Origin of the sequence: Streptomyces sp. NPDC093586 (genome assembly GCF_044764905.1) — a bacterium.
Taxonomy (GTDB): Bacteria; Actinomycetota; Actinomycetes; order Streptomycetales; family Streptomycetaceae; genus Streptomyces.
This window is the reverse complement of record NZ_JBIWJA010000004.1, coordinates 1-111569: the sequence shown is the minus strand read 5'-3', so window position 1 is coordinate 111569 and position 111569 is coordinate 1. Positions and strand designations below refer to the sequence as shown.

The window sequence follows — 111569 nt, the reverse complement described above, 5'->3', positions numbered from 1 at the left end:
CGGGCTCGGTGCCGGGATCGTCGGGGGGGACGGGTGGCATGGCGGGCTCCTGGGTCTCCTCGGTGGGGGCAGCCCCGGGGGAAGAGGACGGGCGGGTCGTGCATGACACGGAGCGCGTCCCCCGGGCGCGGGGCAGGCTGAGTGCTTCGGAGGACGCGCTCCCGTGGTGATCGCCGAAACCGTAAGCCCCGCCGGTGGGCCGGGGGGACCTCCCGTTCCGCCCCCTGCCCGGCGTTATGGGGGGTGCCGCGGAGCCCGTGTACGGGCGGGGCGGTCGGCTGTACCGTCATGGCGCGTCCACGACGGCGTCGGGCGCGCCCGGGGGCACGGCCCGCGAAACGCGCGGGACGGGTCCGCCGTGGTGCGCCGGGGCGGGCGCGTGGGCGCCGGTACAGGAGCAGGGGAGGACGGTCGGATGGCCGAGGCGACGGCGGATACGCGCAGCGGGGTGGCGGCGGACGTGGCCGCCGGTGGGGCGGGGGACGCCGGTGCGGGGGCCCGCGCGGTGCGGGCGGGACGGATCCCGCGGGTGCCGGGGTTCGCGCGGTGGCCCGCCGACGGGTCGCCGAAGGCGGAGGGCAAGGCGCTGCGCAGGCGCGTCCCGCGGTCCGCGCACGCCGCCTTCGACCCCGACGGGGCCCGGCCGGACGCCGTGAGCGCGGTCGAGGAGTCCCACCGGGGCCGGATACCCGGGCTCACCCCGATACGGACCGGGCGGATGGCGGCCACGCCGTTCGCCTTCCTGCGCGGGTCGGCGGGCCTGATGGCGTACGACCTGGCGCGCACGCCGACGACGGGCGTCGGCGCCCAGATCTGCGGCGACGCGCACGCCGCCAACTTCGGCCTGTACGGGGACGCCCGCGGCGGCCTGGTCATCGACCTGAACGACTTCGACGAGACGGCCCGCGGCCCCTGGGAGTGGGACCTCAAGCGGCTCGCCGCCTCCCTGGTGCTCGCGGGCCGGGAGGCCGGCGCCGACGAGGACACCTGCCGGGAAGCGGCCCGTGACGCGGCCGGCGCCTACCGGCGCACCATGCGGCTGCTGGCCACACTGCCCGCGCTGGACGCCTGGAACGCCATCGCCGACGAGGAACTCGTCTCCCACACCGACGCCCACGACCTGCTCGGCACGCTGGAGCGGGTGAGCGAGAAGGCCCGGGCCAACACCAGCGGCCGGTTCGCGGCCAGGTCGACCGAGGCCACCGAGGACGGCGGGCGCCGCTTCGTGGACGCGCCACCGGTGCTGCGCCGGGTGCCGGACCGGGAGGCGGCGGCGGTCGCGGCCGGTCTGGAGCCCTACCTCGCGACCCTGTCCGAGGACCGGCTGCCGCTGCTGGCCCGGTACGCGGTGCACGACGTCGCCTTCCGCGTCGTCGGCACGGGCAGCGTGGGCACGCGGTCGTACGTCGTGCTGCTCCTGGACCACCGGGGCGAGCCGCTCGTGCTCCAGGTGAAGGAGGCCCGGCCCTCCGCGCTCGTGCCCCACCTGGCGAGCGCCGGTTTCGACGTTCCCGAGGTCGCGCACGAGGGCCGCCGGGTGGTGCTCGGACAGAAGCGCATGCAGGTGGTCAGCGACATCCTGCTCGGCTGGACCACGATCGACGGGCGGCCCTTCCAGGTGCGGCAGTTCCGCAACCGCAAGGGCAGCGTCGACCCCGCGGCCCTGGCCGCCGACCAGCTCGACGACTACGGCCGGATGACCGGCGCCCTGCTGGCCCGCGCCCACGCGCACAGCGTCGACCCGCGCCTGGTCGCGGGCTACTGCGGCAAGAACGAGGAGCTCGACGAGGCGGTGGCCGCCTTCGCCGTCGCCTACGCCGACCGCACCGAGGCCGACCACGCCGAGCTGCTCGCCGCGGTGCGCTCGGGCCGGGTCGCGGCCGAGACGGGCGTGTGAGGGAGCCGCGGGGCCGGGCGGGGTGGGCGGACGGTGCCCTAGGCTGGTCGGGTGACGACCCCGGAAGCTGAGCCCGAGCAGGGCGGTGCGCCGCGGCCCGAGGAGCGGCTGGAGCGGGCCGTGCGGGCCGCCGAGCAGGCACTCATCGAGTACGAGATCGCGTTGGAGACCTTCCGTGTGGAGGTCGAGAACTTCTCGCGGCTGCACGAACAGCGGCTCGGTCCGGTGTACGCGCGGCTCGAGGAGCTGGAGGCGCAGATCCTGGAGGCCAGGGCGGCCCGCAGCGGTGACCCCGAGGACCGCCGCCGGGCCGACGAGGCACGGGCCCGGCTGATGCCGATCCCCGGGGTCGAGGAACTGCTGCACGGCTGGATGGACGGGGACGGACTGTTCCCGGAGGCCACCGCGATGCTCACCGGCCAGGAGGTGCGGCCCCCCAAGCGGGTCCGGCCGGGCGAGGAGGCTCGCCGGCTCTACCGCGACCTCGCCCGCAAGGCCCACCCCGACCTGGCCCAGGAGGACGACGAGCGGGCCCGGCGCGAGGAGTTCCTCACCCGGGTCAACGCCGCCTACGCCCGCGGCGACGAGGCCGAGCTGCGGGCGCTGGCCGAGGAGTGGGCCGCGGGCCCGGTGCCCGAACGGCGGCCGAGCCGCGGCGAGGAGTTGTACGCGCGCCTCGAATGGCTCGACCGGCGCAAGGAACTGCTCACCGTGCTCGCCAAGGAGCTGGAGGAGAGCGCGATCGGCGCCATGCTCAGGCTGGCCCCGGACGACCCCGACCGTCTGCTGGAGGAGATCGCCGAGCAGCTGGCGGCCCAGGTGGGCGAACGGGAGGCCGAGCTGGCGGGGCTGCTGGGGCAGTAGCTTCGCCGGCGGTGCGGGTCCCGGCCGGACCGCCGGCGCTCGCGGCCGGACCCTTCGGAGCCGGCCGTGCGTTCCCGCCGCTCGTCTCCGGTTCCTCCCGGGCCGGCCGCGTCGCCGTCGCTCGTCTCCGTTTCTTCAGAGCCAGCCGCGTTCACGGGCGAGCAGGGCGGCCTGGAAGCGGTTGGTGGCCTGCAGGCGGGCCATGAGGGACGCCACGTGCTTGCGGTAGGTCCGTACCGAGATGCCGAGGTCGCGGGCGCCGCTCTCGTCCTTGTCCGCGGTGCGGAGCGACGTGAGGATCCTGCGCTCGATCCCGGTGGGCGGCTCGTCGTCCGGCGTCGGCAGCTCCTGCGCCACGGCCCACATCCGGTCGAACAGCGTGACGAGGGTGGCCACGAGGCCGGGCTCCCGGGTCAGCAGGGCGCCCTTGGCGGTGTGCGCCGGGTCGAGGGGGGTGAGGGCCGCGGCCCTGTCACAGATGATCATGCGTTCCAGGGGCTGGTGCGAGATCCGGATCTCCGCGCCCCTGTCCGCCAGTTCGCGCAGGTACGCCATGGTGGGCCGGTCGTCCAGGGCGGGGGCGGCCATCAGGGTGCGCATGCGTACGCCGCGGCGCAGGACGCGCAGGTCGATGGGGCGGGAGAAGTCGGCCGACTCCGGGCTGATGATGCCGGTGGGGTTGGTGGTGAGACTCTCGCTGCGGGCGAAGAAGGTCAGCTCGTCGATGACGGCACGGACGGCCTCCATGCCCTCGATCTGCTGGACGGGCGGGGTCTCCTCGGGCGGTCGTCGTACCGGGGCGGCCGCGCGTTCCCGCTGGAGCGATTCGACCACGCCGCTCGTGCGGACGGTCTGCTCCAGTTCCTCCCGCAGGGCGTCGAGCCGGTGGTCGACGAGGTGCTCGACCGCCCGCGCGGGGGTGACCGGGCGCAGGACGCCGGTGTGGGTGCGGACGGCCAGGCCCAGCTCGACCAGACGGTCGGTGGCCTCGGCGTCGGTTCCGGCGCGGGCGGCGGCCCGGGCGTGGTCGTCGCTCACGCCCTGGCGCAGCAGCCGGCGGTAGAGGGTCTCCTCGGACTCGGTGACGCCGAGGAACCCCAGGCACGGTTGCGACACGGCTTCCCCCTTGTGTGCACGACCTGTTGATCTTTTCCCAAGGCATACATCGGTCGGCGCCCGCGGCGCCATGCCTGCGGGCGGCCTCCGCGAGGGCCCGGCGGGGCGTCCGGTCGGTCGCCGGTGCAGGAAGCGGCACGCGGGCGGTGCAGCAAGCTGCGCGCCGGTCGTCTCGTCCGGGGACGGTCGCACCGCCAGAGTTGTTCCAGGTCCGTCCCGAGGAGAGAACATCATGAGCGACACCGCCCGCACGAACGGCACCGTCCTGACCGCCGCCCTCGTCGTGGTGCTCTGCGGCGCCGAGGTCGCCGTGATCGGCAGCGGCATGGGGGACGGGGCCCGCTACGGTCTGGGCGCTGTCGTCCTGGTCGCCCTGCTGGCGGCCGTCCACCGGCTGAGCCGGGCCGCCCGGCGCTCCTCCCGCTGACCGCACGGCACACGTCCGTCCCGGCGTCGTCGTGCGGTGGGGCCCGGCCCCGACGCGCGGTGATGCCTCCGGGGCCACGCGTCCGGCGGGCCGGCCGGCCGGCCCGTCGTGTCGGGTAGCGTCGGGGGCATGAGTTTTGGAGCTGGTGTGCCCACGGTCCAGGTCACGGACCTCGAGGACGGCGACTTCCTGCTGGACGTCCGCGAGGACGACGAGTGGCAGGCGGGCCACGCCGCCGGGGCCCTGCACATCCCCATCAGCGAGTTCGTCGCCCGCTACGGCGAGCTGACCGAGGCGGCGCCCGAGGACGGCCGGGTCCACGTGATCTGCCGCTCCGGCGGACGCTCGGCCCAGGTCACCATGTACCTGGTCCAGCAGGGCGTCGATGCCGTGAACGTCGACGGCGGCATGCAGGTGTGGGCCGCCGCCGGCCGGCCCGTCGTGAACGCCAAGGGCGAGCCGGGGCACGTCCTCTAGCGTTCTTCGGCGTTCTCCGGCGGTCCGGCGCCGGGTACGGTCCGCGGCCGCGGCGCGGGTGTGGCGACGGCCACCCCGCGACCGGTCCGCCGGGGGCTGTGCCGCCGGGCCGTCCTGAGTACCGTTCCGGTTCGAGCGTCGTGGAGCACCCGCACCGGTGGTGTCACGCGGCGCCCCGCGGCAGGACGGGTGGGAAGACGGGCCGGGACCGGGGAACGGGGCGGAATGGACGTGCACGACACAGGCTCGGACGCCCGGCAAGGGCCGGACGAGCCGGGCGAGCCCGCCGGGTCGTCCGAGTCGTCCGATATGCCCGGGCCTCCAGCCGGGCCGCCGGGGGCGTCCGGGTCGTCCGGCACCGCCGCGCCCGCCGGGGGGACCACACTGTCGGTCGCCGCCCCTGCGGCGGACGCCGGGCCCGCCCGTACCGGAATCGCCGCGCTCTCCCCGCGCTACCAGGCCGGCGTCGTGCTCGCGCTCGCCGTCGTCGCGGCCGCCGTCTGCGTCCACGTCGGACTGACGTTCCTGCACGTCGCCCCGGCGAACACCCTGTCCAAGCGGCACGCCTCCGTGGTCGACGAGTGGATCTACCCGGAGTTCGAGCAGAACTGGAAGCTCTTCGCGCCCAATCCGCTCCAGCAGAACATCTCCGTCCAGGTCCGCGCCGAGGTGAGCATGGCGGACGGCGGCGTACGGACCACCGGCTGGTACGACCTGTCCGCCGATGACGGCCGGGCCATCGACGGCAATCCGCTGCCGAGCCACACCCAGCAGAACGAACTGCGCCGGGCCTGGGACTTCTTCCTCGCCACCCACGACTCCGGCAACCGCCCGGTGGGCCTGCGGGGCATCCTGTCGGAGGACTACCTGCGCCGGATCGCGGTCCTGCGGCTGGACCGGAACGACGCCGCGGGTCCGGGTGATGCCGTCCGGCGCGTCCAGTACCGCTCCCGGACGACGGCCGTGCCGCCGCCCGACTGGAGCGGCGAGAAGGTCTCCGACCGGCCGGTGTACCGGGAGCTGCCCTGGTGGCGGGTGCCCGCCGACGAGGCGGAAGGAGGCCTCGCGTGAACGGCCTCGCCCGGTCGGTCTCGCGCGGCATCGCCCGCGTCACCGGGGCCGCGCTCGGCCCGTACCAGACCGCCGTGGTCCGCATCGGCTTCAGCGCGACCTGGCTGCTCTTCCTGCTCCGCGAGTTCCCCCACCGCCACGAGCTGTACGGTCCGGACGGCCCCTGGAGCCACGACCTCGCCGAGCAGCTGATCTCGGACAACGGCGCTTTCACGGCGCTGATGTGGTCGGACGGCGCGGCCTGGTTCGAGGCCGTCTACGCGCTGTCCGTGCTGAGCAGCCTGCTGTTGCTGCTGGGGTGGCGGACGCGGACCACGTCGGTGCTCTTCATGGTCGGCGTGCTCTCGCTGCAGAACCGCAGCATCTTCATGGGGGACGGCGGCGACAACGTCCTGCACCTGATGAGCATCTACCTGGTCCTCACCCGCTGCGGCCGGGTGTGGTCGCTGGACGCGCGCCGGGCGCGGCTCGCGGGAGAGGCACGCGCGCGGGGGGAGCGCGTCGTGGACCGGGTGGGGCCCGCCCTGTGGGCGGTGTTCGGGTTCGCGCTGCTCCTGGTGACGCTGGCGGGCCGGCTCGACGGCGACCGGCTCGTCCCGGTGCTGCTGTGGGCGGTGTGGTCGGCGCAGGGCCTGTGGTGGGCCGTGGGGCGGTGGGCCAGGAGCGGGGAGCCGCGGATCCTGCTCGACGCCGTCGCCGACATCGTGCACAACGGCGCCCTGCTGGTGATCATGGCGGAGGCCTGCCTGATCTACGCGACCGCCGGCTGGTACAAGATCCAGGGCTCGCGCTGGCAGGACGGCACCGCCGTGCACTACCCCCTCCACCTGGACTACTTCTCGCCCTGGCCCGGCCTGTCCGAGGCACTGTCCGCCAACGGCACGATGGTCATGCTCATCACGTACGGCACGGTCGCCGCCCAGGTCGCCTTCCCGTTCACGCTGTTCAACCGGCGGGTCAAGAACGTCCTGCTGGTCGCCATGATCACCGAGCACGCGGTGATCGCGGTGGTGCTCGGGCTGCCGTTCTTCTCGCTGGCGATGATCGCCGCCGACACGGTCTTCCTGCCGACCTCGTTCCTGCGCCGCCTGGGCGGGTGGGCGGCACGCGGGCGGGACCGTCTGGTGCGGCGCGGGGCGGCCGGCCGGGCCGGGGTGCCCGCGCCCCGTGCCGCCCGGGAGGACGCCGAGCAGGCGCACGTAGGCTTCACGGCATGACCGACCCCGCCCCCGGGCCCCGCCCCGACGCCCTGGCCGTCTGGCGCGGGCACGCCGACGCGTGTGTGCTGCTCGACGGCTTCCACGCCCTCAAGCACGCGCTGCGGTTCGGCGCCGACGTCCCGGTGGCCGTCACCAGTGACCGCGCGGGCGCCCTCGCCCTCGCCGACGAGCTGGCCCCGGACGTCCGGGGGGCGCTGGACGGTCTGCTGACCGAGGTGCCGCACGCGGCGTACACGTCTCTCGTGCCGCGCCCGCACCCCACCGCGGTGGCCGCCCTGGCCGTACGCCCCTCGCGCGAGGCCGGGCTGCGGACGCTGGCGCACACGCCCCGCACCAGCCCCGTCGTGGTCCTCGACCAGCCGCGCAACCTCGGCAACGCGGGCGCGGTGATCCGGCTGGCCGCCGGTTTCGGGGCGACCGGGGTGGTCACCACGGGACCGCTCGACCCCTGGCACCCCACGGTGGTGCGCGGCGGGGCGGGGCTGCACTTCGCGACCGCCGTGGAGCGGCTGGACGTGGAGGGGCTGCCGTCCGGGCCGGTGTTCGCGCTGGACCCGGAGGGCGAGGACATCCGCGGCCTGGAGCTGCCCGACGACGCGCTGCTCGCGTTCGGCTCCGAGCGCAGCGGGCTGTCGCCGGAGCTGCGCGCGCGGGCCGACCACCTGGTGGCGCTGCCGATGCGCCCCCAGGTCTCCAGCTACAACCTCGCGACCAGTGTGGCCATGACGCTGTACCACTGGAGCGCCGGCGGGGGCGCCGTCCAGGGCCTCTAGGCCTGCCGCCGGACCTCCACCACCCGGAAGCGGCCCGCGACGAACGCGCCGTCGCACAGGGCCGCGTTGGCGGCCGGGTTGCCGCCCGAGCCGTGGAAGTCGGAGAAGGCGGCCGTCTGGTTGACGTACACCCCGCCGGTGAGGTTGAGGGACAGCTGGGCCGCCTCCTCCAGGCAGACCTCCTGCACGGCCTGCTCGACCTCCGGGTCGGTCGTGTAGGCGCCGACGGTCATCGCGCCCTTGTCCCGGATGCAGCGGCGCAGCAGGTCCAGCGCGTGCGCGGCGGAGTCGACGGCGACGGCGAAGGAGACGGGGCCGAAGCACTCGCTGGTGTAAGCGGCCTCGTCGTCGGGCTTGGCACCGTCCAGCTTGACGATCACCGGGGTGCGCACGACCGCGTCCGGGAAGTCCGGGTTGGTCACCGCGCGGGAGGCGAGGGCGAGCTCGCCGAGACCGGCGGCGGCCTCCAGGCGGGCCTTGACGTCCGGGTTGACGATCGCGCCGAGCAGGGCGTTCGCGCGGGCGTCGTCACCGAGGAGGCCGTCGACGGCGCGGGCGAGGTCGGCGGTCACCTCGTCGTAGGACTTGTCGCCCCGGTCGGTGCGGATGCCGTCGCGGGGGATCAGCAGGTTCTGCGGGGTGGTGCACATCTGGCCGCTGTAGAGGGAGAGGGAGAAGGCCAGGTTGGAGAGCATCCCCTGGTAGTCGTCGGTCGACTCCACGATCACCGTGTTGACGCCGGCCTTCTCCGTGTAGACCTGGGCCTGGCGGGCGTTGGCCTCCAGCCAGTCGCCGAAGGAGGTCGAGCCGGTGTAGTCGATGATCCGGATCTCGGGACGCGTCGCCAGGGTCTTGGCGATGCCCTCGCCGGGGCGTTCGGCGGCCAGCGCGACCAGGTTCGGGTCGAAGCCGGCCTCGGAGAGGACGTCCCGGGCGACCTGAACGGTGAGCGCGAGGGGCAGTACCGCGCGCGGGTGGGGCTTGACCAGGACCGCGTTGCCGGTGGCGAGGGAGGCGAACAGGCCCGGGTAGCCGTTCCACGTGGGGAAGGTGTTGCAGCCGATGACCAGGCCGATGCCGCGCGGGACCGGTGTGAACCGCTTGGTCAGGGCCAGCGGGTCGCGCTTGCCCTGCGGCTTGGACCACTCCGCCGCCTCGGGGGTGCGGACCTGCTCCGTGTACGCGTAGGCCACCGCCTCCAGGCCTCGGTCCTGCGCGTGCGGGCCGCCCGCCTGGAAGGCCATCATGAAGGCCTGTCCGGAGGTGTGCATGACCGCCTGCGCGAACTCCATCGTCCGGTCGGCGATCCGCTTCAGGATCTCCAGGCAGACCATCGCGCGCAGCTCCGCGCCCGCGTCCCGCCACGCCCGCCGGCCGGCCTTCATGGCGGGCAGCAGCACGTCGAGGTCCGCGTGCGGGTACTCCACGCCCAGCTCGATGCCGTACGGGGAGACCTCGCCGCCGACCCAGTCGTCGGTGCCGGGCTGGCCGAGGTCGAGGCGGGTGCCGAGCAGCGCGTCGAAGGCGGCCTTGCCCGCCGCCGTGTCCAGGCTGCCGTTCTCCCCGTAGGCCTTGGGGTGCTCGGGATGGGGGGACCAGTACGCGCGCGTGCGGATCGTCTCCAGCGCCTGGTCGAGTGTCGGCCGGTGCCGGTCGATCAGCTGGTGCGCGGTGAGTTCGGCGGCCATGCGGGACCAACTCCTCGTCTCACGAGCTCTCCGTCGAGTCGTGACCTGGGGGACCTTTGGGAAACCTGGGCGGGAACAGGCGGACACGGCTAGAGTAACCGAACGATCGGTCGGGACAAGGGGGACCGCCGCATCTGTGGAAAACCCCGTGCGGGAGGATCGCGCACATGACAGCACTCGACCTCAGCAGCCCCGTGGCCGTCGTCGGCACCGGCACCATGGGCCAGGGCATCGCCCAGGTGGCGCTGGTCGCGGGCCACCCCGTACGGCTGTACGACGCCGTCCCCGGGCGGGCCCGGGACGCGGCCGACGCGATCGGTGCCCGGCTCGACCGGCTCGTGGAGAAGGAACGCCTCACCGCCACCGACCGCGACGCGGCCCGCGCCCGGCTGACGCCCGCCGGGACCCTCGCCGAACTCGCCGGCTGCGCGCTGGTCGTCGAGGCGGTCGTGGAGCGGCTGGACGTCAAACAGGAGCTGTTCCGCGCGCTGGAGGACGTCGTCGGCGACGACTGCCTGCTCGCCACCAACACCTCCTCCCTGTCCGTCACCGCCATCGGCGGCGCGCTGCGCGTCCCGGGTCGCTTCGTCGGACTGCACTTCTTCAACCCGGCCCCGCTGCTGCCGCTGGTGGAGGTCGTCTCCGGGTCCGCCACCGACGCCACGTCGGCCACGCGCGCGTACGAGACGGCCCGCGCCTGGGGCAAGACCCCGGTCGCCTGCGCGGACACCCCCGGCTTCATCGTCAACCGCATCGCCCGCCCCTTCTACGCCGAGGCCTTCGCGGTCTTCGAGGACCAGGGCGCGGACCCGGCCACCATCGACGCCGTGCTGCGCGAGTCGGGCGGCTTCAGGATGGGCGCCTTCGAGCTGACCGACCTCATCGGGCAGGACGTCAACGAGTCCGTCACGCACTCCGTGTGGCAGGCGTTCTTCCAGGACGTTCGCTTCACCCCGTCGCTCGCCCAGCGCCGCCTGGTCGAGTCCGGCCGTCTCGGCCGCAAGAGCGGACAGGGCTGGTACGACTACCGCGACGGCGCCGAGCGGCCGGATCCGCACACCGCCGAGCCGGCCGGGGCGCCCGCGTACGTCGTGGTCGAGGGCGACCTGGCCCCGGCCTCCGAACTGGTCGAGATGATCCGCGAGGCCGGCATCGAGGTCCGGCAGGAGGACGAGCGCGACGGCACGCGGATCGTCCTGCCCGGCGGCGGCCGGCTCGTGCTCGCCGACGGCCGGACCTCGGTGGAGTTCCGGGACGTCGTCCACTTCGATCTCGCGCTGGACTACCGCACGGCCACGCGCGTCGCCCTGTCCCACTCCCAGGACACGTCCCGGCGCACCGTCGCCGAGGCCACCGGCCTGTTCCAGGCGCTCGGCAAGAAGGTCAGCGTCATCGGCGACGTCCCCGGCATGATCGTCGCCCGTACGGTGGCGCGGATCATCGACCTGGCCGTCGAGGCGGTCGCCAAGGGCGTGGCCGACGAGGAGGACGTCGACACCGCGATGCGACTGGGCGTCAACTACCCTCTGGGCCCCCTGGAATGGAGCCGCCGCCTCGGCGGCGACTGGGCCCGCGCGGTCCTCGGCAATCTGCACGAGTGCGTGCCCACGGGCCGGTACGCGCCCTCCCTCGCGCTCCACCGCCACGCGTACGCCGCCGGCAAGCAGGAGGGCAGCTCCTCATGAGCACCGCCAAGCGCGACACGTACACGCCCGAGTCGCTGCTGTCCGTCGCCGTACAGGTCTTCAACGAGCGCGGCTACGACGGCACCTCCATGGAGCACCTCTCCAAGGCGGCCGGCATCTCCAAGTCGTCGATCTACCACCACGTCACGGGCAAGGAGGAACTCCTGCGCCGGGCCGTGAGCCGGGCCCTGGACGAGCTGTTCGGCATCCTCGACGAGGAGCACGCGCGCGAGGGGACCGCGGCCGGCCGGCTGGAGTACGTCGTGCGGCGCACGGTCGAGGTGCTCATGGCCGAACTGCCGTACGTGACGCTGCTGCTGCGGGTGCGCGGCAACACCGGCACCGAGCGCTGGGCGCTGGAGCGGCGGCGCGAGTTCGACCACCGGGTCGCCGAGCTGCTCAAAGCCGCGGCGGCCGAGGGCGACGTGCGCGCGGACGTGGAGGGACGGCTCGCGACGCGGCTGGTCTTCGGCATGATCAACTCGATCGTCGAGTGGTACCGCCCCGACGGCCGGGGCGGCGCGGGCGAGCGCGAAGTGGTCGACGCGGTGGCGCGATTGGTGTTCGCGGGGTTGCGCGGGGCCTCCTGAGCCGGAGCCGGCGGCCGGGCACGGGCCCCGTGCTCAGCCCTGCGGCTCCAGGTCCTCCGTCTCGAACACCAGCAGCGTGCGCGTGCTGAGCACCTCAGGGATGGCCTGGAGACGGGTGAGGACCAGCTCCCGCAGGGCCCGGTTGTCGGGTGTGTGCACCAGGAGCAGCACGTCGAAGTCGCCGCCGAGCAGCGCGATGTGGGAGGCGCCGGGGAGCTGTCTGAGCTGTGCGCGGACCGTGCGCCAGGAGTTCTGGACGATCTTCAGCGTGATGTACGCCGAGGTGCCGTGCCCCGCGCGTTCGTGGTCGACGCGGGCGCCGAAGCCGCGTATGACGCCGTCCTCGACGAGCCGGTTGATGCGCGCGTAGGCGTTCGCCCGCGAGACGTGCACCCGCTCGGCGACCGACCGTATCGAGGCACGGCCGTCCACCTGGAGCATGCGCAGGATGTCCTGGTCGATCGCGTCCAGCGGGCGCGGGGGCGGCGGGGTGCCGGCGTCGTCCGCGCCGCCGGTCTCCCCCGGGCGTTCGGCCATTTGTTCAGATGCCATGTGCCCCCGCCTTCCCGCCATGGACGTACTGCGTCCATCTCAGGCTGTGGAGAACCGTTTGTCCACAGCCCGGGGGTGCCTGTAGCCAAAATGTGCCGGCGACCGAACAATCGGTAGGTGAGGCCCGTCACACCCGTGCCGGGCCCGAAGCCGCTCCCACGAGGAGGTGCCGTCATGACGGTCATGGAGCAGCGGGGCGCGTACCGGCCCACACCGCCGCCCGCCTGGCAGCCCCGCACCGACCCCGCGCCGCTGCTGCCCGACGCGGAGCCGCACCGCGTGCTCGGCACGAAGGACGCCGAACGGGTGGACCCCGAGCTGCTGCGCACGCTGTACGCCCGGCTGGTGAGCGGACGGCGGTACAACGCGCAGGCCACCGCCCTGACCAAGCAGGGCAGGCTCGCCGTCTACCCGTCCAGCACCGGCCAGGAGGCCTGCGAGGTCGCCGCCGCACTGGTGCTCGAGGAGCGCGACTGGCTCTTCCCCAGCTACCGCGACACGCTCGCCGTCGTCGCCCGCGGGGTCGACCCGGTCGAGGCGCTCACCCTGCTGCGCGGTGACTGGCACACCGGCTACGACCCCTACGAGCACCGCGTCGCCCCCCTGTCCACGCCGCTCGCCACCCAGTTGCCGCACGCCGTCGGCCTCGCGCACGCCGCCCGCCTCAAGGGCGACGACGTGGTCGCGCTGGCCATGGTCGGCGACGGTGGCACCAGCGAGGGCGACTTTCACGAGGCGCTCAACTTCGCCGCCGTCTGGCAGGCCCCGGTCGTCTTCCTCGTGCAGAACAACGGCTTCGCCATCTCCGTCCCGCTCGCCAAGCAGACCGCCGCCCCGTCGCTGGCCCACAAGGCCGTCGGCTACGGGATGCCCGGCCGCCTGGTCGACGGCAACGACGCCGCCGCCGTCCACGAGGTCCTGACCGAGGCCGTGCGCCGCGCGCGCGGGGGCGGCGGGCCCACGCTGGTGGAGGCGGTGACGTACCGCGTCGACGCGCACACCAACGCCGACGACGCGACGCGCTACCGGGGCGACGCCGAGGTCGAGACCTGGCGCCGGCACGACCCCGTCGAGCTGCTGGAACGGGAGCTGACCGAGCGCGGCCTGCTCGACGAGGACGGCGTCCGGGCCGCCCGCGAGGAGGCCGAGACCATGGCCGCCGACCTGCGCGCCCGCATGAACCAGGATCCGGAGCTCGACCCGATGGACCTCTTCGCGCACGTCTACGCCGAGCCCACCGGGCAGCTGCGCGAGCAGGAGGACCTGCTGCGGGCGGAGCTGGCGGCGGAGGCCGAGGCCGTGTCCGGACCGGAGGGGACGCACCGATGACCACCGTCACCGTCAAGCCGGCCACCATGGCGCAGGCCCTCACGCGCGCGCTGCGCGACGCCATGGCCGCCGACCCGGGCGTGCACGTCCTGGGCGAGGACGTGGGCACGCTCGGCGGTGTCTTCCGGGTCACCGACGGACTCGCCGCCGAGTTCGGCGAGCACCGTTGCACCGACACCCCGCTGGCGGAGGCCGGCATCCTCGGCACCGCGGTCGGCATGGCGATGTACGGGCTGCGCCCGGTCGTGGAGATGCAGTTCGACGCCTTCGCCTACCCGGCGTTCGAGCAGGTCGTCAGCCATGTCGCCAAGATGCGCAACCGCACCCGCGGGAAGATGCCCCTGCCGCTGACCATCCGCGTCCCCTACGGCGGCGGCATCGGCGGCGTCGAGCACCACAGCGACTCGTCCGAGGCGTACTACATGGCGACTCCGGGGCTCCATGTCGTCACGCCCGCGACCGTCGCCGACGCCTACGGGCTGCTGCGCGCGGCCATCGCCTCCGACGACCCGGTGGTCTTCCTCGAACCCAAGCGGCTGTACTGGTCGAAGGACACCTGGAACCCCGAGGAGCCGGCGCCCGTTGACCCCATAGGCCGCGCGGTGGTGCGGCGCTCGGGCCGGAGCGCCACGCTCATCACGTACGGGCCGTCGGTGGTCGTCTGCATGGAGGCGGCCGAGGCGGCCCGGGCCGAGGGCTGGGACCTCGAGGTCGTCGATCTGCGCTCCCTGGTGCCGTTCGACGACGAGACGGTGTGCGCCTCGGTGCGGCGGACGGGACGCGCGGTCGTCGTCCACGAGTCGGGCACCTTCGGGGGCCCGGGCGGGGAGATCGCGGCCCGGGTCACGGAGCGCTGCTTCCACCACCTGGAGGCGCCGGTGCTGCGTGTGGCCGGGTTCGACATCCCGTATCCGCCGCCGATGCTGGAGCGGCACCACCTGCCCGGCGTGGACCGGATCCTGGACGCCGTGGGGCGCCTGCAGTGGGAGGCCGAAAGCTGATGGCACAGGTGCTGGAGTTCAAGCTCCCCGACCTCGGTGAGGGGCTCACCGAGGCGGAGATCGTGCGCTGGATGGTCGAGGTCGGTGACGTGGTCGCCGTCGACCAGCCGGTCGTCGAGGTCGAGACGGCCAAGGCGATGGTCGAGGTGCCCTGCCCCTACGGCGGCGTGGTCACCGCCCGCTTCGGCGAGGAGGGGGCGGAGCTGCCCGTCGGGGCACCGCTGCTGACGGTGGCGGTGGGGGAGCCCGCGGAATCCGCCGGGCCTGCCGGAGCCACCGGAGCCACCGGACCCGCCGGACCCGCCGGACCCGCCGGATCCACCGACGGTGCCGGAGCCGCCCGGTCGGCCGGGGAACAGCCGGCGCGGGGCTCGGGCGCCGGCGGTGAGGGCGCCGGGGAGGCGAAGGGCTCGGGCAACGTCCTGGTGGGTTACGGCACGTCCGAGGCGCCCGCACGGCGGCGCAGGGTGCGCCCGCAGCGGACGGCGTCCGCCGCTCCGGCCCGGGCCGGGCGGACGAACGGGCGGACGAACGGCCGGGTACGCTCCGCCGAGCCGGCGGACGGGCCCGTCCCCGTCATCTCCCCGCTGGTGCGCCGACTGGCCCGGCAGAACGGCCTGGACCTGCGTGAGCTGACCGGCTCCGGCCCCGACGGGCTGATCCTGCGCGCGGACGTGGAGTACGCGCTGCGTGCCGCCGCGGCGCGGGGCGGCACCACGGCAGCCCACGAGGCCGCTGCCGCCCCGCACCCGGCCGGACAGCTCCGGGCACCGGCACCCGCCCTCGTGGGAGGGCAGCCGCCGGCCGAGGTCCGCACCCCCCTCAAGGGCGTCCGGGGCGCCGTCGCCGACAAGCTCTCCCGCAGCCGGCGCGAGATACCGGACGCGACCTGCTGGGTGGACGCGGACGCGACGGAACTGATGCGGGCCCGCGCCGCGATGAACGCCGCGGGCGGCCCGAAGATCTCCCTCGTCGCCCTGCTGGCCCGGATCTGCACCGCCGCGCTCGCCCGCTTCCCCGAGCTGAACTCCACCGTCGACACGGAGGCCGGGGAGATCGTCCGGTTCGGCCACGTCCACCTCGGCTTCGCCGCCCAGACGGACCGGGGCCTGGTCGTCCCGGTCGTACGGGACGCGCACGCGCGCGACGCCGAGGAACTCACCGCCGAGTTCGCCCGGCTGACCGAGGCGGCCCGGGCCGGCCGGCTGACCCCCGGCGAGCTGACCGGCGGCACCTTCACGCTGAACAACTACGGCGTGTTCGGCGTCGACGGCTCCACACCGATCATCAACCACCCCGAGGCGGCCATGCTCGGCGTCGGCCGCATCGTGCCCAAGCCCTGGGTGCACGAGGGGGAGTTGGCGGCCCGCCAGGTCGTCCAGCTGTCGCTCACCTTCGACCACCGGGTGTGCGACGGCGGCACGGCGGGCGGTTTCCTGCGGTACGTGGCGGACTGCGTGGAACAGCCGGCCGTGCTGCTGCGCACGCTGTGACGGCGGTGCCCGCGCGCCCCCTCTGACCGCGGGCTCCCCCGCGTTCCCTGTGATCGCGCGGACACGCATACTCGGGGGGTGACCGCGTACGAACCCCCGGGTGAGCCCGGAGCAGGCACCGGGCCCCCGCCGGGGACGGCCCCCGCCGTGTACGACGCCGTCGTGCTCGCCGGCGGTGCCGCCCGCAGGCTCGGCGGCGCGGACAAACCCGGCCTGCGCGTGGGCGGACGCGCCCTGCTCGACCGGGTGCTCGCCGCCTGCGCCGGGGCCCGCACCACCGTCGTCGTCGCCGACCCCCGGCCCACCGCCCGGCCGGTGACCTGGGCCCGCGAGGAACCGCCTGGCGGCGGGCCCCTCGCCGCGCTCGCCGCCGGGCTGCGGCACACCACGGCGGAGCACGTCGTGGTGGTCTCGGCCGATCTGCCGTTCCTCACCGGGCCGACCGTCCGAGGGCTGGCGGCGGCCCTCGCCGCGCACGACGGCGACGGCGTGCTGCTCACCGGCGCCGACGGTCGCGACCAGCCCCTCGTCGCCGCGTACCGCGCGTCGGCACTGCGCCGTGGAATCGCCGCGCTCACCGGTGACGGGACGGGTCTCACCGGGCTGCCGCTGCGCCGGCTGACCGCCGGGCTGCGTCTCACCCGCGTCCCCGACGCCGTCGCCTCGTTCGACTGCGACACCTGGGACGACATCGCCACCGCCAGGGCACGCATCAGGGAGCATGGGCACGTGTTGGATGAATGGATTTCCGCAGCCAAGGACGAGCTGGGCATCGAGCTGGACGTCGACACCCGCGTCCTGCTCGACCTCGCCCGGGACGCCGCCCACGGGGTGGCCAGGCCCGCGGCTCCGCTGACCACCTTCCTCGTCGGCTACGCCGCCGGGCGGGCCGGGGGAGGCGCCGAGGCCGTCGCCGAGGCCGCCCGCAAGGCCGCCGCCCTCGCCCGGCGCTGGGCCGAGGAGGCCGCAGGCGACGGATCCGCACCCGCGGCGGGCACGCCGGACGTGGTCCCCGACGCCGCCCCCGACACCCGCCCGGACGCCTGATGGCCTCCCCCGGCACACGCGCCGGCGAGGAGGCGGAGAACCTCGACGTCGAGGAGGCCCTCGCCCTCGTGCGGGAGAACCCCGGCCCCCGGCCCGGCGACCGCGCACCCGCACCGGGCGACCGGGCCCCCGCACCGGGCGACCGGGCCCCCGCGCCCGGCGCGGCCCCCGGCCATGACGCGCACCCCGGTCACGGCGCGATCCGGGGCGACCGTGCGCACCCCGGTCCCGACCCGCGCGAAGGACACGAAGCGCACCCCGGCGCCGAGGCGCCCGGCAACGACGCGCACCCCGGCGGCGACGCGTCCGACGGCGACGCCCACCCCGGTCACCGCGCCAGCCAGCGTCCGTCGGCGGAGTCACGGCGCCGCGCGGCCCCGTGGCCCGAGGCACGGTCGGCCGCCGAGCGGGCCGGGCGGTCCGGAGCCCGCGCGGGCCGCCGTGCGCCCGTTTCCGTGCCGCTCGACGCCGCGCTCGGCCTCACCCTGGCCGCACCCCTGACCGCGCTCACCGACCTGCCCTCCTTCGACACCTCCGCGATGGACGGCTGGGCGGTCGCCGGGCCGGGCCCCTGGACCGTGCGCGACGAGGGCGTCCTGGCCGGACACGCCGAGCCCGCACGCCTCACCGACGGCGAGGCCGTCCGCATCGCCACCGGCGCCCGCGTCCCCCTGGACACCACCGCGGTCCTGCGCACCGAGCACGGCCGCACCGAGCACGGCCGCACCGACGGCCGGGACCGCCTGCACCCCGTCCGCGAGGTCGTCCACGGCCAGGACATCCGGCCGCGCGGCCAGGAGTGCCGCACCGGCGATCAGCTGCTGTCCGTCGGCACCCTCGTGACCCCGGCCGTCCTGGGCCTCGCGGCGGCCGCCGGATACGACACGCTGACCGCCGTCGCCCGTCCCCGCGTCGACGTCCTGGTCCTCGGTGACGAGCTGCTCACCGAGGGCCTGCCGCACGACGGCCTCATCCGGGACGCGCTCGGCCCCATGCTGCCGCCCTGGCTGCGGGCCCTGGGCGCCGAGGTCGGCACGGTCCGGCGGATCGGTGACGACGCCGACGCCCTGCACCGGGCCGTCACGGCGTCCGGGGCCGACCTGGTCGTGACGACCGGCGGCACCGCCGCGGGCCCCGTCGACCACGTCCACCCGACCCTGCGCCGCATCGGTGCCGAACTCCTCGTGGACGGCGTGCAGGTCCGCCCCGGCCACCCCATGCTGCTGGCCCGCATCGCGGAGGGCCGGCACCTCGTCGGGCTGCCCGGCAACCCCCTCGCCGCCGTCTCCGGACTGCTCACGCTCGCCGAGCCGCTGCTGCGCACCCTCGCGGCCCGCCCGGCGCCGGAGCCGTACACGCTGCCGCTGCGGGACGCGGTGCACGGGCACCCGTACGACACCCGGCTGGTCCCCGTCGTCCTGCGGGGTGAGAGTGCCGTGCCGCTGCACTACAACGGCCCGGCCATGCTGCGCGGCATCGCGGCGGCCGACGCCCTGGCCGTCGTGCCCCCCGGCGGTGTGCGGCCGGGAGAGGAGACCGAGCTGCTCGACCTGCCCTGGGCCACCGGTGGAATCGGAGTGTGTTTCACGTGAAACTTCCGGGCCAGGATGCGATCGCCCGCCAGGCGGACGAGCACCTCGTGACCCATCGGGTGAAGCTTCCGAAGAAGCTGGTGGAACATCCGATCCGGCAGGTCGGCAAGCGGCTCTCCATGGCCCTGGTGGTCCTCGTGGTGACCGCGGTGGTCGTCTATGCCGATCATGACGGTTACAACGACAACGCGGACGGTTCCGTCGACCTCCTCGACGCCTTCTACTACGCCACCGTCACCCTCTCCACCACCGGGTACGGCGACATCACCCCGGTCAGCGACTCCGCCCGGCTGACCAACATCTTCGTCATCACGCCCCTGCGCGTGCTGTTCCTGATCATCCTGGTCGGCACCACCCTGGAAGCCCTCACCGAGCGCACTCGGGAGGAGTGGCGCCTGAACCGCTGGAGGTCCACCTTGCGCGATCACACCGTCGTCGTCGGCTTCGGCACGAAGGGGCGGTCGGCGATCTCGACCGTGTGCGCGACGGGCCTGCGGAAGGAGCAGGTCGTCGTGGTCGACCCCAGCAGCAAGGCGATCGACGCGGCGACGGCCCACGGATTCGCGGGAGTGGTCGGTGACGCGACGCGCAGCGACGTGCTGAACCGGGCCGAGATCTACCGGGCGAAGCAGGTCATCGTCGCCACCCAGCGCGACGACACGGCGGTCCTGGTGACGCTGACGGCCCGGCAGCTCAACCGCTCCGCGAAGATCGTGGTCGCGGTGCGGGAGGAGGAGAACGCCCCGCTGCTGAAGCAGTCCGGTGCGGACGCCGTGATCACCAGTGCCAGCGCGGCGGGCCGTCTGCTCGGGCTCTCCGTGCTCAGCCCCGCCGCCGGCATGGTGATGGAGGACCTGATCAGCCAGGGCAGCGGGCTCGACATCGTCGAACGTCCCGTCATAAAGGCGGAGGTGGGCAAGAGTCCGCGCGAGACGGACGACCTGGTGGTGAGTGTCCTGCGCGGGCACCGGGTGCTCGGGTACGACGATCCGGCCGTCGGCAGGCTGGAGCTGACGGACCGACTGATCACCATCGTCCGGGCGACCCCGGGCACCCAGGTGGCTCCCGACGCTCGCCCGCTGCCCCGCGACTGACGGCGGAACCGGGCCGGCCGACGGGATCCCCTCCCCGCGTCGCGCCGGCCCGCGGGGCCGTGCCTGCCGGCGCCGTCGGCGCCGCCGCCGGAGCCGAGGGCGCGCCGTACACCGGATCGGCGGGCACCGCGCGTTCCGTTCCGTCCCGTCCCGTCCACGGCCGGGTCTCGCCGAACGTCCTTCCCCGGCACGTTCGCCGGGCCCGACGCGTGCGTGCTCCGGCGACCGAGCCCGAAGACGGGCGCGGGCCGAAGACGGGCACGGCCCGAATACGGGCACGGGCCGAAGACGGACACGGGCGTGACCGCGGACGCGGCCGAAGAGGCCCGGCCGGGGACCGAGGAGTAGCGTCGCCCCCATGCACGCGATCACGATTTCCGAACCCGGAGGCCCCGAGGCGCTGGTCTGGACCGAGGTCCCCGATCCGGTGCCCGGCGAGGGCGAGGTCCTGGTCGAGGTGACGGCCGGCGCCGTCAACCGGGCCGACATCATGCAGCGCCAGGGCTTCTACGACCCGCCGCCCGGCGCCTCCCCCTACCCCGGCCTGGAGTGTTCCGGGCGCATCGCCGCGCTCGGGCCGGGGGTGTCGGGCTGGTCCGTCGGCGACGAGGTGTGCGCGCTGCTCGCCGGCGGCGGCTACGCCGAGAAGGTCGCCGTCCCGGCCGGCCAGCTGCTGCCGGTCCCCGACGGCGTCGACCTCAAGCAGGCGGCGGCCCTGCCCGAAGTGGTCTGCACGGTCTGGTCGAACGTCTTCATGGTCTCGCACCTCCGTCCCGGTGAGACGCTCCTCGTGCACGGCGGTTCCAGCGGCATCGGCACCATGGCGATCCAGCTCGGCAAGGCCGTCGGTGCGAAGGTCGCCGTGACGGCGGGTACCGAGGAGAAGCTGGAGCGCTGCGCCGAGCTGGGCGCCGACATCCTGATCAACTACCGGGAGCAGGACTTCGTCGCCGAGGTGAAGGAGGCCACCGGCGGGGCGGGCGCCGACGTCATCCTGGACAACATGGGCGCCAAGTACCTGGACCGCAACGTGCAGGCACTGGCCGTCAACGGGCGGCTCGCGATCATCGGCATGCAGGGCGGCCGGAAGGGGGAGCTGAACATCGGCATGCTCCTCGCCAAGCGCGCCGCCGTCAGCGCGACCTCGCTGCGGGCCCGCCCGGTGGAGGAGAAGGCGGCCATCGTGGCGGCCGTGCGCGAGCACGTCTGGCCGCTGATCGCCGGGGGCCAGGTCCACCCGATCGTCGACCGCGAACTCCCGATGAGCGACGCGTCCGCCGCTCACCGGGTCGTGGAGGAGAGCGGTCACATCGGCAAGGTGCTGCTGGTCGCGGCACCGTAGCCGTACGGGCCGTACTTCCGGGTCGTAGCCGTACGGCCGGACGGCTACGACCCGGCCTACGCCCCGTCCCGGCGCAGGCGGAGGCCGACGAAGGCCAGGGCCAGCCCCAGGCCGACGAGGACCAGCCCGCTGCCCAGGGGCAGGACCTTCAGGGCGGGTCCGGCGGCCTTCTCGGTCCGCGTGCCGGACGTCGGTTCGGACCGGGGCGGGGCCGCCGAGGGCGGCAGGGCGGTCTCCCCGGGTGACACGACGGCGGCCGGCCGGCCGGGAAGGTCCCTGCCGACGATGCCTTCCTGAACGGAGTCGCCCCTGGATCGCTTCTCCACCGGCTTCTCCGCCTCCGGCCGCCCCGGCCGCCCCGGCCGCTGCCGGCCCTCACCCGCCGCGCTCCCCGCCCGGGACGGCTCGCCGTGCGGCGCGGAGGCGGGCGGGGACGCCTTGGGGGGAACGGGAGAGCGCGTCGCGGATCCACGGCCGGCGCCGGACGCCGGAGGGGCCGTCGGACGGCCGTCCTCGGCGCGGGGTGTGCCGGCGGCCGCGGAGGCGGTGGCCGGGTGACGTGGGCCGGGGCCGTCCGGACGATGCGGGCCCTCGGAGCGGCCGGGCCCGACAGGTCGCTCGAGGTGCTCGGGATGACGGGGGCCGCCGGGGGCGTCCGGGCCGGACCCCGCCGCCTGGTCCGCGGTGTGCGCCGGCACCGAGGCGGACGGGGACACGAAGGTCTCCGGCACCAAGGCCCCTGAAGCCTCCGGCACCAAGGTCCCCGACACCGAAGTCGCCGACAGCGGAACCCCCGGCACCACGAGTCCGGCACCCTGAGCCGCCCCCGCCGCGCACGGCGACAGCAGCACACCCGCCCCCAGAACCCCCGTCAGCCCCGCCATACGAACGGTGCGCAGCCATGGAGTCACGTCGGTGACCCCCTCCCGGTGAGCAGTCGCGAAAACCAACGGTCGCCGACGACGGTGCCGACACCGAGGGTGCCGACGCGTCCACAATCGACGGCACAAGCCTCACACCTGATCGTCTTCCCGGCATTCCGGACTGCTCCGTACGCGGTGGATCACGGTTGTCCGGGGGCACCACATGGATGCCGCATACGGGTGCGAGAGAATGGCGGGCATGGAGATGCCGAGGAACGACAGGTCGCCGGAGAACCCCCAGATCCTGGTCGTCGGCCAGGACGGAATGGCCCTGAGCGGGGGCGGTGACGGGGACGGGGAGTCCCGCGAGATCCCGGTGACGGAGCAGGTGGAGCAGCCTGCGAAGGTCATGAGGATCGGCAGCATGATCAAGCAGCTGCTGGAGGAGGTGCGCGTCGCTCCCCTGGACGAGGCGAGCCGTGTCCGGCTCAAGGAGATCCACGCCAGTTCGGTGAAGGAGCTCGAGGACGGCCTCGCCCCGGAGCTGGTCGAGGAGCTGGAGCGCCTCTCCCTGCCCTTCACGGACGACGCGACGCCCACCGACGCGGAACTGCGCATCGCCCAGGCCCAGCTGGTCGGCTGGCTGGAGGGCCTGTTCCACGGCATCCAGACCACGCTGTTCGCCCAGCAGATGGCCGCGCGGGCGCAGCTGGAGCAGATGCGCCGCGCCCTCCCGCCGGGCGCGGGCCACGACGGCGAGGAGCCGCACCCGGGCGGCCGCTCGGGCGGCCCCTACCTGTAGACCGACCGGGTCACCGGGTCGGCGAAGGGCCCGGCAGCCGCTGCTGCCGGGCCCTTCGCCGTGCGCGCGGGGTCAGGACGACGAGGGGTTGCCCGTCGACACCTTGAGCTGGATCACCGGCATCTTCTTGGGGTCGACGTCCGTGCCGGCGGCGGGCAGCTGGTCCCTGACCGACCCCTCGCCGTACGTGTTCTCGTCGACAGGCACGATCTTCATCTTCCAGCCGGCGGCCTTGAAGCACTCCTGGACCGAGCCGATGTACTTGAAGGTGAAGTCGGGCACCTCGATCAGGTCGGGGTCGTTGTACGACTCCTGAGGCTCCGTGCACTTGTCCTTCTCGATCGTCTTCGTCGTGTCCGGCCCGCGGTATCCCTCCGGCTTGGCCGACGCGGAGGCACTGGCACCGCCGCTGCCCTCGGGGTCCTTGTCGCCGCCGCTCATCGTCAGCGCCGCGATCAGTCCGCCCACCGCCAGGACGGCGACCACCGCCGAAGCGATGAGCACCGGCTTGTTGCGCTTGCCGCCGCCCGAGGAGCCGGAACCCTGGGACTGGGGCGTGATGGTGTACGGCGGCGGTGTCGGCGCCCCCTGCTGCGGCGCGTACGCCGACGCGGCCGGTGTCGCGTAGCCGCCCTGCTGGGGATAGCCGTACGCCGGGGACGGCGCCGGGGTGCCGTACGGGTTCGGCGCGGGCGTCGGCTGGTACGGGGTCCGGACGGGGCCCGTGGGCGCCTGGCCGGTCTGGTCGACCGGCGGGAACACGGCGGAGCCGACACCGGCGCCGCTCGGCGTGTGCGCACCCGGGACGATGCTCGGCGGAGCGGCCTGGAAGGAGGCCGCCACCCGCAGGCACTCGTCGCGCATGGCCTCGGCGCTGGGGAAGCGTTCGTTGGGGTTCTTCTTCAGCGCGCGGGCCACCAGCGCGTCCACGGCCGGCGGCAGGGCGCGGTTGACGGAGGACGGCGCGACCGGATTCTCCTGCACGTGCGCGTAGGCGATGGCCAGCGGCGAGTCCGCGTCGAACGGCAGCCGCCCGGTGACCAGCTGGAACAGCATGATGCCGACCGAGTACAGGTCGGAGCGGGCGTCCACGCCGCGGCCGAGGGCCTGCTCCGGCGACAGGTACTGCGGGGTGCCGACGACCATGCCGGTCTGCGTCATCGAGGTCACACCGGACTGCATGGCGCGGGCGATGCCGAAGTCCATCACCTTGACCACGCCGCGCTTGGTCATCATCACGTTGCCCGGCTTGATGTCCCGGTGGACCAGGCCCATCTCGTGGCTGATCTCCAGCGCCGCCAGCACGTCCGCGGTGATCTTCAGCGCCTTGTCGGCGGGCATCGCGCCGAACCGCCGGACGTCCTCGTCGAGCACGGAGCCGAGCGGCCGGCCCTCGACGTACTCCATGACGATGTACGGCATCGTCGCGCCGTCCAGATCGTCCTCGCCGGTGTCGAAGACCGAGACGATGTTGGTGTGCGTGAGCTTGGCCACGGCCTGGGCCTCGCGGCGGAAACGCTCGCGGAAGGCCTGTTCCCGGCCCAGCTCGGTGTGCAGAGTCTTGATCGCGACCTGGCGGTCCAGCACCGAGTCGTACGCCAGGTGCACCGAGGCCATGCCGCCCTCGCCGAGCAAGTCGCGCAGCTGATAGCGTCCGCCGGCGAGCGCGCGTCCCGCGTACCGGCCCTGTCCGGCGTCCTGGCTCATGTCTCTGCTTCCCCCGTAGGCGCCGGCGGCAGCGGCCCGAGCGCGTTGATCGAAAGTGCTATTCCCGGCCAAGTCTGCCCCAGGGCACTGACACGTCAAGCGCGGTGCCCGTTCCGTGACCGTACGCGAAGGAAGCGTCGCGCAAGCGTTACCGCGGGCGTACGAGCGGTACACGGAATTTGCACGACAGTACGGACGCAGGGTTTCATGACCGGTCCGTCTCGATGCCGGTCCCGGTGTCCATCTCGGACCGGAGGCTTGCGCGGAGGCTGTAGCGTGGCCGACGGAGACCGTAACAACACCGCGCGCACCGCGGGCAGAAACGACGGCGAGGACTGATGGCACAGCAGCAGCGCGCCCAGGGCCCGTCCGAACCCGAGGCTACTGGCGGCGGCGGTATGTCTGACGCACCGGAGACCTGGGGCAACGGCGGACTGGTCGGCGACGGCCGGTACCGGCTGACCCGCAGACTCGGGCGGGGCGGCATGGCCGAGGTGTTCGCCGCCGAGGACGTCCGCCTCGGCCGCACCGTGGCGGTCAAGCTGCTGCGCGCCGACCTGGCCGAGGACCCGGTCTCCAAGGCGCGCTTCACGCGCGAGGCACAGTCGGTGGCCGGACTCAACCACCATGCCATCGTGGCCGTGTACGACTCCGGCGAGGACTTCGTCGGCGGGCAGTCCGTGCCCTACATCGTGATGGAGATCGTCGAGGGCCGCACCATCCGCGACCTCCTCCTCAACGCGGAGGCGCCGGGCCCCGAGCAGGCCCTGATCATCGTCTCGGGCGTCCTGGAGGCGCTCGCCTACTCGCACCAGCACGGCATCGTGCACCGCGACATCAAGCCGGCCAACGTCATCATCACGCACAACGGCGCGGTGAAGGTGATGGACTTCGGCATCGCCCGCGCCCTGCACGGCGCGTCCACGACGATGACGCAGACCGGCATGGTCATGGGCACCCCGCAGTACCTCTCCCCGGAGCAGGCCCTCGGCAAGGCCGTCGACCACCGCTCCGACCTGTACGCGACGGGCTGCCTGCTGTACGAACTCCTGGCGCTGCGTCCGCCGTTCACCGGCGAGACCCCGCTGTCGGTGGTCTACCAGCACGTCCAGGACATCCCGACGCCTCCCTCCGAGGCGTCGGACGCCTGCCCGCCGGAGCTCGACGGCCTGGTGATGCGCTCCCTGGCCAAGGACCCCGACGACCGTTTCCAGACCGCCGAGGAGATGCGCGGCCTGGTCCAGTACGGGCTGCAGATGCTCTACGAGCAGGGCGGCCACACCGGCACCTGGAACACCGGCCCCGTCGGCATGCACGACGGCCGGCACACCCCGGCGGCCGGGATGGCGGGCACGACGGTGCTGCCGCACCCGGACCACGGCTCGGGCACCACGCAGATCCCCCAGCCGATCCTGCCGGGCGGCTACGGCGCCGGCGACGAGGGCGGCTTCGAGGGACACGGCAACAAGGGCAGCGGCCGGGGCAAGCTGCTGGTCCTGGCAGTCCTCGCGGTGATCGCCGTCGTCGCGGGCGTCGCGCTGGCCATGAATCACGACGAAGGCGGCGGGGGCGGCGGCACGAAGACCTCCCCGTCGCCCACCGTCTCGCAGAGCACCGGAACCGAGTCGCCCAGCTCCTCGCCCAGCGACGAGGCGACCGAGGACACCTCCGACCCGGGCACGGAGCAGAGCAACGGCGGGGGCGGCAACGGCGGGGACTGGGAGCAGCCCTACACGCCGTCCTACACGCCGTCGTGGACCGCGACGAACGAGCCGACCGGCGAGCCGACCGGCGGTCAGACGCAGCCGTCCACGCCGACGGGCGGCGGTGAGTCGCCGGGCGGTGGTGACGGTGAGCCGACCGGTGGCGGCGGTGAGTCGCCGGGCGGTGGCGGCGGTGAGTCGCCGGGCGGTGGTAACGGTGAGCCGACCGGTGGTGGCGGTGATCCGACCGGCGCCGCCGACGGCGGCGTCTGACCCGAACCGTTCCCCACGCGCGCGTGCGGCCCGGAAACGGGCTCCACGCGCGCGTCGCGTTCCGGACGCCACGTAAGCCGGCGGCACCCGTTGCGACGTGCACGGAGCCGGACCGCGGCCCGGCCCGCGAGGCAGACCGGCCCGACCGTCCCGCCGTCCACCTCGCGCGCGGTGGCGGCCGGGCCGAGCGGTGGCTCCCCGGCGGCGACGTCCCGCACGTCGGACAGCGGCCCGGCGCCCGGGTGTCCTTGGGGACGCGGCCGGAAGCTCCCGCCGTGATCGCTTCGGAGCGGGCCTCTTCGTCGGCGAAGAGGGCGGGTGTCAGGCACCGGACGGACGCGACGCGGGAGCGGATCTCGCGGCACCCCACGCCGCTGCCGGCCGGGGCCGCGCGTCGAGCACCGCGACGTCCGGGCAGGCGACCGGGAGTCCGGGCCGGTGGCCGGGACGCGGGCGATCGCGCCGTCCGCCGTGCCCGCCTCGCCGACGAGCCCGACGCCCGCCTCGCCCGCGGCGGATCACGCACGCCCCGGTGGACGACCTCGTGGCCGTCGAGGGGAAATGTCCGGATTGGCGCGTTTTCGTGCCTGCGCTCGGTCTCACCCGCGTACTCTTCCCGTGCCCGGGGTGGCCGGGATAACGTGCCGTTGTTCCGGCCCCCTGCGAGGCTGTGACCAGTAAAACTTCCCCACTTTGCCGATTTACTTGGAAATCCGAGTAAAAACGCAGGTCAGGAGGGGTTTCACAGAAATGTGGAGCACTGGGTAACGTGCCTTTTGCAGGGACGCTCGCCGGGGCACCTGTCACGCCTGTCCCCGACCGGGCCGCACCCACCCTGTGCGACCGACGGGCCACAGGTGAGCCGCACTGGCACCCGGCGAACCCGGGGGCCGGACCGACGGAGGAGCACACGTGACCGTGGAGAGCACTGCCGCGCGCAAGCCGCGACGCAGCGCCGGAAGCAAGGGAGCCGGCACCACCGGCACCGAGGGCGGCACCACCGGCGCCAAGCGCACCACCCGTACCACCCGCACCGCTGCCGGGAAGGGCTCCGCCACGGAGCTCGTGCAGCTGCTGACGCCCGAGGGCAAGCGCGTCAGGAAGGCGGCCTACGCGGAGTACGCCGAGTACGTCGCCGACATCACCCCCGACGAGCTGCGCGGCCTGTACCGCGACATGGTGCTCACCCGGCGCTTCGACGCCGAGGCCACCGCGCTGCAGCGTCAGGGCGAGCTGGGCCTGTGGGCATCGCTGCTGGGCCAGGAGGCCGCCCAGATCGGCTCCGGCCGCGCCACCCGCGAGGACGACTACGTCTTCCCCACCTACCGCGAGCACGGGGTCGCCTGGTGCCGCGGGGTGGACCCGACCAATCTCCTCGGCATGTTCCGCGGCGTGAACAACGGCGGCTGGGACCCCAACAGCAACAACTTCCACCTCTACACCATCGTCATCGGCTCCCAGGCGCTGCACGCCACGGGCTACGCGATGGGCATCGCCAAGGACGGCGCGGACTCCGGCGTGATCGCCTACTTCGGCGACGGCGCCTCCAGCCAGGGTGACGTCAGCGAGGCGTTCAACTTCGCGGCGGTCTACAACGCTCCGGTGATCTTCTTCTGCCAGAACAACCAGTGGGCGATCTCGGAGTCCAACGAGAAGCAGACCCGGGTGCCGCTGTACCAGCGCGCCCAGGGCTTCGGCTTCCCCGGCGTCCGCGTCGACGGCAACGACGTGCTGGCCTGCCTGGCGGTCACCCGGTGGGCCCTGGAGCGCGCGCGGCGCGGTGAGGGACCGGCGCTGATCGAGGCGTACACGTACCGCATGGGCGCCCACACCACCTCGGACGACCCCTCCCGCTACCGGCACGACGACGAGCGGGTCGCCTGGGAGGCGAAGGACCCGATCCTGCGCCTTCGCCGTCACCTGGAGTCCGCAAACCACGCGGACGAGGGATTCTTCGGGGAACTGGAGGCGGAGAGCGAGGCGTTGGGCAAGCGAGTACGCGAAGTGGTCCGTGCCATGCCGGACCCGGACCGGTTCGCCATCTTCGAGAACGTGTACGCGGACGGGCACGCGCTCGTCGACGAGGAGCGTGTCCGGTTCGCCGCCTACCAGGCGTCGTTCGCAGAGGTCGAGGGGGTCTGAGATGGCGGCGGAGACCGTGACGTCCAAGAACATGGCGCTGGCCAAGGCGATCAACGAGTCGCTGCGCCACGCGCTGGAGTCGGACCCCAAGGTCCTGATCATGGGCGAGGACGTCGGCAAGCTCGGCGGCGTCTTCCGCGTCACCGACGGGCTGCAGAAGGACTTCGGCGAGGACCGGGTGATCGACACCCCGCTGGCCGAGTCCGGCATCGTCGGCACCGCCATCGGTCTGGCCCTGCGCGGCTACCGCCCGGTGGTGGAGATCCAGTTCGACGGCTTCGTGTTCCCGGCCTACGACCAGATCGTCACGCAGCTGGCGAAGATGCACGCCCGCTCGCTGGGCAAGGTCAAGATGCCGGTCGTCATCCGCATCCCCTACGGCGGCGGCATCGGCGCGGTCGAGCACCACTCCGAGTCGCCCGAGGCACTGTTCGCGCACGTGGCGGGCCTGAAGGTGGTCTCCCCGTCGAACGCGGGCGACGCGTACTGGATGATGCAGCAGGCCATCCAGAGCGACGACCCGGTGATCTACTTCGAGCCCAAGCGGCGCTACTGGGACAAGGCAGAGGTCGACACCGAGGCGATCCCGGGCCCGCTGCACAAGGCGCGGATCGTCCGGGAGGGCACCGACCTCACGCTGGTCGCCTACGGCCCGATGGTGAAGCTCTGCCAGGAGGTCGCCGACGCGGCGGCCGAGGAGGGCCGTTCCCTGGAGGTGGTGGACCTGCGGTCCATCTCCCCGCTGGACTTCGACACGGTCCAGGCGTCGGTGGAGAAGACCCGCCGCCTGGTCGTGGTCCACGAGGCGCCGGTGTTCCTGGGCTCGGGCGCGGAGATCGCGGCGCGGATCACCGAGCGCTGCTTCTACCACCTGGAGGCCCCGGTGCTCCGGGTCGGCGGTTACCACGCGCCGTACCCGCCGGCCCGCCTGGAGGAGGAGTACCTGCCCGACCTGGACCGGGTGCTGGACGCCGTCGACCGCTCGCTGGCGTACTGAGGAGAGGGCGTTGACGACGATGACTGAAGGCTCCGTACGCGAGTTCAAGATGCCCGACGTGGGCGAGGGACTCACCGAGGCCGAGATCCTCAAGTGGTACGTCCAGCCCGGTGACACGGTCACCGACGGACAGATCGTGTGCGAGGTCGAGACGGCCAAGGCCGCGGTCGAACTGCCCATCCCCTACGACGGCGTGGTCCGCGAGCTGCACTTCCCCGAGGGCACCACGGTCGATGTGGGAACGTCGATCATCGCGGTGGCCGTCGGTGACGGTGCGGCCGCCGCCCCGGCGCAGGAAACGGCCCCGGAAACGGCCCCGGAACCGGCCGAGGCGCCGGTGGCGGACACACCGGCACCGGCCGCCGCGGAGGAGAAGCCGCAGGCCCGCCAGCCGGTCCTGGTCGGCTACGGGGTCGCCACCTCCTCGACCCGCCGCCGCCCCCGCAAGAACCCGGGGGGCCCGGCTCCGGAGGCGTCGGCCGGGATCCAGTCCGAGCTGAACGGCCACGGACCGGTGACCCGCGAGCGCCCCCTGGCCAAGCCGCCGGTGCGCAAGCTGGCCAAGGACCTCGGCGTCGACCTGGCGACCGTGGTGCCCTCCGGCCCGGACGGCGTCATCACGCGCGAGGACGTGCACGCCGCGGTGGCGCCCGCCCCCGCACCGGCCCAGACGCCGGAGGCGCCCCCCGCCGCGCCCACGTCCGCCCCCGCGGCCCCGGCACCCGCGGTGTCGTACGACACGGCGCGCGAGACCCGTGTCCCGGTCAAGGGCGTGCGCAGGGCGACGGCGGCGGCGATGGTCGGCTCGGCGTTCACGGCGCCGCACGTCACGGAGTTCGTGACGGTCGACGTGACGCGCACGATGAAGCTGGTCGAGGAGCTGAAGCAGGACAAGGAGTTCGCGGGTCTGCGGGTGAATCCGCTCCTGCTGATCGCCAAGGCCCTGCTGGTCGCGATCAGACGGAACCCGGACATCAACGCGTCCTGGGACGAGGCGGCACAGGAGATCGTGGTCAAGCACTACGTGAACCTGGGCATCGCGGCCGCGACCCCGCGCGGCCTGATCGTGCCGAACATCAAGGACGCCCACGCCAAGACGCTGCCGCAGCTGGCCGAGTCGCTGGGTGAGCTGGTGTCGACGGCCCGGGAGGGCAGGACGTCCCCGGCCGCCATGCAGGGCGGCACGGTGACCATCACCAACGTCGGCGTCTTCGGCGTCGACACCGGGACGCCGATCCTCAATCCCGGCGAGTCCGCGATCCTGGCGGTCGGCGCGATCAAGCCCCAGCCGTGGGTGCACAAGGGCAAGGTGAAGCCGCGTCAGGTGACCACGCTGGCACTGAGCTTCGACCACCGCCTGGTCGACGGCGAGCTGGGCTCCAAGGTCCTCGCCGACGTCGCGGCGATCCTGGAACAGCCCAAACGACTGATCACCTGGGCGTGAGCCCCACGGGCCGAGTAGGCTCATGAACAGGAGGGGCGCCGCAAGTTCGCATTGCGACGCCCCTCCCGCTGTCTGTCTGCGGACTCAGGCCTGATGGAGCACGTAGACCGGAGCCCCGTCCTCGGCCCCGCCCCGCGAGCGAATGCAGGCGTGCTTGCGCAGCATCCGGAGGCATTCGTTGACGCGGTGCACGGAAAGCCCCGTGCGCGCGGAGATCGACTCCAGGGGCTCGCGCAGCTCACCCTGTTCGACGAGTACCGGGGCGATCACCACGGCCACCGCCCACACGTCCTCGGTCACGGACAGCCGCTGCCGCCAGTCGGCCAGTACGGACTCCGTGGTGGGCAGCGCGGTGAGACGGCCGCGGGGCGTGTGACGCCGGAGGACCAGCGTGTCGAACCGGTCCGCGATGCGTTCCATCGCCCGGACCATGGCCTGTTGCACGGCGAGGGTGGACTGCTGGACGGCGAGAGTGGCCTGTTGCACGGCCAGCGCGTCCCTCTGGACGGCCAGTGTCTCCTGCTGCAGCGCGATCGATGCGCGCTGTCCGTCGGCCAGTTCTTCGTCCAGCCGGAGGTTGTGCGCCTCCAGCCGGACGATGGCCTCCGCGACCTGCTCCGGCATGGCGTAGGCGATCGGAGCACCTGGTTCGGAAGGCTGTACCTCGGCCTCGTCGAGAGAGTACGAACCTTCGCGCTGTACGGTCTCGATGACTTCGGCGACCCACTGTTTGAAGGGCGCGCAAGCCGGCTTCGTGCAGGCGTTGACGAGCAGGATCAGACCCTGCAGATCGATGAGTTGCAGGTCTCGGCGCCAACTCCTACCTGCGGGAATGCCGAGACAATGACTTCCAGTCACTGTCTCGAGATTGTCTCGGTGCTCCTCCGGGACATGGTCGAGAAGCGCCTTACGGGGCGTGGTGTAGCCCAACTCCTTGCAGACATCCACCGCCGGGAACCAGTGTGTTCCGTCCGGCATGGTCAGCCTCCGCACCCGGGCGCCGGTCGCCGCGTACACGAAGTCGCTGACGTCGATCGCCTCGCGTCGTTCGGTGGAGTCCTGTCGTTTGCTGGGTTCGTTCATGTGAACCACCTCCGCCGCGGAACGTAGAGCGCAGCGGGGGGCATATGCCAGGCGGAGCAAGGATGTTCACGACTGCGAGCGAAGCCGGTCGAAAACCGATGCACCGGTCGACGGGTGTGTGTATGGCGGACGGCACGGTCAGGAAGCCCGGCCCGTCCGCAGCGCGTTGAGGAGGGCCGCGCCCCGTTCCGCGTCGTCGACGCTCACCGCGAACTCCGTACGGCGCCCCCGGGGCCGTACGACCAGGCAGTCGCCGGCGCGCAGCATCACCGTGGTGCCGAGGCCGTTGAGGCGGTAGCCCCAGCCGCCGACCTGGGCGGGCCCGCGGGTCTCGGCGCGCGCCGTCTCGATGTCGTCGGGCGCCCACCGACGCGTGGGCCGGCCGAGCGGGCCGAAGGACACTTCCAGACCGCGTTCCGAGACGCGTGCCTGCACCGAGGAGCACAGGGCGCAGGCGAGGGAGGCGACGGCGCAGCCGGCGAACAGGGCCCACAGGCCGCCCGGATCCGCCAGACCGCCGGTCAGGGCGACCAGCGCGGCCACGGCCACGAGGCCGGTCAAGGCCGCCAGCAACTGCAGCCAGGGGTTGGCGGTCCGGGAGAACCACACCAGCCGCCGGCCCTCGGGGAGGTCCAGCGAGGGGCCGTCGGGGCCGGCCGCGGCGGTGTCCGCCGAGGCCGCCGCCCGCCGGGTGCCGGCCAGCCATCCGCCCACCCCCGCGAGCACGGCGGCGCCGAGGACCGCGACCACCCAGGCGGTCGGCTGCCGGGCCTCGTGCCAGTCCGCGCGGTCCAGGTTGGCCCGTACGACGGCGGCCTGGGCGCCGCCCAGGACGATGCCGACGGGGAGCAGGACCGCGGCCGTCCACGGGCGGGCCGTCGCCGGGCCGGTCCGCAGCAGTGGGACGGTGGCCGCCGCCGCCGTCACCAGCCACAGCAGTGCCGGGAAGAGGGACGCCGCCCACAGGGGCATCGAGCCGTCGGGGGTCCCGCCGTCCAGACCCCAGTGGGTCGCCAGCCGGTCGGGCAACCGGTCCCGCACCACGAGCGGCAGCCCGGCGAGCACGGCCGTGACACCGGCCGTCCAGACCACCGTCGTCGCCCCGGCCCTCACCGTCGTGCCCCTCATGGCATCCCCCTGATCATGTCGATGAGATCGGTTCTGCTGTAGCCCAGCCGGGCCGCCTCGGCGACCAGTTCCCGTACGCGGATCTGCAGTCCGGACTGCCGGTGCGCCTCCGCGGCCACGGTCACCCCCCGGCCCCGGCGGAACTCCAGCAGCCCCTCGTCGCGCAGGCCGCGCAGTGCGCGCAGCACGGTGTTGACGTTGACGTCCAGGGCCTCGGAGAGGTCGCGTGCCGAGGGCAGGCGGTCGCCGGGGCCGCACTCGCCCTCGGCGATGGCCCGCCGGACGGCGCCGGCGACCTGCTCGTGCAGGGGGCGGGTGTCGGTCTTGTCGAGACTCAGCAGCATGGTGCTATTGAAGCTATCACCATGCGCTTCATCGGTACAGAGTGGGGACAGGGCCGGTACGGAGAACGGGCCCGTCGCGGCGGCGACGGGCCCGTTCTGGCGGTGTGTCCGTTGTGGTGGTGTGTCCGGACGGCGGTCCTACCTGGCGAAGCCGTAGTTCATGAGCTTCGTGGCGTCGGTGGCGCGCTGTGTCGCGGACGTGGAGGCCAGGACCGTGCCGATCACCGTCTTGCCCTTGCGGGTCGCGGCGAAGACCAGGCAGTACTTGGCCTCCGGGCCCGAGCCGGTCTTCACGCCGATCGTGCCGCTGTAACTGCCCAGCAGCGTGTTGGTGTTGGTCCACGCCGCCATCGTGCGGGTGCCGCCGCTCTTCGTCGTCGTCCTCGCCGTGTAGCTCTTCGTCTTGACGATCGCGCGGAAGGTGGGGTTCTTCATCGCGCTGCTCGCGATCTTCGTCAGGTCGCGCGGCGTCGAGTAGTTGCTGCCGTTGCCGATGCCGTCGAACGAGTCGAAGTGCGTGTTCTTCAGGCCGAGGCTCTTGGCGGTGGAGTTCATCTTGCCGATGAACGACTTCACCCGCTCCGCCCGCGTCTTGCCGGTGCCGAACGTGTCGGCCAGCGCGTAGGCGGCGTCGCAGCCGGACGGCAGCATCAGGCCGTACAGCAGCTGGCGGACCGTCACCTTGTCGCCGACGATCAGACGTGCGGACGAGGCGTTCTTCGAGACGATGTAGTCGCTGTAGGCCTTCTGGATCGTGACCTTGGCGTCCAGGTTCAGACGGGGCTGGGAGAGCACGACCTTGGCGGTCATGATCTTGGTCGTGGATCCCGTGGAGCGTCTGGTGTCCGCGGCCTTGGTGTAGAGGGCCCCGCCGGTCGCGTCGTTCATCACGAAACCGCCCTTGGCGGCGATCGCGGGCACGGCGGGCGCCTGCAGGGGCGCGGCGGCGGCCTGTGCGGGCACGGCGGCCTGCGCGGGCGCGGTGGCGAGGGCCCCGGACGCGAGCACGGCGCCGGTGGTCACGGCGACGGCGACGGCCCGCCGGAGGTGGACGCCCTGAATACCGTTTATCAAGTGAGATACCCCGATTGATGTGAAATCCGCTGTGGCGAAGCCCGGTTGTGGTCGAACCAGCATGGGCCACGCCTGTGGGACACGTGAATAGCACGAACGGTTGTGCCGTCGGCGGGCGCGTCCCCCGGACGGGTGCACGCGCGTCCGGATGCTGGACGGCGGCTCTCTTGCGTCTCTGTTGTATCTATCCTGTGGGCATGACCATGGCCGTGAAGCAACCCCCCGCCGCCGACCGCGTGTACGCCCACGTCAAGCAGGCCGTCCTCGAGCGCCGTTACGAGGGCGGAACCCTGCTCACCGAGGGAGAGCTCGCCGAAGCCGTGGGCGTCTCGCGCACCCCGGTGCGGGAGGCGCTGCTCCGGCTCGAGGTCGAGGGACTGCTCCGGCTCTACCCGAAGAAGGGCGCCCTGGTCCTGCCCGTCTCCGCCCAGGAGATCGCGGACGTGGTGGAGACGCGGCTGCTGGTCGAGGAGCACGCGGCACGCAAGGCCGTACCCGCCCCGCCCGGACTCGTCGGGCGGCTGGAGGAGCTGCTCGCCCGCCAGCACGAGCAGGCCGCCGCCGGCGACTTCGCCGCCGCCTCCGTCACCGACCGCTGCTTCCACGCCGAGATCGTCCGCAGCGGCGGCAACGAGATCCTCTCCCGCCTCTACGACCAGCTCCGCGACCGCCAGTTGCGCATGGGCGTCGCCGTGATGCACTCCCACCCCGACCGGATCGCCAAGACGCTCGCCGAGCACGAGGAGATCCTCGACGCGCTGCGCTCCGGGGACGCGGAGGCGGCCGTCGGCGTCGTCCACCGGCACGTGGGCTGGTTCTCGCACCTGGCCCGGGGGGAGGTCCGATGAGTTCGGCAGAGCTGGGGAAGAGCACCCTGCCCGGTGATCCTCCCCCAGAGGGGGCACCCCCAGGCGGCCGGCGCGCGATCGCCGTCTGGAGCATCGGCGTCGCCGTCTACTTCGTCGCCGTCATCTTCCGCACGTCCCTGGGCGTGGCCGGCCTCGACGCGGCCGACCGCTTCCACGTGGGCGCCTCGGCCCTGTCCACCTTCTCCATCCTCCAGCTGCTGGTCTACGCCGGCATGCAGATACCCGTCGGCCTGCTGGTCGACCGGCTCGGCACGAAGCGGGTGCTGGGCATCGGCGTCGTCCTGTTCACGGTGGGACAGCTGGGCTTCGCCTTCTCGCCGACGTACGGCACCGCGCTCGCCTCCCGGGCGCTGCTCGGCTGCGGCGACGCCATGACGTTCATCAGCGTCCTGCGGCTCGGCACCCGCTGGTTCCCGGCCCGGCGCGGGCCGATGGTCGCCCAGCTCGCCGGACTGGTCGGCATGGCGGGCAACCTGGTCTCCACACTGGTCCTGGCCCGCCTGCTGCACGGCATCGGCTGGACGGCGGCCTTCGCGGGCAGCGCGCTCGCCGGCGTGGTCGTCCTCGTCCTGCTGGTGCTCTTCCTGAAGGACCACCCCGAGGGACACGCGCCGGAGCCGGTGCCGCACCAGGGGGCCGCGTACGTACGGCGGCAGATCGCCGCCTCCTGGCGGGAGCCGGGCACCCGGCTGGGACTGTGGGTGCACTTCACCACCCAGTTCCCGGCGATGGTGTTCCTGCTGCTGTGGGGTCTGCCGTTCCTCGTGGAGGCCCAGGGACTGTCCCGGGGCACGGCCGGTGGGCTGCTCACCCTCGTGGTGCTGTCCAACATGGCGGTCGGCCTGGTCTACGGCCAGATCATCGCCCGGCACCACGCGGCCCGGCTGCCGCTGGCGCTCGGCACGGTGGGCGCGACGGCGGCCCTGTGGGCGGCGACGCTGGCCTACCCGGCCGAGCACGCGCCGATGTGGCTGCTGGTCGTGCTGTGCGCGGTGCTCGGCGCGTGCGGACCGGCGTCGATGATCGGCTTCGACTTCGCGCGGCCGGCGAATCCGCCGGAGCGGCAGGGGACGGCGTCCGGGATCACGAACATGGGGGGCTTCGTGGCGTCGATGACCACGTTGTTCGCGATCGGGGTGCTGCTGGACGCGACGGGGGACGACTACGCCGTGGCGTTCTCGTCGGTGTTCGTGCTGCAGGCGGTGGGGGTCGCGCAGATCCTGCGGCTGCGGAAGCGGGCGGCGCGGCGGGAGCGGGAGCGGTCGGTGGCCAGCCGGGTGGAGACGGTGCACGTTCCTGTGTAGGCGCCGGGCGCGGACCTGGCCGGGGGCTGCGCCCCCGGACCCCCCCTCGGCCTGAACGGCCTCGTCCTCACCTACCGAGCGGGCCGATCCCGCCGTCCGACGTCACTGCGTCACCGTGAAGTTGCGCAGGATCGCCGCCGTCAGGTCCGGGTCGCCCTCCGTCTTGACGCGGTCCGCCACCGCCTCCGGGGTCACCCGGCCGCAGGCCAGACGGACGTACGTCTCCCAGTCGAGGGTGAGGGTGGCGGCCGGGCCGAGGGCGGGGACCGTCTCCAGGGTGCCGCGGCCCTGGATGTCGACGCGGACCGTGCGCAGGAACTCGACCGGACCGTGGACGTCGAAGACGACCGCCGAGCTGCGCGGCGCGTCCGCGCGCTCGGCGACGACGCCCGGCAGCTCGGCGAGCAGCACGTCACGGGCGACGTGCGCGCCGGGGGAGTCGAGGTTGCCGGGGCGGCCGAGGGCCGTGCGCAGGTCCTGCTCGTGCGCCCACACGCAGAAGGCGTGCCGGCGCATGGAGTCCTCCAGCGTCAGGTCCGGGCCGTAGGGGCCGCGCACCTTGGTGCCCGGGTCCCGCGACTCGTTCCGCAGTTGCCGGTTGCGCCGGATGATCATGTACTCGAGCTCGGACGTGATCTCGGGCGCCGTGTGGTGGCGGCGGACGTCGACCTGCATCTCCATGTACCGCTGGTGCTCGTTGGTGACGTGGAACAGGTCGCGCGGGAGCGTGTGGATGGGACGAGGGTCGCCGAGCATCTCGGAGTCCAGGCCCATGACGTGCGAGACGACGTCCCGCACCGACCAGCCCGGGCAGGGGGTACGGCGGTTCCACTCGGCATCCACGAGGTGCTGGACCAGCTCGGATATCGCCTCGATGGAGTGAGTCCAGGCGTCGGCGTAGGGCTGGAGGGTGGGATGCAGACTCACGGAACGGGACCCCTCGGCGGTCGGTACACGGGCGGGTTGTGGCGGCGGTGCCAGTGGGAGGTGGCTGCGGCGGTCGGCGGGCGTCTTGGGACGCTAAGTTACGCTGCTGTGCGGCACCCCGGCAGTGCTTTCGTGTGACGATCGTAGGCCCGAGCGGACGGCTCGAATGCCAGGACGGTGGTAGTGTGCGCACCTCTTTGGTCCAAATCGCCGTGAACGAGGGCGAATCCGTGGAAGCGCGCCGTCTGCGCGCGGCATCGCTCGTCCGGGACCAGGCGGGCTCCGACCTCGTCGTCCTGCCGGAACTGTGGACCACGGGCGCGTTCGCCCTCGAGGAGTTCGACGCGCGGGCCGAGCCGCTCCGGGGGCCGACGTACGAGGCGATGGCCGGGGCGGCGAGCGACGCGGGCGTGTGGCTGCACGCGGGGTCCGTCCCCGAGCGCGCTCCCGACGGACGGCTCTACAACACCTCCCTCGTCCTCTCCCCCGCCGGCGACCTGGCCGCCGCCTACCGCAAGATCCACCGCTTCGGCTTCGACAAGGGCGAGGCCGTGCTGATGGGCGCGGGGAGCGAGCTGGTGACGGTCCACCTGCCGGGGACGACCCTGGGCGTGGCGACCTGCTACGACCTCCGCTTCCCCGAACTCTTCCGCGGCCTCGTCGACGCCGGTGCCGAGACCCTCGTCGTCCCGGCGGGCTGGCCGGAGCGCCGCCGGTCCCACTGGACGCTCCTGGCCCGGGCGCGGGCGGTGGAGAACCAGGCGTTCGTCCTCGCCTGCGGAACGGCCGGGACGCACGCCGGGGTTCCACAGGCCGGCCACTCGGTCGTGGTCGACCCCTGGGGCGAGGTGCTGGCGGAGGCCGGCGCGGACGAGGAGGTCCTCACCGTGGAGTTCGACCCGGCGGAGGTGGCGCGCACCCGGGAGCGGTTCCCGGCCCTCAAGGACCGGGTGCTGGGCCTTCCGGCACCGAGCCGGTGACGGGAGGGCGAAGGGATCACCCGTCCTCGTCACCCGGCTCCGGCCCCTTCTCCCGTTCCTTCTCCCGTTCCTTCTCCGCCAGGTGGATCACGCACACGGTCAGCGCGATCAGCAGCGCCGGGTCAGCGTCGTCGCGGACGACGTCCAGTCCGTAGGCGTCCCGCAGGGTCAGCCACCGCCGGGAGACGACGGCCAGCAGTTCGCCGTCGTACTCGATGGCGAACTCCCGGTCGAGGATCCTGCCGCTGACGTCCAGCTCGGTGCCGTCGGCCAGGGCGACCCGGTAGTGGTTGCGCAGCAGGGACAGCCGTTTGCGTCCGAGGGTCGCCAGCGGCTCGCCGCCGCGCTCGATCACCATCGTGTCGCGCAGGGCGAACATCTTCTGGTGGATGCCGATGAGCACCCGCCCCCGGGCGTCCTTCAGCTCCCAGGTGTCCCGCAGCCGCATCGCCTTGCCGTCGACGAGGTACGCCTTGTTGCCCTCGGCGTCCTCGATCCAGTAGTCGTCGCCGAAGCCGAGGAGCCGGTCGTACACGAGGAATCTCATGCCCTGACCGCTTCCCCGCCGGACGCTCCGGGACGCGGCCGGTAGGCCGACAGGCGGAACCCGGCCGGGCCGGACGCCTGACGCACGCGGCGCCGCTCAGGCGCCGTAGCCGTCGCTGTAACCGTCACGCGGGTGGTGGTGGGGCCGGTCCTCGACGACGGGGGTCGTCGGCGGCATCACGACGCGGCGGCGCCGGGCGATGCTGCTGAACGTCGCCACCCCGATCAGGCCGACGATCATGAGGATGACACCGACCAGGTCGAGGTTGACGCCCTGCATGTCCCAGTCGGTCGCGAACGTGAGGATGGCTCCCACGGCGATGAGGATGATGCACCCGCCGAGGCCCATGAGTGTCGCCTCCCTGTAGATCCGGTCGTTCCGGCTTTCCGGTCGATCCGGTTCCGTTCGGGTACCCCCGGCCGGAACAGCCATGCGGCGCACGGGCGTTCCGGCCGGGAGCGCGGCGCGGGCTCAGCCCTCCAGGAACGCCACCAGCGCGTTCGCCAGCAGGTACGGGTCGTCGGCGCCGCACAACTCCCGGGCGCTGTGCATCGACAGGATGGCCACGCCGATGTCGACGGTGTGGATGCCGTGCCGGGCCGCGGTGATCGGTCCGATGGTCGTGCCGCAGGGCATGGAGTTGTTGGAGACGAAGGTCTGGAAGGGGACGTCCGCCTTCTCGCAGGCGGCGGCGAAGACCGCGCGGCCCGAACCGTCCGTGGCGTAGCGGTTGTTGACGTTGACCTTGAGGATGGGGCCGCCGTTGACGCGCGGGTGGTGCGTCGGGTCGTGCCGCTCCGCGTAGTTGGGGTGGACGGCGTGACCGGTGTCGGAGGACAGGCAGACCGTGCCCGCGAAGGCCCGCGCCCGGTCCTCGTGGGAGCCGCCGCGTGAGAGCACCGAGCGCTCCAGCACGGTGCCGAGCAGCGGTCCGTCCGCGCCCGTGTCGGACTGGGAGCCGGTCTCCTCGTGGTCGAAGGCGGCGAGGACGGGGACGTACGGGAGGCCGGTGCCCGAGGTCGCGACGGCGGCCAGGGCGGCGGTCCCGGCGTGCACGGACAGCAGGTTGTCCATGCGGGGGCCGGCCACCAGCTCCCGGTCGCGGCCCAGGTGGGCGGGGGGTTCCACGGAGTGGGTCATCAGGTCCCAGCCGGTGACCGTGCCGGGCTCCAGACCGGCCTCCTCCTCCAGGAACGCGATGAGGTCGCCGTCGTTCACCGTGTCGCCGAGGCCCCAGACGGGCTGGAGGTGGCGCTGCTTGTCGAGCTTGAGGCCCTCCGCGGTGACGTTGCGGTCCATGTGGATGGCGAGCTGGGGGACGCGGAGCAGGGGACGGTCGACGTTCACCAGGCGCGTCGATCCGTCGCGCAGCGTCAGACGGCCGGCCAGGCCCAGGTCGCGGTCGAGCCAGGAGTTCATCAGCGGCCCGCCGTAGATCTCCACGGCGACCTGCCGCCAGCCGTGCGCCCCGCTGTCGGGCCGCGGCTTGACCCGCAGGTTGGGGGAGTCGGTGTGCGCGCCGACGACGCGGAAGGGGGTGTGCGGCTCGGCGCCCTCGGGGACGTACCAGGCCACGATCGCGCCGCCGCGCAGCACGTACTTGCCGCCCGTCGTCCCGTCCCAGGCGTCCGTCTCCGCGACCTGCCGGAAACCGGCCTTCTCCAGCCGGTCGGCCGCGTTCGCCACCGCGTGGTACGGCGTCGGGCTCGCGGCCAGGAAGGACATGAGGTCGTCGGTGTGTCCGCGGTCGAAGCGGGAGGGTGCGCTCATGGTTTCACCTTAACGACGTGCGAGGGCCCGCTCCCCGTCTGCCGGGAGCGGGCCCTCGTGAGGGTGTGTGGAGACTGTGGAGACGGGCCCCGGAAGGTGTCTCGAAGGACCCGGACGGGCCCTTCGAGACACCTTCCGGGGTGCTCGGAGGCGCCTTAGAAGGCGGCCTCGTCCAGCTCCATCAGGTCCAGCTCGACGCCCTGGGCGACCTTGCGGGCCAGGGTGACGCCGGGCAGGACGTTGGCCGCGAAGAACTTCGCCGCGGCGATCTTGCCGGTGTAGAAGGCCTTGTCCTTGGCGGACGCGGTCGGCAGCTTCTCGGCGGCGATCGCGGCGCCCTTGAGGAGCAGGTAGCCGACGACCACGTCGCCGGAGGCGAGCAGCAGGCGGGTGGTGTTGAGCCCGACCTTGTAGATGTTCTTGACGTCCTGCTCGGTGGCCGCGAGGTCGGTCAGCATCAGGCCGACGATGGCCTCCAGCTCGACGGCGGCCTTGGCGAGGTGCTCGCGGGCACCGGACAGCTCCTCGCCGCCGGTGGCGAGCGCCAGGAACTTCTTGATGTCCTCGGCCAGCGAGTTCAGCGCGGCGCCCTGGTTGCGGACGATCTTCCGGAAGAAGTAGTCCTGGCCCTGGATCGCCGTGGTGCCCTCGTACAGGGTGTCGATCTTGGAGTCGCGGATGTACTGCTCGATCGGGTACTCCTGCAGGAAGCCGGAGCCGCCGAAGGTCTGGAGCGACTGGGCGAGCTGCTCGTAGGCCTTCTCCGAGCCGTAGCCCTTGACGATGGGCAGGAGGAGGTCGTTGAGGGCGTGCTCGGCGGTGGCGTCCTCGCCGTTCGCCTCCTTGACCTGGATCTCGTCCTGGATCGAGGCGGTGTACATCACCAGGGCGCGCATGCCCTCGGCGTACGCCTTCTGCGTCATCAGCGAGCGGCGGACGTCGGGGTGGTGGGTGATGGTGACCTTGGGGGCCGTCTTGTCCATGAAGTTCGCCAGGTCGGGGCCCTGGACGCGCTCCTTGGCGTACTCCAGGGCGTTGAGGTAGCCCGTGGAGAGGGTGGAGATCGCCTTCGTGCCGACCATCATGCGGGCGAACTCGATGATGCGGAACATCTGGCGGATGCCGTCGTGCTTGTCACCGATCAGCCAGCCCTTGGCGGGGTGGCGGTCGCCGAAGGTCATCTCGCAGGTGTTGGAGGCCTTGAGGCCCATCTTGTGCTCGACGTTGGTGGCGTAGACGCCGTTGCGCTCGCCGAGCTCGCCGGTCTCGAAGTCGAACTCGTACTTCGGGACGAGGAAGAGGGACAGGCCCTTGGTGCCCGGACCGGCACCCTCCGGCCGCGCGAGGACGTAGTGGAGGATGTTCTCCGACATGTCGTGCTCGCCGGACGTGATGAAGCGCTTCACGCCCTCGATGTGCCAGGAGCCGTCCTCCTGCTGGACCGCCTTGGTGCGGCCGGCGCCGACGTCCGAGCCGGCGTCCGGCTCGGTGAGGACCATGGTGGAGCCCCACTGCTTCTCGACGGCGATCTTGGCGATGTGCTTCTGGACCTCGTTGCCCTCCTCGAAGAGGATGCCGGCGAAGGCCGGGCCGGAGGAGTACATCCACACGGCGGGGTTGGCGCCGAGGATCAGCTCCGCGTAGGCCCAGATCAGGGAGCGCGGGGAGGTGGTGCCGCCGATCTCCTCGGGCAGGCCGAGACGCCAGTACTCGGAGTCCATGAAGGCCTGGTAGCTCTTCTTGAAGGACGCGGGGACCGGGGCGGTGTTGGTCTCCGGGTCGAAGACCGGCGGGTTGCGGTCGGCGTCCGCGAAGGACTCCGCCAGCTCGTTCTCGGAGAGGCGGCACAGCTCCTCGAGGACGCTCTTGGCGGTGTCCGTGTCCATCTCCGCGAACGGGCCCGTGCCGTACACCTTGTCACGGCCGAGCACCTCGAAGAGGTTGAACTCGATGTCCCGGAGATTCGGCTTGTAGTGCCCCATGGCGACGGCTCCGTTGAGAGATCGGCGAGGCACTGACTCCTCGCGCCTTACACACGTACCAACTAGTAGCTTCGATGATGCTACCCGTCGGTAATAAGAAGCAACCCCGCCCCGTCCATCTGTGACACGTCTCAAGCGCCACCCACTCAGGTGAACCGCCGCCTCCACCCGGGCGTGTCGTGTAATCGATCAACTACGGTCCGTGATAGTCCCCGTTCCCGACGTGCTCGGAGCTTCTCGTGCGACGACTTCTGACCCGGCTCGGCGGCCTCGCGGCGGCGGCGATGCTGACCGCCGGCCTGACCCAGCCCGCCCACGCGGCCGACCCGGCCTACTTCGAATTCACCGACATCACCCGTGAGCGGGCGGTCGTCCGGATCGACGACCCGGAGAAGATCCGGCACGCCCGGGACCTGCTGAGCGGTGAGACGGACGAACGTCCCCACCTCGTCGGGCGGATCGTCAAGCGGCAGGCCCCCTACAACCCGGGGTGGTCCTTCCACTACAACCCGGAGACCGTCGACTTCTTCGACGTGGCCATCGAGGTCTGCGACGCCACCCTGCCCTATGTCGAGGACCATCTGGACGAGGCGGGCGGCGCCTTCCTGCCCGGGCTCGTCTGGTGCCCCTGGACCTCCCGGCTGACCCGTGAGGTTCCGGCCCCGTAGGCCGTTCGGGCGACGGGGCGGCTCGGTACGCTTCTCCCCATGTACGGCTATGACCAGAACGCGGGTGCCCAGCAGCAGTACGCCCCGCCCCAGCAGCCGATGTCCGGCGGCTACGGGCAGCAGCCGCCGCTGTATCCCGAGCCGTCCCCGCCCTCGCTCGCTGACGCGGTGCGCGCCTTCACCACCGGGCAGATGGCCGCCGAGGACTTCCAGCAGATCTTCGCCACCTCGAAGGTCTACTGCCCGCGCGGCGACAACCCCGGTTTCCTGGCGCTGCACAACACCCAGCAGCCGGTGATCCCGATGTTCACCTCGCTGAAGGAACTGCGCAGGTACGCGGGCAAGGAGTCCAAGTACTTCGTGATCACCGGAGCCGAGGTGATCGACCTGCTGCCCACCGGCTACGGCTTCGTCCTGGACATGGAGGGCGAGCACCGGATGGTGTTCGACGCCAAGGCCGTCGAGCAGATGGTCGACTTCGCGATGCGCCGGATGTACGGCTGACGACCGGAGCGATTCCTTCCGTCGGTAGGGGCCCTTATCGTGCCGATGTGATCCGCAGGAGCACGGCCTCATCTCCGTCCTTCCGCCGCGGGAGCGCGCCGGCGGTGTCGCGGGACCGGCTGTGGGTGGCCGCGGCCGTCGCCTACGTGCTGGTCCCGGTGTTCTTCGTGGTCCGCGGCGCGGACGCCGCCTCGTACTGGTCCTGGGTGCTGGGGCCCCTCTTCGGGTGGATCGGGCTGGAGGCGGCCGGCGCCGGGCTGCGGGTGGGCCGCACGGCGTACGTCCTGCGGCGGCGCGGGGTCGTGGCCGAGGGGCGGCTGGAGGGCGGCGTGGACGTCCCCGTGGACGAGTACGGCGCGACGACCCGGCATCACCGGTACACCTACACGGACGCCGAGGGGCGCCGGCACGCGCGCACCGGCGCGGTCGGAGGCGCGGAGCGCGTCGACATCCTCTACGACCCGCGTGATCCGGCCCGCACCACCAAGGTCGGCCGCGGCACCGCGGGCTGGCTCGCCGGGGCGGGGGTGCTGCTGCTGGTACCCGGGCTGCCCCTGGTCATCTGTGGCGCGGGACTGATGGCCGCGGCGGTCGTGCGCGCGCTCGGATAGCCCCTCGTCCGGCCGGGGGAAGGGCGGAGCCCGGAGGGAATTCCCTCCGGGCTCCCTCCGTTATGGGTGGCAAGAAGTTCAACGCTCAACTAAAGTGGGCGTACCGAGGAGGTACAACATGCCTGCAGTGACCGTCGAGAACCCGTTGACGCTGCCCCGCGTATCCGCACCCGCCGACGCCGTGGCACGTCCCGTGCTCACCGTCACGACCGCGCCCAGCGGTTTCGAGGGCGAGGGCTTCCCGGTGCGCCGCGCGTTCGCCGGGATCAACTACCGCCATCTCGACCCGTTCATCATGATGGACCAGATGGGCGAGGTGGAGTACGCGCCGGGAGAGCCCAAGGGCACGCCCTGGCACCCCCACCGCGGCTTCGAGACCGTCACCTACATCATCGACGGGATCTTCGACCACCAGGACTCCAACGGCGGTGGCGGCACCATCACCAACGGCGACACCCAGTGGATGACGGCGGGCTCCGGCCTGCTGCACATCGAGGCGCCGCCGGAGCAGCTGGTCATGTCCGGCGGTCTCTTCCACGGCCTCCAGCTGTGGGTGAACCTCCCGGCCAGGGACAAGATGATGGCCCCGCGCTACCAGGACATCCGCAGCGGCTCGGTGCAGCTGCTCACCTCCCCCGACGGCGGCGCGCTGCTGCGCGTCATCGCCGGTGAGCTGGACGGCCACGAGGGTCCCGGCATCACGCACACGCCGATCACCATGGTCCACGCCACGCTCGCCCCGGGCGCCGAGGTCACCCTGCCCTGGCGGGAGGACTTCAACGGCCTCGCGTACGTGCTGGCCGGACGCGGGTCGGTGGGTGCCGAGCGGCGCCCGATCCGCCTGGGCCAGACCGCGGTCTTCGGCGTCGGCGGCTCGCTGACGGTCCGCGCGGACGAGAAGCAGGACTCCCACACCCCCGACCTGGAGGTCGTCCTGCTGGGCGGGCGGCCGATCCGCGAGCCCATGGCGCACTACGGCCCGTTCGTCATGAACACCAAGGACGAGCTGATGCAGGCCTTCGAGGACTTCCAGAAGGGCCGGCTCGGCACCGTCCCGGCGGTGCACGGCATGTCCGCCGACGGTCCCGGCGCCTGACCGCTCCGCCTCCTCACCCGGGCGGGCCGTCCGAGCAGGACAGCCCGCCCGGTGCGTGATCGGCTGGAGCGGTGCACCTGCTTCCCGGTCCGGTACGCCGCTTCGCCGCCTGGTGCGTCGTCGTCCTGCTCGCCAGCGGTGTCGTCTACGTCGTCATCCGGCTGTGCGTGGAGTTCCGCACCGCGGTGACGCCGGCGCTGCTCGCGCTGCTCGGCACCGCCCTGCTCAGACCGCTGCACCGGCGACTGGTGAAGGCGCACGTGCAGCGGTCGCTGGCCGCGGGACTGACCTGCGTCGCGGTCGTGTTCGTGGTCGGCGGGGCCGTGTACATCGTGGTCGCCGCGCTCATCGGCACCGGCGACCAGATCATCGCCTCGCTCAAGGACGCGGCGCGAGGCGTCGCCACCCATTTCGGGGCCGCCGGGACCTCGCTGGACGACGTCGCGTCCAACTCGCGCGAGCTGCTGGGAAAGTTCGGCGGTACGGCGGCCTCCGGAGTGATCACCGGGGTGAGCGTGGCCGGCGAGATGATGGCCATGGCGGTCCTCGCGCTGCTGCTCGTCTTCTTCTTCCTGCGCGACTCCGACCGCGCCGTCGGCACGGTGCGCTCCCTCGTCCCCCGGCGCAGCGCCGACACGGTCGAGGCGATGGCCCGGCGGGCCTTCGGGGCCGTCGAGGGCTTCATGCGGGGCACCACCCTCATCGCCCTCATCGACGCCGTCTGCATCACCGTGGGGCTGCTGGTGCTCCGTGTGCCCGGCGCGGTCGGGCTGGGCGCGCTGGTCTTCGTCGGCGCCTACATCCCCTATCTCGGCGCCTTCATCTCCGGGGCCGTCGCCGTGCTGGTCGCGCTCGCCGACCGCGGGTTCGTCATCGCGCTGTGGGCCCTCGGGGTGGTGCTGGCCGTGCAGGTGCTGGAAGGGCATGTGCTCCAGCCGATGATCCAGAGCCGGACCGTGCAGATGCACCCGGCGGTCGTGCTGCTGGCGCTCACCGCGGGGGCGTCCGTGGCGGGCATCCTGGGCATGCTCCTGGCCGTTCCGCTCACCGCGGCCGCGTTCGGGGTCGTCCACGAGCTCCAGGGCCGCTACTCGGCCTCCGGCGAGGCGTCCACGAGTGCCGAGGCGACGCCCGGCCCGTCCTCGGACCCGTCCTCCGGGGATTCGTAGAACTCGAACCAGATGCTCTTGCCCTCGCCGCGCGGGGTCACGCCCCACGCGTCCGAGAGCAGTTCGATCAGCATCAGGCCGCGTCCGGAGGACGCCATCTCCCCCGGCCGCCGCTTGTGCGGCAGGTCGTCGCCGCTGTCGGTGACCTCCACCCGGATGTGCCGTTCGCCCGGGCTTCCGCCGACCTCGGCGACCAGCAGGGCGTCGGCGTCGGTGTGGACGAGGACGTTCGTCAGCACCTCGGACAGCAGCAGGACCGCCGCGTCCCGCTGCTCCTCGTCGGACCAGTCGTGCAGCAGCTCCCGCAGCAGCTGCCGGGCGGCCGCGATCCGCTCCGGCTCGGCCTGTGCGACCGTCAGCACCGTGCGCCGTACGGGGGGCCGGGTGACCGTGCTGATGCCGTGGCCGCAGCTCTCGTCCCGCCAGCACAGCAGCACCAGGGCGATGTCGTCCTCGCGCCGGTCGGCCAGGGGGCCGGTGGTGTGGTGCGAGGACGGCCCGTGCACCGCCTGGACGAGTGCGTCGGCCAGCTCCTCCAGGTCGCCCTCGTGCTCCTCCAGGACGATCCGCAGGCGGTTCCAGCCGGTCTGGAGGGTGTGACCGCCCGTCTCGACCAGGCCGTCCGTGCACAGCATCAGGGTGTCGCCGGGCTCCAGGGCGAGCCGGGAGGTCGGAAAATCGGCGTCCGGGTCGATACCGAGCGGCAGGCCGCCCTCCGTGGCGAGGATCAGCGCCGTGCCGTCGGCCATCCGCACCACGGGGTCCAGATGCCCGGCGCGGGCGCTCTCCACGACACCGGTCGCCGGGTCCACCTCCGCGTAGAAGCAGGTCGCGAAGCGCAGGTCGGCGGGGTCCTCGGTGGAGTCGGCCAGGCTGTGGAAGAAGTGGGAGGCCCGGGAGAGCACCGCGTCGGGGCGGTGGCCCTCCGACGCGTAGGCGCGCAGGGCGATGCGCAGCTGCCCCATCAGCGCGGCGGCCCGTACGTCGTGGCCCTGGACGTCGCCGATGACGACGGCGAAGCGGCCCCGGGGCAGCGGGATCATGTCGTACCAGTCGCCGCCGACCTGGAGCCCGCCGCCGGTGGGGACGTAGCGGGCGGCGATGCTCATGCCGGGGATCTCGGGTACCAGCGCGGGCAGCATGGTGCGCTGCAGCCCGTCGGTCAGTTGCCGCTGGGTCTCGGCGGCGCCCGCCCGGGACAGCGCCTGCGCCAGCATCCGGGCCACGGTGGTCAGCACCGACCGCTCGTCCGGCGTGAAGGCGACGGGATGGGCGAAGGCGGCCATCCAGGCGCCCATGGTGCGGCCCCCCGCGGCCAGCGGCAGGAAGGCCCAGGACTGGCGGCCGAAGCGCTCGGCGAGCGGCCAGGTGATCGGGTAGCGGGAGCGGTACTGCGCGGGGGAGGAGAGGTAGACGGCACGGCCGGTGCGGACCACCTCGGCGGCCGGGTAGTCCGTCTCCAGGGGCATGTCCACGAACGGATTCATGTCGTCCTGCGGCTGGCCGTGGTGGCCGATGACCGTCAGACGGTCGCCCGACACCCCGAACACGGCGAGTCCGTCCGGAGTGAACCCCGGCATCGACAGGCCCGCCGCGACCCGCAGCACCTCCTCGGTCGACCGCGCCTCGGCCAGTGCCCGCCCCGCGTCCAGCAGGAACGCCTCCCGGGAGCGACGCCAGTCGCCGGTGACCGCGCTGCGCGCGGCGGAGGTGCCGGGGGCCGGTTCGGTGACCTCCTGGAGGGTGCCGATCAGCTCGTACGCCTTGCGTACGGGGTCGAAGGACGGCTTGGAGCGGCTGCGGACGACCCGGACCACCTGTCCCCGCTCGTCCATGATGCGGATCCGGACCTCGGCGACGGTGTGCTCGGCGACGGCCAGTTGGACGACGCCGGTGATCTCGTTCCAGTCGACGGGGTGGAGGCGGGCGCGCGCCTGGGCCTCGGTGAGGGTCGTCCGCTCGGCCGGCAGACCGAGCAGCCGGGCCGCCTCGGCGTCGACCGTGACCCGCCCGGTGGCGGTGTCCCAGTGCCACAGGCCGGTGCCGAGAGCGGCAAGGACGTCCCCCACCTCGGGAAGGGGCTCACCAGTGCGCATTGCCCCACTCTAAGAAGAGGTGTTCACAGGCTGCCACCGCTCGCTCCCGCGGTATTGGTGAGGAACCGATCCCCCGGTCCCCGGTACGCTGGGGTTGTTTCACGTGAAACACGGACCGCGAGACCACGCCAGGTGAGCCCCGTGAGATCCGTGGGACACAGCCCCCGATCCGCGAAGACTGGATGAACGACGATGCATCGGTACAGGTCCCACACCTGCGGCGAGCTCCGCTCCTCTGACGTCGGCACCGACGTCCGACTGAGTGGCTGGCTGCACAATCGGCGCGACCTGGGCGGCATCCTCTTCATCGATCTGCGCGATCACTACGGCATCACGCAGCTCGTCGCCCGTCCGGGCACGGAGGCGTACGAGGCGCTGGACAAGCTGACCAAGGAATCGACCGTCCGGGTCGACGGCAAGGTCGTCTCCCGCGGCGCCGAGAACGTCAACCCCGACCTGCCCACCGGTGAGGTCGAGGTCGAGGTGGGCGAGGTCGAGCTGCTCGGCGCGGCCCAGCCGCTGCCCTTCACCATCAACACCGAGGACGGGGTCAACGAGGAGCGGCGCCTGGAGTACCGCTTCCTGGACCTGCGCCGCGAGCGCATGCACCGCAACATCATGCTGCGCACGGCGGTCATCTCGGCGATCCGGCACAAGATGACGGCGCTGGGCTTCAACGAGATGGCGACGCCGATCCTGAGCGCCACCTCTCCGGAGGGCGCCCGTGACTTCGTCGTCCCGTCGCGCCTGAACCCCGGCAAGTTCTACGCGCTGCCGCAGGCTCCGCAGCAGTTCAAGCAGCTGCTGATGATCTCCGGCTTCGACCGCTACTTCCAGATCGCGCCCTGCTTCCGCGACGAGGACGCCCGTGCCGACCGCTCGCCGGGCGAGTTCTACCAGCTCGACGTGGAGATGAGCTTCGTCGAGCAGGAGGACGTCTTCCGGCCCATCGAGAAGCTGATGACCGAGCTGTTCGAGGAGTTCGGCAACGGCCGTCATGTGACGTCGCCGTTCCCGCGCATCCCGTTCCGCGAGGCGATGCTGAAGTACGGCTCCGACAAGCCGGATCTGCGCGCCCAGCTGGAGCTCGTCGACATCACCGACGTCTTCGAGGGCTCGGAGTTCAAGGCCTTCGCCGGCAAGCACGTGCGGGCCCTGCCGGTGCCGGACGTCTCCGGCCAGCCGCGCAAGTTCTTCGACCAGCTCGGTGACTACGCCGTCTCGCAGGGCGCCAAGGGCCTGGCCTGGGTCCGCGTCGGCGAGGACGGCACGCTGACCGGTCCGATCGCGAAGTTCCTCACCGAGGAGAACGTCGCCGAGCTGACCAAGCGCCTCGGCCTGGCTCCCGGCCACGCGGTGTTCTTCGGCGCGGGCGAGTTCGACGAGGTCTCGAAGATCATGGGCGCGGTGCGGGTCGAGGCCGCCAAGCGCGCCGGGCACTTCGAGGAGAACGTCTTCCGGTTCTGCTGGATCGTCGACTTCCCGATGTACGAGAAGGACGAGGAGACCGGGAAGATCGACTTCTCGCACAACCCGTTCTCGATGCCGCAGGGCGGTCTGGAGGCCCTGGAGACCCAGGACCCGCTGGACATCCTGGGCTGGCAGTACGACATCGTCTGCAACGGCGTCGAGCTGTCCTCCGGCGCGATCCGGAACCACGAGCCGGAGATCATGCTGAAGGCCTTCGAGATCGCGGGCTACGACCGCGAGACCGTCGAGGAGCAGTTCGCCGGCATGCTGCGCGCGTTCCGCTTCGGCGCCCCGCCGCACGGCGGCATCGCCCCGGGCGTCGACCGCATCGTCATGCTCCTCGCGGACGAGCCGAACATCCGCGAGACCATCGCCTTCCCGCTCAACGGCAACGCGCAGGACCTGATGATGGGCGCGCCGACCGAGCTGGACGAGGCGCGGCTGCGCGAGCTGCACCTGTCGGTGCGCAAGCCGCAGCCGAAGTAGTCCGCCGACGGCACGGCAGAGGGGCCCGGCACCGATCGATCGGATCGGCGCCGGGCCCCTCTGCCGTGGACGGCGACCCGTCACCCCACTTCAGCCGCCGGAGGCCGGCTCGGGGTCGGGGGCGGTGCCGGTATCGGTGCCGAACAGGTCGTCGGCCCGCGTCACGGAGTACGCCCTATTCAGCAACCGGGTCAGGACCCGCAGCTCGGAACAGTTGGTGACGCGTTCCCAGACATCGGCGGTGACGAGGACTCCTCGTTCCTGCAGGATCCTGAGCACGGCGATCGCATGTCCCTCGGCCAGGCCGTCCGCCCATCCCTGCGCGTACGCGTCGGTCCAGCCGCCCGCCCGTGCACGGAGGTGGGTGACCTCCTCCAGGGACAGGGAATCACGGCGGCTGATCTCGGTCAGGTGGGCGTTCTCGTCGTCGATCACTGCCTGCGGGGGAACGCCGAGGGCCATGCAGAAGGCTGTGGTCATGGCACGGCCGCTCAGCTTGTCCCGCAGCTCCGGGCCCAGGCACTCGCTGCTGAGGTCACGGTTCACGGAGCGTCCTTCGGGAGTTCCGTCGGGTCCGTGCCCGGGGCGAACAGGTCCTCCGCCCGCTCCACCGTGCCGGCGCGGTCGAGCCAGTCGTTGAGGCGGTCGAGGTCGGTGCAGGTGGTGATGCGCTCGCGTACGGCGTCGGTGATCGAGAGGCCGCGCACCTCCAGCACCCGCAGTACACCCTTGGCCTCGCCGCGGGCCTCGCCTTCGGCCTTTCCCTCGGCCTTGCCTTCGAGGTACTTCTCCTCGAACAGCGTCCGGTGTCCCGGGAAGTGGGTGATGACGTTCTGCATCAGCTTTCTCCAGTTCTCCCTGGTCGGAGTGGATTCCAGACCGACTTCCACCATCTCGAACCAGTACTTCGTGGTCTCCGGATCGAAGGACAACAGCCCGCGGGCGACGACTTCCAGTATGTCGGGCGCGCGGCGGTTCTCGCTGTGGACGATGGCGGAGAGCACCGCCAGGGCGGGGTGCCGGGCCACGGTCGTCTCGTCGGTCACCTCGGGGACGGTCTGGGGCCCCAGGACGATCGGCCGGGTGACCTGGGTCGGCCAGGAGGCCACGGCGCATTCGAAGGGGCCCATGGCCCACTCCGCCGTGGCACGGTCCCGGCACACCGCCACCAGGACGACCGGCAGGTCGTACTTCGCGCACAGATACGCGACGTAGTACGCCCAGCTTCTTGCCTTGTCGGGGTCCTTCTTCGTTTGTGACTCGACGGCGAGCAGGAAGTTCTCCCCATGTCGGGTGCGAACCTGAGCACCGTGTCCACGCGGCGCTCCATGGGCCGGATCTCGGTGGCATCGGGGGAGAGCTCGTCGAAGTCCTCTTTCGAGGGCGGCGGCAGCCCCAGTGCCTCGAAGACGGGCGCGAGAGCCTCCGGGTGCTCCTGGAAGAGCCGGTGGGAGGCCTCATGTGTCGATGTGACCATGAGCGCAAACTAGGGGCGCCCACGGCCAGTGCACCCGGCATATGCGGGGCATTCACCCGTTCGCGAAGGGAAGGAACGTCCCGCCGCCCCAGGGGGCAGGTCAGCCGTCCTTCCGCCCCCTCCCGGGGGCGTCCTCGTGGAGCACGCGCCTGCCGCTCGCGTCGGCTTCGCCGGGCTCAGTCCCTCAGTGCTGCTCGTCGTCCTCGCTCCGGTAGAGCGGCAGACCCCTGGTCGAGACGGTCCGGCCGGCGATGGTGACGTCCTCGCCGTAGACGAAGTCCTTGCGGGTGGCGTAGCGGGGGCCGTCGGGGGTGTGGTGGATGTCGGTGAGGACGGCTCCGGTGCCGGTGCGGGGGCCGAAGACCGCGTAGACGGGGATGCCGATTAAGGGGTAGTCGCGCATGGCCCGGTACAGGTGGGAGGCACCCTGCCGCGCGTCGTCCGGGGCGATGGCCATGGCGCTCGCTCCTCGTCTGTGCCCAGGGGCAAGGATCGTCGCCTTCAGGCTAGGCGCCCGCGGCCGACGGATCGGCTCGGCAGTCGCGGCAACGGCCCGGGGCCGGGGCGCGGAAGGCACGGTCGCAGCCGTCGCAGGTCTGGAGGGGGTGCCGGGGCGCGGGGGCCGGTGAGGCCGGGGGCCGGAGCGGCGGTGGAGGCGGTAGCTGTGCGGCCAGGCGGTGGGCGAGGAGGGCGGCCGGGCGGATCAGGGGCTCGCACGGCAGGTTCTCGGTCAGGGCGTGGCGTACGGCGGTGGGGGTGACCTCGCGCTCCAGCCAGGCGGCGACGCCCGGGGCGAGGTGTTCGGCGTCGGTGGCGGAGAGGAGGAGGCGGGGGTCGCGGCGGCGCAGGCCGGTGAGGACGTCGAGGGCCGCCTGGAGGAGGGCGGGTGCGGGATACGACGGCTGGGGCACGGCGGGGAGGCGCTTGCGTGGCGCAGGCTTCTCCGGGGCCGCGCGCCGGGCGGGCCGGCGGGGTGCCGCCTCCCGGGCGCCGCCGCTGTGTCCGGGCCTGTTGCAGGAGACCGTGCGGGTGACGATCCGGCCGGTGGACGTGCGCACGGGCGTGCGCTGCAGGTAGCCGTGTTCTTCGAGTTCGCGCAGGGCGGCGGCGATGCGGGTGGGGCCCTCGGGGAAGCGGGCGGCGAGCGTCTTGATGCCGACGGACGTGCCCTGCCGGACCGACTGGATGTAACAGCCCAGCCCGATGGCGAGCAGGGACAGCTCCTTGTGCTGGAGGAGGTGGTTGCCGATCACCGTGAAGTTCTCGGTGTGGCGGACGTTGTCGTGGACGACGCCCGCGAACGACCGCTCGTGGGGCGGTTCTTCGGCCGGGGTTCCGGACGGGGCGGGCACGGGCGCGTTAGGGTGCTGTGCAGCCATCGGGAAGGTCTTCGCTTCCTTTGGTGGTAAGGCCCTCGCATTGGGATCCCACTCCCGGCGGGGGCCGACTCATGTCTGGTGGTGTGTCGCCGCTGAGCGTAAGGCAGACAACCGGCCCCGAATCCAGCCAAGTTGGCATATTCACCCGCGGGAGTGAGCGTGCCCGGCGGGAGGGAGGGGTGGGGCTTGGCGGGGTGCTTTCTCCTCAGTGAGTGGTTCATGGGGGGCGCAGGTACGACCGGAACCCGTGCCGTCGCGTTCCGGCGCTTCCTGTCCCGACAGGACGACTTTCTGATTCACGTCACTCAGCGTGGCCGGATCTGCGTACCGTGAAGGGTGATGACGCCGTCGCGCACGGTGACCGCCCGGCGATTGTCCGGTGGTGTCCGGGCTTGCCGGGGCGGTGCGCACGGGTAGGGCGTCGCTGGTACGAGGCGGTACGACGGAGGGGCGCGCGCATGTCGGTGGACGGCGAGGTTCGGCAGCTCAGGACCGAGGCTGACGAGCCGGGGTGGGAGGTGGACCCGGACGACGAGTGGGGGTTGGCGGTCGTCGCCACCGTCGGACGGCAGTTGAGACTGCGCGCGAGGCGGTGGGGATGAGGGCCGGTGAGTTCGGCAGAGCCGTGGGGTACGGCGAGGACCTCGTCTACAAGATCGAGGGCGGGAAGCGGATTCCCCGACCGGAGTACCTGGACAAGGCGGACGAGGTACTGGGGGCCGGTGGGCTGCTCTCCGCGATGAAGGAGGACGTGGCGAAGGTCCGGTACCCCAAGAAGGTGCGGGACCTGGCGCAGATGGAGGCGCGGGCGGTCGAGATCGGGGTGTACGAGAACAGCAACATCGCCGGTCTGCTGCAGACCCCGGAATACACCAGGGCGCTGCTCGAATCGTGGCAGCCCGCCTACACACCGGAGGACCTGGAACGCCGGGTAGCTGCCCGTGCGGCGCGGCAGAGCGTGTACGAGCGGTCTCCTGCCCCCGCGCTGAGCTTCGTCCTGGAAGAGGGGACACTTCGGCGCAAGGTCGGGGGCACAATGGTCCGACGGCAGCAATTCGAACGCTTGCTGGAGGTGGGGCAGATGAACAACGTCACCCTCCAGGTGATGCCGATGGACAGTGGACCGCACTCCGGCATGAGCGGCAGGATCGAAGTGCTGAAGTTCGAGGACGGCACGGCGGTGGGGCGCTCCGACGGGGCGTTCAACGGCCGTCCGACGCACGATCCGAGGCAGCTTCGCATCCTTGAACTGCGGTATGGCACCATCCGGGCCCAGGCTTTCCCGCCGGGGGAGTCGCTTGCCTTCATCGAGCAACTGCTGGGAGAAACATGATCCGCAAGACCCTCGCCGGTGACGCCTCCGAACTGGCGTGGTTCAAGAGCAGCTACAGCAGCGGCCCCGACGGCGACTCGTGCATCGAGGTGGCGACCACTCCCGGTGCCGTCCACGTCCGCGACTCCAAGTACCGCGACGCGAGCCCACGCCTCGCGCTGGCGCCGGAGGCGTGGACCGGCTTCGTGGCGTACGCGTCCGGGAGCTGACTCCAGGGGACGCTAGCGCGCCACGAACTGGGTCAGGATGGCCTGGACCTCGTAGATGTCGACGCCCTTGGTGAAGGTCTTCTGGATCGGGGCCGCGCTGCCGGAGAGCCAGATCTTCAGCTCGGCGTCGAGGTCGAAGTGGCCGGCCGTCTCCACCGCGAAGTGGGTGATGCTGCGGTACGGGACGGAGTGGTACTCGGTCTTCTTGCCGGTGATGCCCTGCTTGTCGACCAGGATCAGGCGGCGGTCGGTGAACAGGATGGTGTCGCGGATCAGCAGGTAGGCGGCGTGCACCTGCTCCCCGTGGCCGAGCAGACGCGCGTACTCCTGCTGCGCCTGGGTCGGGTCGATGCTGTGTGCGTTGCCGAACAGTCCCATGGATGATCCCCCCACGTGTATGGATCACGCCGACGCGTGATCTTCGCAATCTAGCCCACGCGTCAGGGCCCTGGAACAGATGTTCCAGGGCCCTGACGTCAGTGGTGCAAGGTCGTTACGCGGACTGCGGCTCGCCGCCGAAGCGCTCCTTGTACGTCTCCAGGTCCTCGTCCGTCAGCTTGGCGAAGAGGACCGGCGGGACGGTGAAGGGGGTGCCGGCCGTGACCGCGGTCAGGGCGCGGGCCTCCTCGGGGGTGACCCAGCGCGCCGTGTCGTCCGCGAGGGAGAACGCCTGGCGCATGGCGGCCGTCGACGCCGGGATGAACGGTTCCGAGACCACCGCGTAGAGGTGGATCAGGTTCATCGCCGTGCGCAGGGTGAGGGCGGCGGCGTCCTTGTCGGTCTTGATCTCCAGCCAGGGGGCCTTCTCCTCCAGGTAGGAGTTGCCCGCCGACCACAGGGCGCGCAGCGCGGCCGCCGCCTTGCGGAACTGGAGGGCCTCCATCTGGTTCTCGTACTCCGCGAGGAGCGACGCGATCTCCTCGCCGAGCCGCCTCTCCGCCTCGCCGGGGACGCCGCCCGCCGGGACCTCCTCGCCGAAGCGCTTCTTCGAGAAGGAGAGCACGCGGTTGACGAAGTTGCCGAGGGTGTCGGCCAGGTCCTTGTTCACCGTGGCGGTGAAGTGCTCCCAGGTGAACGACGAGTCGTCGGACTCCGGGGCGTTGGCGATCAGGAAGTACCGCCAGTAGTCGGCCGGCAGGATGTCCAGGGCCTGGTCGGTGAAGACACCGCGCTTCTGGGACGTGGAGAACTTGCCGCCGTAGTACGTCAGCCAGTTGAACGCCTTGACGTAGTCGACCTTCTTCCACGGCTCGCGGACGCCCAGCTGCGTGGCCGGGAACATCACGGTGTGGAAGGGGACGTTGTCCTTGGCCATGAACTCGGTGTAGCGGACCGGGTTCTCGCCGGTGTCGGCCTCGTACCACCAGGACTTCCAGTCCCGGTTCTCCGGGTCCTGGTCCGCCCACTCCTTCGTCGCGCCGATGTACTCGATCGGGGCGTCGAACCAGACGTAGAAGACCTTGCCCTCGGCCGCCAGCTCCGGCCAGGTGTCGGCCGGGACCGGGACGCCCCAGTCCAGGTCGCGGGTGATCGCCCGGTCGTGCAGGCCCTCGGTCAGCCACTTGCGGGCGATGGACGCGGCGAGCTGTGGCCACTCCTCCTCGTGGGCGGCCACCCACTGCTCGACCTCGTGCTGGAGCTTCGACTGGAGGAGGAAGAGGTGCTTGGTCTCGCGGACCTCCAGGTCGGTGGAGCCGGAGATCGCCGAGCGCGGGTCGATCAGGTCGGTCGGGTCCAGGACGCGGGTGCAGTTCTCGCACTGGTCGCCGCGGGCCTTGTCGTAGCCGCAGTGGGGGCAGGTGCCCTCCACGTAGCGGTCCGGGAGGAAGCGGCCGTCGGCGGGGCTGTACACCTGGCGGATGGCGCGCTCTTCGATGAAGCCGTTCTCGTTGAGCCTGCGGGCGAAGTGCTGGGTGATCTCGACGTTCTGCTGCGAGGAGCTGCGGCCGAAGTAGTCGAAGGCGAGGGCGAAGCCGTCGTAGACCGCCTTCTGCGCGTCGTGCGCCTGCGCGCAGAACGCGTCGACCGGCAGGCCCTGCTCCTTGGCGGCCAGCTCGGCGGGGGTGCCGTGCTCGTCGGTGGCGCAGATGTAGAGGACGTCGTGGCCGCGCTGGCGCAGGTAGCGGGAGTAGACGTCCGCCGGGAGCATGGACCCCACCATGTTGCCCAGGTGCTTGATCCCGTTGATGTACGGAAGGGCGCTGGTGATGAGGTGTCGAGCCATCGGAGGCTGCTCCCAGGTTGATACGTACGGAACCTTCGAATCGTAGCCGACACGGGTGCGCCGCCCGCTTCCCGTTTTACGGGGTGAGAAGCGGGCGGCGCGGGACACCGCGTGGGCGGGCGGGGCGGGGCTACGGCCGCCAGGCGGCCAGGATGCCCTCGTACAGCTCCTTGTCGGTGAGCTCCTTCGGGGTCTCGCCGGCCAGGAAGTGGGACGCGTTGTCCGTCTTGAGCTTGCGGAGGTAGTCGAACGCCTTGTTCTCCGGGTCGCCGAAGGCGACGAAGGAGAAGTGCACGTCCGGGTGGTTCGCCGCGGCGTCGGTGAGGGCCTGGGTGGCGGGGGTCTTGGCGTCGGGGGCGCCGTCCGTCTGGAAGACCACCAGGGCGGGGGTGCCCGGCTCGGCCTCCTTCTCGTGCCGGGCGAGGACGGCCTCGACGGCGGCGTGGTAGCTGGTACGGCCCATGCGGCCGAGGGCGCCGTGCAGCTCGTCGACCTTGTTCTCGTGGTCGGTGAGGGTCAGCTCGCCGGTGCCGTCCACGTCCGTGGAGAAGAACGTGACGTGGACCGTGGCCTCGGGGTCGAGGTGGGCGGCGAGCGCGAGGACCTGCTCGGCGAGGGCCTGGGCGGAGCCGTCCTTGTAGTACGGGCGCATGGAGGCGGAGCGGTCGAGGACGAGGTGGACCTTGGCGCGGGTGCCGGTGAGGCCGTGCTTCTTCAGGACGGCGCCGGCGGCCTTGTAGGCGGCGGTGAGGCCGGGGGCGCGGGAGCGGACGCGGGCGGCGGGGGTGGCGGGCTTGGGGGCGGGGCCCTGCGGTGCCTCCTCGGCTACGGCCTCGGCGCCGGGTTCGTCGTCGGGTGCGGGGTCCTGCGGGGCTTCCTCGGTCACGGCCTCGGCTTCGCCTTCGGCCTCCGTGTTCTCACCCGTACCGCCCGTGCGGCTTTCGACGTCGGGTGCGGGGCCCTTCGGGGCTTCCTCGGTCACGGCCTCGGCTTCGCCTTCGGCCGGTGCGTTCCCACCCGCACCACCCGTACCGCTTTCGTCGTCGGGTGCGGGTGGCCCCTGTGGGGCTTTCTCGCCGTCGGCGGCTGCGGGCTCGGGGGCCGGGGCCGAGTGCGGTGACGGTTCCTGTTCGGCTTCCGGCTGTGGTTCAGCCTCGGCTTCGGGCTCAGGCTGCGGGTCCGGTTCCGGCTCCGGGTCCGGTTCCGGCTGCGCATCGGCTTCAGGAGCGGGCTCGGTCCTGGTCTCGAGCGCGGGTTCGGGCTCGGGCTGCGCCTCGGGCTCGGTGGCGGCCTCGGGCTCAGGGGCGGGCTTGGGACCGGCCTCCGGGGTCGGGGATGCCGGGGTCGTCTCGTCCGGGGACCGGGTCGGCTTGGGGACCGTGATGTTGGCGAAGGCCGCCTTGACGAGTTCGTGCTCGTCGGTCTCGGTCTCGGTCTCCGTCTCGGCGCGGGGCTCGGGGACCTGGGCGGACTCCGGCCGCTTCGGGGTCTCGGCCGGCTCCTCGGGCGCGGTGGGCTGGGTCGGGAGCGTCGGCTCCGGAGCGGCGGCCGGTGCCGTCGTCTCCTGCGCCGCACCCTCCGCCTCCTGGGCGGCCCGTGCTTTGCGTGACCGGCCGAACGCGTTCCGCAGGAGAGTGAGAATGCCCATGTGCGCAACCCTTCGCGTGAGTTGATGCCCGTCAATCCCTGGCCAGGACGGACACGTAAGGTTAGCGGCCCCGCCTTGTGATCTTGCGCAGGGTTTGGCGGTGAGACACCGGCGCGTCAAGGGCCGGATCCGGCCGCGGAGGATTTCCGTCCGGCTGTCCCGGGTTCACCCGTCGTTCATCCCCACGCCCGACTCCCGCACGTATGTGCGCCTACGGTCGCGCTGACACCAAGGGCACCTCAGAGCATCACAGGGCATTCAGGGAGAACGAGAAGTGCGCAAGCTGCTGCCGTTGATCGGAACGCCGTCCGGTTCGCACCCCGGCGGCCGGTCCGCCATGACCTGCCGTTTCCGGTGTGGTGACGCCTGCTTCCACGAGGTGCCCAACACCAGCTCCAACGAGTACGTCGGCGACGTCATCGCGGGTGCGCTCAGCCGCCGCTCCATGATGCGCGCCGCGGCCGTCGTCACCGTCGCCGCCGCGGGCGCCGGTGCCGTGGGCGTGGCGGGGGCGCCCTCCGCGCAGGCGGCTCCGGTGGCCGGAAAGGGTCACGGGCCGGGGCACGGGCACCACCCGAAGCCGCAGGGCGCGCGCGGGCTGCGGTTCCAGCCCGTCGCCCCCAACACCGAGGACGCCGTCGTCGTACCGGAGGGGTACCGGCAGGGCGTCGTCATCCGGTGGGGCGAGCCCATCCTGCGCGGGGCGCCCGCCTTCGACCCCGAGAACCAGACCGCGAAGGCCCAGGCCGGGCAGTTCGGGTACAACAACGACTTCCTCGCGCTGCTGCCGCTGCGCGGCGAGCACGGCCGGCAGCTCCTCGTCGCCAACCACGAGTACACCGACGAGGTGCTGATGTTCCGGGGCTACGACCCCGAGAACCCCACCCGCGAGCAGGTCGAGATCGCGTGGGCCGCGCACGGGCTGTCCGCCGTGGTGGTGGAGGAGGACCGCAGGAGCGGGAAGCTGACGCCCGTCCCCCGCCACCACCTCAACCGGCGCGTCACCGCCACCACCGAGTTCCGGCTCACCGGCCCGGCCGCCGGGTCGGACCTGGTGAAGACCTCCGCCGACCGCACCGGCCGCAAGGTGCTCGGCACCCTCAACAACTGCTCCGGCGGCACCACCCCGTGGGGCACCACGCTGCACGGCGAGGAGAACTTCAACCAGTACTTCGCCAACGGCGGCCGCGCCACCGACAAGCGCTACGGCATCGGCACCGGCGCCACCGAGCGCAAGTGGGAGCGGTTCGGCAAGCGCTTCGACGTCGCCCGGGAGCCCAACGAGGTGCACCGCTTCGGCTACGTCGTCGAGCTGGACCCGTACGACCCCGACTCCACGCCCCGCAAGCACACCCTGCTCGGCCGCTTCAAGCACGAGGCCGCGACCGTGCGGCTGACCTCCGACGGGCGCCCGGTCGTCTACACCGGCGACGACGAGCGGTTCGACTACTTCTACAAGTTCGTCGGCAGCAAGCGGATGCGGCACGGCAGCAGCCGCGGCGCGCGCGAGCACAACCTCACGCTGCTCGACGAGGGCACCCTGTACGTCGCCAAGCTCACCGGCGACTCCCCGGCCGCGGACATCGACGGCAGCGGCAAGCTGCCGCGCGACGGCGAGTTCGACGGCAGCGGGCGCTGGATCCCGCTGGTCACCGCCACCGCCGACGGCGCCGTCTCGCACGTCGAGGGCATGACGGCGGAGGAGGTCTGCGTCTTCACGCGGCTCGCCGGCGACAAGGTCGGCGCGACGAAGATGGACCGGCCCGAGGACATCGAGCCGTCCCCGCAGACCGGCAAGGTCTACGTCGCCCTCACCAACAACTCCAACCGCGGCAAGGCCGGCTACGCGGGCCCCGACGAGGCCAACCCGCGCGTCAGCAACAAGCACGGCCACGTCCTGGAGCTCACCGAGCGCCACAACCGGGCCGACGCCACCACCTTCGCCTGGTCGCTGTTCCTGGTGGCCGGCGATCCCGAGGACCCGGCGACGTACTTCGCGGGCTTCCCGAAGGACGCCGTCAGCCCGATCTCCTGCCCGGACAACGTGGCCTTCGACCCCCACGGCAACCTGTGGATCTCCACCGACGGCAACGCGCTCGGCAGCCACGACGGCCTGTTCGGCGTCGCGACGAAGGGCGAGAGGCGCGGTGAGCTGAAGCAGTTCCTGACCGTGCCGACCGGCGCGGAGACCTGCGGCCCGCTCGTCCAGGACCGGCGCGTGCTGGTCTCCGTGCAGCACCCGGGCGAGGTCGACGGCGCCTCGGTGGAGCAGCCGGCCAGCACCTGGCCCGACGGGCCCGGGAAGATCGTGCGCCCGGCGGTCGTGGCGGTGTGGCGCGCGGACGGCCGCGACATCGGCGTCTGAGGCGCGTCCGGGGGTCAGCCGCCCGCGTGCAGCGTGAGGTCGACGACCAGCGCGCGGTGGTCGGTGTCGGCCAGGTCCAGGAAGCGGGCGCGGTGGGCGGCGAAGTCCCGTGACACCAGCACGTGGTCGATCTGCGCGCCCAGCACCGGGGCCGTCCGGGCCGGCCAGCTGGGCGTGCGGTCCCGGCCGGCCAGGCGGGCCGCGTCGTGCAGTCCGGTGTCGAGGACGCGCCGGAAGGCGGCGTGGTCCTGGGTGGCGTTGAAGTCGCCGGCGAGGACGGTGGGGGTCCCGGCGTCCTCGGCGGCGGCGTCGCGCAGCCGCCCCAGCTCCGTGCGCCACAGGCCGACCTGCTCCGGCAGCGGCGGCATGGGGTGGGCGAGCTGGAGGCGTACGGCGTGGCCGCGCACGTCGGCGACGGCACCGGGCATGCCCATGGTGCCGGGGACGCCGGGGGCGGGCGTGAGCGGGAAGCGGCTCAGAATGACCGACCCCTCGGAGCCGCCGCCCTCGACGGCCCGCCGGTGCGGGTAGTCGGCGCCGAGCTCCCGCCGCAGGGCCGCGTCGCACGTGTACTCGCACTCCTGCACGAACAGCAGGTCGGGTTTCTCGCGGCGCACCGCGCGGATCAGCGCGTCGGCGCCCTGACCGAACTCGACGTTCGACGTCAGCACCCGCAGCTCGGCGACGGGCGGCCCGGCCGGCTCGCCGGTCCTGCCGTACGGCTCGATGAACCAGGCCAGCAGCCCGAGCAGCACCACGCCCCACACCGCTCCCGTCCACCACCGGGCGAGCAGCGTCAGCAGCAGCCCGGCCCCGGCCGGCACCAGCAGCCAGGGCAGGAAGGCGAGCAGTTGCGGCACCGGCGTGATGCCGTCGGTGTCGGCGATCCGGCAGCCGACGACCGTGCTGACCCCGGCGAACAGCAGCCCGGCGCACCAGGCCCCGAGCCGCCGCCCGGGCCGGCGGACCGCCGGCCCGCCGTGCGTGTGCGTCCACTCGCCGCTCGCCGTGTCGGTGTCCACGTCCCGGCCTTCCACTCGCGGGTGCGATGCCCGAATCCTCCCTCAAGGACGGCGGACGCGGGCGGAAAGTTGCCCGGCGCCTGCGCGGCCGGCGCCTGCGCGGCCGGCGGGTCCGCGGCCGGCGGGTCCGCGTGGAACTCCCGCACCACCTCGATGCGGCCCACGATGTGCCGGTTGAACTCCTCCAGCTCCTCCGCCGGGACCCACAGCTCCAGGATCGTCTCGCCGCCGGCCTGCCGTACCGGGTACCGCGCGAGGAACTCCGTGTCCGCCTCGAAGCGCGTGACGTAGCCCGACCCGGACGCGGGGACGTTCCAGTCGCGGGCGATGCGGACGGCGTAGTCCTCGTCGAGCACCGGGTAGAAGATCGGCTGCTCGGGCAGGCGCGGGGGCCAGGCCGTCCAGCCGGAGGCCTCGACGAGGGCCAGCTCCTCGGGGCCCGTGGGGCGCCACAGGGTCGTCGTCTTGCGCATGGCCGACGACGGTAGCCGCACGGGCGGCGCCCGGACCAGGGGATTTCCGCGCGTCGGTGCTCAGAGCCGGGCCCGTGGCGGGCGGGGCGGGGCCGGGTCGGCGGTGGGGTTCCCGGGGGGCCGTCGGCGGCGCAGCAGGTGTGCGTACCGGCCGGTGAGCCAGGAGGCGGCGGCGACCGTCAGACCGAGGCCGACCAGCAGCCAGGAGGCCGTGCGCAGGGTCGCGGTGAGCGCGTCGTAGACGGCGCCGGCGGCCGGGTCGTCCACCGCGCCGGGCAGTTCGGCCAGGGTGAGCCGACGGCCGGCGAGGACGGCGAGGGCGAGCAGCACCCCGCCGACGGCCGTGCCGATGCCGGTGGCCGTGAGCGCGCGCCGGCGGCAGGCGGCCACGGCGATCCCGGCGACGGCGAAGACGACGGCGGCGAGCGGCAGCCAGAAGGCGGCGACGTCGAGCACGCGGTAGCCCTTCCTGAGCCGGTCCGCCTCGCGGGCCGGGAGCACGGTGACCTCGGTGTGCCGGACCGGGATCCGCTGCGCCATCGGTACGTTGTCCCGGACGAGCCGGCCACGGACCCGGGCGGTGACGGGGGCCAGGTCGACCCTGACGGGGCGCCCGGCGGCCCCCTGGTCGCGCAGGGCGTGCAGCACGGCGGTGTGGACGGCCCGGTTGGCCGCGTCCCAGCCCGCGCGGAAGGCGTCGGTCCGGGTGAAGGAACGGGCCGCGTCCCGCACGTAGAGGCGTACGGTCCCGCGCAGGGGGCCGGCGCCCACCTCGGTCATGACCCCGTCGCCCACCGTGTCCGCGACCGCGTCCCGTACGCGCGGGTCGGCGGCGAGCGGCGCCATGGCGGCGACGTACCGGCCGGTGTCGGCCAGCCCGTACGCCGCCCAGGCCGCCAGCGTGCCGCACGGGGCGAGCAGGCAGGCGAGGGCGATCAGGACGGCCGACAGGCCGCGCCTAAGACGTGAGGGCACCCTCCCAGGCAACGCCCGCGCGGCGGCCGGGGCGACCGGGACGCCTGCAAATGGGCCGCCCGCCGAACCGGACGGCCGAACGCGTGGCCTCCCACCGCTCGAAGCGACCGGACGGAGGGCCCCGGGCTCGCAACCCCGGCTCCGGGCCCGCGGCCCCGGCCCGCGGTCGGCGCAGGAGGGTCAGGACGGCGAGGCGATCGGAGCGAATGTCCCGGCGACACGCCGCCTGCGGGGTGCTCTGCCGGGACATTCGCTCCGATCGGGAGCCCCGGTTCGGGGCCCGGCTTCGCCGGGGACCGTGCGGGGCGCGGTCAGGCGATTCGGCGGCCCTTGGCGTCCTCGCACGTGTAGTAGCGGTAGAACAGCGCGGCGGTCACCGCGGCGGCCAGGATCAGCGAGAAGAGGATGCACGTGAACATGGCCACGCCGCTCTGCGCGTACAGGAAGCCCAGCGCACTGCCCGCGAACGCGCCCCACAGCGCCGCGTGTCCCTCGCGCGGCAGCCGCGCCGCCACCGCCCGGACCACGGCGTACAGGATGACGAACGCGAGCGCGGTCATGAAGCCGAACAGCAGGTTCCAGCCGGTGACGGGGCCGCCGTGGCGCCGGTTGGCCGCGGCCCAGTAGCCGTAGACCAGCCCCGCCAGGACGGGCACCACCCACCTCGCCACGCTGTGGGTGCGCGGGCCGAAGACGTCGGGCAGCATCGTCGGGCGCGTGGCCGGTGCCCGGTCGGACGTGTCCCGGCCGGACGTCTCCCGTGCGGGTACCGCGTGAGCCATGAGAGCACTCCTCTCTCCTCGCCCCCGACTACCAGGGCACACCGGAGAGCGGCGGGTGGCAAGTCAGGATGCGGGCGGTGGGGGCCCGTGCTTCGCTGGGGACGATGAGGGGTCGCGGGAAAGGACGTCCACCGGAGCCGGTGCGCGGCCGGTGGCGGCCGGTCGGGCGTCTGGTCAGGGCCGTCGGCCAGGGGGACGCCGTCTCCCGGCGCGAACTGCTGAGCATCCGCGGCCGGAGCGTCGCCTGGCTGTTCCCGCTCGTGCTGCTCGTCGGCATCGTCGCGGGCGACACCATGACCTCCGCGTTCCAGATCATCTCCTGGACCGTGCTCGTCCCCGGCATCGCGGCCGCGATCTGCGGGACACGGGAGACGGCGGTCTTCGCGGTGCTCGCGGTCGTCGTCTTCGTCCTGGCCGACACCACCTGGCAGCATCAGGACAGGACCGACACGCCGGGCCTGATCCTCGTCACCCTCGGCGGACTCATCGCCGTGCTCGCCGCCGTGGTCCGCGTCGCCGGCGAGCGGCGCATGCTGCACATGCGGGACATCGCCGACACCACCCGCCGCACCGTGCTGCGCCCGCTCCCGGAGGGTTTCGGCGGCCTCGACCACGCCGCCGTCTACCTCCCCGCGGACGCCCAGGCCCGCGTGGGCGGCGACTTCTACGACATCCAGCCCGGCCCGCACGGCACCCGCGTCCTCATCGGCGACGTCCAGGGAAAGGGCCTGGGCGCCGTGGAGACCGCGGCCGCGCTGCTCAGCACGTTCCGGGAGGCCGGCTACCACGAGGCGGACCTCGCGACGGTCGCCGAGCGCCTGGAGACCCGTATGGTGCGCCACCGCGAGCACACGGCCGCCCTCGGCCGGTCCGACGGCGACCGCTTCGCCACCGCCGTGCTGATCGGCTTCTCCGACGATCTGCCCGACGCCGTGGACGCCGTGGTCCTCGGCCACGACCCCCCGCTGGCGGTCGGCCCGGGCGGTGTACGGGAGCTGGTGACGGCCGGCGGGGTGCCGCTGGGCATGGCCGAGCTCGTCCCGGGGTCGCCGGTGACGGTGAGCCGGTCGGCCCTCGCCCGGGACGAGACGCTGCTGCTGGTCACCGACGGGGTGACCGAGGCCCGCGACGCCGAGGGACGTTTCTACCGGCACGGGGAGGAGGTGGCCCGCGCCGTCGCCGCCGACCCGCGCGACGCCGAGCCGCGGCGGCTGGTGGCCCTCGTGCGGGACGGCACGCTGCGGCACTGCCGGGGGCGGCTGGCCGACGACACGATGGTGTTCGCGGTACGGCGGCTGACCGGCTGAGCGCCCCGCGGCGCGGCCGCAGCGGATACCGTGCTGCCGTACGTGATCGACAGGGGGAGGGGACATGCCCGGAACCGTGCTGCTGCTCGCGGCCTCGCCCGTGGGCCGGGGGTGCCTGGTGGACGCCGCCTCCGTGCTCCCCGTGCTCGCCGCCGTGCCGCCCGCCGTGCTGGCCGGCACGGACACCGCGAACGTCGTCGAACTCGCCGACCCGCTGGAGCCGCAGGCCGTCCTCACCCGGCTCCGCGCCGCCGCGGCGGCCCCCGGCCCGCTGACCGTGTACGTCACCGGGCAGCTCCAGCTGGACCGGCGCGAACGCCTGCCCCACCTGGCGCTGGCCCGTACGACCCCCGCCACGGTCCGCTACACCGCCCTGCCCTGGCACTGGATCCGCGAGGAACTGAGGCTGCGGCCGAGCGGCGCGACGACGCTGCTGGTGGATCTGCACGCCGACCAGGAGACCTGGGAGTGGCTGCGGGACCGTCCGCTGGACTCGGGCCGCAACAACGCCGTCTACGGCCGTATCGCGCCGCCGCCCCCGCGGCGGACCGTGGCCGCACCCGCGTACATGCGCGGCGTCGCGACGATCCTGCGCAGCGGGCACCGGCCGCCGACGGACGAGCTGCACCGGCAGGCGCTGGAGCGCTGTGCGGCCGACGGCCCGGGGAGCGGCGCCGACCTGGTGCTGGCGGCGCCCGGTCCGGTGGCGGGGGACCCGCACGCGGTCATCGCCGCCGCCGTGCGGTCGGGGCGGCACGGGGACGCCGACGCGCTGGCCGCGCGCCACGAGCGGGCCGCCGCCCTCGCGCTCGGGCCCGCCTCCGAGGAGGCGTTGCACTGGGCGGAGGTGCGGGCCGACCTGGCGATGTTCGCCGGGGATCCGGTGCGCAGCTGTCGTGCCTGGCTGGCGGTGGCCGAGGCCCGCCTGCGGGCCGGGCAGGAGGCGGGGACGCCCGCCGTGGAGGCGGCCGTGGACCGGGCCCACCACCAGTGGGGGCGGATCCGCGACACCGCGCGGGCCCGTGAACTGGGCGCCGCGCTCGCCGCGTTGCGCGGCCGGGTCCCCGGTCGGCGCGAGGGCGCGCTGGACCACGTGCAGCGGGAGCTGGGCCGGCTGCAGACCCAGGGCTGACGCCCCCGCGGGCCTCGGCCGGTGCGTGCGCCCGCGGGCGCGGTGCGACGGCTGTGATTCACCGTGTACGACCCTCGCCTGTGCGTAACAGCGGTGCCATGATGGGGTGTTATGGCTGAGGGGGACGGAGTGGTGACGCGTGGTGTCCGCGTCCGGCTCGACGGCACCGCGAGCGAGAGCGACATCGGTGCCCTGCACAAGTGGCTGGAGAGGGAGAAACCGCTCGACGAGCTGGTCCGGGCCGGCCGGCTGCGCATCGACGAGCGGCGCCGGGCCGACGAGACCGGCGCCCCGATGGGCATCGGCATGGAGATCGTCCTGGTGCTCGTCGGGAGCGCCGCGGGCGTGACGTTCCAGGAGATGCTGAACCAGGTCAAGGGGGCCGTGGAGGCCTGGCGGGCCAATCGCAGCGAGGTGGAGGACGGCGAGCCGCCCGAGGGGCGCGTCGAGCCGGTGAACCTCGACGACAGGTAGGCGGCCGGTGACCGGTTACGACCCGCGGGGGGAGGCGAACCGGGCGCTGCTGGTCGGGGTGTCCGAGTACGACCTCACGAAGCCGCCGTACGGCGTGCCCGGCGCTCTTCCCGCGGTCCGCCACAACCTGACCCGGCTGCGGGACGCCCTGCGGCGCGGCGGTGTGTTCCGCGAGCAGGACATCACGGTGTGCCGCTCGCCGGACCAGGTCGAATTCGGCCGGGCGCTGCGGACCGCCGCCGACGGGGCCGAGGGTGTCCTGCTGCTGTACTTCGCCGGGCACGGGGCGATCCCGAGCGCGGGCGACGAGCTGTTCCTGCAGATGCGCAACGCGAGCGTGGTCGCGGGCGGGCACGCGGTCTTCCCGGGCGCGGAGATGTTCAGCACCGTGCTGACGGTGCTCGCGGCCAGTGAGGCGCGACGGATCGTGGTCGTCCTCGACTGCTGCTTCGCGGGCAACGCCGCGTGGATCTGGGAGACCTTCCGCGACAAGCGGCGGGTGCTGCTGCTGATGAGCGTGCAGGCCAACCACCGCATCGACGCGGGCGATCCGCACACCCCGACGCCGTTCACGGACGAACTCGCGGCGCTGCTGGACAACGGCGACGAGGAGGTGTGGTTCCGGGGGCTCGCGGACGCGGTGCGGGCCCGGATGACCGGCGACGGCCACCGGACCGTACGCGGCGACCTGTGGGAACCGCAGAGCCGTACCGAGCCGGAGGAGGACGTCCTCCTCGCGGCCGCCGAGAGTGACCCCGGCGGGGGGGACGCGGGGGTCGAGGGGGCGGGCTCGGGCCAGGGTGTGGGGTCCGAGGGGGCGGGCTCGGGCCCGGACGCGGGGTCCGGTGGTGGGGTGGACGCGGGGCAGGGTGCGGAGCCCGGCGGTGGGGAAGCGGGGCAGGGCGCGGAGCCCGGCGGTGGGGTGGGGGCGAGCCCGGGGCGGCGGTGGCCCAGGTGGATGCGGAACGGTGTCCTCCTCCTGGCGTTCCTGCTCGCCGTCGGCATCGGCTCGTACCGGCTCGTCGCGACGAGCGGTGACGCGCAGGCCTCCTGCACCCCGCCCCTGGAGCTGCGCGTGCTGACCGACCCCGACCTGGAGCCGACCGTCCGGTCCGCCGCGGACGCGTACCTGACGTCGGGGGAGAACACCACCGGCGACGGCTGCCGGCGCAGCGGCATCACCGTCTACAGCGCGGGCGCCGCCGACGTGGTCACCGCCCTGCGCAAGCGGACCGGCGCCTGGCAGGAGCCCCGCGACGACGACACCAACCCGCAGCGCGACGTCGGCCCGCAGCCGGACGTCTGGATCCCCGGCTCCCGCGCCGACGTCGCCCGGGTGGTCGAGGGCCAGGACACCGACGCCGTGGCCGTCCTGGACCCGGACGACGAGGCGTTCGCGTACTCCCCGATCGTGCTCGCCGTCCCGCAGGAGTTCGCCACCGAGACGCGGGACGAGCGGGCCGGTCCCCCGCTCAACCGGATGATCGACGACCTGCTCGCCCGGCGCGCCGACGCCGAGGTGCGCCGCCCGGACCCGGAGTTCACCGACACCGGCCTGCTCGCCACGATCGGCCTGCACGCCACCACCGGCGCCGGCGACCCCGTCCGCGCCGAGAACCGCGTCGCCCAGCCGGGACCGCCCTCCCCGACCGCCGCCGACCTGCTGTGCACGCTGCCCGACGACGACGCCGTGGACGACCGCACCGCCGCCCTCGTCCCCGAGTTCCTGATGAAGAGCGGCCTCGGCTGCGACAGCGACCGGCGCACCCCGCGCATGGCCCAGTACCCCGGCGACGTGCCCGGCCTGGAGCCCGTCTTCGTCCGCGTCCGCTGGCAGGACGCCGATCGCGACGAGACCGCCAGGGACGACGCGGCCGGTCGTTTCCGCGCGTGGCTCACCGGTGCGGGCGGGCGCGAGGCGCTCGCCCGGGACGGGTTCCGGTCGGCCACCGGCAGCCGCGCCCTGCTGGACACCGTCGACGTCGCCGACCCGGTGTGGCAGGTGCCGTCGCCGCTGACCGAGTCGGCCGGGCGGGACGCGATGGAGGCGGCCCTGGCGGCCTACCGGGACGCGGCCGGGCCGGGCAGGGTGCTGTTCCTGCTCGACAGCTCCGGCTCGATGGCCGGCCGGTGGGAGGGCCCCAGCGGCGGACCCGGCCTGCTGAAACAGTCGCTCGGCGGGCTCGGCGCACAGGACGAGTACGGCGTGTGGGCGGTGTACGACGCGGACGGGGATCCGTACGACGTCCTGCTGCCCTTCGACCGTCACGCCCGCAGGGACGCCGAGCGCACCGTCGACCGGCTGGCCGGGGTACGGGACGCCGAGTCCGCCCCGGACCGGGCTCTGCTCGCCGCCCTCGCTCACCTGCAGCAGCGCGGCGCCGGCGACGAGCGGCCCGGCCTGATCGTGTACATCACCGACGACGAGGACGCGGCCCGGCTCAGCGGCGACCGCCTCCGCGACGTCCTCGGCCTCGCGCGTGCGGTGCGGGTGCCGGTGACGATGGTCTCGCTCGCCGGCGGCGGCTGCGACCCGGGGAAGCCGGACGCCCGGATCTCCGAGGTGAGCGGCGGCCGGTGCCTGGACGCCGACGACGACCTCGGTGCCGCCCTGCACGACGAGGTCGCGCGCACCGGGACGGGGGAGGACTGATGCCGCGACAGCATCCACGACGACAGCACTCGCCACGCCGGCTCCCGCGGCGGCGGCTCGCGGCCCGCTGGGTCCTGCCGGTCGCGCTGGCCCTGCTCCTGCCGACGGCCTGCACCGGCGGCGGTGACGGGGACGGAGGCCCCGCGGCGACGCCGTCCGCCGACGTGCCCGGCGACATCGTGGTCGCCAGCGGCCGGGACGTCACCGGCAAGAACGGCGTCCGGCAGCGGCTCATCGACGCGTGGAACGCCCGGCAGGAGAAGGCCGGTTCCGACTACCGCGCCCGGCTGGTCGAACTGCCCGGCAACGCCGACGAGCAGCGCAGCCAGCTCCTCGGCGCCCTCCAGTCCGGCAGCGCCGCCTACGACGTGGTCAACCTCGACGTCACCTGGGTGCCGGAGTTCGCCGCCGCGCACCTGATCAGCCCGCTGCCGGCGTCGCTGCTCGACGAGGACGTCATCACCCCCGTGGCGAGCACGGCCCGCTGGGACGGCGAGGTGTACGCCGCGCCCTTCAACAGCGACGTCGGCCTGCTCTACTACCGGCGCGACCACCTGCGGCAGGCCGGCGTCCAGCACACCGACCTGGGCGGCGACGTCGACTGGAAGCGGCTGCGGACACTGATCGAGACCCTCAACGACCACAAGCCCGCCGGTTACGAGAAGGGCTGGACGACCCAGCTCGCCGCGTACGAGGGCCGCACGGTCAACGCCGTCGAGGCCTTCGCGTCGGCGGTCCCCGGCGGCACGCTCACCGACGAGGACGGCCGTTACGACGCCACCGTGGAGGAGCTGACGCAGGGCATCGCCGAGCTGCGCCGCCGCACCGAGGCGCCGTACATCCTCCCGGACGCCGTCCACTCCGACGAGGCGGCCTCCCTCGGCGACTTCGCCGCCGGGCGCACCACGTTCCTGCGGCAGTGGCCGTACGCCTACCCGACCCTCTCCCACACCTTCCCCGGCGACCGGCTCGGCGTGACCGCGCTGCCGGGCCGGGCCGTGCTCGGCGGCCAGAACCTCGCCGTGACCTCGGCGTCCCAGCGGTCCGGCAAGGCGGCCGAGCTGATCAGGTACCTCACCGGCAAGGAGAGCGAGCGCTGTCTGCTGGACGCCGGTTTCGCGGCCACCCGCACCTCGGCGTACGTGGACGACACCGTGCGGTGCGCGGTGGCCACGGCGGCGCCCTCACCGGCCCCCACGGGCGAGGGCGCCGACACCATGCCGCGTGACGCGGCGGGCCGTCCGGCCTACGCCCGCCACACCCTGCTCCCGGCGCTGCGGCAGGCGGTCCACCGCCCCCGCACCCCGCTGTACGGGGCCTTCACCCAGACCTTCACCACCCAGCTCGGCGCCCTCTTCACCGACAGCGCGCCGGGTGACGCGGAGCTGGCGCAGCGCCTCGACGCGGCACTGCGCGAGGTACTGCCGGACTGAGGGGCGGCGGCGGGGACACCCCTCCCGCCACCGTGGATCAGCCGGGGCCGGGCCGCGGCACCCGCGCGTCCTCGTCCGCCCGGACGTCCGGCACGAGCGGGTCGCCGGCCTCCCCCACCCGGACGCTCCCGCCCTCCGGGGGATCCCCCGCCGACCGGGCCGGGCCCGTGTTGCCGGCCAGGCCCAGGACGGCCACGGCCACGAGGGCGGCGGCGAGGCCCCTGGCGTACCTCCCCCAGTGCCTGGAGGGCCTGGGGGGTACCCCCAGGGCGATGCGGATGCGGTCGAGCACGGCGTCCTCTGGGGAAAGGTGTGGGAGGCTGTCAGACGTTGTTAAACACGTTTAATCCGCAATTTAACCTAGGGCCGTCCGAGCCGAACGGCAAGAGGCGCAGGGGGAGTTGGCAGTGGGGGACCGTGAAGACCGGGTGACGATCGGACGCCGGGTGCAGCGGCTGCGGACCGAGCGCGGGATGACGCAGCGGCAGCTCGCCGAACCGGCGTACACGCCCGCCTACGTCTCCACCCTGGAGTCCGGCCGCGTCCGCCCCTCCGACGAGGCGCTGCGGTACCTCGCCGAGCGGCTCGGCGTCGACTACGAGGAGCTGGTCACCGGCCGTCCGGCACGGCTCGCCACCGACCTGCGGCTGCGGCTCACCGAGGCGCGGCGCACGCTCGCCACCGGCGCCGCCGAACAGGCGGCCGGGCAGTACGGCGAGCTGCTCGCCGAGGCCGAGGCGTACGAGCTGCCCGAGGAGCGGGCCGAGGCGCTGCTCGGGCTCGGTGAGTGCGCGGTGGAGGCCGGCGATCTGGTGGGTGGCCGACGGTACTTCGAGCGGGCCGAGGAGTGCCTGTCCGACGCCGGCGCGCCGCTGCCGGCCCGGGCCCCGGCCCTGCGCGGCCGGGCCCTCACCCACTACCTCGCCGGCGAACTCCGGTACGCCGTCTACCTCCTGGAGTCCACCCTCGACGAGCTGAACCGCGGTGGCCTGCACGACCCCGACGCGCTGCTGCTGCTCTACGCCAGCGTCATCGGCCCGTACATGGACATGGGCGCGCACGCGCGGGCCGCCCAGGCCGCCGAACTGGCCCTCGCCCTCGCGCCCCGGGCCGGCGACCCGGCGCTGGTGGCCCGCATGCACCGCTCCGTCGCCCGCACGCTGCTCGCCGAGGGCCGCCTCGCCGAGGCGGACGCCTCCCTGGCCAAGGCGGCCGAGCTGTACCGCACGCTGCAGCTGCGCACCGAGCTGGCCAACTGCCACTGGATGCGCGGCTACGTCTGCGCCCAGAACGGCGAACTGCCGCGCGCGGAGGAGGAGATGCGGCAGGCCCTGGGCATGCTGTCCGCCACCCGTGCCGCCCTCTACAGCAGCCAGGTCGCCGTCGAGCTGGCCGACGTCCTGCACCGGCGCGGCAAGTCCGGGGAGGCCGCCGAGCTGCTGCGCGGGGTGCTGGACGACCTGTCCTCCGAGCGCGGCGCCGTGCACGCCGCGGGCGCGCACCGGCTGCTCGGCATCATCGCCGAGGACGCCGGCGACACCGAGGCCGCCGAGGAGCACTACGTGCGCGCGCTGAGCCTGCTGGAGCGGGCGGGCGCGGCCGGTGACCTGGCCGACCTGTGCCGGCTGCTGGGCGACCTGCTGCGCCGCACCGGCCGGGTGGAGGCGGCCCTGGACGCCTACCGCACCGGCCTCGGGCACCGCACGGCACCCGGCACGACCACCCTGGGCCCGGCGCCCGCGCAGCCTCCGCTGTAGGGACCGGACGTCCCGGTTTCCGCCGGCCGGTCACGGGTAGTCGGGCTTCCCGCCACATGAGCGAAGGAGGCGGTGGGCGTGCTGCCCGGCGACGACTCCCGATGGTCCCCGGACGGCGGGCGTGCCGCCGCGGTGCCGGAACGGCTGTGCGCGGTCGCGGTCAGGCTGCTGCCGGTGTGCGGTGCGAGCGCGTCGCTGCGCGGCGGTGACGGCCTCCCGGTCCGGTTGTGCGCCAGCAACGACCGTGCCTCGTACCTCGCGGAGATCCAGGCCACCCTGGGCGACGGACCGTGTGTGCTGGCCGCCGCGACGGGCGCCCCGGTGCTCGCCCGCGATCTGCGCTCCGGAGCCGACGCCGACCGCTGGCCCGTCTTCGCCCAGCAGGCGACGGCCGTCGGCGTGAGCGCCGTCTACGCGCTGCCGCTGGGCAGCGACACGGTGTGCGTCGGCACCCTCGACCTCTACCGCGACACCCCCGGTGGACTCTCCGGGCCCGAGCTGAACACGGCCCGGCTCCTGGCCGGCGTCATGACCACGGCCCTGATGGCGCTGCCGCGCGGGGCGGAGTACGACGTCAGGGGCGGGGAGGACGCCTGGCTGAGCGGGCTGGCCGGCGACCACGACGAGGTCTACCGGGCCGTCGGCATGATCATGGCCCAGCTGGGCGTCGGCTCCGACGAGGCCCTGGCCCGGCTGCGCGGCGCGGCCTTCGCCCGGGGCCGCACCGCCCACGACGTCGCCCGCGACGTCCTCGCCCACCGGCACCGCTTCGACCTCGACGACTAGTGCCGCGGCAGGCGACGTGCGTCCCGTCGCGACGCCCGGCACGCTCCCCCGGACGCCGCACCGGACGAACGCCCGAGTACGTCCAGTACGAGGGCCTCCGGCCGGCACTCCCCCAGCCTCCGGCCGGGGGGACCCCCAGAGCACGCGCCGGACGCCGCTCCTCACCGGGCGAACGTCGCCTGCCGCGGCACCAGCGACCCGACGCGGCGGGGGCACGCCTGCGCCGTCCCCGCCGCCGTACCGTGCGTCGCCCCCTGGCGTGCGGCCCCCGCCGGGGAAGCCCGCCCCGGCGGGTCCGAGATCCACGAGGGCGCCCGCGAACAGCGGCTCGTGGGTGTGGCGTCGGGCGCCGGCGTGGCCCGCTGCGTGGGCCTGGACCTGACCGCGGTCGAACGCCAGGACGCCCGGGACGCGCCGGTGACCGGGGACAGGGCCCCGGTCACCGGCGCGTCCCGCCGCCCGCGCGTTCACTTTTGGGGTGATGTGGACAGATCTATTCGTGTCGCCCGCACGCATCGCGAAGGAGACCGCGTGACCGTACGCAGCACCACCAGCACGCCCGACCTGTCGTCCAAGGACCCCAACTGGTGGCGGCAGGCCGTCATCTACCAGATCTACCCCCGCAGCTTCGCCGACGCCGACGGCGACGGGCTCGGCGACCTGCGGGGCATCACCCAGCGCCTGACCCACCTGGCCGCCCTGGGCGTCGACGCCCTGTGGCTCAGCCCGTTCTACCCGTCCGAGCTGGCCGACGGCGGCTACGACGTCGACGACCACCGCGACGTCGACCCGCGCCTGGGCACCCTGGACGACTTCGACGCCCTGGTCGCCGAGGCCCACCGCCTCGGCCTGAAGGTGATCGTCGACCTGGTCCCCAACCACACCTCGCACCGCCACGCCTGGTTCCGCGAGGCCCTGGAGGCGGGCCCCGGCTCCGCCGCCCGCGACCGCTACGTCTTCCGGGACGGCCGCGGCGCGCACGGCGAGCTCCCGCCCACCGACTGGCAGTCCGTCTTCGGCGGCAGCGCCTGGCAGCGGGTGCCGGACGGCCAGTGGTACCTGCACCTCTTCGCCCCCCAGCAGCCCGACCTGAACTGGGAGAACGAGCAGGTCCGCGCCGACTTCCGCACCACGCTGAAGTTCTGGTGCGACCGCGGCGTCGACGGCTTCCGCGTCGACGTGGCCCACGCCCTGGTCAAGGACCTCACCGAGCCGCTGCGCGACCTCGGCGCCCCCGAGCTGAGCAGCGAGGCCGCGCTCACCGAGTTCGCCCCGGGCACCCACCCCTTCTACGACCGCGACGACGTGCACGAGGTCTACCGCGACTGGCGAAAGATCCTCGACGCCTACAGCCCGCCCCGCACGGCCGTGGCCGAGGCCTGGGTCCCGGGCGCCCGGCGCGCGCTGTACGCCCGCCCGGACGAGCTGGGCCAGGCCTTCAACTTCGAGTACCTCCAGGGCCGCTGGGACGCGGACGAGCTGCGCGGGATCATCGCCGGTTCGCTGGCCGACGCGCACGCCGCCGGCGCCTCCGCGACCTGGGTGCTGTCCAACCACGACGTGGTCCGCCACGCCTCCCGGCTGGTCCTGCCGCCCGGCACCGACACGGACGCCTGGCTGCTGTCCGGCGGCCGGGCCCCGGCGGTCGACGAGCGGGCGGGCCTGCGCCGGGCCCGCGCGGCGACGCTGCTGATGCTGGCGCTGCCCGGCTCGGCCTACGTCTACCAGGGCGAGGAACTCGGCCTGCCCGAGGTGGCCGACCTGCCCACCGAGGTGCTCCAGGACCCGATCTGGGAGCAGACCGGGCACGTCCGCAAGGGCCGCGACGGATGCCGGGTGCCGCTGCCGTGGACGACGAGCGGACCGTCGTACGGCTTCGGCGCGGGCGCGGCCTGGCTGCCGCAGCCGCCGCGCTTCGCGGAGTACTCCGTCCAGGCCCAGGACGGGGTGGCGGGCTCGACCCTGGAGCTGTACCGCACGGCCCTGCGGCTGCGCCGCAAGCTGCTCGACGGCGAGTCGCTGGCCTGGGCCGACGACGTGCCGCCCGGGGTGCTCCAGTTCGACCGCTCGGAGGGCTGGCGCTGCGTCACCAACCTCTCCGGCGCGCCGGTCGACCTGCCGGCGGGCGAGGTGGTGCTGACCAGCGTGCCCCTGGAGGACGGCCGACTGGGGCCGGACACGACGGCGTGGCTGGTGAGGTAGCGGAGGCGTACCCCGCGCGGCCCGCCTCGCGCGGGCCGCGCGGCCCCTCAGTAGCGCACCGCGCGGGCCACCACCGCCCGCACGTCCCCGGACCGGCCGTGGCTGCTGCGGGCGGTGGCGTCGTCGGACCGGCCGACGGGAACGTCGTCCACGGTGACGACGACCGTGTCGAGCAGGGTGCCGTCGGGGCTGGTGGGATTCACCTGCACCGCGAAGGACTTCGTCGTGTCCGCGGTGTTGTGGACGGTGATCCGGGCCGTGGCGCGCCCGTCGGCGTCGGTCTTCGGCGCCCCGCCCGCACGTCGCCCTCGACGTCGGTGCCCGCCGTGATGTCCTCCACCCACCGTCCGGCCTCCGCCGTCGCCGAGGCCAGGGTGTCCGCGTCCTCGGAGGCGAGCGAGGACGCGGCCGACGCGGCCCGGCCGGCCGCGGCGCTCGCGGGGCCCGTGGGCGCGACGCCGTCGCCGTCGCCGTCGCCGTCGTCGGAGCAGCCCGTCGGCGCGGCGGCCGCCAGTACCGTCACCGCCACCGTCCGGCGTGCCCGGGGACCGACCATGTCGCCTCCAGGGACCTCGTCCGCGCCCGCGAGGACACGCGGGGTCCCTGACAGTCGAGGCGCCCCGGCACCGGACCGCACGCCGGTGCTCGTCCGGACGGGGCCCGCCCCCATGCCCCGGCGGGGCCGCCGGGGCATGGGGGCGGAGGGTGTCGGAGGGTCAGATGCGACCCGGGCTGCCGCTGCCGAAGGAGCCGCTCGATCCCGGCAGCCAGCGCCGCCGGTTCTGGTCCGCTCCTCGCCGGCTGCCCGCGTGATGGAGCTGGTACGGCATCAGCCGTGGGCTCCCGTCGGTGTTCAGCGGGATCTCGTCCGGTTCCCGTACCTCCCGTTCCTCGCGGACGGGGCCGGTGGCGGGGAGGCGGGTCTGTTCGTCGGGCCGGGGGCGGGGCGATTCCCGCTCCATGGAGCTCATGCCGAGCCGCACGGCCAGGATCAGGGCGCCGGCGACCACCAGCCCGCCGATGAAGGCCGCGGTCATGTTGAGCGCGTCCGAGGCTGCCAGCAGTTCATACGTTGCCGTACTCATGTTCTGATTATGTACCCCCATTTGGAATAAAGCGCCTGCTATGTCCCGTATGCCCTGGTGATTGAGGTCGGCGGCGCCCTGGTACCCGGTCGCAACGAGCGGCGGTGCGCCGGTGAGCGGCACGCCGCCGGAGCGTCACTGGCGGAAGGAGCGCGCGGATGACTGCGCCGTTGACGGTCGACGCCCACGCACACGGTCTGGCCGGGGACGGCACCACCGACGACGGGCCGGCGCTGCAGAAGCTGGTGGACGCGCTCGGTGACGCCACCGCCGCCGACGGGCGGCCGCGCACGATCCACGTGCCCGCCGGGCGCCACCTGGTCCGGGACCGGCCCGTGCGCTGGCGCAGCGGTGTCTCGCTCGTCGGCGCCGGCCGGGGGGCGACCTGCTTCGTCCTCGCCAACCCCGGCGCCCCCGCGCAGCCCGTCCCGCTGGCGTGGTTCACCACGGCCCAGCACGGCGCCGACCGGGGCCACCACATCGCCGACGTCACCTTCGCGCACTTCGAGATCGACGGGTCCGGGGTGGAGACGGAGGAGTACGACCCCCTGGCCAAGGGCCTCGGGCTGCAGTACGTGCTGCGCGGGCGCTTCACCGACCTGTACATCCACGACACCGCCGCCACCGGCTTCGGCTGCGACTTCCTCCAGGACACAGTCGTCGAGGGCGTGCTGGCCGAGCGGTGCGGGCGGCAGGACCCCGGCGAGAAGATGGGCGGCGCGGGCATCGGGATCGGCGTCGGCGGCTGGGGCCCGGTGGAACGGCTGACGGTCACCGCGTGCACCGCGACCGGCAACGGCACCAACGGGATCTTCCTGGAGCTCCAGCAGGAGGACTGGCCGCCGCCCCGCGGCATCCGCGTCACCGCCTGCCACACCGAGGACAACCGCTACGGCATCTCCGACTGGGGCGCCGACGGACTGCAGGTCACCTCCTGCACGATGCTCGGCAACCACGTGGCCGGGTTCGACGTGTCCGCGCAGGGCACGACCTCGGTCGGCGGCCGGGGCGGCATCGTCACCGGGTGCGTGATCGACGGCAACCTGCGCGACGGGATCGCGCTCGGCAACACCCCGGGCCCCTACGCCTTCCACGGCAACCGCGTCAGCGGCAACGGCCGCCACGGCTACTGGCAGCACAACCTCGCCGGCGGCGACCAGGAGCCGTCCACGGACATCGTCCTGGAGTCCAACGACGTCCACGGCAACGGCCTGGACGGCATCCGCGTCGACGCCCCGCTGCACGAGCCGGCGTTCTTCGGCAACCGGATCCGCGGCAACGGCCGCTGCGCCGCTCCGGCGGCGCACGGAGGCGGTACGGGGGTGCGCTTCGGGCCGCTGTCCCTGACCGACGAGAACGCCGACTGGCTCCCGGGCGGCCACCGCGGCAAGGAGCTGACGGTCGGCGACGGGAGCGACGCGGTCACCGCCGTGGTCGCCGGCAACACCGCCACCGAGCTGGTCCTCGCCCCCGAGCGCCCCGGCGCCACCACGGCCTGGCCCGACGGCACCCCCGCCCCCGGCACCGCCTACCGCCTCCCGGGCGCCCCGTCACCACGCTCCGGCATCACCGCGGCGGCCGCCGTGACCCACCCGTACGTGCACGGCAACCGCGTCCGCGACGACGGGCACCCCCGCACCCAGACCCACGCCCTGTGGATCGCGCACGAGGCCACCTGGACCGGCGGCCGGGTCTCCGGCAACGACTTCAGCGGCAACGCCTCGGCGGCCACCCGCTTCGACTCGGCCCCGGGCGGCGGACGCTGGCGGGACAACGACCGCTGAGCACCCCCGCCGGGCGACCGCCCCGGTGCGTCACGGCGGCCCGCAGCGCGGCCACCGCGTTCCGGACCGCCGTACCGGTCACCGCGCCGGTGGCCGGCGCCGGCCCCGCCCCGCCGGACGGCGTCGGCCCCGCCCCGCCGGACGGCGCGGGCGCGGAGAGGCCGACGAAGACCCCTGCGAGGCGTACGCCCCCTTCCGCCCGGGCCGCCGGTGGGGCAGGAGACGGGCCTACTTGAAGGTGATGTCCCAGTGGATGCCGCCGTTGCGGGGGGTCTCGTAGACGTACTCGGCGGAGATGCCGTCGAGGGTGCCGTACCAGCGGGGGTCGTTGCCGCGGGGCTTGCCCTTGCGCTGGGTGGTCTTGATCCAGTTGGTGACGCAGCGGCCCTCGTCGCGGGTGCGCAGGTCGAGCTTGTAGCCCTTGGCGTGGGAGTACGTGCCGTTGCTGTGGCCGGACTCGGTGCCGCCGGTGATGGTGACGGTGCAGCGGCTGGCCTTCTTCAGGGCGATGACGCCCTGGACGGTGCGGGCGCGGACGCCGTCGAGGGAGGTGCGGCCGACGGGGGCCTTGATGCCGGCGGCGGCGAGCTGCCGGAGAGCCAGCCGGTGGTCCAGGCGGACGTCGCGACCCGACGCGGGGATGCCGGAGGTGGTGCCGGCGACGATCCGGTGCCAGGTCGCCGGCCTGACGACGCCGTCGGCCGCGAGGCGGTTCTTCTTCTGGAAGCCGCTGACGGCGGCCCTCGTCTTCTTGCCGAAGACGCCGTCGGCCCTCACGCCGAGCTGGACCTGGAGGGCCTTGACCGCCTGACCCCGGGCACCGGGGGCGACGGTGAGGGCGGTGAGCCTGCTCCAGGTCCTCGGCCCGACGACACCGTCGGCCTTCAGGCCGGAGCGGGTCTGGAAGTCCCTCACCGCCTTGGCGGTCCTCCGGCCGAAGACGCCGTCGGCGGTGAGGCGGTGTCCGCGGGCGGCGAGCAGGTGCTGGGCGGTGAGGACGTCGGTGCCCCTGGAGCCGGTCCTCAGCGTCGGCCACACCGTCTTGAGGGGGGTGGCGTGGGAGCCGCTGCGCGGGCCCGGCTTCGGCGAGGCGTCGGCCTCGTCGCCGGTGGCGTTCACCGCGCCGAGCGCGCCGCCGGCGAGGAGCACGGCCGCGAGGCCCTGGAGCAGGAGGTTCCTGGCGTTCTTGCGCATCTTCATCCTTCGATCGCGTGGCCCGCGCCTCCCGCTGGTGAGGGAGGCGCGGGAGCGGTGTCGCCGCCTGGGGGCGGCGCTGACGAGGTGAAGATTCGGGGTACCGCCGTTCCATCGGTAGCCTGATCCACTGTTCCAGTCGTTCCGCGTGTTCCAGTCGTTCCGTATGGCCTGTGACCTGGGGAAACAGGAGGGGTGGAACGCGCGGTTTCCCGTGATCGTGTCGAGGGGGACGCGTGCTGTCCGAGGACAAGGACCGCCGAAGAGGCAATCCACCGGCGGAGGTCGAGGCCCTGCGGGCCGAACTGGTGCGGATCAAGGAGGAGAAGCAACTCTCCCTGACCGCCCTCGCCCACGACAGCGAGATCTCCCGGTCGACCTGGAACCGGGTGCTGAAGGGGGAGTCCTTCCCGCCCCGCAAGGAGATCGAGCGGCTCAGCAGACGCCCCCGGCTCGAAGCGCAGCACCTGGTGGGATTGTGGGAGGCCGCCGACGCGGCACTCAAGCGGGCCGCGGCAGCGGACGCCGTCCCGCCGGCGCCGGCGGACGGCGAGGACACGGCCACCCCGCCGACTGCGACAGCCGCTGATCCGGCCGGTCCGGACAGCTCCGTCGCCTCCGCCACCGCGGCGGCATCCAGCCCCTCGAAGGGCGACGCCCTCGACGGCGCCGTGACCGGGCCTGCCCCGGCCGAGCCGATGCCGTCCGCCGCGCCGTCCGGACGCCCCGACGCCACCACGGCGGCCAAGGCCACTTCCGCTGTTCCGTCCGGCCCGGCGGCCCGGGCGGAGGACCGCCCCGCAGAGCCGGCGGCCGGTGCTTCCCCGTCGCGGGTCTCGGGCGCCGCGGGGACCGGCGGGCAGCCCGCGGCCGGCGGTGAGCAGATCGCCGTTCGGCCCGCCGGTGCGCCGGCCGGGGAGAAGGCCGGCGCCGGCCGCCCGGCCCCCGTACCGGCCCCCGCCACCAGGTCCAGGAGGACCACCAAGCTGCTGGTCACTCTCCTGGCACTCACCGGGGTCCTCGTCATCGGACGCTGGGCCGCCATGCCCGACTCGGACAAGAACGACACCGCGTCCCCCCGGGCCACCGGCGGAACCCTCTCCGACGACACCGACGACACCGACGACACCGACGACACCGACGAGGGCGGTGACACGGGCGACGAGGAATCGCCCCAGGACACGGCCCGGCCCTCCGGTGCCCCGCCGGCGGCGGGAAGCGACGGGAAGCCGCAGGACCTCCCCGCCACCGGCCCCGGCGACGGCGGGTCCCCCGCCCCCGGGGCGTCGTCCGGCACCGGGACCACTGCTCCCCCGGCCGGCCGGGCGCCGCAGGACGAAGGCCCCTCCGGTTCCCGGGCCCCGACCACCACGGCCCCGACGACGGCCGCGTCGTCGCTCGGCGAGGAAGGGCGCACCGCGTGCGCCCACTACAAGCCCAACCGCAGGGTGGTCCTGGCCGAAGGCATGGTCGGCACCAACGTCGGACAGGTCCAGTGCCTCCTCAACCACAACTACGGTTACCGCCTCGAGGAGGACGGCAAGTTCGGCCCCGAGACCGAGGCCGGCGTCAAGGCCGTCCAGCGCTGCTCCGGCATCACCGCCGACGGCAAGGTCGGACCGGACACCTGGAAGTACCTCGACCACCCCGAACCCGCCTGCGGCCACTGACCCCCCACCGGCCACTGACCCCCCACCGGCCCGACGGCCCGCTCCCGGGACACCCCGCAGTCGCGCGGCACCCGGCCGGCGGGCCGGGGCCCGGGGCGGGTCCGAGCAGGGATGAGCGCTACGGCGTCCGTTTTCCGGAACGTTCCGATGCCCCGGTCGGCGCGGCCGGGCCGTCGGCGGCCCGGCCCGTGCGGCGGCCGGCCGGGACGGAGCAGGCGGCACGGGCGGCGGCCCGCCCGTCCGTGCCGGAGCCGCCGCTCACCCCTCCTCGTCCTCGTCGCCCTCGAAGAAGTCCCCGATCTCGTCGACGACCTCGGCCGCCACCATGCCGCCGACGACGCCCACCGCGAGCCCGGCCGCGCCCGCCGCGACGGCGGTGCCGACGCCCGGGCCGGAGTGGTGCCCCGGCTCGTGTCCGTGGCCGCCCCCGTGCCCGTACACGGCGTGGGAGCCGTAGGACGCCCGGTGCTCGACGAGTTCACGGATCCAGCCGTCGACGAGGGCGCCCCAGTCCTGTGCCGCGGCCCCCTCGTGCGCGACGGTGAAACGGCTCAGGGCGTCGTGTCCGCCCCCGAGCGGTCCTCCGCGCTTGTCCGCCTCCAGGACCACCTCCAGCCCGCCCGGCGAGGCCAGGAAGGTCAGCTCGATCTCGTTGACCTGGTGGGCGTACTGCGGGGCCGGAACGAGCTCGATCTCCTGGTAGAAGGGCAGCTGCTGCCCGGTGCCGCCGATGCGGCCGTACTCCAGGTCGGCCGAGCGGAAGCCGAAACCGAGCTGCCCGAGCGCCTCCAGGACGGCCTCCTGCGCGGGCAGGGGCGCCACGGCCAGCGGGTCGAGGTCGCCCTTGTCCCGGGCGCCGGCGACCGCCAGTTCGGTGCGCACGCCGAGGACGACGCCCAGCGGCTGCCCGTGCAGCTCGGTGACCGGGGTCTCCCAGGGCAGCGTCACCGTGAAGGGCACGCTGTGCCGCTCCGAGGCGGCGAGCCGGAAGCCGCCGCCGACGGTGAACCGGTCGAAGGCGACGACGCCCTCGCTCTCCCCGTCCGCGTGCTCGGCCTCGACCCGGGCCACCAGCTCCAGGCAGATGTGCTCGACGTCGAAATCCGCGCTGCCGCCGACGAGGTCGACCCGGCCCGACAGCGCGCCGCCCGGCCGGGCAGCTCCCGGATCGAGGACCGTGTCCACCGTGGGCCCGCCCACGCCGAGGGAACCGAGCAGCCGCTTGAACACCATCGAGGCGTCCACTCCTTCACGTTCGTGCTGGGGAACATGTGCGGGAACAACCGGCATCGGCCGGCAGTTCTCTACAAACGAGTAGAAGCATAGGGGCCCGAGGGCTCCCCGCCCTCTTTGCTCGTCCTTTACCCTATGAGGGAAACCTCGGGCGGACGCGCCGCCCCACCGACCCCGTTAAGGAGTCCCGTTCCGCAATGGAGCCCCCCAGTACCGGCCGTACCAGCACGGACGGCCCGCCGGTCCCCCCGTACGCGCGTGAGGGAAGCGGGGTGGAGCGGTGACCGAGGTCCTGCTGCTCCTGCTGGCCCTCCTCCTCACCCTGGCCTGCGCGCTCTTCGTCGCGGCCGAGTTCTCCCTCACCACCGTCGAGCGCGGTGACCTGGAGCGTGCCGCCGAGTCCGGCGAGCGCGGCGCGGACGGCGCCCTGAGAGCCGTCCGCGGCCTGACCCTCCAGCTCTCCGGCGCCCAGCTCGGCATCACCGTGACCTCGCTGGTCATCGGCATGCTCGCCGAGCCGTCGCTCGCGGTGCTGCTGCGCGGCCCGCTGACGGCGCTCGGCCTGGGCGGCGCCGCCTCCACGGTGGCGACCGTGCTCGGCGTGGCCGTCTCCACCGTCGTCCTGATGGTCGTCGGCGAGCTGGTCCCCAAGAACTGGGCGATCTCCAGCCCGCTGGCGGTCGCCAAGGCCGTCGCCGGTCCGCAGCGCGGCTTCACCGCCGCGTTCGGCCCCTTCATCCGGCACCTGAACGACACGGCGAACCGTTTCGTCCGCCGCCTCGGCCTGGAACCGGCCGAGGAACTGGCCTCCGCCCGCAGCCCCGAGGAGCTGGTCGCGCTCGCCCGGCACTCGGCCGCCGAGGGCGCCCTGGAGGCGGACTCCGCCGAGCTGTTCGTGCGCACCCTGCACCTGAGCGAGCTGACCGCGGAGAACGTCATGACCCCGCGCGTGGACGTCAAGGCCCTGGAGGCCCGTGCCACCGCCGCGGACGCGGCCGTCCTCTCCCACGCCACCGGCCTGTCCCGCTTCCCGGTCTACCGGGACAGCCTGGACGAGGTCGTCGGCACCGTCCACATCCGCGACGTGCTGGCCCTGGAGCCCGGGCGGCGCGCGGCCACCCCGGTCACCGAGCTGGCCACCGCGCCGCTCCTGGTGCCGGACAGCCTGCCCGCCGACCGCCTCCTGGAGCGCATGCGCAAGGCCCGCACCATGGCCGTCGTCATCGACGAGTACGGCGGCACGGCGGGCGTGGCGACCGTCGAGGACATCGTGGAGGAGGTCGTCGGCGAGGTGCGCGACGAGCACGACCCCGTCGAGGTGCCCGACCTGCTGCCCGCCCCCGCCCGGGCGGACGGCCGCGCGGCCTGGGAGGCCGACGGCTCGCTCCGGCCGGACCGGCTCGCGGCGATCGGCCTGAGCACGCCGGACGGCCCCTACGAGACCCTGGCCGGTCTCGTCGCCACCCGTCTGGCGCGCATCCCCGCCGAGGGTGACGTCATCGACCTGGACGGCTGGCACCTGGAGGTCCTGGACGTCGACCACCACCGCGCCGACCGCCTGCGCATCACCGCCCCCGCCCGGCCGGAACCGGCCGCGCAGCCGGTGGAGCAGGCGGGGCCGGTGGCCGCCGGCCGGTCGTCCCGCCGGGAGCCGGAGGCGGTCCGATGACCGTCGTCCAGCTCGTCGTCGGCGCCCTGACGCTGCTGACCAACGCCTTCTTCGTCGGCGGCGAGTTCGCCCTGATCTCCGTGCGCCGCAGCCAGATCGAGCCGCGCGCCGAGGCGGGCGACAAGCGGGCCCGGATGACCCTGTGGGGCCTGGAACACCTGTCGGCGATGATGGCGACGGCCCAGCTCGGCATCACGGTCTCCTCCCTGGTGCTCGGCGCGGTCGCGGAACCGGCCATCGCGCACCTGATGGAGCCGGCCTTCGAGGCCGTCCGCATGCCGCACGCGCTGGTCCACCCCGTGGCCTTCGCCATCGCCCTGGCCCTCGCGACCTATCTGCACATGCTGATCGGCGAGATGATCCCGAAGAACATCGCGCTGGCCGCCCCCGCGACCACCGCGCTGGTCCTCGGCCCGCCGCTGGTCGCCCTCACCCGGGCCCTGAAGCCGGTCGTCTTCGGCATCAACGCCTTCGCCAACGCGCTGCTCAGGCTGCTGCGGGTGGAACCGAAGGACGAGGTCGAGGCCGTCTTCACCGACGACCAGCTGGCCCGCATGGTCGTCGACTCCAGCGAGGCCGGGCTGCTGACCCCGGCCGACGGCGAGCGCCTGCGCGACGCGCTGGAGCTGGGCACCCGCCCGGTCGGCGAGATCCTGGTCCCCACGCCCAGGATGCGCACCGCCCCGCACACCGTCACCCCGGCCGAACTGGAACGCCTGGCCGCCGAGGCGGGCTACTCCCGCTTCCCGGTCACCGGCCCCGGCGGCACCGTGCTCGGCTATCTGCACATCAAGGACACCCTGGGCCTCGCCGACCGCGACCGCCCCTTCCCCCGCAGCGCCCTGCACCGGGTCACGCGGGTCCGCATCGACACCCCCCTCGACGACACCCTCACCGCCCTGCGCGCCGAGGACAGCCACCTGGCCGCGGTCACCGGTGAGACGGGCACGGTCCTGGGCTTCGTGACGATGGAGGACGTCCTGACGGAACTGGTGGGACCGGCGCCGGTGGCGTCGTGACCTGACACCTCGCCACGGCCACGGAGAACCACGCGGTCGCCGTGGTCGTCCTCCCTGATGGCACCGGGCGGGCCGACGCGGTCCGCCCGCCCCTTTCGGCACTCTCAGGGAGGCGCGCATGGCCATGGCCGGCCTGTTCTGGATCACCGAGGACTGCGTGTACGTGGGCGCCGAGCCCACCGGTACGGCGCCCGGGGTCCGGCTGACCAAGGACGGGGTCGAGACCCTCGGGCTCGGTGAGGGCAGGGCCTGGCGGTGGGACGAGGTGCGGGGACTCGACGTGGCCGACGTGGCCGTACGGACCCCCGCGCGGCGACTGGTGACGATGGCGTTCGACGCGCTGCTCCCGCTGCTGAGCGGCGACGGGGAGCAGCCGCCGGCCTTCACCGTGCGGGTGGAGACCGCCGACGGAGCGTCCGCCGAGGTGAGCGCCCTGGCGGCCGTTCCCGGCGGGATCCACACGCCGGAGGAGTACGAGCTCTCCCGCGCCCTGCTCGCCCGGCTCGCCGACGGCCGCGCCTCCGTCGATGACCTGCTCGTCCGCCACCACGACCTCGTCGGGGGACGCGTCCGGGGCAGACAGGAACGGACGGCACTGCTCCGGGAGTGGGCCGTCGGCTGACGCGCGGCGGGCGCGGGGCAGGGATCGCACCGGCCGGATATGTGTTCGCCGCGGCAGGTATCCGGTCGGCGCGACTAGAGTTCAGGTGCGGGGAAACCGGACTCCCCGCGGCGGATCGTGTCCTGTGCGGTCCGCGGGAAGGTATGCATGTCCCCGGAGAGCAGGCCGGACGCCGAAGGGCGGACACAGGCCGCCGACCGGCTCGACGACGATCACTACCCGGCGTACACCATGGGCAGGGCGGCCGCGCTGACCGGCGCCACGCCCGGGTTCCTCCGCGCACTCGGCGAGGCGGGGCTGGTCAGCCCGACGCGGTCGGAGGGCGGCCACCGCCGGTACTCGCGCCGGCAACTGCGCCGCGCCGCCCGGGCCCGCGAGCTGGTCGACCAGGGAACGCCGATCGAGGCCGCCTGCCGCATCGTCCGCCTCGAGGACGATCTGGAGGAGGCGCTGCGCCTCAACGAGGAACTGCGCCGCACGGCCGGGCGGACCGGCGGTGGCGTCCGCGGCGGCGGGGGAAAATCTGACACCGGCGAAACAGATATTCGCGGGCAGGCGGGAAGGTAATTGCATTCCCATTCCCGCAGTGATTTTCGCCGTGATTTGCTGCCCGCGCCGCCGGGGAATTACGTGCTAGTCTCGACGTCAGTTGCAGTTGTGGTTGCCATGTGCGTTACCGGTTTTCCGGGCAGGTGATCATCGCAGCGATGAGCAGGCCCGCACGGTGCGGGCCTCCAGCACTGCCTAGGAGTAAAAACATGGCTTCCGGTACCGTGAAGTGGTTCAACGCCGAAAAGGGCTTCGGTTTCATCGCGCAGGACGGCGGCGGCGCCGACGTCTTCGCCCACTACTCGAACATCGCCACCCAGGGCTTCCGTGAGCTCCAGGAGGGCCAGCGGGTGAACTTCGACGTCACGCAGGGCCAGAAGGGCCCGCAGGCGGAGAACATCGTTCCCGCGTAACACGCGCGAACCGCACATGAGGGCCCGCACCGTTCGGTGCGGGCCCTCATGCGTGTGCGGGCGCCGGTGACTTTGCCGTTTCTTTACAACCCGCTCCGCCGCCGCCTCGTCTCTCCGCTCGATCCGCGATCCACGCGACCACGCGTCCCCGCCCACCGACCACGGGCGGGCGGACCGACCGACGAGAGAGAGCGACCCGATGCGCCGCACCATCCTCAGTGCCCTGGCACTCGCGTGCACCGCCGTCCTGGCGAGCACCGTCCCCGCGTTCGCCGACGACCCGACCGCCGCCCCCAGCAGCCCCCCGTCCGCCGCCCCCAGCAACCCTCCGTCCGAGGCCGTCCCGAGCCCCACCACCGAGGCGAGCCAGGTCCCGGCACCGGCGCCGTCCGTCAGTTCCCCCGCTCCGGCCGCCGAGCCGGGCAAGCCCTCCGAGGGCCAGGTCTCCGCCGTGCCCGAGGGCGCGCCCGACACCGGGGTCACGTCGTCCTCCGGGGACGGCGGCGCGCTCGTCGGCGCGGGCGCCGGCACGCTGCTCGCGGCGGGCGGCGCGGTCGCCTTCGTCGTACGCCGCCGCCGGACGACCGGGGCGTGATCCTGTTCTCCAGGCGCGCCCTGGCCGGTCCCGTCCTGGCCTCGCTGCTCGTGGGCTGCGGCGGGGGGAACGGGGCCGAGGAGGCCGCCGCTCCGCCGCCCGCCCGCACGGCACCCTCCGCACAGTCCGCAGCCGGTCCGGCGCGGCCCCTCGGACGTTCGGTCCCGGTCGGCCTGCGCATCCCGGTCATCGGGGTCGACACCCCGGTGATGCGGCTGGGGCTGGAACCGGACGGCACGGTGCAGGTGCCGCCCGTCACGGACCACGACCGCGCGGGCTGGTACCGGCATTCGCCCACGCCGGGCCAGGTGGGACCGTCGGTCGTCCTCGGCCACGTCACGGTCGGCACCCACGGCGACGGGGTCTTCCGCCACCTCGCGCGGCTGCGCCCGGGTGACCGGATCGAGGCGCGCCTGGAGAACGGCACGGTCGCGGTGTTCGCCGTCACGTCCGTACGCACGGTGGCGAAGGCGGAGTTCCCGACGCGGGACGTCTACGGGGACGTGGACCGGCCGGAGTTGAGGCTCATCACGTGCGGCGGCCCGCACGACGGCGACGGCTACCGGGACAACGTCATCGTCTTCGCCGAGCTGACCGCCACGACCACGGCCGCCGCCCCCGCGCCGACGGCCACCGCACCGTCGTGACCACGGGAACGCGCACCCCCGCACCGGCGTCTTCCCCTGTCCCCCCACTCGACCATGGAGAGCGTTGAAACGGTCCCGTGACAGGGCGGCGTCCGAGCTGTTCGCCGCCCTCTACCCCCGCCTGGCCGGCTGGTGCCGCCGCCTCGTCGACGACGACGGGACGGCCCACGAGATCGCCTCGGAGGCGTTCACCCGGCTCTGGGCCCGCTGGACGTCCGTCGACGAGCCCCGCGGTTTCCTCTACGTCACCGCCGCCAACCTCGTCCGGGACCACTGGCGCAAGCTGGAGCGCGAGCGCCGGGCCGTGCGCCGGGTCACCGCGGAGGTCGCCGTCCGCCCGCATCCCGAACAGACCGACCCCTCGGTGCGCCTGCTCGTGCAGTCCCTGCCGGAGCGACTGCGCGTGCCGATCCTTCTCCACTACTACGCTGACATGCCGATCCGGGAGGTGTCCGTGCTGACCGGGCGCAAGGAAGGAACCGTCAAGGCCGACCTGCACGCGGCCCGCGAACTGCTCCGCGTCCACCTGAGGAGGAGCCTTGACCACACGCTTTGACGACGACCCGGGCGACCCGGACGGCCCGGGGTTCGCGCACGACGATCCGCACGATCCGCTGCTGGTGGTCCTGCGCCCGGAGGCGGACTTCCTGGGGCCGCCGCCGGGCCGCTACGAGGCGATCCGCCGGGCGGCGTCCCGGCGCCGCCTGCTGCGCGCCGCCGCCGGGGCCGCCGCGACCTGCGCCGCCGCTGCCGCCCTGTTCACGCTGCCCGTCCCGTGGACGGACCCCGGCCCGCCGGCCCGACCGGCGGTACCGCTGGCGCCCCCGGCCGCCCCCTCGGCGTCACCGTCCGCGCCGCCGCCGACACCGTCCCCGTCGACACCGCCCGCACCCGCTCCGTCCGACGCCCCGTCCCAGGTCCCGGACCGGCCGGTCCCCCGTACGTCCGTCCCCGCCGTGCCCACCGCCGAACCGAGCACACCACCGGCCCGGGAAGGGCCGGCCCCGGCGACCTCGGCGGCGACCTCGGCCCCGGCCGGGCCGGCGGTCCGCCCGGGCACGGCGGCCACGCCCTCGGAGTGAGGGCGGGGCGGCGTGCCGCAGGGACAATCGGACGATGATCTACCACGTCGTACCGCTCGCCGACTGGAACGCGGGCCCCGGCCGGCCGTACGCACCCGCGTCGCTCGCCGAGGACGGTTTCGTCCACTGCTCACCGGACGAGGAGACGACCCTCGCCGTCGCCGACGCCTTCTACCGCACCGCTCCCCGGCCCCTGCTCGCCCTGTGCATCGACGAGAAGCGGCTCACCTCTCCCTGTGTGTGGGAGGCGGCAGCCCCCGCTCCGCCGCCCGGGGTGGCCGAAGGCACCCTGTTCCCGCACGTGTTCGGCCCGGTCGACCGGGACGCCGTCGAGCGGGTCCTGGAGGTCCGGTGGGACGGCGAGGGCCGGGCGACCGGTCTGGCCGCCCGCGGCTGACGCCGTAGGCCCCGTCCGTCCCGCGTGGTGACGCGGGCTCAGCTCTCCAGCGGCGGGGTGCCGCCGAGCAGCGCCGACGCGGTCTCCACCGGAGTGGCGGCCGGCGCGGGCGCGGGGGCGGCCTCGGGGTCGGGGTGGCAGGTGAAGCCGAGCCGGGCCATGGCCCGGGTGACCTCGCCGCCGGTGAAGTCACGGCGGTCCTGACGGGTGATGACCGCGCCGACCTGCTTGACGGGGTAGCGGCGGCGGCCGATGGTCACGGACTCGCCCGTGATGGGTTCGGGCGTGATGCCCTTCATCGAGCTGAGCACTCCGTCCTTGGTCAGGTCGAAGGGGTACCGGGCGATGACGCAGCGCATGATGCCTCACAGGGGAAGGGGGAACCGAGGAGTTTGCCGTTCGTGATGGCCGTTCGGCCGGGTGAGGACCCCCGGAGAGGGGGCCCGACGACGGGACCCCGGTGACGGGGCCCCGGTCGTACCGCCGGCCTAGGCGGCCGAGTCGCCGGTGGACTGCCGCCGCGGCCTGCGCCGGGACGCCGCCTCCCCGGCGGACCGCCCCTGGGCGGAGCCGCCCTGCACGGAACGGCCCTGTGCGGAACGCCCCTGTCCCGAGCGCCCCTGGCCGGTGCCGCCGCCCTGCGCGGTACGGCCCGGCGCGCCGCCGCGGCCACGGCGGCCGCGGGACGAGGAACCCCCGGACGCGGCGCGTCGGGGACGCTCCACGACCGGCGCGGTGATGACGACGGGGACACCGGACGGCGCCTGCGCGCCGGTGATGCGGGTCAGCTCCGCCTCGCCCGAGCGGACCGGGGTGATCTGCGGGGTGATGCCGGCCGACGCCATCAGCCGGCTGATGTCACGCCGCTGGCCGGGGGTGACCAGGGTGACGACGCTGCCGGACTCGCCCGCGCGGGCGGTGCGGCCGCCGCGGTGCAGGTAGTCCTTGTGGTCGGTGGGCGGGTCCACGTTGACGACCAGGTCGAGGTTGTCGACGTGGATGCCGCGGGCCGCGACGTTGGTCGCCACCAGCGCCGTGACGTGTCCGTCCTTGAACTGGGCGAGGGTCCGGGTGCGCTGCGGCTGGGACTTGCCGCCGTGCAGGCCCGCCGCGCGGACGCCGCTGTTCAGCAGGTGCTTCACCAGCTTGTCCACGGCGTGCTTGGTGTCCAGGAACATGATGACCCGGCCGTCGCGCGCCGCGATCTCGGTGGTCGTGCGGTGCTTGTCCGTGTCGTGCACGTGCAGCACGTGGTGCTCCATCGTGGTGACCGCGCCGGCCGATGGGTCGACGGAGTGGACCACGGGGTCGGTCAGGTAGCGCTTCACCAGCCGGTCGACGTTGCGGTCGAGGGTGGCGGAGAAGAGCAGCCGCTGCCCGTCGGGGCGCACCTGGTCGAGCAGGGCGGTGACCTGGGGCATGAAGCCCATGTCGGTCATCTGGTCGGCCTCGTCCAGGACCGTGGTCTCGACGTCGTCCAGCCGGCAGTCGCCTCGGTCGATGAGGTCCTTGAGGCGTCCGGGCGTCGCGACGAGGACCTCGGCCCCCGCGCGCAGGGCGCCGGCCTGCCTGCCGATCGACATGCCGCCGACGACGGTGGCCGTCCGCAGGCCCACGGCGCGGGCGTACGGGGTGAGCGCGTCGGTGACCTGCTGGGCGAGTTCACGGGTGGGGACGAGGACGAGGGCGAGCGGCTGCCGCGGCTCGGCACGGCGTCCCGCCGTACGGGCCAGCAGGGCGAGGCCGAAGGCGAGGGTCTTGCCCGAACCGGTACGGCCGCGGCCGAGCACGTCGCGGCCGGCCAGCGAGTTGGGCAGGGTCGCCGCCTGGATCGGGAACGGCTCGGTCACGCCCTCGCGGCCGAGCGCGGCCAGCAGGGCCGGCGGCATGTCGAGGTCGGCGAAGGACTCCACGGCGGGCAGCGCCGGGGTGATCGTCTTCGGCAGCGCGAACTCGCCCTGGGGAGCGGCCGGGCGGCGCCCGGAACCCTGGGCCCGGCGCGGACCGCCGGACCGCCCGGAGCCCTCGAAGGACCGGCCGCCGGAGCCCGAGGCTCCGCTGCGGGTGCGGGAGAAGCGACTGTTCGTTCGTGTGCGGTTCATGGGGAACCTTCCTTGATACGGCACGTATCAAGGGAGTCCCGCAGCGAAGAGCGGCGCAGGGAATCGCAAGAACGAGCCGGCCCCGGCCGGCTTCGGCGAGGTACGCCGCGCGACCGGGAGAATCGGGTGGATCGAGGGAAATGAAAAATTCAGGGGAGGAGAAGTCCGGGGGAGAACCGGCGGAATTCGGAATCGCGCCCTGAAACGCGGCGAGCTGGGGCCCGCACCCCTTGAGGTGCGGGCCCCAGCTGCGAAGTGCGCGTGAGCGTCAGGCGGGAACGATGTTCTCGGCCGTCGGGCCCTTCTGGCCCTGCGCCACGTCGAACGACACCTTCTGGCCTTCCAGCAGCTCGCGGAAGCCCTGAGCGGCGATGTTCGAGTAGTGGGCGAAGACGTCGGGGCCGCCGCCGTCCTGCTCGATGAAGCCGAAGCCCTTTTCGGAGTTGAACCACTTCACGGTACCGGTAGCCATATTGAATCTCCTTCGGAAACGGTGCTCGGAGCCCGCCCTGTGCGTGCTCCGGTCGCCGCGATGATCACCCCGTCGGAAAAACCTTCAGGCAACCACTACTGCAACTTCCGTCGACAGTAGCACGCCGTGATCTCCCGGGCGCGTGGAATAATCCGGCCTTCGATGGCCGTGAGGGGAATATTCCCGGCGCGTGCCGCTGAATTCTCCCCTCATGGCCACAGATATTGCTCCGCCCCGACCACAGGGTCCACCGGCGCCGCCGCCCTCCGCACCGCCGTGACCTCCGCCGACGGCTTCGCGGGGCCGCCGGTGCCCGTCCCGGCGCGGGAGACGCCGCGGACGTCGTCCCCGCCCCGCGCCGAGACAAGAAGCACACCGGCCGCGACGGCCCCCGGGGCACCGACGCGCCGGCCCTCAGACGTTGACGCCGAAGTCGGCGGCGATGCCGGCCAGCCCGGAGGCGTAGCCCTGGCCGACGGCGCGGAACTTCCACTCGGCGCCGTGGCGGTAGAGCTCGCCGAAGACCATCGCGGTCTCGGTGGAGGCGTCCTCGGACAGGTCGTAGCGGGCGATCTCCTGGTTGCCCGCCTGGTTGACGACCCGGATGAAGGCGTTGCGGACCTGGCCGAAGCTCTGGCCGCGGTTCTCCGCGTCGTGGATGGAGACGGGGAAGACGATCCTGTCGATGTCGGCGGGGACGGCGGCGAGGTTCACCTTGACGGTCTCGTCGTCGCCCTCGCCCTCGCCGGTGAGGTTGTCGCCGGTGTGCTCGACCGAGCCGTCCGGGCTGGTGAGATTGTTGTAGAAGACGAAGTGCCCGTCCGAGGGCACCTTGCCCGAGGCGTCGAGAAGGAGCGCGGAGGCGTCGAGGTCGTAGTCGGTGCCGGTCGTGGTGCGCACGTCCCAGCCGAGGCCGACCAGGACGGCGGTCAGCCCCGGTGCCTCCTTGCTGAGCGAGACGTTGCCACCCTTGGCCAGGGAAACTCCCACTGCGTACTCCTTCTCGGCGAGCGTGGTCGTGGTCCACGGCGCGGACACGATCTCGAATCTACAGCAATGTAGAAGATCCCGGCGCGGGTCCGGCCGACCCGGCGTCCGTACGAGGTCCGCCCGGAGACGGGCGGCGGCGGAAGGGAGTGCGGCGTGACGGATCACCGGCGTCCCCGGCGGCGGGGACAGGGGGAACTGGAGGCCCTGGTGCTCTCGGCGCTGCGTGAGGCGGAGGGCCCGGCGACGGCCGGCTGGGTACGGGAACGCCTGGGCGGGGACCTGGCCCATACGACGGTGGTCACGATCCTGACCCGGCTGCTGGACAAGGGCGCGGTGAGCCGGGAGCGCGCGGGCCGCTCCTTCGCCTGGACGCCGGTCGCGGACCGGGCGGGCCTGGCCGCCCGCAGGATGCGCAGGGTGCTGGACGCCGAGGGCGACCGCGCGGCGGTCCTGGCGAGCTTCGTGACCGGCCTCGGCCCGGCCGACGAGCGGCTGCTGCGCGACCTGCTGGGCGAGGCGCGGGCCGCGGAGGAGGACTGACGCCGCGCACCGTCCCGCCGCTCGGTGGGGCGAGGGCGGACGGGCGGGGGCGGAACCGGCCGCGGCACGGAGCCCGCCCCCGGTTCAGGAGCAACGGCCGCCGCTCCCCGGCTACTTGCTGACGGCGAAACGCATCAGGGCGTGCTCGTCACCCTGCTTGATCTTCCCCGTCTCGTTGATCACCTGCAGCTTCCACGCGCCACCGACCCGCACGGCCTTGGCCACGGCGCAGCCGTTGTCCTGGCTGAGCAGGCTGGGCCAGATGTCGGCGACCTGCTGGGAGCTGCCGCCGGTCGCGTCGTAGACCTTGAAGCTGACGTTGCGGGCCTTCTGGAACGAGCTGCCCTTCTTGTAGGCGGCGGCGACGAACACGATCGACGTGATCGCGGACGGGAGCCGCGCGAACTCGACGGTCACCGTCTCGTCGTCCCCGTCCCCGTGCCCCGTCTGGTTGTCACCGCTGTGGAGCAGCGAGCCGTTGCCCATCGGGTCGAGCGAGTCGAGCCCGGCGAGGCGCACCGGGTCCCCGCCCTGCATGGCGACGGCGATCAGGTCCAGGTCGGTGCCGGTCTTGCGGCGCAGCTTGCCCATCACTCCGCCGCTGCTGCCGGCGGTCGGGTCCCAGGAGACACCGATGGACAGATGGGTCACTCCGTCCAGGTCGGCCGGCCCGTCTTCCTTGGTGAGCGTGATCATGCGCGAGTCCTCCTCCGTCAACGAACTACACCCCAGAGTCTGCCTGGCCCGCGGCGATTCCGGGACGACGGGTCCACCCCGACGTCCGACTCGGCGACGGACGGAGCGCGGTCGGTCTCCTCCGGCTCCAGGGAGAGCGGTTCACACAGCTCTCCGGCGAGACAGGCCGCGAGGTGCGTCCGGATCACTTCGGGTCGAAGGACCAGACCATGCCGACCTCGCTGTCGGAGACGAGGACCAACCCGAGGTCCCAGTCGTGCCGGGAGACGGTCGAGCAACCGGAAACGCGCTGGTAGTAGTCGATGTCTTTGCTGTCAGGGCCGGTATTGGCGTAAAAGCGGGAACCTTCGGGGAAGCGCGACAGGATGACGTCGGCTTTCTCCTCCAGTGCCGGTCTGTGCCGAACGAAATCCCGCTCCCTCTCCACGTTCAGCCACGGCGTGGAGAGAGCCACCAGGAACCGCCTGGCGGAGGAGCGGGGGATCTCCCCTACGCGGGCTCTCCAGGCTTCCGTCGTCGAAGAGGCGCTCGGGAGCGAGACGAACGGGTAGAACGGGTCGTCAAGCCTTTCGACGTCACCCTCATGGAAGTCCACCGTGCGCCAGCCACGGGCGTCGGGAGTTTCCCCACGCATCAGCGTGCACACGTCGAGCGCCCAGTCCTGGTGCTTCCTGCCCGTGACCTTGGCGATGGTGTAGCGGTGTGCGTACATGCCGATCGCCTCGGCCCACGACCGCTCGTCGAGCACGGCCATCACGGGATTCCTCCGGTATCACTGGGCGTGGGCGTGGGCGTGGGCGTGGGCGTCGGAACGGCGAGGGGCGGGCCCGGACTCGGTTCATACGTGAGCGCCGTCGGGGAACGCGTGGTCGTCGGCCGCCTCGGCGCGGAACCCGACGGGGACGAGGCCCGGCGGGGCCTCAGCGCACGGGGAAGCCGAAGGCGTAACCCTGTTCCTTCAGCGAGGGCAGGATCCGGCGCAGGGCCTCGACGGTCTGGGAGCGGTCGCCGCCCGCGTCGTGGAAGAGGAGCGTCGGCCCGTTGGGCAGCTCCCGCTCCACGGTGGCGACGATGGCGTCCGTGCCCGGCCGCTCGAAGTCCTTGGTGTCCACGTTCCAGCCCAGCGGGCGCATGCCGTGGGAGGCGGCGAGCTTGCGGCTGTAGGGGGTGAAGGCGCCGCCCGGTGCCCGGTAGTACATCGGCCGTACGCCGCCGGACGCCTCGACGATCATGCGCTCGGCGTCGAGGATCTCCTTCGCCTGGTAGGCCTCGGACTTCTTGTCCATCGCGGTGTCGTGCGACACCGAGTGGTCGCACAGCCGGTGCCCGGCGGCGACCACCTTCTTCACGAGGTCCGGGTGGGCCTGCGCCTGCGTACCCGTCACGCAGAACGTGGCCTTGACCCCGTACTGCCGCAGCACGTCGAGCACTTGCGGGGTCCACGCCGGGTCGGGGCCGTCGTCGATGGTGATGTTGACGCCGCGCGCGCCCGCGTCCGAGGCGTGCACGATGGTCACCGCCACCTGCTCGACGTCACCGCCGGGCGTCGCCGGCGCGGTCGCCTTCGGCGACGACGATGCGCCCACGGAGTCGGCCTGCGCGGTCCACACCGAGGCGCCGACGGCGAGCAAGGTCACTCCGAGCGCCGCCCCGGCCACCTTGCCGTACCAGCTCCTACCACCACTGTGACGCGCCATGTCCGCCCCGCTCTCCCGCTGTTGTCCGCCTCGATCATCCCAAGTCCATCCAGGAGGACGGAGAACGGGGTCCGCGGGATGCGTCCGTTACCGATCACGGACAATTCCGGGGGAGTTCGCGGACAACCCACCTGCCGGGGGACCGACTTCAGGAGCCGAGCCGGCACTCCGGGGCCTTGGCCCGTGCGGGCGCCGGGGCCGTCGGTTCTGTGCGGTCGGCCCGGACACTCCGGCGGAGGGCGACGGCGCGCTCTCGCGGATCGACGCCGGGCGCGCGGTCGGGCTCTCGACCTGCCTGGCGGCCCCTGCGCGCGGACGGGCACCGCGTCCGCCCGGAACACGGACGGCCGCACCGGGCCCCCGGTGAAGACGGGAGGCCCGGTGCGGCCGGCGGTGGTCGTGGTACGGGACGCCGGGGCGGTCACCAGGAGAGGGCGTCCGCCGCGTTGTCCTGCCAGTACGTGACGGTGGCGGCGCTGTTGAAGAAGGTGCCGCCGTTCGGCAGCTTCAGGGTCTTCTCCTTGCCGGCCACGCCGCCCTTCCGGTCGGCGAAGTACACGCCCAGGGTCTTCTCGTTGCCGCCGCCCTCGCCGTCGGGGGAGTACGTCAGGACACCCGCGTAGGCGGACTGGCCCGGCTCGAGCGTCACCACGGCCTGCGGCGTGGTCTCCCGGGCCCACGGCAGCGGGGCCTGGGCGTCGGCGCCGGCCCTCAGGTGCGGGGCGCTGTAGGCGTAGCAGGGCTTGGTGCCGGTGTTGGTGGCCTTGAGCAGCAGGTGGTTGATCGGACGCGCCGCCTCGGTGACGGTCACCTTCATGTTCGCCGCGGTGCAGGTGACGGCCGAGGGCGCCTTCTTCGGGGCGGCGGAGGCGGCCTGCCCGGCGGCCTGGACGCCGACGAGCGCGAGGGCGGCGGCGACGACCATGGAGGAGGCGGCCGAACGGGAGAGGAGACGAGTGGCGATACGCATGACGGGACTGCTTTCTCTGAGTACCAGGAAGAGGATCCTGTGGTGGCTGTGCCGGTCGGTCTTGTCCTGACCGTGCTGTCCGTGGCTCGGACGGGCGAACCGGAGCACGGGTCACGAGAAGGAGGTCGAGCGGGGCGGATCACCGTGTCGGCGAGGCGCCGTGCTGCGATGACCCAAGCCTGTGCCATGCGCCGTCCCATCCGCCATTCCCTCGGGAATCGAGGGATGCTGGGATGCGTGAAACGGCTCTGACCTGGGGGAACGTGACCGTCCTGGGACGCCGGATGGAATGAGGGCCGAGGGGGACGGCCGGGGAGAGCGCCGATTCACGGCGGTGCCGCACGAGTTGGGCAGTGTCCCGGGCCGAGGTACGAGCCCGGGCGATCGGTGATCGCACGCCGCGGATGCCGGGGGGCAGGGCGGTGCGGCGGCGTGGCCGGCCCGGAGGGTCGGCGTGCAGTGCGTGTGACGCGCCGCCCGGCGGGGTTGCCGGGGAACGGAAGACCGAGGGCTCCCCTGTCCGATCGTGCCCGGCGCGGCGCGGCGTGGCGCTGCGTGGCGCGGCGTGGCGCGGCGTGGCGTGGCCTGGCACGCAGGCCGGCGGCTCGTGCTCAGCCCGTCGGCACGCCCCTGTCGGCCCATGACGGTGCGTACGCTGACGGCGGCTCCCCCAGGATGACGCCGAGGGCCGCCCCCGCCCCCGCCCCCGCGCTCGCGCTCGCGCCCGGGAGCGGGCCCGGGCGACGGGGATCCCGGCGTCCGCTTGACACCCTGATCCCCCTGGTCACGGAGCGCCGGTCCCCGCCCCCGGTCTTTCGTCGCCGTGTACGTCCGCGGCACGGCAGCCGCGGAGCCGGGCACCCGCGTCACCGTGCGCATCCCCGAGGACGACCCCGTTCGGCTGTGGCGGCGACTGCCGCAGAGCCGGCGGGGCGCCGGCGTCGCCCACGCCGTGCGCCGCACCCCCGGCTTCATCGGCGAGCCCCGGGTGAACGTCCTGGAGCCCGACATCGCGCTCGAGGAACTCGTGGCGAGCAGCTGACGGTGTTGTACGCCCCTTGTGGGAACCGACGGCCCGGAACACGCTCCGAGTCCGTCGGCTCTCCTCGCCACGAACTCCCACCGCACCGTTCCGTCCCCGCTCGCGGCGGGAAAGGCGCACACCGGTGTGCCCCGGGGCCGGTCCTGGTGCCGTCCATGCGCGGGGCCTCCGGCGAGAAGGCCGCGGCGGTGGCCGCCGGGACTGTCCGACCGCGTCCTGAAGGTGTCTCAGGCAGGGCTGTCCGAGGTCGTTCCGGGTTTCGTGTGGAGGATCTCGCGGGCCTGGTCCGCGGCACGGGCGATGCTCTCGGAGACGAAGTCGATGAAGCGGGCGATGTTCTCCAGGCGGGCGGCGGCCGGGGTGTCGGGGCCGAGGATGCCGACGCCCTGCCGGGCGACCTCGCCGAGGTGGGCGGCGGCGCGGGCGCTGGCCATCATGGACTGGTACATGACGTCGTCGTCGACGATGTAGCGCTCACGGCGGCGTTCGTCGCGTTCCCGGCGGATGAGGCCCTGGCTCTCGAGGAACGCGACCGCCTTGGAGACGGACGCCGGGCTGATCCGGAGGCCCTCGGCGAGTTCGGAGGCGGTGAGGCTGCCGGCGTCGGTGGTGTAGAGGCCGGCCAGCACCCGGGCCGTCATCTTGGGCAGGCCCGATTGCATGAAGACGGTGGTGAACAACTCCTCGTACTCGCGTACGGCTTCGGCGTCGCGGCCGTGGGCCTGCGGGGGCGTGCCGGGGTTCCGGGAGGCGGTCTTTCTGCGGCGGCGGGCGCGGTGTTCGGTGGCGCGGTGGGCGAGGTCGGCGCGGTAGGCGGTGGGGCCGCCGTTGCGCATCACCTCGCGCGTGACCGTCGAGGTCGGGCGCTCGAGGCGCCTGGCGATCTCCGCGTAGGCGAGCCCGTCGGCCAGCCCCAGTGCGATCTGCTGGCGTTCCTGCTGGGTGAGTCTGCCTCCCGGCATCGCGGTCTCCTTCGTGGTCCGTGGTGTCTCCAGGGTAGCGTTCACCCTTAATTCATTGCAATGCTTGAGCGAGGGTTGTTGCGTTAGACTTTGAAGTCGTTGCAACGAATTTGCCGCATCTGCCTGCAGTAATAGGAGGATTGGGCAACGATGTAGTTGCCGTCCCCAGAAAGGCAACGTAGCTTTTCACTCGCCGGAAACAACGAGTCGAAGGAGAGCACGATGCAGAAGTTCGACACCCCCGCCCCGGTGACCGCCGTCCTCGACATCCCCGCCGGCCGCGTCCGGTTCATCGCCGCCGACCGGTCCGACACCGTGGTCGAGATCCTCCCCGCGAACGCCTCCAAGAGCCGTGACGCGAAGGCGGCGGAGCAGACCGAGGTCGCATACGACGACGGCGTCCTGCGGATCAAGGCTCCGGAGGCGAAGAACGAGGTCCTCGGCTCTTCCGGATCCATCGAGGTGACCGTCCAGCTGCCCGCCGGCTCCCGCGTCGAGGCGAAGACGTCCCTCGCCGAGTTCCGGGGCGTCGGACGGCTCGGCGACGTCTCCTTCGAGGGCGCGCAGGGCTCGGTCGAGCTCGACGAGACCGCCGACGCCCGTCTCACCCTCCAGTCCGGCGACGTCTCGGTCGGCCGCCTGGGCGGCTCCGCGCGGATCAGCACCCAGAAGGGTGACCTCCGCATCACCGAGGCCGTGCGCGGCACGGTCACGCTGCACACCGAGTCCGGTGAGATCTCGGTCGGCGCCGCCCGCGGGGTCTCCGCCTCCCTGGACGCCGGCACCTCCTACGGCCGGATCCACAACGCGCTCAAGAACACCGACGGTGCCGACGTCGCCCTGACCATCCACGCGACCACCGCCTACGGAGACATCAGCGCCCGCAGCCTGTGAGCGGCGCTCCCGCCCCGTCCGCCCGGTACGGAACCCGTCCGTCCTCTCGGCGTCATCGCCCCGGCCATGCACTGCGGTCCTGTTCCACGGGGCCGCTGCGGCGGGGCGCGATGGCGTTCAGCTGTCCACGTACGAACGCTCACGGAGACAGGGGGACGCCCGTGGTGGTGCCCATCGGGTCCGGCGCGTGGCCCGCGCGCAGTCTGCCGGGCGTGCTGTCGCCCCCGGCACGGCGGGACCTGCTCGGCCCGGGGGCCGAGGTCCGGTTCGAGCTGGGGGAGGTGCTGCTGAGGGAGGGGGACGACGACCAGCACGTGTTTCTGCTGCTGTCCGGTTTCGCCAAGGTCACGGCGACCGTGGAGAACGGCGAGACCTCCCTCCTCGCGGTCAGGGCCGCCGGCGACACGGTGGGCGAGATGGCGGACCTGAGCGGGGCCCCGCGCTCGGCGACGGTCACCGTGTGCGGGCCGCTGACCGCCCGTGTGTGGAACAACGGTGAACTGCGGGCGCTGCTGGAGCACCGTCCCGCGGTCTCCATGGCCTGACCGGCATGGTGGCCGACCGGTTGCGCCGGGCGAACCGGCGGCGTGGTCATCGGCTGCCGGCTGACGCAGCCGGCCACGATGGCCGGCGCGCCCGAGAGGGCCGGCCGCCGGACGGTCTCGCACCTCGGCCCCGACGGGGAGCCCATCCGCGCAGACGGGACCTTCGGCGCTAGGAAGGAAGCCGGGAGCCGGCCGTCTCAGGCCGAGGCAGGCCCCGGCCGCGGCGACTGGCGCGCTCCCGACGCAGGAGCGGTCGGCTTCGTCGGAGCAGGGGGCCTTCGCGCGCGCAGTTCTTCGGATGCAGCCGGTTCTCCCCGTAAGGCTGGCGGTCGCGACTTCCCGGAACAGCCGACGCCCGCGCCTCGGCTCATCTGCCGGCTTCCGGGCCGTACCACCGGAGCGCCTGGCCGGTGACAGCGGCGATGCACTCGAAGTCACGGCCGCGGTGCAGCAGAGTCGAGCCCTGCGACTCGGCCGCGGCGGCTACGACGAGATCGACGGAACCGGCCTGCTCACTTCCCGCGCACGAGGACGCATACCGGAAGCCCTGTGGCACGATCGGCTGCTATGCCGCCCCTGCCCGCGTGGCCGTCAAGTCCCCTTCGCCGCCCGCTCGTTGCCCTGCTCGCGCTGCTCGTCGGCGCCGTCGCCTGCGCCGTCGGCGCAGGACCCGCGGACGCGGCGAAGAGCGCCCGGGCCGCGACACCCGACCACCCGCGCTACGACGTGACCCTGCGCGCCGACGCCGACGGCACCCACTGGAAGGGCCGGCAGCAGGTGTCGTTCCGCAACGCCTCCGACCAGCCCCTGCGCGAGGTCTACCTACGGCTGTGGGGCAACGGTGAGGACGCCTGCGGCACTCCCGGCAGCCCCTCCCCCGTCACCGTCTCCCGGGTGCGCGGCGGCACGGCGAGCGGGCTCAGCGTGGACTGCACCGCGCTGCGCATCACCCTGCCCACGGCTCTCGAACGCGGCCGGCGCACGGCCGTCTCCTTCGACCTCTCCCTCACCGTGCCCGAGCGCAACAACCGCTTCGGCCGCGAGGGCGCGTTCCGTTTCCTCGGCAACGCGCTGCCCGTGCTCGCCGTGCACGACGCGACGGGATGGCACCTCGACCCGTACGTGTCGACCGGCGAGAGCTTCTACACCCTGGCCGGCGACTTCCGGGTCACGCTCGACCACCCGTCGGCCCTGCAGGTCCCGGCGACCGGCCGCACCCGCACCGGCCCCGGCACGCCGGGGCGCACCCTCACGCACAGCGACGCGCACCGGGTACGGGACTTCGCGTGGGCGGCAGGCCCGTTCCGCACCGCGACCCAGACCACCCCCGGCGGCGTGCGGGTCAGGTCGTACTGGTCACCCGACACGCCCGCCGAGGGCGTACGTCTCACCCGCCGGGACGGCGCCGCCGCCGTCGACCGGTTCAGCACCGAGTACGGCTCCTACCCCTACGGCGAGCTGGACCTGGTGATGACCCCGCGGTTCGGCGGCGGCATGGAATACCCCGGCCTGGTCCTGCTCGGCACCGAGGAGGAGGGCAGCGCCGTCGTCCACGAAGTGGCCCACCAGTGGTGGTACGGCATCGTCGGCAACGACCAGTACCGTGCGCCCTGGCTGGACGAGAGCTTCGCCCAGTACGCCAACGCCCGCTTCTACGGCTGGGACACCCGCGACTGCTGGGCCCCGGACGAATGGACCGACCAGGACGCCGCGCTCACCAGCCCGATGGCCTACTGGACGGAGCACCCCGGCACCTACCACCTCGTCTACACCGCCGGCTCCTGCGCCCTGGCAGACCTGGAACGCACCCTCGGCACCGCCACCATGGCACGCCTCCTCAAGCGCTACGCCCACGACCACTGGTACGGCGTCTCCACCACCGCCGACTTCAAGAAAACCGCCCAGTCCATGACCGACAAGGACCTGACCTCCTTCTGGCAGACCCACCGCATCCGGTGAACACCCCGGCACGACCACACCCACGGCGATGCCTCCTCGCCGGCGGACACCGGACAAGGAGCTGAGGCCGGGATCGTCCGGGAACAGCGAGATCCGGATCCTCTTCGCTTCCGATCCGGTCCGCCGAGGAGCGCTACCGGGCGCATGTGGCCGATCTCGGAACCAGGCAGTACGGAGTACGAATGAGCACGGTCAGCTGGGAGGAGACCAAGCGCAAGGCGCGCGAGCGGCGCGAGGCCGCTGGACTGCCGGTGCGTTCGGCTCAGGAGAAGCAGGCAGCCATGGACAGGCTGATCGCGGAGGTGCGCGCTCACAGGCTTGCCGAGGTCCGGCGTGAGCAGGCGTTGACCCAGCGCCAGGTAGCCGCGTCCATGGGGGTCTCGGCACCTCGCGTCTTCGCGATCGAGCACGGCGAGCTGGACCGGGCCGGGGTGGCGACGCTTCGGGCTTATGTGGGAGCACTCGGTGGTCGGCTGCGCGTGGTCGCGGAATTTCGGGGATGCGGAGTACACCGTCGCTCGAGGCGACCGTGCCCGCCCCTGGCCGCGGGGCCGGCGTCGTTCTCCGGCACTCTGCCGCAGCATGCCTCTGCCGCCCGGCCTCCGGACGGTGAGAGCGAAAGAGAGAGCACCGTCGGCCTTGACGTCACCGTAGGGAAGGCCCAGGAACGGGCAGCCCGGACGAACGCCGAAAAGTGCTCGGCGTGAATCCGGCGCGCGGCGAGTGACCGCCGAGGCCAGCAAGAAGGCCAGGGTCTTCGACCTGGGCCTTCTTCGTGGAGCGGGTGACGGGAACCGAACTCGCGCCCTCAGCTCGGGAAGCGACGGCTCCTGAACGCTCGCATGGCTTCTGACCTGCGTGGATTCATCGTACTGACGCCGTTGCCCGGGGCCGTTCGCACCGCCGCTGACCGTGAGTGTCCGCTCCTACGGGCACGCTGTGGGCACGGCCGCGAAGAACGGTGGCAGCGTGCTCGTGTGAACGGGTGCCGCGCTTGGTCCGGCTGTTTCGGATCACCGGCTCGGAAAGCCTCCGCGGGTGCACAGCCTTCGGCGGCCACCACGAGGTCGACGGCCCCCCACCGCTCCCGCGACGTGGGAGGCCGTTCGGCCGGGGCTACTTGGTGAGGTGCTCCTCCAGGTCGGCGAGCACCTTGTCGGCGGCGGTCACGCCGAGGCCGAGGTACCACGTCTCGTCCGGGACGTCGTAGGCGTGGCCTGCCTTGACCGCACCGAGGTTCTTCCACAACGGGTTGCCCTGGGCCTTGGACTTGTCCGTGGCCTTCGGGTCGCCGTAGACGCCGGTGAAGACGTAGTCGGCGTCGGCCTGGTCGATGTTCTCGGCGCTGATCTCGGCGGCCAGGTCATTGATGTCCTGGTTCTTGGGCCGCGGAATACCGGCGTCCTTCAGGATCGTGCCGATGAACGAGGCGTTGGCGTACAGGCGGATCACGCCGTCCGGCAGGTAGCGGACCATCGAGACGGTGGGCTTGTCGGTGCCGAGCTTCGTGCCCAGTGCCTTGGCCTTCTTCTCGTAGGCCGCCAGCTTCTGCTTCGCCTCGGCGGTCTTGTCGAGGGCGGCCGCGTTGAGGAGGTAGTTCTCCTTCCAGGTGAAGCCCGGGCGGAGGGAGAAGACGGTCGGTGCGATCCGGGACAGCTCGTCGTACTTGTCGGCGGCCCGCAGCTGGCTGCCCAGGATCAGGTCCGGCTTGAGCGCGGCGATCGCCTCGAGGTTGAGGGTGTTGATGGTGCCGACGTTCTTCGGGCTGCCCGCGTCCTTCTTCAGGTAGGACGGCAGCTCGGGGGAGCCCTCGGTGGGGGCGAGGCCGACCGGCTTGACGCCCAGCGAGACCACGTTGTCGAGTTCGCCCACGTCGAGGACGACGACCCGCTTGGGCTGGGCTTTGAGCTCGGTCTTGCCCATGGCGTGGGTGATGGTGCGCGGCCACTCGCCGGCCTTGGCGTCGGTGCCCATCGCGGCGGTCTTCCTCGCCGCGTCGGCGAACTCGTGCCCGCCCTTCGCGACCGCCTTCTTGTCGCCGGAGCCGGAGCCGGCCCCGGCGGACGTACCCTCCCCGTCGGAGGAACCACCGCACGCCGTCAGGGCGAGGGCGGCGGCGAGAGCGAGGGCTGCTGCGGCGGTGCCGCGGCGGCGGACGGACATGGAGGACTCCCGTCGGACAGGGACGATGTGGCTCAAAAATTTAGGCAAGCCTTACCTTATGTGAATCCTGTGAACCGGTCACACCCGGGGGAGGGGGTGGTTCCGGTCACACTCCGCCTCGACGCTCCGTCGGCCGTGGAGGGCCGGGCACCACCAGCGGATCCCCCGTCACCGGATCCGGTACGACGACCGACGCCAGACCGAAGACCTCCTCGACCAGTTCGGCGGTGACGATGTCGGCGGGCGGCCCCTGCGCCACGATCCTCCCGGCCCGCATGGCTATCAGGTGGTCGGCGTAGCGCGCCGCCTGGTTCAGGTCGTGCAGCACCGCCACCACCGTCCGGCCGCGCTCGTGGTTCGACTGCCGGACGAGATCCAGGACTTCGACCTGGTGGGCGATGTCCAGATACGTCGTCGGCTCGTCGAGCAGCAGCAGGTCCGTGTCCTGGGCCAGGGCCATGGCGATCCACACGCGCTGGCGCTGGCCGCCCGACAGTTCGTCGACCTGACGCTCCGCGAGGTCGATGGTCGAGGTGCGTTCCATCGCCTCGGCGACGTGCGCCTCGTCCGTCTCGGACCACTGCCGCCACCACTTCTGGTGGGGCATCCGGCCACGCGCGACGAGGTCCGCGACCGTGATCCCCTCCGGCGCCACCGGAGTCTGCGGCAGCAGCCCGACCACCTGGGCGATCCGCCGGCTCGGGACGCGGGACAGGTCGGTGCCGTCCAGGAGCACCGCGCCCTTGCGGGGCTTCAGCAGTCGGCCCAGCGCGCGCAGCAGCGTGGACTTGCCGCAGGCGTTGGGGCCGACGATGACAGTGACCTTGCCGTCCGGGATCTCCACGTCCAGGTCCTCGACGACCACCCGGTCCTCGTAGGCGAGGGTGAGTCCCCGTGCGGTGAGGCGAGCGCCGGTCACGGGGGTGCTCGGCCGGTCCTCGGTCATGTCGGCGGTCGGGCGGTTGCCGGTCACGCGGTTCCTCCGGTACGGCTGCTACGGGTGCGGACGATCAGCCACATCAGGTAGGGGGCGCCCACCAGGGCGGTGAACACGCCGACCGGAAGTTCCAGCGGCGACAGCAGACGACGGGCCAGCAGGTCCGCGACCACCACGATCAGCGCGCCCATGAGCGCCGAGCACACCAGCGGGATGTGCGGGGTGCGGGTGAGCCGGCGGGCGATCTGCGGGGCGAGCAGCGCCACGAAGTCGACGGGGCCCGCGGCACCGGTCGCCACGGACGCGAGGACGACGCCGAGGAGGCTCAGCCCGAGCCGCGTCCGCCCGAGCCGGATGCCGAGGGCGGTGGCCGTGTCCTCGTCGAACGCCGACCCGCGCTGCGCCCGCGCCGCCCACAGCAGGAACGGCAGCAGCAGGACGAGGACCGTCGCGAGCGGTGCCGCCTGGTCGTAGCCGCGGCCGTTGAGGGATCCGGTGAGCCAGGTCTTGGCCTGCTGGGCGACGAGGTAGTCGCCCTTGGTCACGAACAGCCGGGTCAGCGAGCCGAGCGCCACCGAGATGCCGATGCCGATCAGGACGAAACGGGACGCGGCGAGCCCGCCCCGCCACGCGAGCAGGTAGACCAGCAGGGCGGCGAGGAGACCGCCCGCCACGGACACGTAGGGCAGGGCGGCGTACGAGGTGACACCGAAGGTCATCGCGGCGACCGTCGCCGCGCCCGCCCCGTGCGTCACGCCGATGACGTCGGGGCTGGCGAGCGGGTTGCGGGCCACGGTCTGGATCAGCGCCCCGGAGACACCGAAGGCGGCGCCCACGAGCAGCCCGGTCACCAGCCGCGGCAGCCGGAGCGTGCCCACGACGAGCTCGTCGGGGCTGGGCAGACCGAGCAGCACGCGGACGACCTCGCCCGGAGAGACGTACGATTCCCCGACGCACAGCGACACCACGACGGCGCCGGCGAGCAGGACGGCGAGGACGCCGACCACGGTCAGAGCCCGGCGGTGCAGCAGGAAGCTGCCGCTGCGCCCGGCCCGCAGGACCCAGTGTCCGGCGGGCCGGAGGGGAGCGCGCTGGGGAACGTGCTGGGGAACGTGCGTCATGCGGCCGCCACCGCCTTCTTCCGCCGCACGAGCACGACCAGGAACGGCACCCCCGCCAGGGCGGTCATCACGGCCACCGGCACCTCCGACGGCCGTACGACGATCCGGCCGAGGACGTCCGCCAGGAGCAGCATCACCGGCCCGAGCAGCGCGGCCATGGGCAGCAGCCAGCGATGCTGCGGACCCACGAGCGCGCGGGCGATGTGCGGTACGGCGAGGCCGGTGAAGGCGATGGGGCCGGCCGCCGCGACCGCAGCGCCCGTCAGCACGGTCGCGCCCAGGGCACCGGTTGCCCGCAGCAGTGCGACATTGCGGCCGAGTCCCCGGGCGATGTCGTCCCCGAGCGCGAGGGCGTCCAGGCCGCGGGCCATGCTCAGCACCAGGAGCAGTCCGGCGAGCAGGAAGGGCCAGACCTGCCCCGCGATCGATGCGTCCCGGCCGCTGATCGAACCGACGTCCCAGAAGCGGAACTCGTCCAGGGCCCGGGCGTCGGTCGTCAGGATCGCCGAGATCAGGGAGGCGAGGAACGCGTTCACGGCGGCCCCCGCGAGGGCCAGCTTGACCGGTGTGGCACCGCCCCGACCGCTGCCGGCGACGGCGTAGATGCACACCGCGGCGACGCCGGCGCCCGCGAACGCGTACCAGACGTATCCGGTCAGTGAGTGCACCCCGAGGAAGGCGATGGCGCAGACGACACCCAGCGATGCCCCCTGGCTGATGCCCAGGATGCCCGGCTCGGCGATCGGGTTGCGGGTGATGCCCTGCAGAACCGTTCCGGCGACGGCGAGCGCGACGCCGACCAGCACCCCGATGACCGTCCGCGGCACCCGCAACGACCGTACGACCTGAGCGTCGCTGCTCATCCCGCCGTGCACCAGGGCGTCCCACACCACTGAGGGCGCGATCGCGCGGCTGCCGACGGCGAGACTCAGCACCACCGCCAGCAGCAGCAAGAGAAGGCCGGCGGCCATCCACCCCACGCGGCGGCTTGCGGCTCTCGACATGCGCCCTCTCTCTGTTGGTTAGCCAAGGCTGGCCTAAGAGTACGTTGTGTCGAAAGTGACGATTCCGCTGGTTGTGCCGGGGTCCACCAGAGGCGCCCGAGGCGTCCGCGGTGGCAGCGGCAGCGGGAGCGGGACCAGGCCAGGACCGCGCCGCCCGACAAAGGTGTGGGCCGCTTCGACGTGCAGCCCCAGCACCTCTACTTCACCTCGCTCGTCGTTCGGGACGGTCAGTTCGACTACGACAAGCAGGCGAAGACATTGACGGAGACGCTGGTCAAGTACAGCCAGTCCGCGGGAACGGGCTGGGGCGCGGACTCCTTCGCCGATCGGTACGGCATCGTCGCCGGGAAATTCCTGGAACTGTGGGCGAAGAGCGTGGTGTCGGTGGGCGGCGTGGCGGTGGGTCTCACCCAGACCGCGAACAACTACGTGCTGGCGGACTGGGCGGCCGGCAAGGGCAAGGGCGCACCCCCGGAGGAGAAGCAGCCTCCAGCGGTGATCACCACGGCACCCGAGTACGGCCCGCCGAACGACCTGACGTGGCGGGGGGAGGGGGAATACCACGACTCGTGGGCGATATCCGGGATCCTCGGGGAGGTTCCGGATTTCCTCATGTTCATCATGAAGCCCGTGGTCGACGAAGGGCTGAGGCTCGGCCGTGTCCACGAGATCACGCCGGGCGTCAAGGAAGAGGAGTTCCGCGACATCGCCGGGGCGTGGCGGGAGGCATCCAAAGGCGTGAAGAAGGCGGCGGACGACTTCACGGCCGCGATCTCCTACATCACCGACCCCACAGGCAACGGTGAATGGCAGGCCGCGATGAATGCCTTCTGCCAGACGATCTGGGGAACCACGGCATGGGGGAAAGTCCGTGACCAGCGGGCCGAGGTGACACCCAAGAAGGGTGCCCGGAGCTGGAAGACCCACGGGAAAATGGACCCCGCCACCAGGCGCCCCATCATCGAGGTCCTCGACAAGAGCGCGAACACCATTCAGAAGCTTTTCGACGATTTGGCCGACGTGGGCCAGAAGACCACGGAAACCACCACGCGCCTGGCCAAAGAGGCCGCGGACAAGACGGTGAAGGACCTGACCACGGGCCTCGACCCCTTCGAACTCACCAGGCTCGCGGTCGGGCTCGTGGTCGCGGAAGTCGTCCTGACCTTCCGGTCCCACATGGACAAGGAGGCCATGGACGCGGCGGTCGGGGCCTATCACGAGGCGTTCGGCGATGCCGCGGGCAAACTGGCCATGCTCGAGTTCGAGCTCGACGAGGCGCTCCTGAGCGTGCCCACGTTCCAGGCGGAACGGGCACGGGCGCAGGGTTTCGGCGCGCGCTCCCTGAACGAGTTCACGAAGGAGCACAGCTGGCAACTGCCGGAGAGCCGGTTCCCGTACAGGTACTCGGTGGACCTCGCCGCGGCGGAAGGGATGGGGAACGGACATACCCTCGACAAGCACGTGGGCAAGACCGACGAGCAATTGCTGCAGCGGATGAGAGACGAGAGCAAAGCGAATGGTGAGCCGAAGATTCCGACGGCATCGACCTACGCCGATGTCGAGGCCGCGCAACGGTTCACGCAATACTGCCTGCGTGACAACAGCGACGACATCGACCGGTGGCTGGCGGGAGACCCGCCGGACATGTCCATCACCGTCACGACCGACTCCGTACCGTTGCAAGGGCCTCTCGCCGGTGACGCCGTGACCGGCAGGGGTGTCACCTACGACGGCAGCAAGCTTTCGGAGGGGCACGACACCAAGGGCGTGTCCCTGCGGCTCATGCGTGATCCGAGCCTCGATCCGCCCTACCTGGTGTTCACCTCGATGCCCGTATGAGCGAGATCTGGATGGTCTACGGAACGATGCCCGATGAGAACGGGACGCCGGCGCCCTTGGATGCCGACTCCTGGTGGTCGGCGGTGGAGATGTACGACCGTCGGTACACCTTTGTCGCCGCCGGTCCCCGTACGCGAGAGGATTGGCTGCACGATGTTGCCTCGGTCATGCGGGGCGAGACGGCGGATCCCCGGGCCTGGCGGACCATCGATCCCGACGAGGGCGAGGAGGAGAGGGAGGACGACCCGGCCTACCCCTTTGTCCTCCCGCCCGTGGACGAGGCGGGTGCGGCGGAATGGCGAGGCCGGCTCAGGGAGATTCCGCGTTCGGCGGTGGTGCGGCTCCTCGTGCTGCTGGCCACCATCGATCTCGATGTCTCCAAGGACCCCCGTTCTCCCGCACAGCGGGCTGAAATGGAGAAGCACGCCAGGGTGATCCTCACGCGCTTTTCCGACGGGACCCGGTTCTTCACGAACACCTGGGGAGGCGGCGCGTCCCTCGACTTCTATCAGCAGATCTCGAGCTGCTCACCGATCAGTCGGTACGCCTGGGACTTGGGGCTCCTCTGGGTGTCCCGTGAGGAAGTCGGGCTGATCTGGTCCTTCGATCCACGATGAGAGGTGACAACCGTTGCTGACCAGATCCGCAACCTACCCCGACCGGAGAACCGCTCACTGGGCCACCCAGCAGGTGGTGACCGGAAACGAGCAGAGGATTCACCGCTGGCTCGCCCAGGGCACCCGTGCTCG

The 111569-nt window shown here is 73.0% G+C and carries 103 protein-coding genes and 4 pseudogenes (1 of these 107 running past the window's edge); 61 read left to right on the top strand and 46 right to left on the bottom strand.

Annotation, left to right across the window (positions count from 1 at the left end; all coding sequences use genetic code 11):
• Positions 1-40 carry the 5' end (the start) of a carbohydrate-binding protein gene (locus tag ACIRFH_RS06305; protein WP_403517436.1) on the bottom strand. It extends 806 nt beyond the left edge of the window, so 40 of the gene's 846 nt are visible here — the first part of the coding sequence; its start codon is at positions 38-40; its stop codon lies beyond the left edge, outside the window.
• Positions 41-415: 375 nt separating this feature from the next.
• Between ACIRFH_RS06305 and ACIRFH_RS06300 the strand changes: the two genes are divergently transcribed.
• Together ACIRFH_RS06300 and ACIRFH_RS06295 are read left to right on the top strand one after the other, a co-directional pair.
• Positions 416-1897: a DUF2252 domain-containing protein gene (locus tag ACIRFH_RS06300; RefSeq protein WP_403517434.1), complete on the top strand. Its 1482-nt coding sequence runs from the start codon at positions 416-418 to the stop codon at positions 1895-1897.
• A 51-nt stretch (positions 1898-1948) separates the two neighbouring features.
• A complete protein-coding gene (locus ACIRFH_RS06295) occupies positions 1949-2761 on the top strand; it encodes a J domain-containing protein (protein WP_403517432.1) in 813 nt (270 codons plus the stop codon).
• A gap of 135 nt (positions 2762-2896) precedes the next feature.
• Here the strand turns inward: ACIRFH_RS06295 and ACIRFH_RS06290 are convergent, their stop codons facing one another.
• Positions 2897-3877, bottom strand: a complete 981-nt coding sequence (locus ACIRFH_RS06290; RefSeq protein WP_403517430.1) for a helix-turn-helix transcriptional regulator — start codon at positions 3875-3877, stop codon at positions 2897-2899.
• Positions 3878-4109: 232 nt separating this feature from the next.
• Here ACIRFH_RS06290 and ACIRFH_RS06285 point away from each other — a divergent pair, with 232 nt between their 5' ends.
• From ACIRFH_RS06285 to ACIRFH_RS06265, 5 genes are all read left to right on the top strand, one after another.
• Entirely contained in the window at positions 4110-4304 is a 195-nt protein-coding gene (locus ACIRFH_RS06285) for a hypothetical protein (protein ID WP_403517428.1), read from the top strand.
• Between the two features lie 147 nt (positions 4305-4451).
• Positions 4452-4781: a rhodanese-like domain-containing protein gene (locus ACIRFH_RS06280; protein ID WP_403517769.1), complete on the top strand. Its 330-nt coding sequence runs from the start codon at positions 4452-4454 to the stop codon at positions 4779-4781.
• A gap of 225 nt (positions 4782-5006) precedes the next feature.
• Complete coding sequence (locus ACIRFH_RS06275) at positions 5007-5852, top strand: DUF5819 family protein (protein ID WP_403517426.1); 846 nt, start codon at positions 5007-5009, stop codon at positions 5850-5852.
• Positions 5849-7069: an HTTM domain-containing protein gene (locus ACIRFH_RS06270; protein WP_403517424.1), complete on the top strand. Its 1221-nt coding sequence runs from the start codon at positions 5849-5851 to the stop codon at positions 7067-7069. Before ACIRFH_RS06275 ends, ACIRFH_RS06270 begins: the two co-directional genes overlap by 4 nt.
• Positions 7066-7845 (top strand): TrmH family RNA methyltransferase, encoded by a 780-nt coding sequence (locus ACIRFH_RS06265; RefSeq protein ID WP_403517422.1) that lies wholly within the window; start codon positions 7066-7068, stop codon positions 7843-7845. Before ACIRFH_RS06270 ends, ACIRFH_RS06265 begins: the two co-directional genes overlap by 4 nt.
• Here ACIRFH_RS06265 and paaN read toward each other — a convergent pair.
• Positions 7842-9533: a phenylacetic acid degradation protein PaaN gene (gene paaN / locus ACIRFH_RS06260; RefSeq protein ID WP_403517420.1), complete on the bottom strand. Its 1692-nt coding sequence runs from the start codon at positions 9531-9533 to the stop codon at positions 7842-7844. The genes ACIRFH_RS06265 and paaN overlap by 4 nt on opposite strands.
• 167 nt (positions 9534-9700) lie before the next feature.
• Between paaN and ACIRFH_RS06255 the strand changes: the two genes are divergently transcribed.
• Entirely contained in the window at positions 9701-11218 is a 1518-nt protein-coding gene (locus ACIRFH_RS06255) for a 3-hydroxyacyl-CoA dehydrogenase (protein ID WP_403517418.1), read from the top strand.
• Positions 11215-11808: a TetR/AcrR family transcriptional regulator gene (locus ACIRFH_RS06250; RefSeq protein ID WP_403517416.1), complete on the top strand. Its 594-nt coding sequence runs from the start codon at positions 11215-11217 to the stop codon at positions 11806-11808. Before ACIRFH_RS06255 ends, ACIRFH_RS06250 begins: the two co-directional genes overlap by 4 nt.
• A gap of 33 nt (positions 11809-11841) precedes the next feature.
• Here the strand turns inward: ACIRFH_RS06250 and ACIRFH_RS06245 are convergent, their stop codons facing one another.
• Positions 11842-12345 (bottom strand): Lrp/AsnC family transcriptional regulator, encoded by a 504-nt coding sequence (locus ACIRFH_RS06245; protein ID WP_403517768.1) that lies wholly within the window; start codon positions 12343-12345, stop codon positions 11842-11844.
• Between the two features lie 189 nt (positions 12346-12534).
• Between ACIRFH_RS06245 and pdhA (ACIRFH_RS06240) the strand changes: the two genes are divergently transcribed.
• From pdhA (ACIRFH_RS06240) to ACIRFH_RS06210, 7 genes are all read left to right on the top strand, one after another.
• On the top strand, positions 12535-13689 hold the full coding sequence (gene pdhA, locus ACIRFH_RS06240; RefSeq protein WP_403517414.1) for a pyruvate dehydrogenase (acetyl-transferring) E1 component subunit alpha: 1155 nt from the start codon (positions 12535-12537) through the stop codon (positions 13687-13689).
• Positions 13686-14690 (top strand): alpha-ketoacid dehydrogenase subunit beta, encoded by a 1005-nt coding sequence (locus ACIRFH_RS06235; RefSeq protein ID WP_403517412.1) that lies wholly within the window; start codon positions 13686-13688, stop codon positions 14688-14690. Before pdhA (ACIRFH_RS06240) ends, ACIRFH_RS06235 begins: the two co-directional genes overlap by 4 nt.
• Positions 14690-16183, top strand: a complete 1494-nt coding sequence (locus tag ACIRFH_RS06230) for a dihydrolipoamide acetyltransferase family protein (protein WP_403517410.1) — start codon at positions 14690-14692, stop codon at positions 16181-16183. Before ACIRFH_RS06235 ends, ACIRFH_RS06230 begins: the two co-directional genes overlap by 1 nt.
• 78 nt (positions 16184-16261) lie before the next feature.
• Positions 16262-17230: an NTP transferase domain-containing protein gene (locus ACIRFH_RS06225; RefSeq protein WP_403517408.1), complete on the top strand. Its 969-nt coding sequence runs from the start codon at positions 16262-16264 to the stop codon at positions 17228-17230.
• Positions 17230-18822, top strand: a complete 1593-nt coding sequence (locus ACIRFH_RS06220) for a molybdopterin-binding protein (RefSeq protein WP_403517407.1) — start codon at positions 17230-17232, stop codon at positions 18820-18822. Before ACIRFH_RS06225 ends, ACIRFH_RS06220 begins: the two co-directional genes overlap by 1 nt.
• Entirely contained in the window at positions 18819-19916 is a 1098-nt protein-coding gene (locus ACIRFH_RS06215) for a potassium channel family protein (protein ID WP_403517405.1), read from the top strand. Before ACIRFH_RS06220 ends, ACIRFH_RS06215 begins: the two co-directional genes overlap by 4 nt.
• A 358-nt stretch (positions 19917-20274) precedes the next feature.
• Entirely contained in the window at positions 20275-21258 is a 984-nt protein-coding gene (locus ACIRFH_RS06210) for an NAD(P)H-quinone oxidoreductase (protein ID WP_403517403.1), read from the top strand.
• A gap of 56 nt (positions 21259-21314) precedes the next feature.
• On the opposite strand, the gene ACIRFH_RS06205 is transcribed toward ACIRFH_RS06210, so the two are convergent.
• Complete coding sequence (locus tag ACIRFH_RS06205; RefSeq protein WP_403517401.1) at positions 21315-21584, bottom strand: hypothetical protein; 270 nt, start codon at positions 21582-21584, stop codon at positions 21315-21317.
• Between the two features lie 796 nt (positions 21585-22380).
• Between ACIRFH_RS06205 and ACIRFH_RS06200 the strand changes: the two genes are divergently transcribed.
• Positions 22381-22923 (top strand): bacterial proteasome activator family protein, encoded by a 543-nt coding sequence (locus ACIRFH_RS06200; protein ID WP_403517399.1) that lies wholly within the window; start codon positions 22381-22383, stop codon positions 22921-22923.
• A 72-nt stretch (positions 22924-22995) separates the two neighbouring features.
• Here ACIRFH_RS06200 and ACIRFH_RS06195 read toward each other — a convergent pair whose 3' ends face one another.
• Positions 22996-24630, bottom strand: a complete 1635-nt coding sequence (locus ACIRFH_RS06195) for a protein kinase (protein ID WP_403517397.1) — start codon at positions 24628-24630, stop codon at positions 22996-22998.
• A 338-nt stretch (positions 24631-24968) separates the two neighbouring features.
• Between ACIRFH_RS06195 and ACIRFH_RS06190 the strand changes: the two genes are divergently transcribed.
• From ACIRFH_RS06190 to ACIRFH_RS06175, 4 genes are all read left to right on the top strand, one after another.
• Complete coding sequence (locus tag ACIRFH_RS06190) at positions 24969-26606, top strand: protein kinase (RefSeq protein ID WP_403517395.1); 1638 nt, start codon at positions 24969-24971, stop codon at positions 26604-26606.
• Positions 26607-27518: 912 nt separating this feature from the next.
• Positions 27519-28748, top strand: coding sequence for a pyruvate dehydrogenase (acetyl-transferring) E1 component subunit alpha (gene pdhA / locus ACIRFH_RS06185; RefSeq protein ID WP_403517393.1), 1230 nt, complete (start codon positions 27519-27521; stop codon positions 28746-28748).
• 31 nt (positions 28749-28779) lie between these two features.
• On the top strand, positions 28780-29745 hold the full coding sequence (locus tag ACIRFH_RS06180; RefSeq protein WP_403517766.1) for an alpha-ketoacid dehydrogenase subunit beta: 966 nt from the start codon (positions 28780-28782) through the stop codon (positions 29743-29745).
• Positions 29746-29755: 10 nt separating this feature from the next.
• Positions 29756-31189 (top strand): dihydrolipoamide acetyltransferase family protein, encoded by a 1434-nt coding sequence (locus ACIRFH_RS06175; RefSeq protein ID WP_403517392.1) that lies wholly within the window; start codon positions 29756-29758, stop codon positions 31187-31189.
• Between the two features lie 84 nt (positions 31190-31273).
• Here ACIRFH_RS06175 and ACIRFH_RS06170 read toward each other — a convergent pair whose 3' ends face one another.
• The 4 genes from ACIRFH_RS06170 to ACIRFH_RS06155 form a co-directional block, all read right to left on the bottom strand.
• Entirely contained in the window at positions 31274-32272 is a 999-nt protein-coding gene (locus ACIRFH_RS06170) for a BRO family protein (protein ID WP_403517391.1), read from the bottom strand.
• A 138-nt stretch (positions 32273-32410) separates the two neighbouring features.
• Positions 32411-33400, bottom strand: coding sequence for a DUF1648 domain-containing protein (locus tag ACIRFH_RS06165; RefSeq protein ID WP_403517389.1), 990 nt, complete (start codon positions 33398-33400; stop codon positions 32411-32413).
• On the bottom strand, positions 33397-33744 hold the full coding sequence (locus tag ACIRFH_RS06160; protein ID WP_403517387.1) for a GntR family transcriptional regulator: 348 nt from the start codon (positions 33742-33744) through the stop codon (positions 33397-33399). The genes ACIRFH_RS06165 and ACIRFH_RS06160 overlap by 4 nt, the downstream gene beginning before the upstream one ends.
• A 138-nt stretch (positions 33745-33882) precedes the next feature.
• The gene (locus tag ACIRFH_RS06155; RefSeq protein ID WP_403517385.1) at positions 33883-34818 is read right to left on the bottom strand and encodes a D-alanyl-D-alanine carboxypeptidase family protein; all 936 of its coding nucleotides are present in this window, start codon (positions 34816-34818) and stop codon (positions 33883-33885) included.
• A gap of 197 nt (positions 34819-35015) precedes the next feature.
• Between ACIRFH_RS06155 and ACIRFH_RS06150 the strand changes: the two genes are divergently transcribed.
• Positions 35016-35666, top strand: coding sequence for a GntR family transcriptional regulator (locus tag ACIRFH_RS06150; RefSeq protein WP_403517383.1), 651 nt, complete (start codon positions 35016-35018; stop codon positions 35664-35666).
• A complete protein-coding gene (locus tag ACIRFH_RS06145; RefSeq protein WP_403517381.1) occupies positions 35663-36991 on the top strand; it encodes a nitrate/nitrite transporter in 1329 nt (442 codons plus the stop codon). Before ACIRFH_RS06150 ends, ACIRFH_RS06145 begins: the two co-directional genes overlap by 4 nt.
• A gap of 102 nt (positions 36992-37093) precedes the next feature.
• On the opposite strand, the gene ACIRFH_RS06140 is transcribed toward ACIRFH_RS06145, so the two are convergent.
• Positions 37094-37918 carry a maleylpyruvate isomerase family mycothiol-dependent enzyme gene (locus tag ACIRFH_RS06140; protein WP_403517379.1) on the bottom strand — a complete coding sequence of 275 codons (825 nt, stop codon included), beginning with the start codon at positions 37916-37918 and terminating at the stop codon, positions 37094-37096.
• A 185-nt stretch (positions 37919-38103) separates the two neighbouring features.
• On the opposite strand from ACIRFH_RS06140, the gene ACIRFH_RS06135 reads away from it, so the two are divergent.
• Entirely contained in the window at positions 38104-38898 is a 795-nt protein-coding gene (locus ACIRFH_RS06135; protein ID WP_403517377.1) for a carbon-nitrogen family hydrolase, read from the top strand.
• A gap of 16 nt (positions 38899-38914) precedes the next feature.
• On the opposite strand, the gene ACIRFH_RS06130 is transcribed toward ACIRFH_RS06135, so the two are convergent.
• The 4 genes from ACIRFH_RS06130 to ACIRFH_RS06115 all read right to left on the bottom strand — a co-directional run bounded on the left by ACIRFH_RS06130 (position 38915) and on the right by ACIRFH_RS06115 (position 43197).
• Positions 38915-39445 (bottom strand): LURP-one-related/scramblase family protein, encoded by a 531-nt coding sequence (locus ACIRFH_RS06130; RefSeq protein WP_403517375.1) that lies wholly within the window; start codon positions 39443-39445, stop codon positions 38915-38917.
• Between the two features lie 96 nt (positions 39446-39541).
• Positions 39542-39793, bottom strand: coding sequence for a DUF6458 family protein (locus tag ACIRFH_RS06125; RefSeq protein ID WP_403517373.1), 252 nt, complete (start codon positions 39791-39793; stop codon positions 39542-39544).
• Positions 39794-39916: 123 nt separating this feature from the next.
• The gene (locus tag ACIRFH_RS06120; RefSeq protein ID WP_403517371.1) at positions 39917-41215 is read right to left on the bottom strand and encodes a M18 family aminopeptidase; all 1299 of its coding nucleotides are present in this window, start codon (positions 41213-41215) and stop codon (positions 39917-39919) included.
• 155 nt (positions 41216-41370) lie between these two features.
• Positions 41371-43197, bottom strand: coding sequence for an acyl-CoA dehydrogenase (locus ACIRFH_RS06115; protein WP_403517369.1), 1827 nt, complete (start codon positions 43195-43197; stop codon positions 41371-41373).
• 239 nt (positions 43198-43436) lie between these two features.
• Here ACIRFH_RS06115 and ACIRFH_RS06110 point away from each other — a divergent pair, with 239 nt between their 5' ends.
• The 5 genes from ACIRFH_RS06110 (at position 43437) to ACIRFH_RS06090 (ending at position 47245) form a co-directional block, all read left to right on the top strand.
• Entirely contained in the window at positions 43437-43865 is a 429-nt protein-coding gene (locus tag ACIRFH_RS06110) for a calmodulin-binding protein (RefSeq protein WP_403517367.1), read from the top strand.
• A gap of 39 nt (positions 43866-43904) precedes the next feature.
• Positions 43905-44369, top strand: coding sequence for an SseB family protein (locus tag ACIRFH_RS06105; protein WP_403517366.1), 465 nt, complete (start codon positions 43905-43907; stop codon positions 44367-44369).
• Between the two features lie 104 nt (positions 44370-44473).
• Positions 44474-44980, top strand: coding sequence for a hypothetical protein (locus tag ACIRFH_RS06100; protein WP_403517364.1), 507 nt, complete (start codon positions 44474-44476; stop codon positions 44978-44980).
• A gap of 118 nt (positions 44981-45098) precedes the next feature.
• A complete protein-coding gene (locus ACIRFH_RS06095) occupies positions 45099-46076 on the top strand; it encodes a pirin family protein (RefSeq protein WP_403517362.1) in 978 nt (325 codons plus the stop codon).
• A 71-nt stretch (positions 46077-46147) separates the two neighbouring features.
• On the top strand, positions 46148-47245 hold the full coding sequence (locus ACIRFH_RS06090) for an AI-2E family transporter (RefSeq protein ID WP_403517360.1): 1098 nt from the start codon (positions 46148-46150) through the stop codon (positions 47243-47245).
• Here the strand turns inward: ACIRFH_RS06090 and ACIRFH_RS06085 are convergent.
• Entirely contained in the window at positions 47164-49341 is a 2178-nt protein-coding gene (locus ACIRFH_RS06085; protein ID WP_403517358.1) for a SpoIIE family protein phosphatase, read from the bottom strand. The two genes, ACIRFH_RS06090 and ACIRFH_RS06085, sit on opposite strands and share 82 nt — an antisense overlap.
• Positions 49342-49533: 192 nt before the next feature.
• Between ACIRFH_RS06085 and aspS the strand changes: the two genes are divergently transcribed.
• Positions 49534-51297, top strand: a complete 1764-nt coding sequence (aspS, locus tag ACIRFH_RS06080; protein ID WP_403517356.1) for an aspartate--tRNA ligase — start codon at positions 49534-49536, stop codon at positions 51295-51297.
• A gap of 90 nt (positions 51298-51387) precedes the next feature.
• Here aspS and ACIRFH_RS06075 read toward each other — a convergent pair whose 3' ends face one another.
• The 4 genes and pseudogenes from ACIRFH_RS06075 to ACIRFH_RS06060 form a co-directional block, all read right to left on the bottom strand.
• Entirely contained in the window at positions 51388-51843 is a 456-nt protein-coding gene (locus ACIRFH_RS06075) for a hypothetical protein (RefSeq protein WP_403517354.1), read from the bottom strand.
• A complete protein-coding gene (locus ACIRFH_RS06070; RefSeq protein ID WP_403517352.1) occupies positions 51840-52427 on the bottom strand; it encodes a hypothetical protein in 588 nt (195 codons plus the stop codon). The genes ACIRFH_RS06075 and ACIRFH_RS06070 overlap by 4 nt, the downstream gene beginning before the upstream one ends.
• 531 nt (positions 52428-52958) lie before the next feature.
• Positions 52959-53177 (bottom strand): annotated as a pseudogene (locus ACIRFH_RS06065) (Uma2 family endonuclease); the annotation flags it as partial.
• A gap of 103 nt (positions 53178-53280) precedes the next feature.
• The gene (locus ACIRFH_RS06060) at positions 53281-54153 is read right to left on the bottom strand and encodes a helix-turn-helix domain-containing protein (protein ID WP_403517351.1); all 873 of its coding nucleotides are present in this window, start codon (positions 54151-54153) and stop codon (positions 53281-53283) included.
• A gap of 458 nt (positions 54154-54611) precedes the next feature.
• Here ACIRFH_RS06060 and ACIRFH_RS06055 point away from each other — a divergent pair.
• Together ACIRFH_RS06055 and ACIRFH_RS06050 are read left to right on the top strand one after the other, a co-directional pair.
• Positions 54612-55486 (top strand): annotated as a pseudogene (locus ACIRFH_RS06055) (helix-turn-helix domain-containing protein).
• Positions 55483-55695, top strand: a complete 213-nt coding sequence (locus ACIRFH_RS06050) for a DUF397 domain-containing protein (protein ID WP_403517350.1) — start codon at positions 55483-55485, stop codon at positions 55693-55695. Before ACIRFH_RS06055 ends, ACIRFH_RS06050 begins: the two are co-directional and overlap by 4 nt.
• 12 nt (positions 55696-55707) lie before the next feature.
• Here the strand turns inward: ACIRFH_RS06050 and ACIRFH_RS06045 are convergent, their stop codons facing one another.
• From ACIRFH_RS06045 to ACIRFH_RS06035, 3 genes are all read right to left on the bottom strand, one after another.
• Positions 55708-56073 carry a PH domain-containing protein gene (locus ACIRFH_RS06045; RefSeq protein ID WP_403517349.1) on the bottom strand — a complete coding sequence of 122 codons (366 nt, stop codon included), beginning with the start codon at positions 56071-56073 and terminating at the stop codon, positions 55708-55710.
• A 115-nt stretch (positions 56074-56188) separates the two neighbouring features.
• Positions 56189-57919 carry a methionine--tRNA ligase gene (gene metG, locus ACIRFH_RS06040; protein WP_403517348.1) on the bottom strand — a complete coding sequence of 577 codons (1731 nt, stop codon included), beginning with the start codon at positions 57917-57919 and terminating at the stop codon, positions 56189-56191.
• 130 nt (positions 57920-58049) lie between these two features.
• Positions 58050-59567, bottom strand: coding sequence for a VWA domain-containing protein (locus tag ACIRFH_RS06035; RefSeq protein ID WP_403517347.1), 1518 nt, complete (start codon positions 59565-59567; stop codon positions 58050-58052).
• Between the two features lie 274 nt (positions 59568-59841).
• Here ACIRFH_RS06035 and ACIRFH_RS06030 point away from each other — a divergent pair, with 274 nt between their 5' ends.
• The gene (locus ACIRFH_RS06030) at positions 59842-61932 is read left to right on the top strand and encodes a PhoX family protein (protein WP_403517346.1); all 2091 of its coding nucleotides are present in this window, start codon (positions 59842-59844) and stop codon (positions 61930-61932) included.
• Positions 61933-61946: 14 nt separating this feature from the next.
• Here ACIRFH_RS06030 and ACIRFH_RS06025 read toward each other — a convergent pair whose 3' ends face one another.
• The 4 genes and pseudogenes from ACIRFH_RS06025 to ACIRFH_RS06010 all read right to left on the bottom strand — a co-directional run bounded on the left by ACIRFH_RS06025 (position 61947) and on the right by ACIRFH_RS06010 (position 65184).
• Positions 61947-62954, bottom strand: coding sequence for an endonuclease/exonuclease/phosphatase family protein (locus tag ACIRFH_RS06025; RefSeq protein WP_403517345.1), 1008 nt, complete (start codon positions 62952-62954; stop codon positions 61947-61949).
• 128 nt (positions 62955-63082) lie between these two features.
• Positions 63083-63427: pseudogene (locus ACIRFH_RS06020) on the bottom strand (ADP-ribosylation/crystallin J1); the annotation flags it as partial.
• A 60-nt stretch (positions 63428-63487) separates the two neighbouring features.
• Entirely contained in the window at positions 63488-64402 is a 915-nt protein-coding gene (locus ACIRFH_RS06015) for a hypothetical protein (RefSeq protein WP_403517344.1), read from the bottom strand.
• A 311-nt stretch (positions 64403-64713) separates the two neighbouring features.
• Positions 64714-65184, bottom strand: a complete 471-nt coding sequence (locus ACIRFH_RS06010) for a hypothetical protein (RefSeq protein WP_403517343.1) — start codon at positions 65182-65184, stop codon at positions 64714-64716.
• 104 nt (positions 65185-65288) lie between these two features.
• On the opposite strand from ACIRFH_RS06010, the gene ACIRFH_RS06005 reads away from it, so the two are divergent.
• The 5 genes from ACIRFH_RS06005 to ACIRFH_RS05985 all read left to right on the top strand — a co-directional run bounded on the left by ACIRFH_RS06005 (position 65289) and on the right by ACIRFH_RS05985 (position 72183).
• Positions 65289-66491, top strand: coding sequence for a PP2C family protein-serine/threonine phosphatase (locus ACIRFH_RS06005; protein ID WP_403517342.1), 1203 nt, complete (start codon positions 65289-65291; stop codon positions 66489-66491).
• A gap of 64 nt (positions 66492-66555) precedes the next feature.
• On the top strand, positions 66556-67623 hold the full coding sequence (locus tag ACIRFH_RS06000; RefSeq protein ID WP_403517341.1) for a hypothetical protein: 1068 nt from the start codon (positions 66556-66558) through the stop codon (positions 67621-67623).
• A 111-nt stretch (positions 67624-67734) separates the two neighbouring features.
• Entirely contained in the window at positions 67735-68097 is a 363-nt protein-coding gene (locus ACIRFH_RS05995; RefSeq protein ID WP_403517340.1) for a hypothetical protein, read from the top strand.
• 7 nt (positions 68098-68104) lie between these two features.
• Positions 68105-70750 (top strand): substrate-binding domain-containing protein, encoded by a 2646-nt coding sequence (locus ACIRFH_RS05990; RefSeq protein ID WP_403517339.1) that lies wholly within the window; start codon positions 68105-68107, stop codon positions 70748-70750.
• Positions 70750-72183, top strand: a complete 1434-nt coding sequence (locus tag ACIRFH_RS05985; protein WP_403517338.1) for an extracellular solute-binding protein — start codon at positions 70750-70752, stop codon at positions 72181-72183. Before ACIRFH_RS05990 ends, ACIRFH_RS05985 begins: the two co-directional genes overlap by 1 nt.
• A gap of 37 nt (positions 72184-72220) precedes the next feature.
• On the opposite strand, the gene ACIRFH_RS05980 is transcribed toward ACIRFH_RS05985, so the two are convergent.
• Positions 72221-72475 carry a hypothetical protein gene (locus ACIRFH_RS05980; RefSeq protein ID WP_403517337.1) on the bottom strand — a complete coding sequence of 85 codons (255 nt, stop codon included), beginning with the start codon at positions 72473-72475 and terminating at the stop codon, positions 72221-72223.
• A 115-nt stretch (positions 72476-72590) separates the two neighbouring features.
• Here ACIRFH_RS05980 and ACIRFH_RS05975 point away from each other — a divergent pair, with 115 nt between their 5' ends.
• The 3 genes from ACIRFH_RS05975 to ACIRFH_RS05965 all read left to right on the top strand — a co-directional run bounded on the left by ACIRFH_RS05975 (position 72591) and on the right by ACIRFH_RS05965 (position 76928).
• On the top strand, positions 72591-73940 hold the full coding sequence (locus ACIRFH_RS05975) for a tetratricopeptide repeat protein (protein WP_403517336.1): 1350 nt from the start codon (positions 72591-72593) through the stop codon (positions 73938-73940).
• Positions 73941-74018: 78 nt separating this feature from the next.
• Positions 74019-74726: a GAF and ANTAR domain-containing protein gene (locus ACIRFH_RS05970; RefSeq protein WP_403517335.1), complete on the top strand. Its 708-nt coding sequence runs from the start codon at positions 74019-74021 to the stop codon at positions 74724-74726.
• 531 nt (positions 74727-75257) lie between these two features.
• Complete coding sequence (locus ACIRFH_RS05965) at positions 75258-76928, top strand: glycoside hydrolase family 13 protein (protein WP_403517334.1); 1671 nt, start codon at positions 75258-75260, stop codon at positions 76926-76928.
• Positions 76929-76975: 47 nt separating this feature from the next.
• On the opposite strand, the gene ACIRFH_RS05960 is transcribed toward ACIRFH_RS05965, so the two are convergent.
• The 3 genes from ACIRFH_RS05960 to ACIRFH_RS05950 form a co-directional block, all read right to left on the bottom strand.
• Positions 76976-77137 (bottom strand): hypothetical protein, encoded by a 162-nt coding sequence (locus ACIRFH_RS05960; RefSeq protein WP_403517333.1) that lies wholly within the window; start codon positions 77135-77137, stop codon positions 76976-76978.
• On the bottom strand, positions 77128-77484 hold the full coding sequence (locus tag ACIRFH_RS05955; RefSeq protein ID WP_403517332.1) for a hypothetical protein: 357 nt from the start codon (positions 77482-77484) through the stop codon (positions 77128-77130). The genes ACIRFH_RS05960 and ACIRFH_RS05955 overlap by 10 nt, the downstream gene beginning before the upstream one ends.
• Before the next feature lie 160 nt (positions 77485-77644).
• Positions 77645-78013 (bottom strand): DUF6479 family protein, encoded by a 369-nt coding sequence (locus tag ACIRFH_RS05950; RefSeq protein ID WP_403517331.1) that lies wholly within the window; start codon positions 78011-78013, stop codon positions 77645-77647.
• Between the two features lie 158 nt (positions 78014-78171).
• On the opposite strand from ACIRFH_RS05950, the gene ACIRFH_RS05945 reads away from it, so the two are divergent.
• Positions 78172-79797 (top strand): right-handed parallel beta-helix repeat-containing protein, encoded by a 1626-nt coding sequence (locus ACIRFH_RS05945; protein WP_403517330.1) that lies wholly within the window; start codon positions 78172-78174, stop codon positions 79795-79797.
• Between the two features lie 228 nt (positions 79798-80025).
• Here ACIRFH_RS05945 and ACIRFH_RS05940 read toward each other — a convergent pair whose 3' ends face one another.
• Positions 80026-80991: a peptidoglycan-binding protein gene (locus ACIRFH_RS05940; RefSeq protein WP_403517329.1), complete on the bottom strand. Its 966-nt coding sequence runs from the start codon at positions 80989-80991 to the stop codon at positions 80026-80028.
• A 236-nt stretch (positions 80992-81227) separates the two neighbouring features.
• Here ACIRFH_RS05940 and ACIRFH_RS05935 point away from each other — a divergent pair, with 236 nt between their 5' ends.
• Complete coding sequence (locus ACIRFH_RS05935; RefSeq protein ID WP_403517328.1) at positions 81228-82661, top strand: peptidoglycan-binding protein; 1434 nt, start codon at positions 81228-81230, stop codon at positions 82659-82661.
• Positions 82662-82919: 258 nt separating this feature from the next.
• Here ACIRFH_RS05935 and ACIRFH_RS05930 read toward each other — a convergent pair whose 3' ends face one another.
• Positions 82920-83894 (bottom strand): sporulation protein, encoded by a 975-nt coding sequence (locus ACIRFH_RS05930; RefSeq protein WP_403517327.1) that lies wholly within the window; start codon positions 83892-83894, stop codon positions 82920-82922.
• Between the two features lie 280 nt (positions 83895-84174).
• On the opposite strand from ACIRFH_RS05930, the gene ACIRFH_RS05925 reads away from it, so the two are divergent.
• The 10 genes from ACIRFH_RS05925 to ACIRFH_RS05880 all read left to right on the top strand — a co-directional run bounded on the left by ACIRFH_RS05925 (position 84175) and on the right by ACIRFH_RS05880 (position 90887).
• Positions 84175-85563 (top strand): hemolysin family protein, encoded by a 1389-nt coding sequence (locus ACIRFH_RS05925; protein WP_403517326.1) that lies wholly within the window; start codon positions 84175-84177, stop codon positions 85561-85563.
• Positions 85560-86582: a hemolysin family protein gene (locus ACIRFH_RS05920; RefSeq protein ID WP_403517325.1), complete on the top strand. Its 1023-nt coding sequence runs from the start codon at positions 85560-85562 to the stop codon at positions 86580-86582. Before ACIRFH_RS05925 ends, ACIRFH_RS05920 begins: the two co-directional genes overlap by 4 nt.
• A gap of 118 nt (positions 86583-86700) precedes the next feature.
• Entirely contained in the window at positions 86701-87204 is a 504-nt protein-coding gene (locus ACIRFH_RS05915; protein ID WP_403517324.1) for a hypothetical protein, read from the top strand.
• A 147-nt stretch (positions 87205-87351) separates the two neighbouring features.
• Positions 87352-87771 (top strand): MerR family transcriptional regulator, encoded by a 420-nt coding sequence (locus tag ACIRFH_RS05910; RefSeq protein WP_403517323.1) that lies wholly within the window; start codon positions 87352-87354, stop codon positions 87769-87771.
• A 191-nt stretch (positions 87772-87962) separates the two neighbouring features.
• Positions 87963-88166 (top strand): cold-shock protein, encoded by a 204-nt coding sequence (locus ACIRFH_RS05905; protein ID WP_003975194.1) that lies wholly within the window; start codon positions 87963-87965, stop codon positions 88164-88166.
• 199 nt (positions 88167-88365) lie between these two features.
• Positions 88366-88761, top strand: coding sequence for a sortase-dependent protein (locus tag ACIRFH_RS05900; protein ID WP_403517322.1), 396 nt, complete (start codon positions 88366-88368; stop codon positions 88759-88761).
• The gene (locus tag ACIRFH_RS05895) at positions 88758-89408 is read left to right on the top strand and encodes a class F sortase (protein WP_403517321.1); all 651 of its coding nucleotides are present in this window, start codon (positions 88758-88760) and stop codon (positions 89406-89408) included. Before ACIRFH_RS05900 ends, ACIRFH_RS05895 begins: the two co-directional genes overlap by 4 nt.
• Positions 89409-89472: 64 nt before the next feature.
• On the top strand, positions 89473-89964 hold the full coding sequence (locus ACIRFH_RS05890) for an RNA polymerase sigma factor (protein WP_403517320.1): 492 nt from the start codon (positions 89473-89475) through the stop codon (positions 89962-89964).
• A complete protein-coding gene (locus ACIRFH_RS05885; protein ID WP_403517319.1) occupies positions 89948-90490 on the top strand; it encodes a hypothetical protein in 543 nt (180 codons plus the stop codon). Before ACIRFH_RS05890 ends, ACIRFH_RS05885 begins: the two co-directional genes overlap by 17 nt.
• A 34-nt stretch (positions 90491-90524) precedes the next feature.
• Positions 90525-90887, top strand: coding sequence for a DUF952 domain-containing protein (locus ACIRFH_RS05880; protein ID WP_403517318.1), 363 nt, complete (start codon positions 90525-90527; stop codon positions 90885-90887).
• Between the two features lie 38 nt (positions 90888-90925).
• On the opposite strand, the gene ACIRFH_RS05875 is transcribed toward ACIRFH_RS05880, so the two are convergent.
• The 4 genes from ACIRFH_RS05875 to ACIRFH_RS05860 form a co-directional block, all read right to left on the bottom strand.
• Positions 90926-91246: an SCO5918 family protein gene (locus tag ACIRFH_RS05875; RefSeq protein WP_403517317.1), complete on the bottom strand. Its 321-nt coding sequence runs from the start codon at positions 91244-91246 to the stop codon at positions 90926-90928.
• A 129-nt stretch (positions 91247-91375) separates the two neighbouring features.
• Positions 91376-92989, bottom strand: a complete 1614-nt coding sequence (locus tag ACIRFH_RS05870) for a DEAD/DEAH box helicase (RefSeq protein WP_403517316.1) — start codon at positions 92987-92989, stop codon at positions 91376-91378.
• A gap of 268 nt (positions 92990-93257) precedes the next feature.
• Positions 93258-93461 (bottom strand): cold-shock protein, encoded by a 204-nt coding sequence (locus tag ACIRFH_RS05865; protein WP_403517315.1) that lies wholly within the window; start codon positions 93459-93461, stop codon positions 93258-93260.
• A 414-nt stretch (positions 93462-93875) separates the two neighbouring features.
• Positions 93876-94451, bottom strand: a complete 576-nt coding sequence (locus ACIRFH_RS05860) for a TerD family protein (protein ID WP_403517764.1) — start codon at positions 94449-94451, stop codon at positions 93876-93878.
• Positions 94452-94604: 153 nt separating this feature from the next.
• Between ACIRFH_RS05860 and ACIRFH_RS05855 the strand changes: the two genes are divergently transcribed.
• On the top strand, positions 94605-94991 hold the full coding sequence (locus ACIRFH_RS05855; protein ID WP_403517314.1) for a BlaI/MecI/CopY family transcriptional regulator: 387 nt from the start codon (positions 94605-94607) through the stop codon (positions 94989-94991).
• 111 nt (positions 94992-95102) lie between these two features.
• On the opposite strand, the gene ACIRFH_RS05850 is transcribed toward ACIRFH_RS05855, so the two are convergent.
• From ACIRFH_RS05850 to ACIRFH_RS05835, 4 genes are all read right to left on the bottom strand, one after another.
• A complete protein-coding gene (locus tag ACIRFH_RS05850; protein WP_403517313.1) occupies positions 95103-95687 on the bottom strand; it encodes a TerD family protein in 585 nt (194 codons plus the stop codon).
• Positions 95688-95871: 184 nt separating this feature from the next.
• Positions 95872-96441, bottom strand: a complete 570-nt coding sequence (locus tag ACIRFH_RS05845) for a hypothetical protein (protein WP_403517312.1) — start codon at positions 96439-96441, stop codon at positions 95872-95874.
• A gap of 166 nt (positions 96442-96607) precedes the next feature.
• The gene (locus tag ACIRFH_RS05840) at positions 96608-97384 is read right to left on the bottom strand and encodes a polysaccharide deacetylase family protein (protein WP_403517311.1); all 777 of its coding nucleotides are present in this window, start codon (positions 97382-97384) and stop codon (positions 96608-96610) included.
• A 421-nt stretch (positions 97385-97805) separates the two neighbouring features.
• Positions 97806-98354, bottom strand: coding sequence for a DUF4232 domain-containing protein (locus tag ACIRFH_RS05835; RefSeq protein WP_403517310.1), 549 nt, complete (start codon positions 98352-98354; stop codon positions 97806-97808).
• Positions 98355-99300: 946 nt separating this feature from the next.
• Here ACIRFH_RS05835 and ACIRFH_RS05830 point away from each other — a divergent pair.
• Positions 99301-99396 (top strand): annotated as a pseudogene (locus ACIRFH_RS05830) (potassium-transporting ATPase subunit C); the annotation flags it as partial.
• Positions 99397-99623: 227 nt separating this feature from the next.
• Here ACIRFH_RS05830 and ACIRFH_RS05825 read toward each other — a convergent pair.
• Positions 99624-100358, bottom strand: coding sequence for a helix-turn-helix domain-containing protein (locus tag ACIRFH_RS05825; protein WP_403517763.1), 735 nt, complete (start codon positions 100356-100358; stop codon positions 99624-99626).
• Positions 100359-100580: 222 nt separating this feature from the next.
• On the opposite strand from ACIRFH_RS05825, the gene ACIRFH_RS05820 reads away from it, so the two are divergent.
• The 4 genes from ACIRFH_RS05820 to ACIRFH_RS05805 all read left to right on the top strand — a co-directional run bounded on the left by ACIRFH_RS05820 (position 100581) and on the right by ACIRFH_RS05805 (position 104463).
• Positions 100581-101252, top strand: a complete 672-nt coding sequence (locus tag ACIRFH_RS05820) for a DUF4097 family beta strand repeat-containing protein (protein ID WP_403517309.1) — start codon at positions 100581-100583, stop codon at positions 101250-101252.
• 161 nt (positions 101253-101413) lie between these two features.
• Positions 101414-101797, top strand: coding sequence for a Crp/Fnr family transcriptional regulator (locus tag ACIRFH_RS05815; protein ID WP_403517308.1), 384 nt, complete (start codon positions 101414-101416; stop codon positions 101795-101797).
• A 567-nt stretch (positions 101798-102364) separates the two neighbouring features.
• Positions 102365-103756 (top strand): M1 family metallopeptidase, encoded by a 1392-nt coding sequence (locus ACIRFH_RS05810; RefSeq protein WP_403517307.1) that lies wholly within the window; start codon positions 102365-102367, stop codon positions 103754-103756.
• Positions 103757-103938: 182 nt separating this feature from the next.
• On the top strand, positions 103939-104463 hold the full coding sequence (locus ACIRFH_RS05805; RefSeq protein ID WP_403517306.1) for an XRE family transcriptional regulator: 525 nt from the start codon (positions 103939-103941) through the stop codon (positions 104461-104463).
• Positions 104464-104872: 409 nt separating this feature from the next.
• Here the strand turns inward: ACIRFH_RS05805 and ACIRFH_RS05800 are convergent, their stop codons facing one another.
• The 4 genes from ACIRFH_RS05800 to ACIRFH_RS05785 form a co-directional block, all read right to left on the bottom strand.
• On the bottom strand, positions 104873-105919 hold the full coding sequence (locus ACIRFH_RS05800) for an ABC transporter substrate-binding protein (RefSeq protein WP_403517305.1): 1047 nt from the start codon (positions 105917-105919) through the stop codon (positions 104873-104875).
• Between the two features lie 106 nt (positions 105920-106025).
• Positions 106026-106865 carry an ABC transporter ATP-binding protein gene (locus tag ACIRFH_RS05795; protein ID WP_403517760.1) on the bottom strand — a complete coding sequence of 280 codons (840 nt, stop codon included), beginning with the start codon at positions 106863-106865 and terminating at the stop codon, positions 106026-106028.
• A gap of 23 nt (positions 106866-106888) precedes the next feature.
• Positions 106889-107977 carry a FecCD family ABC transporter permease gene (locus tag ACIRFH_RS05790; RefSeq protein WP_403517304.1) on the bottom strand — a complete coding sequence of 363 codons (1089 nt, stop codon included), beginning with the start codon at positions 107975-107977 and terminating at the stop codon, positions 106889-106891.
• Positions 107974-108981 carry a FecCD family ABC transporter permease gene (locus ACIRFH_RS05785; protein WP_403517303.1) on the bottom strand — a complete coding sequence of 336 codons (1008 nt, stop codon included), beginning with the start codon at positions 108979-108981 and terminating at the stop codon, positions 107974-107976. The genes ACIRFH_RS05790 and ACIRFH_RS05785 overlap by 4 nt, the downstream gene beginning before the upstream one ends.
• 165 nt (positions 108982-109146) lie before the next feature.
• On the opposite strand from ACIRFH_RS05785, the gene ACIRFH_RS05780 reads away from it, so the two are divergent.
• Positions 109147-110820, top strand: coding sequence for an RNase A-like domain-containing protein (locus ACIRFH_RS05780; RefSeq protein ID WP_403517302.1), 1674 nt, complete (start codon positions 109147-109149; stop codon positions 110818-110820).
• The gene (locus ACIRFH_RS05775) at positions 110817-111437 is read left to right on the top strand and encodes a hypothetical protein (protein ID WP_403517301.1); all 621 of its coding nucleotides are present in this window, start codon (positions 110817-110819) and stop codon (positions 111435-111437) included. The genes ACIRFH_RS05780 and ACIRFH_RS05775 overlap by 4 nt, the downstream gene beginning before the upstream one ends.
• Positions 111438-111569: the final 132 nt, after the last annotated feature.

Bases quoted from the DNA above. Each gene is read 5' to 3' on its own strand.
- ACIRFH_RS06300 (WP_403517434.1), top strand. From the start codon at position 416: ATGGCCGAGGCGACGGCGGATACGCGCAGCGGGGTGGCGGCGGACGTG.
- ACIRFH_RS06285 (WP_403517428.1), top strand. From the start codon at position 4,110: ATGAGCGACACCGCCCGCACGAACGGCACCGTCCTGACCGCCGCCCTC.
- ACIRFH_RS06275 (WP_403517426.1), top strand. From the start codon at position 5,007: ATGGACGTGCACGACACAGGCTCGGACGCCCGGCAAGGGCCGGACGAG.
- ACIRFH_RS06265 (WP_403517422.1), top strand. From the start codon at position 7,066: ATGACCGACCCCGCCCCCGGGCCCCGCCCCGACGCCCTGGCCGTCTGG.
- paaN (WP_403517420.1), bottom strand. From the start codon at position 9,533: ATGGCCGCCGAACTCACCGCGCACCAGCTGATCGACCGGCACCGGCCG.
- ACIRFH_RS06255 (WP_403517418.1), top strand. From the start codon at position 9,701: ATGACAGCACTCGACCTCAGCAGCCCCGTGGCCGTCGTCGGCACCGGC.
- ACIRFH_RS06250 (WP_403517416.1), top strand. From the start codon at position 11,215: ATGAGCACCGCCAAGCGCGACACGTACACGCCCGAGTCGCTGCTGTCC.
- ACIRFH_RS06245 (WP_403517768.1), bottom strand. From the start codon at position 12,345: ATGGCCGAACGCCCGGGGGAGACCGGCGGCGCGGACGACGCCGGCACC.
- pdhA (WP_403517414.1), top strand. From the start codon at position 12,535: ATGACGGTCATGGAGCAGCGGGGCGCGTACCGGCCCACACCGCCGCCC.
- ACIRFH_RS06235 (WP_403517412.1), top strand. From the start codon at position 13,686: ATGACCACCGTCACCGTCAAGCCGGCCACCATGGCGCAGGCCCTCACG.
- ACIRFH_RS06230 (WP_403517410.1), top strand. From the start codon at position 14,690: ATGGCACAGGTGCTGGAGTTCAAGCTCCCCGACCTCGGTGAGGGGCTC.
- ACIRFH_RS06220 (WP_403517407.1), top strand. From the start codon at position 17,230: ATGGCCTCCCCCGGCACACGCGCCGGCGAGGAGGCGGAGAACCTCGAC.
- ACIRFH_RS06210 (WP_403517403.1), top strand. From the start codon at position 20,275: ATGCACGCGATCACGATTTCCGAACCCGGAGGCCCCGAGGCGCTGGTC.
- ACIRFH_RS06200 (WP_403517399.1), top strand. From the start codon at position 22,381: ATGGAGATGCCGAGGAACGACAGGTCGCCGGAGAACCCCCAGATCCTG.
- ACIRFH_RS06195 (WP_403517397.1), bottom strand. From the start codon at position 24,630: ATGAGCCAGGACGCCGGACAGGGCCGGTACGCGGGACGCGCGCTCGCC.
- ACIRFH_RS06190 (WP_403517395.1), top strand. From the start codon at position 24,969: ATGGCACAGCAGCAGCGCGCCCAGGGCCCGTCCGAACCCGAGGCTACT.
- ACIRFH_RS06180 (WP_403517766.1), top strand. From the start codon at position 28,780: ATGGCGCTGGCCAAGGCGATCAACGAGTCGCTGCGCCACGCGCTGGAG.
- ACIRFH_RS06170 (WP_403517391.1), bottom strand. From the start codon at position 32,272: ATGAACGAACCCAGCAAACGACAGGACTCCACCGAACGACGCGAGGCG.
- ACIRFH_RS06165 (WP_403517389.1), bottom strand. From the start codon at position 33,400: ATGAGGGGCACGACGGTGAGGGCCGGGGCGACGACGGTGGTCTGGACG.
- ACIRFH_RS06160 (WP_403517387.1), bottom strand. From the start codon at position 33,744: ATGCTGCTGAGTCTCGACAAGACCGACACCCGCCCCCTGCACGAGCAG.
- ACIRFH_RS06150 (WP_403517383.1), top strand. From the start codon at position 35,016: ATGACCATGGCCGTGAAGCAACCCCCCGCCGCCGACCGCGTGTACGCC.
- ACIRFH_RS06145 (WP_403517381.1), top strand. From the start codon at position 35,663: ATGAGTTCGGCAGAGCTGGGGAAGAGCACCCTGCCCGGTGATCCTCCC.
- ACIRFH_RS06130 (WP_403517375.1), bottom strand. From the start codon at position 39,445: ATGAGATTCCTCGTGTACGACCGGCTCCTCGGCTTCGGCGACGACTAC.
- ACIRFH_RS06125 (WP_403517373.1), bottom strand. From the start codon at position 39,793: ATGGGCCTCGGCGGGTGCATCATCCTCATCGCCGTGGGAGCCATCCTC.
- ACIRFH_RS06120 (WP_403517371.1), bottom strand. From the start codon at position 41,215: ATGAGCGCACCCTCCCGCTTCGACCGCGGACACACCGACGACCTCATG.
- ACIRFH_RS06115 (WP_403517369.1), bottom strand. From the start codon at position 43,197: ATGGGGCACTACAAGCCGAATCTCCGGGACATCGAGTTCAACCTCTTC.
- ACIRFH_RS06105 (WP_403517366.1), top strand. From the start codon at position 43,905: ATGTACGGCTATGACCAGAACGCGGGTGCCCAGCAGCAGTACGCCCCG.
- ACIRFH_RS06095 (WP_403517362.1), top strand. From the start codon at position 45,099: ATGCCTGCAGTGACCGTCGAGAACCCGTTGACGCTGCCCCGCGTATCC.
- ACIRFH_RS06085 (WP_403517358.1), bottom strand. From the start codon at position 49,341: ATGCGCACTGGTGAGCCCCTTCCCGAGGTGGGGGACGTCCTTGCCGCT.
- aspS (WP_403517356.1), top strand. From the start codon at position 49,534: ATGCATCGGTACAGGTCCCACACCTGCGGCGAGCTCCGCTCCTCTGAC.
- ACIRFH_RS06070 (WP_403517352.1), bottom strand. From the start codon at position 52,427: ATGGGCCCCTTCGAATGCGCCGTGGCCTCCTGGCCGACCCAGGTCACC.
- ACIRFH_RS06060 (WP_403517351.1), bottom strand. From the start codon at position 54,153: ATGGCTGCACAGCACCCTAACGCGCCCGTGCCCGCCCCGTCCGGAACC.
- ACIRFH_RS06050 (WP_403517350.1), top strand. From the start codon at position 55,483: ATGATCCGCAAGACCCTCGCCGGTGACGCCTCCGAACTGGCGTGGTTC.
- ACIRFH_RS06045 (WP_403517349.1), bottom strand. From the start codon at position 56,073: ATGGGACTGTTCGGCAACGCACACAGCATCGACCCGACCCAGGCGCAG.
- metG (WP_403517348.1), bottom strand. From the start codon at position 57,919: ATGGCTCGACACCTCATCACCAGCGCCCTTCCGTACATCAACGGGATC.
- ACIRFH_RS06035 (WP_403517347.1), bottom strand. From the start codon at position 59,567: ATGGGCATTCTCACTCTCCTGCGGAACGCGTTCGGCCGGTCACGCAAA.
- ACIRFH_RS06010 (WP_403517343.1), bottom strand. From the start codon at position 65,184: ATGGCTCACGCGGTACCCGCACGGGAGACGTCCGGCCGGGACACGTCC.
- ACIRFH_RS06005 (WP_403517342.1), top strand. From the start codon at position 65,289: ATGAGGGGTCGCGGGAAAGGACGTCCACCGGAGCCGGTGCGCGGCCGG.
- ACIRFH_RS06000 (WP_403517341.1), top strand. From the start codon at position 66,556: ATGCCCGGAACCGTGCTGCTGCTCGCGGCCTCGCCCGTGGGCCGGGGG.
- ACIRFH_RS05995 (WP_403517340.1), top strand. From the start codon at position 67,735: ATGGCTGAGGGGGACGGAGTGGTGACGCGTGGTGTCCGCGTCCGGCTC.
- ACIRFH_RS05985 (WP_403517338.1), top strand. From the start codon at position 70,750: ATGCCGCGACAGCATCCACGACGACAGCACTCGCCACGCCGGCTCCCG.
- ACIRFH_RS05955 (WP_403517332.1), bottom strand. From the start codon at position 77,484: ATGGTCGGTCCCCGGGCACGCCGGACGGTGGCGGTGACGGTACTGGCG.
- ACIRFH_RS05950 (WP_403517331.1), bottom strand. From the start codon at position 78,013: ATGAGTACGGCAACGTATGAACTGCTGGCAGCCTCGGACGCGCTCAAC.
- ACIRFH_RS05945 (WP_403517330.1), top strand. From the start codon at position 78,172: ATGACTGCGCCGTTGACGGTCGACGCCCACGCACACGGTCTGGCCGGG.
- ACIRFH_RS05940 (WP_403517329.1), bottom strand. From the start codon at position 80,991: ATGCGCAAGAACGCCAGGAACCTCCTGCTCCAGGGCCTCGCGGCCGTG.
- ACIRFH_RS05930 (WP_403517327.1), bottom strand. From the start codon at position 83,894: ATGGTGTTCAAGCGGCTGCTCGGTTCCCTCGGCGTGGGCGGGCCCACG.
- ACIRFH_RS05920 (WP_403517325.1), top strand. From the start codon at position 85,560: ATGACCGTCGTCCAGCTCGTCGTCGGCGCCCTGACGCTGCTGACCAAC.
- ACIRFH_RS05915 (WP_403517324.1), top strand. From the start codon at position 86,701: ATGGCCATGGCCGGCCTGTTCTGGATCACCGAGGACTGCGTGTACGTG.
- ACIRFH_RS05910 (WP_403517323.1), top strand. From the start codon at position 87,352: ATGTCCCCGGAGAGCAGGCCGGACGCCGAAGGGCGGACACAGGCCGCC.
- ACIRFH_RS05905 (WP_003975194.1), top strand. From the start codon at position 87,963: ATGGCTTCCGGTACCGTGAAGTGGTTCAACGCCGAAAAGGGCTTCGGT.
- ACIRFH_RS05900 (WP_403517322.1), top strand. From the start codon at position 88,366: ATGCGCCGCACCATCCTCAGTGCCCTGGCACTCGCGTGCACCGCCGTC.
- ACIRFH_RS05880 (WP_403517318.1), top strand. From the start codon at position 90,525: ATGATCTACCACGTCGTACCGCTCGCCGACTGGAACGCGGGCCCCGGC.
- ACIRFH_RS05875 (WP_403517317.1), bottom strand. From the start codon at position 91,246: ATGCGCTGCGTCATCGCCCGGTACCCCTTCGACCTGACCAAGGACGGA.
- ACIRFH_RS05870 (WP_403517316.1), bottom strand. From the start codon at position 92,989: ATGAACCGCACACGAACGAACAGTCGCTTCTCCCGCACCCGCAGCGGA.
- ACIRFH_RS05865 (WP_403517315.1), bottom strand. From the start codon at position 93,461: ATGGCTACCGGTACCGTGAAGTGGTTCAACTCCGAAAAGGGCTTCGGC.
- ACIRFH_RS05850 (WP_403517313.1), bottom strand. From the start codon at position 95,687: ATGATCACGCTCACCAAGGAAGACGGGCCGGCCGACCTGGACGGAGTG.
- ACIRFH_RS05845 (WP_403517312.1), bottom strand. From the start codon at position 96,441: ATGGCCGTGCTCGACGAGCGGTCGTGGGCCGAGGCGATCGGCATGTAC.
- ACIRFH_RS05840 (WP_403517311.1), bottom strand. From the start codon at position 97,384: ATGGCGCGTCACAGTGGTGGTAGGAGCTGGTACGGCAAGGTGGCCGGG.
- ACIRFH_RS05835 (WP_403517310.1), bottom strand. From the start codon at position 98,354: ATGCGTATCGCCACTCGTCTCCTCTCCCGTTCGGCCGCCTCCTCCATG.
- ACIRFH_RS05825 (WP_403517763.1), bottom strand. From the start codon at position 100,358: ATGCCGGGAGGCAGACTCACCCAGCAGGAACGCCAGCAGATCGCACTG.
- ACIRFH_RS05820 (WP_403517309.1), top strand. From the start codon at position 100,581: ATGCAGAAGTTCGACACCCCCGCCCCGGTGACCGCCGTCCTCGACATC.
- ACIRFH_RS05810 (WP_403517307.1), top strand. From the start codon at position 102,365: ATGCCGCCCCTGCCCGCGTGGCCGTCAAGTCCCCTTCGCCGCCCGCTC.
- ACIRFH_RS05805 (WP_403517306.1), top strand. From the start codon at position 103,939: ATGAGCACGGTCAGCTGGGAGGAGACCAAGCGCAAGGCGCGCGAGCGG.
- ACIRFH_RS05800 (WP_403517305.1), bottom strand. From the start codon at position 105,919: ATGTCCGTCCGCCGCCGCGGCACCGCCGCAGCAGCCCTCGCTCTCGCC.
- ACIRFH_RS05795 (WP_403517760.1), bottom strand. From the start codon at position 106,865: ATGACCGAGGACCGGCCGAGCACCCCCGTGACCGGCGCTCGCCTCACC.
- ACIRFH_RS05790 (WP_403517304.1), bottom strand. From the start codon at position 107,977: ATGACGCACGTTCCCCAGCACGTTCCCCAGCGCGCTCCCCTCCGGCCC.
- ACIRFH_RS05785 (WP_403517303.1), bottom strand. From the start codon at position 108,981: ATGTCGAGAGCCGCAAGCCGCCGCGTGGGGTGGATGGCCGCCGGCCTT.
- ACIRFH_RS05775 (WP_403517301.1), top strand. From the start codon at position 110,817: ATGAGCGAGATCTGGATGGTCTACGGAACGATGCCCGATGAGAACGGG.